The 115,343-nt window shown below is 67.1% G+C and carries 96 protein-coding genes (1 of these 96 only partly in view); 46 read left to right on the forward strand and 50 right to left on the reverse strand.

Features of this window, described 5'->3' with window-relative positions; genetic code table 11:
* Positions 1-789: histidine kinase (locus tag KY501_RS54070; protein ID WP_224368890.1), on the reverse strand; the 789-nt coding region annotated here is incomplete at its 3' end.
* Between the two features lie 234 nt (positions 790-1,023).
* Here KY501_RS54070 and KY501_RS38590 point away from each other — a divergent pair.
* Together KY501_RS38590 and KY501_RS38595 are read left to right on the forward strand one after the other, a co-directional pair.
* Positions 1,024-2,025, forward strand: a complete 1,002-nt coding sequence (locus tag KY501_RS38590) for a ribonuclease T2 family protein (protein WP_224368891.1) — start codon at positions 1,024-1,026, stop codon at positions 2,023-2,025.
* Between the two features lie 99 nt (positions 2,026-2,124).
* A complete protein-coding gene (locus KY501_RS38595; protein ID WP_224368892.1) occupies positions 2,125-3,837 on the forward strand; it encodes a hypothetical protein in 1,713 nt (570 codons plus the stop codon).
* A gap of 120 nt (positions 3,838-3,957) precedes the next feature.
* Here KY501_RS38595 and KY501_RS38600 read toward each other — a convergent pair whose 3' ends face one another.
* Entirely contained in the window at positions 3,958-5,094 is a 1,137-nt protein-coding gene (locus tag KY501_RS38600; RefSeq protein ID WP_224368893.1) for an FAD-dependent oxidoreductase, read from the reverse strand.
* A gap of 82 nt (positions 5,095-5,176) precedes the next feature.
* On the opposite strand from KY501_RS38600, the gene KY501_RS38605 reads away from it, so the two are divergent.
* Positions 5,177-5,866, forward strand: a complete 690-nt coding sequence (locus tag KY501_RS38605; RefSeq protein ID WP_224368894.1) for a TetR/AcrR family transcriptional regulator — start codon at positions 5,177-5,179, stop codon at positions 5,864-5,866.
* 191 nt (positions 5,867-6,057) lie between these two features.
* Entirely contained in the window at positions 6,058-7,674 is a 1,617-nt protein-coding gene (locus KY501_RS38610; protein ID WP_224368895.1) for an FAD-dependent monooxygenase, read from the forward strand.
* Here KY501_RS38610 and KY501_RS38615 read toward each other — a convergent pair.
* From KY501_RS38615 to KY501_RS38625, 3 genes are all read right to left on the reverse strand, one after another.
* A complete protein-coding gene (locus KY501_RS38615) occupies positions 7,557-8,021 on the reverse strand; it encodes a hypothetical protein (protein ID WP_224368896.1) in 465 nt (154 codons plus the stop codon). The two genes, KY501_RS38610 and KY501_RS38615, sit on opposite strands and share 118 nt — an antisense overlap.
* Before the next feature lie 105 nt (positions 8,022-8,126).
* A complete protein-coding gene (locus KY501_RS38620; protein ID WP_224368897.1) occupies positions 8,127-9,350 on the reverse strand; it encodes a cytochrome P450 in 1,224 nt (407 codons plus the stop codon).
* Positions 9,351-9,518: 168 nt separating this feature from the next.
* On the reverse strand, positions 9,519-10,100 hold the full coding sequence (locus KY501_RS38625) for a hypothetical protein (RefSeq protein ID WP_224368898.1): 582 nt from the start codon (positions 10,098-10,100) through the stop codon (positions 9,519-9,521).
* A 205-nt stretch (positions 10,101-10,305) separates the two neighbouring features.
* On the opposite strand from KY501_RS38625, the gene KY501_RS38630 reads away from it, so the two are divergent.
* From KY501_RS38630 to KY501_RS38655, 6 genes are all read left to right on the forward strand, one after another.
* On the forward strand, positions 10,306-11,175 hold the full coding sequence (locus tag KY501_RS38630) for a class I SAM-dependent methyltransferase (protein ID WP_224368899.1): 870 nt from the start codon (positions 10,306-10,308) through the stop codon (positions 11,173-11,175).
* A gap of 513 nt (positions 11,176-11,688) precedes the next feature.
* On the forward strand, positions 11,689-11,973 hold the full coding sequence (locus tag KY501_RS38635; RefSeq protein WP_224368900.1) for a hypothetical protein: 285 nt from the start codon (positions 11,689-11,691) through the stop codon (positions 11,971-11,973).
* A 416-nt stretch (positions 11,974-12,389) separates the two neighbouring features.
* A complete protein-coding gene (locus KY501_RS38640; protein ID WP_224368901.1) occupies positions 12,390-12,818 on the forward strand; it encodes an HNH endonuclease in 429 nt (142 codons plus the stop codon).
* Complete coding sequence (locus tag KY501_RS38645) at positions 12,815-13,270, forward strand: DUF4265 domain-containing protein (RefSeq protein WP_224368902.1); 456 nt, start codon at positions 12,815-12,817, stop codon at positions 13,268-13,270. Before KY501_RS38640 ends, KY501_RS38645 begins: the two co-directional genes overlap by 4 nt.
* 1,247 nt (positions 13,271-14,517) lie before the next feature.
* Positions 14,518-14,793: a DUF6881 domain-containing protein gene (locus KY501_RS38650; protein WP_224368903.1), complete on the forward strand. Its 276-nt coding sequence runs from the start codon at positions 14,518-14,520 to the stop codon at positions 14,791-14,793.
* A gap of 42 nt (positions 14,794-14,835) precedes the next feature.
* A complete protein-coding gene (locus KY501_RS38655) occupies positions 14,836-15,195 on the forward strand; it encodes a hypothetical protein (protein ID WP_224368904.1) in 360 nt (119 codons plus the stop codon).
* A gap of 288 nt (positions 15,196-15,483) precedes the next feature.
* On the opposite strand, the gene KY501_RS38660 is transcribed toward KY501_RS38655, so the two are convergent.
* Together KY501_RS38660 and KY501_RS38665 are read right to left on the reverse strand one after the other, a co-directional pair.
* The gene (locus KY501_RS38660; RefSeq protein ID WP_224368905.1) at positions 15,484-16,860 is read right to left on the reverse strand and encodes a serine/threonine-protein kinase; all 1,377 of its coding nucleotides are present in this window, start codon (positions 16,858-16,860) and stop codon (positions 15,484-15,486) included.
* A gap of 84 nt (positions 16,861-16,944) precedes the next feature.
* Positions 16,945-17,562: an isochorismatase family protein gene (locus KY501_RS38665; RefSeq protein ID WP_224368906.1), complete on the reverse strand. Its 618-nt coding sequence runs from the start codon at positions 17,560-17,562 to the stop codon at positions 16,945-16,947.
* Positions 17,563-17,668: 106 nt separating this feature from the next.
* Between KY501_RS38665 and KY501_RS38670 the strand changes: the two genes are divergently transcribed.
* The 4 genes from KY501_RS38670 to KY501_RS38685 all read left to right on the forward strand — a co-directional run bounded on the left by KY501_RS38670 (position 17,669) and on the right by KY501_RS38685 (position 23,420).
* Complete coding sequence (locus KY501_RS38670; RefSeq protein ID WP_224368907.1) at positions 17,669-18,580, forward strand: LysR substrate-binding domain-containing protein; 912 nt, start codon at positions 17,669-17,671, stop codon at positions 18,578-18,580.
* Between the two features lie 150 nt (positions 18,581-18,730).
* Positions 18,731-19,678 carry an alpha/beta hydrolase fold domain-containing protein gene (locus KY501_RS38675; protein WP_224368908.1) on the forward strand — a complete coding sequence of 316 codons (948 nt, stop codon included), beginning with the start codon at positions 18,731-18,733 and terminating at the stop codon, positions 19,676-19,678.
* Between the two features lie 52 nt (positions 19,679-19,730).
* Positions 19,731-20,426 carry a hypothetical protein gene (locus tag KY501_RS38680; protein WP_224368909.1) on the forward strand — a complete coding sequence of 232 codons (696 nt, stop codon included), beginning with the start codon at positions 19,731-19,733 and terminating at the stop codon, positions 20,424-20,426.
* Positions 20,427-20,537: 111 nt separating this feature from the next.
* Entirely contained in the window at positions 20,538-23,420 is a 2,883-nt protein-coding gene (locus tag KY501_RS38685; protein ID WP_224368910.1) for a serine/threonine-protein kinase, read from the forward strand.
* A 31-nt stretch (positions 23,421-23,451) separates the two neighbouring features.
* Here the strand turns inward: KY501_RS38685 and KY501_RS38690 are convergent, their stop codons facing one another.
* Entirely contained in the window at positions 23,452-24,993 is a 1,542-nt protein-coding gene (locus KY501_RS38690) for a hypothetical protein (RefSeq protein ID WP_224368911.1), read from the reverse strand.
* Positions 24,994-25,133: 140 nt separating this feature from the next.
* Between KY501_RS38690 and KY501_RS38695 the strand changes: the two genes are divergently transcribed.
* Positions 25,134-25,367: a hypothetical protein gene (locus KY501_RS38695; RefSeq protein WP_224368912.1), complete on the forward strand. Its 234-nt coding sequence runs from the start codon at positions 25,134-25,136 to the stop codon at positions 25,365-25,367.
* Between the two features lie 118 nt (positions 25,368-25,485).
* Positions 25,486-26,814, forward strand: a complete 1,329-nt coding sequence (locus tag KY501_RS38700) for a M24 family metallopeptidase (protein WP_224368913.1) — start codon at positions 25,486-25,488, stop codon at positions 26,812-26,814.
* A gap of 38 nt (positions 26,815-26,852) precedes the next feature.
* On the opposite strand, the gene KY501_RS38705 is transcribed toward KY501_RS38700, so the two are convergent.
* Entirely contained in the window at positions 26,853-27,848 is a 996-nt protein-coding gene (locus KY501_RS38705; protein WP_224368914.1) for an NAD(P)-dependent oxidoreductase, read from the reverse strand.
* Between the two features lie 227 nt (positions 27,849-28,075).
* Here KY501_RS38705 and KY501_RS38710 point away from each other — a divergent pair, with 227 nt between their 5' ends.
* Positions 28,076-30,859: a YncE family protein gene (locus KY501_RS38710; RefSeq protein ID WP_224368915.1), complete on the forward strand. Its 2,784-nt coding sequence runs from the start codon at positions 28,076-28,078 to the stop codon at positions 30,857-30,859.
* A gap of 111 nt (positions 30,860-30,970) precedes the next feature.
* On the opposite strand, the gene KY501_RS38715 is transcribed toward KY501_RS38710, so the two are convergent.
* The 5 genes from KY501_RS38715 to KY501_RS38735 form a co-directional block, all read right to left on the reverse strand.
* The gene (locus tag KY501_RS38715; RefSeq protein WP_224368916.1) at positions 30,971-33,205 is read right to left on the reverse strand and encodes an immunoglobulin-like domain-containing protein; all 2,235 of its coding nucleotides are present in this window, start codon (positions 33,203-33,205) and stop codon (positions 30,971-30,973) included.
* 112 nt (positions 33,206-33,317) lie between these two features.
* On the reverse strand, positions 33,318-34,253 hold the full coding sequence (locus KY501_RS38720) for a tetratricopeptide repeat protein (RefSeq protein WP_224368917.1): 936 nt from the start codon (positions 34,251-34,253) through the stop codon (positions 33,318-33,320).
* Positions 34,250-34,804, reverse strand: coding sequence for an RNA polymerase sigma factor (locus KY501_RS38725; RefSeq protein ID WP_224368918.1), 555 nt, complete (start codon positions 34,802-34,804; stop codon positions 34,250-34,252). Before KY501_RS38725 ends, KY501_RS38720 begins: the two co-directional genes overlap by 4 nt.
* Positions 34,805-34,838: 34 nt before the next feature.
* Entirely contained in the window at positions 34,839-35,822 is a 984-nt protein-coding gene (locus KY501_RS38730) for a hypothetical protein (protein ID WP_224368919.1), read from the reverse strand.
* A 199-nt stretch (positions 35,823-36,021) separates the two neighbouring features.
* Positions 36,022-36,939 carry a hypothetical protein gene (locus KY501_RS38735; RefSeq protein WP_224368920.1) on the reverse strand — a complete coding sequence of 306 codons (918 nt, stop codon included), beginning with the start codon at positions 36,937-36,939 and terminating at the stop codon, positions 36,022-36,024.
* 164 nt (positions 36,940-37,103) lie between these two features.
* Between KY501_RS38735 and KY501_RS38740 the strand changes: the two genes are divergently transcribed.
* Positions 37,104-37,277, forward strand: a complete 174-nt coding sequence (locus KY501_RS38740) for a hypothetical protein (RefSeq protein ID WP_224368921.1) — start codon at positions 37,104-37,106, stop codon at positions 37,275-37,277.
* Here KY501_RS38740 and ilvA read toward each other — a convergent pair.
* Positions 37,259-38,785: a threonine ammonia-lyase, biosynthetic gene (ilvA, locus tag KY501_RS38745; RefSeq protein ID WP_224369041.1), complete on the reverse strand. Its 1,527-nt coding sequence runs from the start codon at positions 38,783-38,785 to the stop codon at positions 37,259-37,261. The two genes, KY501_RS38740 and ilvA, sit on opposite strands and share 19 nt — an antisense overlap.
* Before the next feature lie 195 nt (positions 38,786-38,980).
* Here ilvA and KY501_RS38750 point away from each other — a divergent pair, with 195 nt between their 5' ends.
* Entirely contained in the window at positions 38,981-40,675 is a 1,695-nt protein-coding gene (locus KY501_RS38750) for a thrombospondin type 3 repeat-containing protein (RefSeq protein WP_224368922.1), read from the forward strand.
* Positions 40,676-40,757: 82 nt separating this feature from the next.
* Here KY501_RS38750 and KY501_RS38755 read toward each other — a convergent pair whose 3' ends face one another.
* Positions 40,758-42,791, reverse strand: a complete 2,034-nt coding sequence (locus KY501_RS38755) for a zinc metalloprotease (RefSeq protein ID WP_224368923.1) — start codon at positions 42,789-42,791, stop codon at positions 40,758-40,760.
* Between the two features lie 101 nt (positions 42,792-42,892).
* On the opposite strand from KY501_RS38755, the gene KY501_RS38760 reads away from it, so the two are divergent.
* Positions 42,893-45,568, forward strand: coding sequence for a hypothetical protein (locus tag KY501_RS38760; protein ID WP_224368924.1), 2,676 nt, complete (start codon positions 42,893-42,895; stop codon positions 45,566-45,568).
* A 294-nt stretch (positions 45,569-45,862) separates the two neighbouring features.
* Here the strand turns inward: KY501_RS38760 and KY501_RS38765 are convergent, their stop codons facing one another.
* A complete protein-coding gene (locus KY501_RS38765; protein WP_224368925.1) occupies positions 45,863-46,813 on the reverse strand; it encodes a LysR family transcriptional regulator in 951 nt (316 codons plus the stop codon).
* 91 nt (positions 46,814-46,904) lie between these two features.
* On the opposite strand from KY501_RS38765, the gene KY501_RS38770 reads away from it, so the two are divergent.
* Genes KY501_RS38770 through KY501_RS38780 form a run of 3 tightly spaced genes read left to right on the forward strand, consistent with a single transcriptional unit; the run spans position 46,905 to position 49,857 of the window.
* Positions 46,905-47,876 (forward strand): Vgb family protein, encoded by a 972-nt coding sequence (locus tag KY501_RS38770; protein WP_224368926.1) that lies wholly within the window; start codon positions 46,905-46,907, stop codon positions 47,874-47,876.
* A gap of 53 nt (positions 47,877-47,929) precedes the next feature.
* On the forward strand, positions 47,930-49,165 hold the full coding sequence (locus KY501_RS38775) for an AAA family ATPase (RefSeq protein ID WP_224368927.1): 1,236 nt from the start codon (positions 47,930-47,932) through the stop codon (positions 49,163-49,165).
* Between the two features lie 2 nt (positions 49,166-49,167).
* Complete coding sequence (locus KY501_RS38780) at positions 49,168-49,857, forward strand: DUF4276 family protein (protein ID WP_224368928.1); 690 nt, start codon at positions 49,168-49,170, stop codon at positions 49,855-49,857.
* Positions 49,858-49,865: 8 nt separating this feature from the next.
* Here KY501_RS38780 and KY501_RS38785 read toward each other — a convergent pair whose 3' ends face one another.
* The gene (locus KY501_RS38785; RefSeq protein ID WP_224368929.1) at positions 49,866-52,382 is read right to left on the reverse strand and encodes a CBM96 family carbohydrate-binding protein; all 2,517 of its coding nucleotides are present in this window, start codon (positions 52,380-52,382) and stop codon (positions 49,866-49,868) included.
* A 249-nt stretch (positions 52,383-52,631) separates the two neighbouring features.
* Here KY501_RS38785 and KY501_RS38790 point away from each other — a divergent pair, with 249 nt between their 5' ends.
* Positions 52,632-57,989 carry a trifunctional serine/threonine-protein kinase/ATP-binding protein/sensor histidine kinase gene (locus KY501_RS38790; RefSeq protein WP_224368930.1) on the forward strand — a complete coding sequence of 1,786 codons (5,358 nt, stop codon included), beginning with the start codon at positions 52,632-52,634 and terminating at the stop codon, positions 57,987-57,989.
* A gap of 93 nt (positions 57,990-58,082) precedes the next feature.
* Here KY501_RS38790 and KY501_RS38795 read toward each other — a convergent pair whose 3' ends face one another.
* The gene (locus KY501_RS38795; protein WP_224368931.1) at positions 58,083-58,550 is read right to left on the reverse strand and encodes an SRPBCC family protein; all 468 of its coding nucleotides are present in this window, start codon (positions 58,548-58,550) and stop codon (positions 58,083-58,085) included.
* Between the two features lie 111 nt (positions 58,551-58,661).
* On the opposite strand from KY501_RS38795, the gene KY501_RS38800 reads away from it, so the two are divergent.
* Together KY501_RS38800 and KY501_RS38805 are read left to right on the forward strand one after the other, a co-directional pair.
* Entirely contained in the window at positions 58,662-59,168 is a 507-nt protein-coding gene (locus tag KY501_RS38800; protein WP_224368932.1) for a hypothetical protein, read from the forward strand.
* 115 nt (positions 59,169-59,283) lie between these two features.
* Positions 59,284-61,725: a helicase-related protein gene (locus KY501_RS38805; protein WP_224368933.1), complete on the forward strand. Its 2,442-nt coding sequence runs from the start codon at positions 59,284-59,286 to the stop codon at positions 61,723-61,725.
* Here KY501_RS38805 and KY501_RS38810 read toward each other — a convergent pair.
* From KY501_RS38810 to KY501_RS38825, 4 genes are all read right to left on the reverse strand, one after another.
* Positions 61,665-62,717, reverse strand: a complete 1,053-nt coding sequence (locus KY501_RS38810; RefSeq protein WP_224368934.1) for an isopenicillin N synthase family dioxygenase — start codon at positions 62,715-62,717, stop codon at positions 61,665-61,667. The genes KY501_RS38805 and KY501_RS38810 overlap by 61 nt on opposite strands.
* Before the next feature lie 119 nt (positions 62,718-62,836).
* Entirely contained in the window at positions 62,837-64,294 is a 1,458-nt protein-coding gene (locus KY501_RS38815; protein ID WP_224368935.1) for an amidase, read from the reverse strand.
* Between the two features lie 93 nt (positions 64,295-64,387).
* On the reverse strand, positions 64,388-64,960 hold the full coding sequence (locus KY501_RS38820; protein WP_224368936.1) for a type 1 glutamine amidotransferase domain-containing protein: 573 nt from the start codon (positions 64,958-64,960) through the stop codon (positions 64,388-64,390).
* Positions 64,961-65,097: 137 nt separating this feature from the next.
* Entirely contained in the window at positions 65,098-66,747 is a 1,650-nt protein-coding gene (locus tag KY501_RS38825) for a DUF255 domain-containing protein (protein ID WP_224368937.1), read from the reverse strand.
* A gap of 112 nt (positions 66,748-66,859) precedes the next feature.
* On the opposite strand from KY501_RS38825, the gene KY501_RS38830 reads away from it, so the two are divergent.
* The gene (locus KY501_RS38830; RefSeq protein WP_224368938.1) at positions 66,860-68,023 is read left to right on the forward strand and encodes a PQQ-dependent sugar dehydrogenase; all 1,164 of its coding nucleotides are present in this window, start codon (positions 66,860-66,862) and stop codon (positions 68,021-68,023) included.
* 47 nt (positions 68,024-68,070) lie between these two features.
* Here the strand turns inward: KY501_RS38830 and KY501_RS38835 are convergent, their stop codons facing one another.
* Positions 68,071-71,112, reverse strand: coding sequence for an Ig-like domain-containing protein (locus KY501_RS38835; protein WP_224368939.1), 3,042 nt, complete (start codon positions 71,110-71,112; stop codon positions 68,071-68,073).
* Positions 71,113-71,404: 292 nt separating this feature from the next.
* Between KY501_RS38835 and KY501_RS38840 the strand changes: the two genes are divergently transcribed.
* From KY501_RS38840 to KY501_RS38860, 4 genes are read left to right on the forward strand one after another with little or no spacing between them, the layout of a single operon-like run.
* Positions 71,405-72,985 (forward strand): cation:proton antiporter, encoded by a 1,581-nt coding sequence (locus KY501_RS38840; protein WP_224369042.1) that lies wholly within the window; start codon positions 71,405-71,407, stop codon positions 72,983-72,985.
* Positions 72,982-74,118 carry an NAD-binding protein gene (locus tag KY501_RS53405; protein WP_255637190.1) on the forward strand — a complete coding sequence of 379 codons (1,137 nt, stop codon included), beginning with the start codon at positions 72,982-72,984 and terminating at the stop codon, positions 74,116-74,118. Before KY501_RS38840 ends, KY501_RS53405 begins: the two co-directional genes overlap by 4 nt.
* Positions 74,119-74,151: 33 nt before the next feature.
* Positions 74,152-74,775: a glutathione S-transferase family protein gene (locus tag KY501_RS38855; RefSeq protein WP_224368940.1), complete on the forward strand. Its 624-nt coding sequence runs from the start codon at positions 74,152-74,154 to the stop codon at positions 74,773-74,775.
* Between the two features lie 17 nt (positions 74,776-74,792).
* A complete protein-coding gene (locus KY501_RS38860; RefSeq protein ID WP_224368941.1) occupies positions 74,793-75,200 on the forward strand; it encodes a cupin domain-containing protein in 408 nt (135 codons plus the stop codon).
* 22 nt (positions 75,201-75,222) lie between these two features.
* Here KY501_RS38860 and KY501_RS38865 read toward each other — a convergent pair whose 3' ends face one another.
* The 5 genes from KY501_RS38865 to KY501_RS38885 form a co-directional block, all read right to left on the reverse strand.
* Positions 75,223-77,166 (reverse strand): M56 family metallopeptidase, encoded by a 1,944-nt coding sequence (locus tag KY501_RS38865; RefSeq protein WP_224368942.1) that lies wholly within the window; start codon positions 77,164-77,166, stop codon positions 75,223-75,225.
* Between the two features lie 4 nt (positions 77,167-77,170).
* Positions 77,171-77,554 (reverse strand): BlaI/MecI/CopY family transcriptional regulator, encoded by a 384-nt coding sequence (locus tag KY501_RS38870; protein ID WP_224368943.1) that lies wholly within the window; start codon positions 77,552-77,554, stop codon positions 77,171-77,173.
* A gap of 133 nt (positions 77,555-77,687) precedes the next feature.
* On the reverse strand, positions 77,688-79,046 hold the full coding sequence (locus KY501_RS38875) for a hypothetical protein (protein ID WP_224368944.1): 1,359 nt from the start codon (positions 79,044-79,046) through the stop codon (positions 77,688-77,690).
* A 130-nt stretch (positions 79,047-79,176) separates the two neighbouring features.
* Entirely contained in the window at positions 79,177-80,763 is a 1,587-nt protein-coding gene (locus KY501_RS38880; RefSeq protein WP_224368945.1) for a phospholipase D-like domain-containing protein, read from the reverse strand.
* 55 nt (positions 80,764-80,818) lie between these two features.
* On the reverse strand, positions 80,819-81,046 hold the full coding sequence (locus KY501_RS38885; protein WP_224368946.1) for a chaperonin: 228 nt from the start codon (positions 81,044-81,046) through the stop codon (positions 80,819-80,821).
* A gap of 422 nt (positions 81,047-81,468) precedes the next feature.
* On the opposite strand from KY501_RS38885, the gene KY501_RS38890 reads away from it, so the two are divergent.
* The 3 genes from KY501_RS38890 (at position 81,469) to KY501_RS38900 (ending at position 83,326) form a co-directional block, all read left to right on the forward strand.
* On the forward strand, positions 81,469-82,002 hold the full coding sequence (locus tag KY501_RS38890; protein ID WP_224368947.1) for a hypothetical protein: 534 nt from the start codon (positions 81,469-81,471) through the stop codon (positions 82,000-82,002).
* Positions 82,003-82,094: 92 nt separating this feature from the next.
* On the forward strand, positions 82,095-82,907 hold the full coding sequence (locus KY501_RS38895; protein ID WP_224368948.1) for a hypothetical protein: 813 nt from the start codon (positions 82,095-82,097) through the stop codon (positions 82,905-82,907).
* Positions 82,904-83,326: a YybH family protein gene (locus KY501_RS38900; RefSeq protein ID WP_224368949.1), complete on the forward strand. Its 423-nt coding sequence runs from the start codon at positions 82,904-82,906 to the stop codon at positions 83,324-83,326. The genes KY501_RS38895 and KY501_RS38900 overlap by 4 nt, the downstream gene beginning before the upstream one ends.
* Positions 83,327-83,341: 15 nt before the next feature.
* On the opposite strand, the gene KY501_RS38905 is transcribed toward KY501_RS38900, so the two are convergent.
* From KY501_RS38905 to KY501_RS38935, 7 genes are all read right to left on the reverse strand, one after another.
* Positions 83,342-83,797: a hypothetical protein gene (locus KY501_RS38905; protein ID WP_224368950.1), complete on the reverse strand. Its 456-nt coding sequence runs from the start codon at positions 83,795-83,797 to the stop codon at positions 83,342-83,344.
* Positions 83,794-84,441, reverse strand: a complete 648-nt coding sequence (locus KY501_RS38910; protein WP_224368951.1) for an anti-sigma factor family protein — start codon at positions 84,439-84,441, stop codon at positions 83,794-83,796. Before KY501_RS38910 ends, KY501_RS38905 begins: the two co-directional genes overlap by 4 nt.
* 68 nt (positions 84,442-84,509) lie before the next feature.
* Complete coding sequence (locus KY501_RS38915) at positions 84,510-85,127, reverse strand: RNA polymerase sigma factor (protein WP_224368952.1); 618 nt, start codon at positions 85,125-85,127, stop codon at positions 84,510-84,512.
* Positions 85,128-85,202: 75 nt separating this feature from the next.
* Positions 85,203-86,645 (reverse strand): hypothetical protein, encoded by a 1,443-nt coding sequence (locus tag KY501_RS38920; protein WP_224368953.1) that lies wholly within the window; start codon positions 86,643-86,645, stop codon positions 85,203-85,205.
* Between the two features lie 222 nt (positions 86,646-86,867).
* On the reverse strand, positions 86,868-87,494 hold the full coding sequence (locus tag KY501_RS38925; protein ID WP_309243034.1) for a hypothetical protein: 627 nt from the start codon (positions 87,492-87,494) through the stop codon (positions 86,868-86,870).
* Positions 87,495-87,500: 6 nt separating this feature from the next.
* Positions 87,501-88,412, reverse strand: coding sequence for an oxygen-dependent coproporphyrinogen oxidase (gene hemF / locus KY501_RS38930; RefSeq protein ID WP_224368954.1), 912 nt, complete (start codon positions 88,410-88,412; stop codon positions 87,501-87,503).
* On the reverse strand, positions 88,409-89,164 hold the full coding sequence (locus KY501_RS38935) for a hypothetical protein (protein ID WP_224368955.1): 756 nt from the start codon (positions 89,162-89,164) through the stop codon (positions 88,409-88,411). Before KY501_RS38935 ends, hemF begins: the two co-directional genes overlap by 4 nt.
* 141 nt (positions 89,165-89,305) lie before the next feature.
* Between KY501_RS38935 and KY501_RS38940 the strand changes: the two genes are divergently transcribed.
* A complete protein-coding gene (locus tag KY501_RS38940) occupies positions 89,306-90,265 on the forward strand; it encodes an endonuclease/exonuclease/phosphatase family protein (RefSeq protein ID WP_224368956.1) in 960 nt (319 codons plus the stop codon).
* A gap of 24 nt (positions 90,266-90,289) precedes the next feature.
* On the opposite strand, the gene KY501_RS38945 is transcribed toward KY501_RS38940, so the two are convergent.
* Positions 90,290-90,832: a DUF2378 family protein gene (locus KY501_RS38945; RefSeq protein ID WP_224368957.1), complete on the reverse strand. Its 543-nt coding sequence runs from the start codon at positions 90,830-90,832 to the stop codon at positions 90,290-90,292.
* 8 nt (positions 90,833-90,840) lie between these two features.
* Complete coding sequence (locus KY501_RS38950) at positions 90,841-91,128, reverse strand: DUF3467 domain-containing protein (RefSeq protein WP_224368958.1); 288 nt, start codon at positions 91,126-91,128, stop codon at positions 90,841-90,843.
* Between the two features lie 69 nt (positions 91,129-91,197).
* Between KY501_RS38950 and KY501_RS38955 the strand changes: the two genes are divergently transcribed.
* From KY501_RS38955 to KY501_RS38970, 4 genes are read left to right on the forward strand one after another with little or no spacing between them, the layout of a single operon-like run.
* On the forward strand, positions 91,198-91,998 hold the full coding sequence (locus KY501_RS38955) for an alpha/beta hydrolase (RefSeq protein ID WP_224369045.1): 801 nt from the start codon (positions 91,198-91,200) through the stop codon (positions 91,996-91,998).
* 18 nt (positions 91,999-92,016) lie between these two features.
* The gene (locus KY501_RS38960) at positions 92,017-92,721 is read left to right on the forward strand and encodes an ABC transporter ATP-binding protein (RefSeq protein ID WP_224368959.1); all 705 of its coding nucleotides are present in this window, start codon (positions 92,017-92,019) and stop codon (positions 92,719-92,721) included.
* Positions 92,718-95,255 carry an FtsX-like permease family protein gene (locus KY501_RS38965; RefSeq protein WP_224368960.1) on the forward strand — a complete coding sequence of 846 codons (2,538 nt, stop codon included), beginning with the start codon at positions 92,718-92,720 and terminating at the stop codon, positions 95,253-95,255. The genes KY501_RS38960 and KY501_RS38965 overlap by 4 nt, the downstream gene beginning before the upstream one ends.
* A 4-nt stretch (positions 95,256-95,259) precedes the next feature.
* Complete coding sequence (locus KY501_RS38970; RefSeq protein ID WP_224368961.1) at positions 95,260-96,438, forward strand: lipocalin-like domain-containing protein; 1,179 nt, start codon at positions 95,260-95,262, stop codon at positions 96,436-96,438.
* A 27-nt stretch (positions 96,439-96,465) separates the two neighbouring features.
* On the opposite strand, the gene KY501_RS38975 is transcribed toward KY501_RS38970, so the two are convergent.
* A complete protein-coding gene (locus KY501_RS38975; protein WP_224368962.1) occupies positions 96,466-98,817 on the reverse strand; it encodes a serine/threonine protein kinase in 2,352 nt (783 codons plus the stop codon).
* 68 nt (positions 98,818-98,885) lie between these two features.
* Between KY501_RS38975 and KY501_RS38980 the strand changes: the two genes are divergently transcribed.
* Both KY501_RS38980 and KY501_RS38985 read left to right on the forward strand, forming a co-directional pair.
* Positions 98,886-99,596: a hypothetical protein gene (locus KY501_RS38980; RefSeq protein WP_224368963.1), complete on the forward strand. Its 711-nt coding sequence runs from the start codon at positions 98,886-98,888 to the stop codon at positions 99,594-99,596.
* Positions 99,597-99,694: 98 nt separating this feature from the next.
* The gene (locus KY501_RS38985) at positions 99,695-100,672 is read left to right on the forward strand and encodes an MBL fold metallo-hydrolase (RefSeq protein WP_224368964.1); all 978 of its coding nucleotides are present in this window, start codon (positions 99,695-99,697) and stop codon (positions 100,670-100,672) included.
* A gap of 58 nt (positions 100,673-100,730) precedes the next feature.
* On the opposite strand, the gene KY501_RS38990 is transcribed toward KY501_RS38985, so the two are convergent.
* Positions 100,731-101,261, reverse strand: coding sequence for an FHA domain-containing protein (locus KY501_RS38990; protein ID WP_224368965.1), 531 nt, complete (start codon positions 101,259-101,261; stop codon positions 100,731-100,733).
* 100 nt (positions 101,262-101,361) lie between these two features.
* Here KY501_RS38990 and glpK point away from each other — a divergent pair, with 100 nt between their 5' ends.
* The 4 genes from glpK (at position 101,362) to KY501_RS39010 (ending at position 105,862) form a co-directional block, all read left to right on the forward strand.
* Positions 101,362-102,846, forward strand: coding sequence for a glycerol kinase GlpK (gene glpK, locus KY501_RS38995; RefSeq protein ID WP_224368966.1), 1,485 nt, complete (start codon positions 101,362-101,364; stop codon positions 102,844-102,846).
* A gap of 105 nt (positions 102,847-102,951) precedes the next feature.
* Positions 102,952-104,274, forward strand: coding sequence for a hypothetical protein (locus tag KY501_RS39000; protein ID WP_224368967.1), 1,323 nt, complete (start codon positions 102,952-102,954; stop codon positions 104,272-104,274).
* A 31-nt stretch (positions 104,275-104,305) separates the two neighbouring features.
* Positions 104,306-104,614 (forward strand): 4a-hydroxytetrahydrobiopterin dehydratase, encoded by a 309-nt coding sequence (locus KY501_RS39005; protein WP_224368968.1) that lies wholly within the window; start codon positions 104,306-104,308, stop codon positions 104,612-104,614.
* A 15-nt stretch (positions 104,615-104,629) separates the two neighbouring features.
* Positions 104,630-105,862: a hypothetical protein gene (locus KY501_RS39010; protein ID WP_224368969.1), complete on the forward strand. Its 1,233-nt coding sequence runs from the start codon at positions 104,630-104,632 to the stop codon at positions 105,860-105,862.
* Positions 105,863-105,883: 21 nt separating this feature from the next.
* Here the strand turns inward: KY501_RS39010 and KY501_RS39015 are convergent, their stop codons facing one another.
* The 8 genes from KY501_RS39015 to KY501_RS39045 all read right to left on the reverse strand — a co-directional run bounded on the left by KY501_RS39015 (position 105,884) and on the right by KY501_RS39045 (position 112,356).
* The gene (locus KY501_RS39015; RefSeq protein WP_224368970.1) at positions 105,884-106,888 is read right to left on the reverse strand and encodes an Rpn family recombination-promoting nuclease/putative transposase; all 1,005 of its coding nucleotides are present in this window, start codon (positions 106,886-106,888) and stop codon (positions 105,884-105,886) included.
* Positions 106,889-107,080: 192 nt separating this feature from the next.
* Positions 107,081-108,157 (reverse strand): succinyl-diaminopimelate desuccinylase, encoded by a 1,077-nt coding sequence (gene dapE / locus KY501_RS39020; RefSeq protein ID WP_224368971.1) that lies wholly within the window; start codon positions 108,155-108,157, stop codon positions 107,081-107,083.
* A gap of 81 nt (positions 108,158-108,238) precedes the next feature.
* A complete protein-coding gene (locus KY501_RS39025; RefSeq protein ID WP_224368972.1) occupies positions 108,239-109,141 on the reverse strand; it encodes an SLATT domain-containing protein in 903 nt (300 codons plus the stop codon).
* Positions 109,142-109,197: 56 nt separating this feature from the next.
* Entirely contained in the window at positions 109,198-109,833 is a 636-nt protein-coding gene (locus KY501_RS39030) for a cupin domain-containing protein (RefSeq protein WP_224368973.1), read from the reverse strand.
* Positions 109,834-109,898: 65 nt separating this feature from the next.
* Positions 109,899-110,720: a 2,3,4,5-tetrahydropyridine-2,6-dicarboxylate N-succinyltransferase gene (locus tag KY501_RS39035; RefSeq protein WP_224368974.1), complete on the reverse strand. Its 822-nt coding sequence runs from the start codon at positions 110,718-110,720 to the stop codon at positions 109,899-109,901.
* An 85-nt stretch (positions 110,721-110,805) separates the two neighbouring features.
* The gene (locus KY501_RS39040; RefSeq protein WP_224368975.1) at positions 110,806-111,120 is read right to left on the reverse strand and encodes a PRC-barrel domain containing protein; all 315 of its coding nucleotides are present in this window, start codon (positions 111,118-111,120) and stop codon (positions 110,806-110,808) included.
* A 105-nt stretch (positions 111,121-111,225) separates the two neighbouring features.
* Positions 111,226-111,462 carry a SelT/SelW/SelH family protein gene (locus tag KY501_RS54075; RefSeq protein WP_309243035.1) on the reverse strand — a complete coding sequence of 79 codons (237 nt, stop codon included), beginning with the start codon at positions 111,460-111,462 and terminating at the stop codon, positions 111,226-111,228.
* 102 nt (positions 111,463-111,564) lie between these two features.
* A complete protein-coding gene (locus KY501_RS39045; protein WP_224368976.1) occupies positions 111,565-112,356 on the reverse strand; it encodes a hypothetical protein in 792 nt (263 codons plus the stop codon).
* Positions 112,357-112,444: 88 nt separating this feature from the next.
* On the opposite strand from KY501_RS39045, the gene KY501_RS39050 reads away from it, so the two are divergent.
* Positions 112,445-113,884 (forward strand): pyridoxal phosphate-dependent decarboxylase family protein, encoded by a 1,440-nt coding sequence (locus KY501_RS39050; RefSeq protein WP_224368977.1) that lies wholly within the window; start codon positions 112,445-112,447, stop codon positions 113,882-113,884.
* Between the two features lie 8 nt (positions 113,885-113,892).
* On the opposite strand, the gene KY501_RS39055 is transcribed toward KY501_RS39050, so the two are convergent.
* Positions 113,893-115,269, reverse strand: a complete 1,377-nt coding sequence (locus KY501_RS39055) for an FHA and sigma-54 interaction domain-containing protein (protein WP_224368978.1) — start codon at positions 115,267-115,269, stop codon at positions 113,893-113,895.
* Positions 115,266-115,343, reverse strand: partial view of a serine/threonine-protein kinase gene (locus KY501_RS39060; RefSeq protein WP_224368979.1) — the 3' end only. The gene runs 1,815 nt beyond the window's last position; only the last 78 of its 1,893 coding nucleotides appear in the window; the start codon falls outside the window, past its right edge; its stop codon occupies positions 115,266-115,268. Before KY501_RS39060 ends, KY501_RS39055 begins: the two co-directional genes overlap by 4 nt.

Below are 115,343 nucleotides of genomic sequence, written 5' to 3' on the forward strand. Positions count from 1 at the left end.
GTAGCGGTCCAGGAAGTCAAGGTCCTCATGGAGGGGGACCTGCTGGCGACTGGTGGTGTTGAGGGCCATGCGCAGCAGCTCGCTGACGCCGGTGAGCATGCGGATGGAGCCGGCGGTGTCCTGCTCGCGCACGAGGACGGAGATGGCGTTGAGCGTGTTGAAGAGGAAGTGCGGGTGGAGCTGGGCGCGCAGGGCTTCGAGCTGCGCATGGGCCAGGCGCGTTTCGAGCTGTGACTGGGCCAGCTCTCCCTCTCGGTAGCGGCGGTGGTAGTCCAGGGCGTAGCCGACAGAGAGGATGCCGCTATAGATGATGACGTCGGTGACGCCATACTTGGCCAGCATCAAGGGCATGATGAAGGCCAGCGAGTTGTCCACGAACCACTTCTCCCCTGCGGCCCGGGAGATGAAGACGATGAGCAGCAGGTGGGGGAGCGTGAGCCCGATGAGGGCGGGCACATGGACCGAGAGGCTGCGGGGCAAGACGCCGCGCTCCAGGCGGAAGCGCCAGCCGAGCGAGAGAACGAGCGGGGTGGCGAGCGCCCAGTACCACCAAGGCGGCAGGTGCATCATCAGCGCCCGATCGAAGGGGTAGGTGGGATCCTTGGCCTGGGCGTAGAAGTAGGTCTGGCTCGAAGCGATGATGCCCGGCACGGCATACGCCAGTAGGAACAGCAGCAGGCGACGCGCCAGCAAGCGCAGCGCGGACGGCACTGATGTGGAGGCCCCCGGCCGGAGTCTCGCGGCGGAGGGCGGTAGGACAGTGCTCGCGGCGGGAGAGATGGATTCCACGACCCGTGGAGTCTATGCCCGAACCATGGCGCCTTTCGAACCGGTGCAGCCAAAGGGCTTCCGGGTGCAGCGAATGGGCACACCTGTCCGCGGTGGCGCACGGCGGCCGAGCGGTGCGCGCATGCAGGCGAGCACCGGTGCCCGCGACTGAACACGGCGGAGCACTCCGAGACACTGCAGCCGGTCCCCCCAGGACGCCCACTTTGACCCGTGTCTCATTTCGGAGGGTTTCGCATGGCAATCCCACGTCCATTCTCTCACCGCATCCTGGCCCTGCTCATCGGGTTGCTCTCGGGGACCACCTTCGCCTCGGTGCAAGCGACCGGAACCTTCGAAGCCGTGCGCTCCTGCGATGCGTTCAAGTCATTCCAGAAAGGAACCAACCCCGGCAACATCCGGCTGGAACCGGGGCAGGCCTACAACATCGAGGAACTCAACGAGCGCGGGGGAGACTGGATACGGGTCACCGTCCCAGCGGTCCGTGATCCCCTGCGTTGGGTGCCCAAGGAGTGCGGCGTCACCGAGTTCGAGCAGCCGGAACCCACCCCCGCGCCCCCAGGGCCGTCTGGGGCCGGCAAATGCAATACCGCCAATACCTATGACAGCAACGTCCTCGCGATGAGCTGGCAGCCCGGCTTCTGTGAGCACGCCCGGTACTCCGGGAGAAAGCCGGAGTGTGACGCGCTCGAGGACGGCGAGCTCTCCATCTCGCATCTCACGATTCATGGCCTGTGGCCCAACAAGCAGGCCTGTGGGACCCAGTATGGGAATTGCCGGAAGACCGCTCTCAGCCTCTCCGAGGACACGCTCGCGGAGGTGGCGCCGTGGATGCCCAACCTGATCTACGACACGGACCTCGCGACGCACGAATGGAGCAAGCACGGCTCCTGCCAGGCCCGCGAAGACGACGATTACTTCCGCCTGGCGAAGCTCATCACCGAGCAGGTCGATCGTTCCGCGATCGGCGCGTACATCGAATCCAACGTCGGCGGAGAGATGAGCGTGAGCGAGTTCTTTGCCCAGGTGAGACGCGAGCTCGGTCCCGACGTGGAGCAGAAGGTTCAACTGCTGTGTACGGGAGGCAGATACCTGCAGGAGATCCGGCTCAGCCTGCCGCGAGACATCGTGCCCGACCCGGACATCGCCAAGATGGTGGCAGGGGCTCCGAGGCTGAGCGCGCGAACGGATAAGTGCGACTCTGACAGGATCTACATCGAGCGTTCCGGGAAGGAATGAGCGCGGCTGACCGAGCAGAGCCACGTCACATTCCGCCGCCGGCCACTCCATCTCGTCAACCCCGCGCTCACCTTCCAGCGGGGATATGGAGACTGGCATATGGCCCAATGGAGCTTCGGCGAGCAGTTGGACGGAAGACCGCTGGCGGAGCAGCACGATCCCAACATCGCGCTAGCGAAGACGGATCGGCACCTGGCCGCCACCACGTACCCGGAGATGCTTGATAAGCTCATGCTCCGGCCGTGCGTGGTGCGAATCCTCATGGTCACCGATGGAGGTGGCTCCTTCGACGGCAATGACTTTGGCCTGGCCGAGCTGCTCGAGGTGCTGGCGGTGAGCCCCGGTCCCTGGGTGCGCTTCGCGGTGACGACTGCCCACCGGCGCAGCCACCCGAGCGCCATGCTCCAGAACTTCCGCTTCTCCGCCAGCACCCTCAAGGGCGTGGACGAGGTGTGGCTCTTCGGAGTGGAGGGAGGCGCCAGCTCGCTGAGTGAAGCGGAGCTCAAGGCCATCTCCCAGTTCATGGATGCGGGCGGCGGAGTGTTCGCCACGGGAGACCATGAGGATCTCGGGGTGGCCATGTCCGGGCGGGTGCCCCGGGTGCGCAGCATGCGCAAGTGGTACTGGCCCAACCCGGGCCCCAACGGCGAACCGGTGGCCCCGGACGGCTCCTCCCAGAACCGGTACGACACGCTGCGCGAGGGCGCGGATGCAGGCTTCCAGTTCGACGACCAGTCGGATGCCCTCGCCCAGGAGATCACCCCGCGGATGTACCCGGTGGGCCATCCCTTCTTGCATATCAAGGTGCCACACCCCCTGCTCTGCGGGCCGCGTGGCCCCATCCGCGTCCTGCCGGACCACCCGCACGAGGGCGAGTGCTACGTGCCGAAGGATCTCAACCGCACCTTCACCTTCGACGGCTACACCATCGTCGAGTACCCGGCGCCGCGCGCAGGCAAGCGGCCGCGGCCGGAGGTGATCGCCGAGTCCACTGTGATTGGCGGCCACACCACTTCTAGCAAGCCTCCCGTGGTGGCGCGCCGCTTCGGAGCCATGGGCGCGTACGACGGGCACTGGGTGAAGGTGGGCCGGGTGGCGGTGGATGCCACGTGGCACCACTTCTTCAACATCAACCTGCGCGGCGATCCGAGCAGCCCCGTGCCTGCCAAGCGCAATGGCTTCCACGATGCCTCGGCCGATCCGCAGGTCTACAACGCCATCAAGGCGTACTTCCGGAACCTGGCCGTCTGGCTGGCGCCTCGGGCCTTGCAGGCCAGCATGCGCCGCCGCGCGATGTGGGCGTGCCGATGGAAGTACCCCCTGCTGGAGGAGTTGCCGTCGGCCCCGCAGCTGACTCAGGCGAAGGTGGGCCAGGCCAAGGTGCGGGCCGTGGGCCAGGTGACACGGGAGGCCCTGGAGCGGCTGGCGCCCCGGTGCTTCGTCATCCAGTGGTGCGTGGATCTGCTGCGTGAGGCCTCGGGCTCGCCGCTGTCTGCCGAGCTCGAACGGTTGGATCCCTGGAGCCCGGAGTCCCAACAGGACGAGGAGGCGCCCGAGATCCCAGCCTCGCCGGTGCTCGCCGAAGAGGACCTCGAAGGCATCCTCAACACGGTGCTCGGAGGAGCGATGCTGTCACTGGCCTCCGCGTTCCCCGAGCGCCAGGCGGTGACCGACGGCACGGTGGACGCAGTGCTGGACAAGCCCCTGGCCATCGGCGCGCAGGCGGGGATCGAGTCCGCCCGCGAGCTTCTGGAGCGCTCCGTGGACGCGCCTCGGCTCTCGTTGGAGGAGATGCAGCCCAGCGCCCAGTGAGCCGGTAGCGGTGTCACCCATTGGGGTGGATGCAGCAAAGGAGCCCCTGCTGGATGCGCAGCGGGGGCTCCCGTGTCACGGATTACCGCCGCAAAGACGGCTGACGCGCTTCGCTGGAAATCAGCGACCGGTCGAAGCTTCGCCACCGGTCAGCATCGCGATCAGTCCGTGCGGTGCCGTCGCGCCAAAGCAAAGCTCGAAGGTTTCCGCGGCTTCGGGCGCGGCTTTTGTGCCGCGGACGAACATCGCTTCTTCGTACTCCGTGAGCGCGGCTTCGAAATCATTGCGGTGCGCGGCAATCGCCTTGCCGAGCTCCGAGCCGTCGTACATCGCGAGGTTCGCGCCTTCGCCGTCCGGCGGGCTCAAATGCGCGGCGTCGCCGAGGAGCGTGACGCCGGGCACGCGATTCCATCGATGGCCGGCGGGCAGCTTGTGGATCATGCGCGGCACGGGATCGGTATCACCATCGGTGATGAGAGCCGTGAGCTCCGGGGCCCAGCTCTCGAACTCCGCCGCGACGCGCGCTCGCGCGGCCTTGGCGTCGGCGAAGTCGATCTCCTCGACCCATTCCTTCGGCTTCGTCAGCGCGACGTAGGTGTGCAGGACGCCGTTCGTCTCGCGGTGCGTGACGATGCCTTTGCCGGGCGTGAGCGCGTAAAAGGCGCCGCCGCCGACTTTCTTTGCGCTCGCCGCGTGGCGCGCGTCAGCGTCGAGCAAGTACGTCTCGATGTACGTGGTGCCGACGTATTCGGGTTTCGCGTCGGAGAGGAGCGGCCGAATCTTCGACCACGCGCCGTCCGCACCGACAAGGAGGTCCGTCGTCACCGTCGACCCGTCCGCGAACCGTAGCTCGTGCTTGCCGGCACCGAGCGCTCGCACACTCGATAGCTTTCGTCCCCATTGCACGGTGCCGGGTGGAAGCGAGTCGAGGAGGAGACGCCGGAGGTCACCGCGCAGCACTTCGGGACGAATGCCGCTGCCGTCATCGGGCTGGTCGACGAGGATGTTGCCCTGCGGATCGACGATGCGCGTCGCCTCGCCGCCTTCGTGGACGATGCGACGGAACTCGTCGAGGAGACCCGCCTCCTTGAGCGCGAGCTGGCCGTTGTAGTCGTGGATGTCGAGCATTCCACCCTGCGTGCGCGCCTCCGGAGACGCGTCGGCCTCGTAGACGGTGACGGAAATGCCATGGACGTGAAGCACGCGCGCGAGCGTGAGGCCGCCAGGACCGGCGCCAATGATGGAGATGGGAGTCATCGTGTTCTCTCTAGAGCCTCTCTGGAACGTCGTTCCACTCCATCAACTTGGAACACCGTTCCAGGTCTGTCAAGATGGTGCCGTGGCGAAAAAGGCGGCACGCGGTTCGGAACGTGAGGAACGACGCGAAGATGCGCTGTCGCGCGAACGCATCGTCGAGGCAGCGATCGAACTCCTCGATGCGGACGGCGAGGAGGGGCTCACCTTCCGAGCGCTTGCGACGCGGCTCGCGACGGGCCCCGGGGCGATCTACTGGCACATCGCGAACAAGGGCGAGCTCCTCGTCGCCGCGACCGACGCCGTCGTTGCGCGCACACTGGGCGACGTCCGCGCCTCGGCGAAGCCGCGCGAAGCGATCCACCGCGTCGCGCTCAGCATGTTCGACGCAATCGACGCGCGGCCGTGGGTCGGCATGCAGCTCTCACGCGCGCCGTGGGAGACCGCAATGCTTCGGATCTTCGAACGCATCGGTCGGGCGGTCGAGGCACTGGGCGTTCGCGGCCATGCTCAGTTCACGGCGACCTCGACGCTCCTGAGCTACGTCATCGGCGTCAGCATGCAGAACACGGCGGCCAGCCAATTCGCGCGTCGCGAGCTCGCGCCGACCACGAACCGCAAGGACTTCCTCGAAGCGGCGGCGGAGCGGTGGAAGAATCTCGACGCCACCGAATATCCGTTCACGCGGAAGGTGGCCGAGCACCTACCCGGCCACGACGATCGCAAGGAATTCCTCGCGGGGATCGACCTGATCCTGGAAGGAATTGCGGTTTAGGACGCAACCACCTTGACTGCGTGGCATTGAGCTTTGGAGGGGCGTTTCGCTTCGGGGAGGCGCATGCAGGACGCGACATCTCCCCCTTGCTACTTCCAGCTGTATGCCACGACCAGGGTATTGCCACAAGCCCCCCTCTGTGAGGCACAGACGCCGGCCGCACGCGAAAACCAGCGGGCGCGGAGGCACAAATGCACAACGAATCCGGACGCCGTGTGGCCACGAACAACCATGCAGTGCTGATCGCCGGAGGCGGCCCGACGGGCCTGATGCTGGCAGCCGAGTTGGCGTTGGCGGGGATCGACGTCGCCGTCGTCGAGCGTCGCGTGAACCAGGAGCTCCCCGGGTCACGCGCTGGCGGCCTGCACGCCCGCACGATCGAAGTGTTCGATCAGCGGGGCGTCGCCGAGCGCTTCCTCTCGCAGGGGCAGATCATGCAGGTCGCGGGCTTCTCGTTCATCCCGCTCGACATCAGCGACTTCCCGACGCGCCACAACTACGGGCTCGCGCTCAGGCAGGCTCGCACCGAGCGCATCATGGCTGAATGGGTCGCCGAGCTGCCGGTGACGTTCTATCGCGGGCGTGAGGTGACGGGGTTCGCGCAGGACGATACCGGCGTCGACGTCGAGCTGTCGGACGGCGCATTGCTCCGGGCGACGTACCTCGTCGGGTGCGACGGAGGTCGGAGCCTGATTCGCAAGCAGGCCGGGATCGATTTCCCCGGTTGGGACGCGTCGACCAGCTTCCTCATCGCCGAGGTCGAGATGACCGAGGAACCCGCGTGGGGCATCCGCCGCGGAGACAAGGGCGTCAACGCCATCGGCAAGCTCGACGACGGGAAGCGTGCCGGTGTCGTGCTGGTCGAGCCGCAGGTCGGCAACAGAAGCGAGCCGACCCTGGAGGATCTGCGCGCGGCGCTGATTGCGGTCTACGGGACCGACTTCGGCGTGCGCAATCCGACCTGGCTCTCCCGATTCTCCGACATGGCTCGGCAGGCGGCGTCCTACCGGGAGCGACGGGTGCTGCTGGCTGGTGACGCGGCGCACGTGCATGCCCCCACGGGCGGACAGGGACTCAACATCGGCGTGCAGGACGCCGTGAATCTCGGCTGGAAGCTGGCGCAGGTGGTGAAGGGCCTCTCGCCGGAGACCCTCCTCGACACCTACCACGCCGAGCGGCACCCCATCGGTGCCCGCGTGCTCCGCCTGACGATGGCCCAGATGGCGCTCGGCCGCGGCGACGATCGCACCGAGGCCCTGCGCGAGAACATGGCCGAGCTGCTGAAGATGGAGCAGCCTCGCAAGCAGTACGCCGCGATGATGTCGGGCCTCGACGTCCACTACGAGCTCGGTGCGGGGCACCCGCTGCTCGGGCGTCGCATGCCCGACCTCGAGCTGAGCACCCAGGGCGGTCCGAAGCGCGTGTTCTCGCTGCTGCACGAGGCCCGACCGGTCTTCCTCAACCTCGGCGAGCCGGGCGCCTTCGACATCACTCCGTGGGCGGAGCGGGTTCGGCGGGTCGATGCCCGATACACGGGCGCGTGGGAACTCCCGGTGTTCGGTGCGGTCGCTGCGCCCTCGGCCGTTCTGGTTCGGCCCGATGGCCATGTCGCGTGGGTGGGAGACGGCACGGATTCGGGGCTGCGTGACGCGCTCACCCAGTGGTTCGGACCGCCCACGCCGGAGACGGCTCACCGCGCAGCGCCGCTCAAGGCCTTCTCCAAGAGCTTGGACAACCGCCAGGTATCCTTTCCGGTCGAGTGGACGTCATCAATCATCCACCGCCCCTTCTCCAGCACGAGGCTGTAGCGCACCTCTTGCGGCGTGTAGTTCTCGAACGTCGCCTTGACCTCGGCGCTCTTGTCCTCGCGGCTGAGCAGCTCGAAGTGCAAGGTCTTCTCCCAGCCATCCTTTGTGTCCTGCCCGTTCACGCGGAAGTCGAAGTCGATGAGGGCCTGCCCGTCACCGCGCTTCTCTACTTCTTTGTCGCCGCGGACGAACAAGCCCTTCAGCCGCTTCGAGTAGAACTCATATGCGCGGATGCTGTCCTTCGCGTAGAAGGCGCGCACGGTCTCGACAGGATCCTTGGCGGACTGCGCGAGGACTTGGGACGGGGCAAGGAAGAAGAGAAGACCCAGGACGAGCCACAACCGCATGTAGAGACCTCGGGGTGAAAGAGGCCCTGGAGTGTAACTGAAACCTCTCGGCGCCCTCGACGCCCCCAGGCCAGGCGCGGTTCGACAAGCCGTAGAAGAGGTGGGCTACAGCTCCACCGGCAATGTGAGCAGATCCCGGCCGAGCGGTGGCCGCAGCCCCCAGGTGGGCGAGGTGCCCTGGGCGGGCCTCACGCCGGGGAAGCGCCGCAGCAGCGTCTCGAAGAAAACCTGGCCTTCCAGGCGGGCCAGCGCCGCTCCCAGGCAGTAGAACGAGCCGTACCCGAACGCCACGTGCTTGCCCGGTTTGCGGGTGACGTCGAACTGGTCCGGCTCGGTGAAGATCGAGGGATCCCGATTCGCCGCGGCGAGTATCAGGTACACCGTCTGGGACGGCTGCATCGCCTGTCCGGCGAGCTCCACGGGAGCGACGGTAAGCCGGGTGATCATGGGCACGATGTCGCCGTAGCGCAGCATCTCCTCCACTGCCTGGGGGATGAGCGACGGATCCTGGCGCAGCAGCGCGAGCTGCTCTGGGTTGTCGAACAGGAGCGTCATTCCCCGGCTGATGAGCCGCGCGGTGGTCTCGTGGCCGGCGAACAGGAGCAGCACGCAGTTGGCGAGGATCTCCTCCTCGTTGACGAGGCCCTCGGCCTGGGCGCGCAGGAATACCTCGAGGATGTTGTCGCCCGGGGCGCGGCTGTACCGAGCGAACACTCCGCGCATGTAGTCCATCATCTCCGTGACGCTCTTCTGGCTCTGGAGCAGCTGCTGGAAGTCCACGGTTCCGAAGATGGACGCCAGGTCGCGCGACCAGCGCCGGAGCATGTGCTCGTCGGTGAGCGGCACGCCGAGCATCTCCGCCATGACTCTCGAGGGCAGGGGGACGGCAAGCTCCTTCACCAGGTCGAGGGTGCCCTTGGCTCCTGCGGCGTCGAGCAACGTGTCGGTGAGGGCCTGGATGCGCGGCCGGAAGTCCTCCACGGTGCGAGGGGTGAAGTAGCGCTTGAGCAGTGACTGGAAGCGGAGGTGGCCCTCGGTGGTGGTGTGCCCCATCCACATGCTGACGGAGTCGCGCAGCGGCGTGAGCTGCTTGCGGGCTTCTTCGGGGAGGCGCTCGAACTGCATCGTCATCGGCCCGGCCGCCAGGCGGGGATCCTTCAGCGCCTGGGAGATGTCGGCGTGGCGGGTGAGTACCCAACCGTGGAGCTGGGGGCTCCAGTGGATGGGCTGCTGGGCTCGGAGCGAGTGGTAGAGTGGGTGCGGGTTCTGGGCGACCTGAGGGGCGAGGAGGTCGAACGCGAGGGCCTGTGAAGGGGCTGCCTGGCTCATGAATCTCCCTGGGCGCGGCGATGGCGAGAAGCCGCGCTCACCAGGGTGTTTAGCATGGGAGCGCGCGGCGGGCAGCACACCCCAGGCTGGCGTACAGCGTCACGCACTGTCGGAAGATCGCTTCCACTCAGAGGGTCGGGCAGGTTCTCCGAAGAGGCGCCGCCCGACCTACTGTGCAGGAGGCGTCTCGGGAGCGGGGGCCGACGGTGTCTCGCTGAAGAAGTCCTGGGCGATCTTCTCGTACATGCTCTCCACGGCATTCGCCGCTCCGCTGGTCACCGCGTCGTTGTCGGTGATGGGCTTCTTGGAAGAGACCGTGCCTGTGGATCGGCGGAGCACCTGGCCTTGAGAATCCAGCAACCGCGCCTTGTAGCGGACCTGCGCCTCGGCGGCCTGGATAGCGCCGTACCGGCCAAAGGCGGTCGGAGAGAAGCTCAGCACCGCCTCATTGAGTTGCAGCGTGAGGTCCGCCTTGTCGGCGGCCGGCTTGAACGCTGACTTGAAGCCGCTGCTGAATCCGTTCAGCAACGTCGCCCGCCACTCCGAGACGTTCACCGTCTGCTTGCCGTCGACCTCGGCCGGGTACTGATCCTGAATCGACTCGTCCATCACGAACTCGAGCGAGGTGGACTTCTCGGGCAGGTCGATGTTGGGGGAGGGATGGCCCTGCACGACAGCGGCTCGGCTGCAGCCTTGGGCGAGCAGTAGCGTGACAAGCGCGACGACGATGTGGGGCAAAGAGCGAAACATGGACGGTCCTCCCATGGGAAAGGAGCACCGCATCTACCACGACCCATGCATGGCGCCGGAGCCACTCCAAGTACGAGAAGCAGAGATTCTCAAGGATTCTTCAGGGGGCCGGCGTCGATGAATGGACGCCCTCCTTCATCCGATGTTGCGGCCTTCCGCGCCTCGCCGTAGGACGCCACCCCTTGCACGCCACGGAGCCCTTGCAATGTCAGAACGCGATGCTTCTCGAAGCCCCCTCATCCGCGACATTTCCGATACGGCCCGGTGGGCAGCCTGGTGCCGGGCCGTCGAGAGCGAGCGCCCTGATGCACTTTTTCGCGATTCCCTCGCCAAGCGCCTGGCGGGCGAACGGGGACCCGCCATCGAGGAGGCCATGAACAAGGGACGCGGCTCCACGGTGTCGTCGCTCGTGGTGCGAACTGTCGCCTTCGACAAGTTGATCATGAACCGGCTCGCGGAAGGCGGGATCGATACCGTCGTCAACCTGGCGGCCGGGCTCGACACGCGCCCCTATCGGCTTGCTTTGCCTGCGAACCTTCGGTGGGTCGAGGTCGATCTCCCAGACCTCATCGCATACAAGGACGATTGCCTGGCCGATGAGCAGGCTGCCTGCCAGGTTGAGCGGGTGGCGCTCGACCTGGCACAGGCAGAGGCGAGACGACGGTTGCTGGCCTCAATGGGTGGACAGGCCGGCGGTGCCCTGGTGCTGACCGAGGGGCTGGTGCTCTACCTCGATTCGGAGGTGGTCACCGACATGGCCAAGGACCTGGCAAACGTTCCAGCCTTCCGGACCTGGCTGATGGATTTGCTGCACCCGGGCTTGCTTCCCTTCGTGGTCCAAAGCTGGAACACCCAAGAAGCAGGCTCCGCGAATGTTCCCAAGTTCGCCCCAGAGGGCGGCGCGACGTACTTCCAGCAATTCGGCTGGACCTCGCGCGACTGCATCAGCGCGTGGGAGGAAGGCGAGCGGCTGAACCGGCTCGTCGGCCCGCCGAGGGCCGCGCTGTCGGACACCCAAATCGAAGCGTTTCGGGTGATGAACACGTACGTCCGGCTCGACCGGGCCGCCACGTAGCGCAGGCCTCGACGTTGTCGTTTGCAGGAGTGTGCAGAGGGGCCGAGGCGGGCCGGTGACGGGGTCGCAGTGCCCCAACTGCCCGTGGCCCCCGGGTAGCAGTACCACGTCGGGCGCATGACAGGCTCGTCACGCAGCCGCATTTTCGAGGAGATCTGACCCAGCGGCCAGGATGCTCTCCCGGGAGCAGGCCTGAACGTTCAGGCCTGCCATGCTCAGCCCGGCAATGGTTACAGGTGCTTGACCAAACAGACCTCAGATAGAGGGAGCGCATCTCCCCTCGGCGCAGTTCTGGCACAGAGCCGCTGCTCTACTCATGCCAGGGCTGTGCTCATGAACCTACGTGTCCTCTCAACGCTTTGCTGTCTCTCCCTCTGTCTGGCCACTTTTCCCGCGTTGGCGGATGAGGGTGCCTGGGGTGTCTCCGTCGGAGTGCGCACCGGGTTCGGCCTCCCCGTAGGCCTGCTGAAAGGTGGCGGTAGTGATTCAGATGACCCACCGCTGAACTCCTGGGTGTTCGGGATCATCCCGGTGCAGCTCGACTTGGGCTGGTTCCTGAGCCCGCGGGTCTATCTTGGCACCTCCTTCCAGTACTCCCATGTCCTGCTCGCCAATCATTGTGCCCAACCCTTCGAGGGTGTTGAGTTCGTCAACTTGCAGGGTGGCACCGACTTCCGCATCAGCGAGGAGCTCTGGCTGGGCCCCTTCGTGACGTTCACCGTGGGCAAGTACATGGACGTCGATGAGGCACGGTTCCATGGTTGGCTCATGGGCGGCCTGCGGCTGTCGACAAAGTAGGCGAAGAAGAAGCCCGAGAGGGCGAGCGTCAGGCCGCTCCGCATGGAAGCAACGGGCCCGCACGGTCCGACCGCCTCATACAGCCCCCTCCCCTTCGAACTCCTGCGCCGGTACGCCCCCTCATACTCCCACGCCTGAACTCTCCCCAGCCGCACTTCGCCAGGGCACATACTACCAGTGGGCTCCCATGAAGCTCCGCCAAGCCCACTCTGGGAGTGCCGTGCTGGGCAGTCTTACGGAAACGCGCTCGACCGGGTTGGATCGCTCTCGCCAGAAGCTCCGAGCAGCGGCTTCGATTCCCGTCGCTCCCAAGTAGAGCAACCCGCCGCTCTCAAGTCGCCGCCCTCTGACCTGCACACCACAGGCGTGCCTCGGCACGCTGGAGAAGTTGTGGGGATATCGACGAGACTTCACCCATGAATCTTCTCTGCCTTCTTCTCTCAGCCCTCGTAGCCTCGATTCCAGCAGGGGTGGGCCCTCCTGTATCAACTCCCATCGAACAAGCAGCTTCGTCTGCCGAGGCTCCTGGGTCTGTCAGGCAGCAAGCCGTCGCTGGTGGGGCCAGAGCGGGAAAGTCCTTCACGAAGAAACAGAAGCAGGTCACCAAGGAGAAGAATGCACAGAAGAACGACGGCACGACTCGCTGCGAGAACTGCGATACCGAGACCGTTCCGGGCAAAAAGCATGAGAAGGGTGTGACTCCCCCTTTGAATGAGACTCAGGTCGATCACAAGATTCCACGATCGAAAGGTGGACCTGGCGAGGAGGACAACGCCCAGGTGCTCTGCAGGGATTGTAACCTCAAGAAGGGCGACAAGGACCCGACACCCGAGGAAGCACAGTGACCGCCTCCCGTGCAGATGACCTGGTCAAGGTAGTCGTCAAGTTGGAGAAGGACGAGGACGATTACCCACCTGCGGACTACGAGGGCTTGTGGGCCCGCCCTCTGGGAGAGGGGCTGTTCCAAGTCGACAACATCCCCTTCTTCGCGAAGGGAATTGCATATGGAGACATCGTTTCGGCTGTGACCGAGCCACGGGAACTCCGGTTTCGAGAGGTCGTGCGTCCCTCGGGCCACGGCACACTGCGCCTCATCATCTACGACGAGAAGGAGGTCTCCACCGTCAGCGCGCTCCTGGAGAAAATGGGGTGTGCGATCGAGAAGAGCCACATTCCGGGGCTCATCTCCGTGGATGTCCCGCCCGCTGTTTCTCTGGCTGTGTTGAAGCCAATCCTGGATGAAGGTGAGGCACAGGAGCGCTGGGGCTACGAGGAGGCGTGTCTTCCCTCGACATGAAGGTAGAAGCGGTGCAGCCCCCTGAGGGCACACCCCTGCACAGGCTGCCCTCGCAAGAGGGGTGGCAGAGAAACTGGGCGAGTTCCAAGTGCTCCAGCATGGCGCGTACCGCAATCGAGGCTGTCCAGGAGTCCTTCGATGAAGACATCCTGCGCAACCTGGACAGTCCTCGGCTCGCGCGCGACTTCCATCACAACCTTGGGGCCAACCTCGTCCGGGTCACGGCTCTACGGGCTGGCGGAGCCGAGCTGAAGGCCGTTGCCGAGGACCAGCAGGTGGCGATCTCCACAGCCCACCAGCGGGTTGCCCCACCGCCGTACAGCGGATTTGCAGGCACGTGCGCAAGCGGCGGGTATGCCCGACCACGCTGGAGCCGATGCTCGCGGCGCTCAGCAGATGAGCGTGCTGCAAGTTGATCGGCTTGAGGCTTGACCGAACCAAGCCCGCGAGCTGAGCATCCTCGGCCTGGAGAATCGAATGAAATAGCGAGAGCACCGGCAAAGGATCGACGTAGGATCCCTGATGTCCCAAGTTAGCCCTGTTGCGTACTGGTATAAGCATGGCCATTTCAAGAACGAGGAGCAGGCACGTGGAGCATTCGAACTGGCGTACCAGCAAGGCATGGATGGCATGGGGACCAGTGTGGCACAGTGGATGGGCCTGACCGATTCCGAGTTTGATGCCTGGATGCGCGATGGGACGCTCCCTCCCATGAAGAGGAAGTAGTAGTAGGGAATGACCGGAAACAAGCCGCGAGGGTCGAGATGATGGCCACCGATGCGCAGGTGAGCACCGGGAAGGCTCTGGGCATCGACGTGAGCGCAGAACTTGACTCCATCGCCGCAGCCATCATCTGGGATGTTGTATCCATCGCCGTTGCGTTCAGCAGTACTCTCTGCCCCCGGTGCGGAAAGGACAGCGTCCACTGCCGGTAGGCACGTAAGGCAGCCCCCGCTCCACCAAGCGTACCGTCGGCACATGTGCACGCTTCGCGTTGCAGGACGGGCACACCCCTCGCCCCTTGCACGAGAAGGTCCCTTGAGCGTGCCCTGCCTGGAAGCCCTACGGGAACTGCGCTCGACTAAGCCGGAGCACTCTTGCCCGAAGTTCGGAGCGGCGGGTTCGATTCCCGCTGCCTCCACCTCACAGCGCTGATACACACCGCGTGCTCGCTGGCGATGTGGACCTCATGGTGTGTCATCTAACGCCCTCTCGGTGCCTCGTCCCTAAGTGGGTACGCTCGCGCCATGAAATACCTCAAGGTTCACTGGCACCACAGCTCCGCGGACACTCCCGTCCTGCTCTACAGCGAGCTCGACGCGGAGCGCTGGGAGGTTCACAAGGTCGAGGTCTATCGCGACGGGCGCCACGAATTCGCGTGCGACTCCGTGACGACCGGATCGACGCGCCTGGGAGAAGTACCAGTTCCCCCACTCGAGGAGATCGCGTCCGACCCGGAGTTCTCTCCCACGGAGATCTCGAAGGAGGAGTTCGAGAAGGTGTGGGACCGCCTGGAGTTGTGACCGCTGTACACAGTGTTTGGCACACTTCCAGCCATGGATGGAATGATCATCGAGAAGTTCAGCGTCTGCTTCGAGGCGATGGCCCTCGTTCGACCGGGCCGGTTGAAGGAGGCATGGCCTCTGCTCCGCGAGACCCGGCTGGACATGGAGACGGAGCTGCAACTTCGTCTCCGGCTCCACACAGCCATCCAGAAGGGAGAACAGGTACTGGTACTGCACCGGGTGTCCTGGACACGAGTGGAGGCCTTCCGAGCGCAACTGCCTTCCTGGGGTGAGCAGTTCTCCGTCTACGAATCGAGCCGCGGTATCGGAAGCCGTGGGTATTGCGAGAAGCACGCGCTCCACTACGAAGAGGAGCCGTGCCCCGTGTGTGATGATCTCGTCTGGCGGGTGGGGGCGTAGGGGAGGCGGATGAACCTCCAAGCTCACAGTCCGACCTACTTCGAGCACTCTCGCGCGCAGCCTCCAGGAGTTCCTGCGAGCGAGGCTCCGAGAGCCTATCGCTCTGGACAGGTCAGAAAACACCTACGCTCGTCTGCACTGCTCCACTGCCCACCAGTGGGCACCCGAGCCCTTCTGCCACTGCTCCACTGCCCACCAGTGGGCACCCGAGCTCAGCGGCGAGAGCCTGCTGCGGGTTGAGTGCCGCCAGGCGTGGATCCGACTCCCGCCGCTTGCGCTGGGCAACGCCTATCGGAAGTCCGAAGGCGCGGATGTGGGGGGAGGCTTGCGGCTGGATTTCAATGCGGGGGCGTAGCACCGGGCCCTGAAGAAGACGTAGCCGGCCGCCTCGCACGCCTCGGCATCCTTTATGAGTTGTTCCACCCAGCAGCCTCCGTTGATGGGGACCTGCATCCGCCCTGAGCACTGGCCTTTCGCATCCGGAGTGAGCTGCCCCGGCAACGGCTTGGGAGGCGTGTCTTGGCTGAGCACCTCTGGCTTGGAGAACTCCCGGCCCCATGGCTGCGTGCCTTCCGATGCGCGCTCCCCCACCCCGGCGGCACCTCCCCCTCGTGGAGATGCTGCATTCGAAGCGACCTGCTTTCTCGCGGAGGTACTGGGGAGCGGCGCGTGGACCGCCAGCAAGGTCCAAAGCACCAGCAGGGCGCCCACGAGCACCCGTGCTCTTCCCTGCTGCATCCAAGGCTGAATCGGCGCCGGCACAGCTTGACCTTGCTCCGCGGCAGCCTCGAGCACCTGGGCGAGTTCCCCCGCTGTTCCGCGTGCCTCGGCAGACACCGAGAGCATGCGCAGGATCAGCGCGCTGAGCTGAGAATCCACCCGGGGTTCGAGCTCCCGAGGCGCCGGCAGAGGAGCCTCCACCGGGTGCCATGTGCCCTGCTCGTCCTGCCGCAGCTCCGGGCCGGGGGGATACTGCCCCGTCACCAGCCTGTAGGCGGTGACACCCAGCGCATATATGTCGTCCGCGGGCCCTGGAAGGTAGCGGGCTCCTGGGGAATCGCCGGAGCGAAGCTCGAACAGCCACGCCTCTGGGGAACGGTAGGGCGGTGTCCCCGGTGGCAGCGGCTGCCAGGTGACTCGCGCCGCGGACTGGTAATGCCCGGCGCCGAAGTCGGTGAGAATGGCCCGGCCGTCTGAACGTCGCACCAGCACGTTGTCGCCCTTTACGTCCCTGTGCACCGCGCGGCAGGTATGGGTGGCCTCCAGCGCCCGCGCCAACTGCGCCAGCACCTGCAGTTGCCGCCGGGGCGTCGGGGGATGCTGGCGTGCCCATTCGTAGAGCGGCGTGCCCTCCACCCACTCCATCACGACGAAGGGAAAGAACACGTCGGAGGGATCCCGCCAGAAGCCGTGCCCGAGCAGGCGCGGAACGTTCGGGTGGCGCACCAGCGACAACAGCCCCACCTCCCGCAGGAAGCGAGGATCCCAGGGGACCAGGGCCATCTTGAGCGCTACGGGCCCCTCGGACTCGTGCCCGATCCGAACCGCTCGGTAGACCACCCCGAAGCCACCATGACCGTGGCAGCCCAGCAACACCCAGTCCTGCACCCGGGTGCCCGGCGGCAAGCAGAAGAGATGACCCACCGGTGGTGGCTGACGCTCCATGAGGTGCCTCGCAGGGAGAAAGGGTCCTTCTCCCCCTCCCGAGCCATCCTACCTCATACGTCGTCCTGGCTCGTGGCGGCCGTGTCACTTGCCGTAGGCGTGGGCAATCTGGCCCACGAGCGTGGCCCAGGGCATGTCGAGCGCGCCATACACGGCGCCGGCCTCTGGCCGCCCGTTGTCCTTGAGGATCTCGACCATCATCGTCGCGTAGTCGGACAGGATGACGCCCGCCTGCTGCATGCGCAGCAACCCGGCCTGGCGTTTGGTCTCGCTGAATGTCCCGGACGCGTCGACAGCGACATAGGCGTCCAGTCCCCGCGCCACGGCGGTCATTGCCGGGAACGCCGCGCAGACCTCAAGAGAGATGCCGGCGAAGATGAGCTTCTTGCGCCCGATCGCTTCGATGGCCTTGGCGACGCGCTCGTCGTCGTAGGCGTTCACCGAGGAGCGATCGATGATCTCGATGCCGGGCAGGGCCTGGACGAGCTCTGGGAAGGTCGGCCCCCACATGCTATCGCGCGCGGTCGTCGTGACGACGATCGGCAACTCGAGCGCCTTGGCCGCCTTGGCCAAGGCCACGACGTTGTGCTTCAGTTCTCCGGTCGAATAGTCCCGGACGCCGGTCATCAGACCGACTTGATGATCGACGAGAACCAGGGCCGCGTTGTTGGCGGTGAGCGGCTCGTAAGTGCGACGGGTCATGGCGTCCTCCTGGACGGTTGCAAGGAAACCCTAGCGACTGGACCCCTGGACCAGAATCCGGCAAAACCGCAACCCAGCGTTCAATGGATTGGACGATAGGTGGCACGTGCTGGATCTGAACGACTTCTTCTTTTTTGTTCAGGTGGTCGATCGCGGTGGGTTCACAGCGGCGGGCCGGACGCTGCGGATGCCCAAATCGACTCTCAGCCACCGCATGCAGCAGCTCGAGAACAATCTCGGCGTCCGGCTGCTCAACCGGACATCGCGCCGCTTCGGAGTGACCGATGCCGGCGAAGCGTTCTACCGGCACGCGGTGGCCATGCTCCGAGAGGCGGAGTTGGCCGAAACGACGATCCGCCATCGGCTGGCCGAACCGACCGGTACGGTGCGATGCACTGCTGGCGTGGCGACCATGCAGTTCGCGATGTCCGACATCATCGTCGATTTCCTCGCGCAGTATTCGAAGGTGAATGTCGTCGCGCATGCCACGGATCGATCCGTCGACATCGTTGGCGAGAACTACGACATCGCCGTCCGGGCGCATTCCGACCCGCTCCTCGATTCCAACCTCGTCCAGAGGACGCTCGCTCCCGCCCCGTGGTTCCTGTTCGCGGGCTCGAGCTATATCGATGCGAACGGCGCGCCGCGGACACCCCAGGATCTTCGAAATCATCCTTCGCTTTTCATGATGCGGACCGGCGTCACGCCGGTGTGGCGGCTTCGCCATGCGAGCCGGGCGCGAGATGAAATCGTCATGCCGCTGGCACCGAGGCTGCTGAGCGACGATATGGTCGGTCTGCAGCAAGCGGCGATCAAAGGGCTCGGCGTGGTGGCGTTGCCTGGCTACATCTGCCGGGCGGCGGTACGTTCCGGTGCGTTGCGACGTGTGCTGCCAGACTGGCTTGCCGGCGACTCCACGATCACCGCGATCATTCCCTCCACGAAAGGGCTTCTGCCATCCGTGCGCGCCTTCCTTGACCACCTGGCGACGGAAATTCCAAAAACGGTACAGCTCTAGTCCTGGCGACCAGGCGACAGGCACGCAAACCCCGCCGAGGCGGATCGTTCATCGCATTGGACGCTGAGTCCAGATTGCAATGTCTTCTCGGGCGATGGACTCATCCCCAAAATGACCTCCAGACACAGCAATTGCTGGAGCGATTGGAAGATGCATACACCCAAGAATGAGCCACCCGAAACGGCGATCGTCAGGATCTCTGCGGACGAACGCGCGCGTGCGGGCATTTTGCGCGAGCAGTTCGCCCGCTTCTGGGAATCCGCGAACGGCGAGCCCAGAGCGATCTACGATGCCTTCATCTCCGCAAGTCCCCTGACCAGCGACGTCTCCCTCGACGCCGTCGACGAGGTGGGCGTACGAGGCTGGTGGGTGCGTCCAGCGCGAGCCGAGCCGGATCGCGCGCTCCTCTATCTCCATGGCGGCGGCTATGTACAGGGCTCCGCGAAGGCCTACCGCGGCTTCGTCAGCCAACTCGCCAGCCGCACACAGGTCTCCGCGCTCGTCATCGACTATCCCCTGGCACCCGAAGCGACACTGCCGGCCGCGCCGAAGGCGGCCCTCGCGGCCTGGCACTGGCTGGCCGCTCAAGGCTTCACACGGGTCGCGATCGTCGGGGATTCAGCGGGCGGCGGGTTGACGCTGGTCACGCTCGCGCAGATCGCCAGGCTGCCTGGCGGCGCCTCGCCAGTGGCGGGAGTGGTCTTCTCCCCGTGGACCGATCTAGCCTTCACCGGAGCGTCAATGACGGATCCGGCCGTGAAGGATCCGTTGATCGGCTACGAATATCTGCGGGATTGCGCCCGGAAGTATCTCGGGGAGGCAAACGCCACCGATCCTCTCGCTTCTCCACTCCTGGGTGAGCTGCATGGCCTACCGCCGCTCTTCATCCAGGTCGGAACCGACGAACGCCTGCTGGATGACTCCCGGCAGTATGCCGCTCGTGCGAGGCGGGCAGGTGTCCCTGTCCAACTCGAGATCTGGGAGGAGATGCATCACGTATTCCAACTCGATGTCACGCATCTGGAGAGCAGCCGGATCGCGCTCGACCGCGCCGGGCATTTCCTGATCAACGCCTTCAATCGGCCTCCATCGTCTTAGGCCCATCCTGGGCTATGGTGCCCGGGCGGCTGACCTGCTCGGGAGGAACCTCGTGGAACCTGTTTCATTCTTCTTGTTGGCCTTGGGCGCGCTCGGTTTGCTTCTCCCCACCAACGCCCTTGCGTGCGGATGCTGCTCCGAGCTCGGAACCTATACGACCTCGACAGAGAAATCAGATACCAACACTGTCGAACTGTTGCAGGAGATGAAGTTCGACAAAACCGCCACTTTGTTCATCGTCGCAGGCGGTTTCGATAGTCCCAATAACATGAAGGGCTTGCGCGAGCTTGAAAAGGACTTTGAATCGGAAAGCGGGTCGGCCTCGTACGGCGAATTCGATCTGGCGAATACCTTCGCCGCCAAAACCTGGCAACTCAACTTCAAGACACCGACCGGGAAATCAGGCACCCTGACTCTGCCAATGCCCACGCAGATGACTCAGTTCAAGGTCGACATCCATGACGGACGAGCAAGCAGCGGGGGCGGACCATTTTTGTATAAAGAATGGCGTTTCAAGGGAAACGTGACGACCGGAACAGGTTTCTTCAAATCAAGCATCATCCAACCGACGACTTATGTCCTTGTCTTACAGGGGCGCGGAAACCTTTGCGACAAAGTTGAAGATTTCACCCACTGGCATCTTGAAGTAGAAGGCAAGAACGCAGAGTACTCATTCTTCGGCAAGATGAGCTCGGGAAACCCGGCCGAGGAATCGGTAAGCCCGGCTCCGGCCCAGGAAAGTGAATAACGGTCGCGACGCTCGGCGTGACGTAATTGTCACCATGTCCCTGCGGCCCCCCGAAAGCCCCGAGAAGTCAGTGCTATCCTGGGTCCGCCTCTCTGCCCTGACCTCATCGCCATGCACTGCCTGCAAGAAAACACCCTCGTCGCACTTGGCGAGGGCAGATTGTCGCCCGACGAGCGCCTGCGAGCGGACGCGCATATCGACGCCTGTCCGGACTGCCGGGCGTTGCTGGCAGCGTGGGCACAGGTAGCCTCCTCTCACGGCATCCCCCTCCCAACGGGCTCGGCTCCTACCCCAAAGCCCCCTGCCTGGGATGCCGAGGAACTCCCACCCGGCTCCAAGCTGGGGCGCTACCTGATCCTGCACCGCGTTGGCTCAGGAGGCATGGGGGTTGTGTACGCCGCCTATGATCCGCAGCTCGACCGGCGCGTGGCGCTCAAGCTGCTGCGGCGCAGGCGCTTCCAGGGTGCGGAGCAGGAAGCAGACGCTCGGCTGTTGCGCGAAGCCCAGGTGGTGGCTCGACTCAACCATCCGCACGTCATCACCGTCTACGACGCGGGCACGCTGGGGGAGCAGGTCTTCCTGACCATGGAGTTCGTCGAGGGAGGCACCCTGGCGCAGTGGCTGCGCGAGAAGCCTCGGGCCTGGAGCGAGGTGCTGGAGATCTTCCTCAGCGCGGGCCGTGGCCTGGCCGCCGCCCATGCGGAGGGGCTGGTCCACCGCGACTTCAAGCCGGACAACGTGCTGGTGGGCAAGGACGGGCGCGTGCGGGTGATGGACTTCGGGCTGGCGCGGAGACTCGAGGCCCCAGAGGCTCCCGGGGAGCCCTCCGCCCCGCCAGGACCACCATCCCTCGTGCCCACGCTCACCCGAACGGGCGCCATCGTCGGAACTCCCGCTTACATGGCCCCCGAGCAGCACGAAGGCCAGCCGACGGATGCGCGCAGTGATCAGTTCAGTTTCTGCGTGGCGCTCTACGAAGCCCTCTATGGAGAACGTCCCTTCTCCGCTGCCTCGCAGCAGGAGCTCGCTCGCCAGGTGACCACAGGCGCCGTGCGAGCCCCTCCGAAGGGTGCTCCAGTCCCGGAGTGGCTGCGCCGGGTGCTCCTCCGGGGCCTGTCACCGCTGCCCTCCGCCCGCCATCCCTCCATGGAGGCCCTGCTCGTGGCCCTCGCCCGGGATCCGCGAGCGGTGCTACGCCGACGCGTGGGATGGGGAGCCGCCGCGGTGCTGACCGTGAGCCTGATCGCTGGCGGCGGGGGGATGATGCACCAACGCACAGCCCAGGTATGCCGTGGCGCCGAGCGCAAGCTGGTGGGGACCTGGGACGCGCCACGCCAGGAACAGGTGCGCGCTGCCTTCCTTGCGACCGCCCTGCCCTACGCGCCGCAGGCCTGGAGGGGCGTGGAGTCCCTGCTGAACAAGTACGCCGCCGACTGGACGGCCATGTACACCGAGGCGTGCGAGGCCACCCAGGTACGCGGCGAGCAGTCCGCGGAGCTCATGGACTTGCGCATGCAATGCCTGGGACAGCGCCTGGCCGGGCTCAAAGGACTGGCGGAGGCGTTCTCTCATGCGGACGCAATGCTGGTGCAGAAGGCGGTGCAGGCCGCGGGCTCGCTGCCCGAGCTGTCCGAGTGCGCCTCGGTCACCGCCCTCACCGCGCCCGTGCGCCCGCCCTCGGACGCAGCCACGCGCGCCAAGGTGGAAGCCTTGCACGAGCGGCTGGGGAGAACGTGGACCTTCTATCACTCGGGGCGCTTCGCCGAAGGCCGCAAGGCCGCCGAGGCCGATGCCGTCCAGGCTCGCGCCCTGGGCTACCGCCCGCTGGAGGCCGAGGCGCTCTACATCCAGGGCCTGCTTGCCATCGGGGCGGGAGATCCGGCTCAGGGAGAGCAGGTCCTGAACGAAGCCCTGTGGGCAGCGCAGGCGGGCGGGCACCAGGAGGTGCTCGCCAAGACTGCCGTGGCGCTGTTGGAGGCCACGGGCGTGGAGGAGCGCAAGCACGCGGAGGCCCGCCGGTGGAACCGCTTCGCGGAAGCCTCGTTGGAGCGGCTCGGAGGCAACCCTTCGCTGGACGCCGAGCGGCTGCTTCGCCTGGGCACGCTGGCCCGCGACGAGGGAAACCTGAGCGAGTCACTCGGCTTGCTCGATCGCGCCCTGGCCGCGCGCGAGAAGCTGCTGGGCCCGGAGCACCTGGAGGTATCCGACGTGCTGCAGCAGAAAGCCAGCACGCTCATCGAGCTCCACCGAGACGAGGCACTCGCCACGTTCCAGCGGGCGCTCGCCATCCGTGAAAAGCTGCTGGGGCCGGAGCACCCGGCGGTGGCTTCCTCCCTGCGGGGCATGGGCTTCGCCCTGATGAACCAGGGCAAGTCCGAGCAGGCCCTCCCGCTGTTGCAGCGCTCGCTGGCCATCAACGAGAAGGCGCTCGGGCCGGAGCACCCCACAGTCGGCACGTCCCTCGATACGCTGGCCATTGCCCTGCGCAACGCAGGCAGGCCCGAGGAGTCCCTGCCCCTGACGAAGCGTGCCCTGGCCATCGAGCAGAAAGCCCTGGGGCCCGATCACCCGCTGGTGGGTACCATGCTCCACAACCTGGGGCAGTGCTACGAACAGATGGGGGATCCGCGCCACGAGCTCGAGTACATGCTCCAGGCACTCGCCAACTGGGAGAAGGCCGTGGGGCCCGATCACTCAGACGTGGCCATGGCGCTCACCGGCGCGGGAGGAGCCTATGTCGAGCTGCATGAGCCCAAGCCGGCCATCCCCCTGCTGGAGCGGGCCCTGCGCATCACGGATACGGGGGAGACCGATTCGCGAGTGAAGACGGAGATCCGCTACTTCCTCGCACAGGCGCTCTGGGACGCCGGGAAGGACCGGCGGCGCGCCGTCGCGCTCATGCAGGAAGCCCGGAAGCTCGGCGAGGGAGGCGGAGACGCCGCCAGGGGGGACCTGACGCTGGTTCAAGAGTGGTTCAAGGCCCACCGGCTGTGAGAGGGTGGGGGACCCTGGGACACCCGGGCTGTCAGGCGATGATTGCAAGCTTACGGATCGTGCCCTGGTTGTCCTTCACGAGGATGTATCCGACGATGGGCGCATCCGCGCTCCCGACGTAGCCTGCACCCAATCGCACATACGAACCGGCTCCTCGAGGATACAGCGCCAGGTCAATGACCGCATCCGAGCCGCTGGCTCCGATGACGACCTCCTGCCCGGTGGCGCCACCATGCACGTAGAGATGATTCACCGCCTGGGCAGGACCCGTAGCGATTTCAAACTGCAATCCATTATCTGAATGAAAGAAATGCTGAGCCGAAGCGTCGATGCGCAGTGCTCCACCATGCGGCGTGTTGAGGCGTGGGCCAGCAGTGTCGTTATCGAGGACAGCGACCTGCTTGAAGTTGCCCAGGGTGTTACCGCTCGCAGTGAAGGCTGGGGCCAGGACCCGGCTGGTGCCGACCTGCTCGACACCGTAACGCGCGTTCCCGTTCGCCGTAGCTCCGTTGCAATGGATGGTGCCGCCGTCGCGTGCAAGAAACCCAGAGCCCGCGTTGCTGTTGGACGTCGCGTTGAGCGCCCGTACGTTGGAGTTCGACAAGCTGGCAATGCCTCCGATCAGGCACCCAGACGCCGTGGCATTCGAGCAGTTGAGCGCTGAGCCGTACTCGGCCTGGAATCCAAAACCCAGGTTGTTCACCGTGTCGGTGGCATTGGTCGAGGTCGCATAGGAGGCGTCCACCGTCGAGCCGACGAAGGCCCAGATCCCCACATCGCCTGCGTGATCGACAACCGCACGATTGGCGTAGATGTACGAGCCAGCCTGGGCTGCGATGCCGTAGTAGAAGTTGTCGACCTGGATGCCAGCCCCCAGGATGATCGACGCGCCGTTCCGAGCCAGGATACCGGCGACATTGCTCGGCCAGAAGGCCTTGGCTGGCAGTTTGACCGTGATGCCGTCGATGAGCCCGATCGAGTTCCCGTTGGTGACCGTGATGCCGTCGCTCGTGCCATTCCACTGAAGGACGCAGCTCGTCGGATTTGCCGTGTTCCCGATCAGCTGGATCTTGGAACCATAGGCATGATTCAGGTTGAGCGAAGTTCCCCCCATGCTGTACGTGCCGTCGGCCAGCTTGATGGTCACGGTGGCACCGTTGGTGATGACCTTGTCCGCAAGATACGTGAGCGCGTCCTGGATGCTGGGATAGGTCCCCGGTACGTTCAGCGTCGTGTTTGCTGAGATGATTCGGGCTGCCGACGCGGCGACCGAGGCAGCCAATCCGATCACCTCAGACGTTCTGGCATAGGACTCGATGTTGTCCACCGTCCACTGAGTCACGTCCGCTGCGCTCTTCAAGACGAGCTTGTACGCACCGCTCATCCAGACATGAGCTTCCCCATGGGCATCCAGGACGACAGGGTTGGCGTTCGCGGTGGACTCCGTCGAGTCCGTATAGGTTGGCTTGAGAGTGTTGGTGCCGGCTGCGTAGGTGTAGAGCTTCCCTCCGGCAAGAGGATTCCCATCGGCATCGAGCGCTCGGAACTTGGGGAATGGGGTCAGTGTGGCCACGCGTCCTTCTCCTGTCTTGAGCGCACGCTCGTCCTTTTCTTGATCATCCAGAAATCCTAGACCTAGGATGCCATCCCCCAACGCCGTACCGGAGGAGACACATGAAGAATGCAATGTGGGCTGCAGGTTTGTCGTTGACGATGGGCCTGATAGTGGGATGCGGCGGTGGCGTCGCCGACGAGACCACGCAGGAGGCATCCAATCTCGAGACCCGTGAGGATGCCATTCCAGACTGCTCGTCTGGCGATAGCTACACCGCGTATTACAGCGATGCTTCGTATACCACGGAGATTGGCGGCCGCGGTTGTCAGTGCGGCTTCTGGGTGTCGTGGGGCAAGACGAGCACCTACAGACAGTACTTCTCCGAGTGCTAGGAGACCCCGGCCTTCAGCGCGGTGCGGCTGCCCACCTCCTGCTGGGAGATGGGCGGCTGAGGTTTTGAGGATCCGCTTGCCGTATGCTTTCGACGGACCACTCCCCCTCGAAAGGCTCATGCGAGTTCTCATCTCCGCGCTCATCCTGCTGCTCACACTCCCCGCTCCCACGGCCTGGCCCGCCGAGACTCCCGCCGTACCCGCGCCCTCCTGGGCGGAAGTCCGCAAGGCCCGCATGACCCGGCTACTGGCCCAGGCCATGGCGCGCGCCGAGGTGGATGCCTGGGTGGTGCTGTGCCGCGAGAATGCCAATGATCCGCTGGCCGCTCACGTGGGCGGGGAGAACGCCGGCGGCCTGGCCGCCTTCCTCTTCCTGCGCGAGGGCGATCACGTGCGCTCGGTCGCACTGTCTCCCGAGGGCGAGGCCAAGGCCCTGCGCGACGTGGGCCTGCACGAGGAAGTCGAGTCCCTCCCACGAGGTACGGACCTCTATGCCAAGGTGGCCGAGCGCCTGGCTCGCGCGAAACCGCGCCGCATCGCCCTCAACTTCTCGGAGAAGCTGTCGGTGGCGGATGGACTCTCGTCCTCGCAGCGCACGCTCCTCACCGCCGCGCTTCCCGCGCCGTTGCGCCAGCGGCTCGTCTCCTCCGATGGGCTCGTCGTCGAGTGGCTGAGCATCAAGCTCCCCGAGGAGGTGGAGGTGATGCGGCGCGCGGCCGCCCTCACCGCCCAGTTGGAGGAGGAGGCCTACCGCCAGGTCATCCCCGGGCAGAGCCGGGACTCGGACGTGGCGCGCTTCCTCAAGCGGCGCATCGTGGAGCTCGGCGTCACCGATGGTTGGGCTCCGGATCAGAACCCCAACGTCAACTCGGGCCCGGATCGCGGGCACTCCCATGCCACCGACCGCGTCATCCAGCCGGGAGACTTCATCCAGACGGACTTCGGCATCGCGGTGCAGGGCCGCTGGGTGACGGACATCCAGCGCTTCGCCTACGTGCTCGCGCCCGGCGAGACGAAGGCCCCTGCCGAGGCACTCGCGAAGTGGGAGCGCGCCAAGAAGGGCAGCCGCGTGGCGCTCGGCGCACTCAAGCCGGGCGCACGCGGCTGGGACGTGGACAAGGCCCAGCGCGACTGGATGCGCGAGGCCGGCAGCGAGCCCGTCATGTGGGGCACCGGCCACCCCGTAGGCTACTGGGCCCATGACGTGGGACCCGCGCTGTCTGGCGCGCAGAAGGGCCTGCCCGCCAAGGATGCCTCCGCGCGCCTCATCCGCCCCGGCCAGGTGTTCGCCTTCGATGGCTTCTTCGCCTGGAAGCTGCCCACTCCGGGCGAGACCAAGACGCTCTCCGTGGAGGAGATGGCTGTCGTCACCGAGACGGGAGCCGAGTACCTCATCCCCCCTCAGGAGGAACTCATCCTCATCCCCTCGCCCACTCCCCGTCCCTGAGCAGTCCCGTATTTCAGGGGGCGCCCACGGAGTCCGCCTCAGGTGAGGCGCTTCCTGGGTTGTGGGGGGGCGTTGAGCAGGAACTCCGGTTTCGTTCCCTGGGCATATGCCTCCAGATTGCTGGCCAACCGCTGCAGGCCCCGCGACATGTGGACGTCGGTGACTCCCGCGATATGCGGCGTGGCAAGTACCTGTGGGAGCCGCAAGAGCGGATGGTCTGGATTGACCGGCTCCTCCCAGAAGACATCCAGACCAGCCCCCGCGAGATGACCCGAGCGCAGAGCCTCGAGCAACGCCTCCGGCTTCACCAGGCTGCCCCGAGCGATGTTGATGAGGAGGGCACCGGGCTTCATGGCTGCCAGCGTGGACTCGTTCATGAGGTGCTCGTTTCGAGCGTTGGCACGAACCGCGAGGACGACACAGTCCGCCTGCGACAGAGCGAGATGGAGCTCATGGGTTCCGAAGACGCGCACACCTGGGGGACCTCCCTTCGCTGTGTCCTGGCGGACCCCCATGACTTGCATTCCGAACGCCTGGAGGCGCACGGCCAGAGCGGTACCGATGTCCCCCAACCCAACGATGCAGGCCACCTTGCCGAGGAGGGCCGAGCCCCGAGGCCGGGCCCATTCCCCTGCCCGTAGACCCTGCTCGGCCTCCCGCAGCCTCCGGGAGAGAGCGAGGAGGAGAAGGATGGCGTGTTCGGCGACCGAGTCGGCGTTGCCGGTAGCAGCGGCCCGCATGTGAGCAACCCATACCCCCAGTTCCGTGGCGACCTGGATGTCCACGTTCTCGAAGCCCGAGCCAATCGTCTGGACGAACCCGATGGAAGCGACGTGGAGGAACTCCCGGGAGACATGCGCTCCTGCTGTCACGACCGCATCGAAAGGGCGGCCGTCCCGAGAGAGCGGGTCTTCCAGGAAGAAAACCTGATGGGCAGGCATCCGCGCCGCCAGCTGCTCCGCGAACGTGCGGTAGTCGGGGGTTCGGCTGATGAAGGCGATGAGCATGCCGGGAAGGTAAACGCCCCGCGACACCGCGTTCTGCTGTTTCTCTAGATTCCGCAGCCACTGCAATGTAACAGCCTGGGTCTTGTGAAGTGCTCCACTTTGCGGCTGTGAGCTGCATCACCGAGCCCCCAGGTGTTTCTACCGATACTGAGCTGAGTAAAGTCATCCAGGGGAAACATGGCTCAACCCAGAAGGTGGGTCGGCCATGCCCAGCGCTTTACGCAGGCATTGAGCAACAACAGGGGGGGGATGTCATGTCAGCATTGCAACGAATGGCAGGCCATGCCGTTTCGAGTTTCACTCTCATCGCGATATTGTTCTTCTGCGGCTCGGCGAGCGCACTGCCTTCCACCACACCCACCTTCACTGTCTTCGACAGTGGCCAGGTCCGCCCGCTCGCGCTGTCGCCCAATGGCAAGCTCCTCTTCGCCGTCAATACACCCGACAACCGGCTCGAGGTGTTTCAGCTCAGCAACCAGGGCCTGATCCACCGCGCCTCGGTGCCCGTGGGACTCGAGCCGGTCGCCGTCGCGGCCCGCAGCAACGAGGAGATCTGGGTCGTCAACCACCTGTCCGACAGCGTCAGCGTCGTGCGGCTCGGCCCCAGTGAGCACTCGGGTACCGTCGTGCGGACCCTGCTCGTGGGCGATGAACCGCGGGACATCGTCTTCGCCGGTCCCGGAATGAACCGCGCCTTCATCACCACCGCTCACCGTGGGCAGAACGTTCCTTATGATCCGCAGTTCACCACGCCAGGCATTGGCCGGGCCGATGTCTGGGTCTTCGATGCCGCCCGGCTGCAGAACCCTGTCTCCACCGGCAACCCGCTCACCATCCTCACCCTCTTCAGCGACACGCCCCGCGCCCTCGCGGTGACGCCCGACGGCTCGCGCGTCTATGCAGCCGCGTTCCACTCCGGCAACCGCACCACCGTCATCGAGGACACCCTGGTTCCTCCCGGAGGCATGCCCGGGCCCTACAGCAACACCGCCGGAGATCCGGCCCCGCCTGCCGGCGTCATCGTCAAGTTCGATGGCCAGCACTGGGTCGACGTGCTCAACCGCCCCTGGGACTCCCAGGTGAGGTTCTCCCTGCCCGACAAGGACGTGTTCGTCATCGACGCCAACGCCAACCCGCCCGCGCAGCTCCCAGGTTCGGCCGGCTTCTACTCCGGCGTCGGCACGGTGCTGTTCAACATGGCCGTCAATCCCGTGAGCGGTAAGGTCTACGTCAGCAACACCGAGGCACGGAATGATCTCCGCTTCGAGGGCGAGGGCCTCTTCGGCGGTCACACGCTCCGGGGACACCTGCACGAGAGCCGCATCACCGTGCTGAGCCCCGCCGGTGTCACCCCGCGTCACCTCAACAAGCACATCGACTATTCCACCTGCTGCGCCCCACTGCCCAATGCCGAGAACGAAAAGAGCCTCGCGCAGCCGCTCGGCATGACCATCACCTCCGACGGCGCCACCCTCTACGTGGCCGCCTTTGGCTCCTCCAAGCTGGGCGTCTACTCCACTGCCGCCCTCGAGGCAGACACCTTCGTGCCGGGCACAAACCACCAGATTCCCGTGAGCGGCGGTGGCCCCACGGGCCTGGTGCTGGATGAGGCTCACAGGCGCCTGTACGTGCTCACGCGCTTCGACAACGCCATCTCCGTCATCGACACCGCCACCCGCGCCGAGCTGGCTCACGTGCCCATGTACAACCCCGAGCCTCCCAGCGTGGTCGCGGGGCGACCCTTCCTCTACGACGCACGCCGCAGTTCCAGCCACGGGGACTCGTCCTGCGGCAGCTGCCACATCTTCGGAGATCTCGACAGCCTGGCGTGGGATCTGGGCAACCCGGACGGCACCGTCCTGAACAATCCAGGCCCCTTCATCCCCGTGCCTCCCGTGTTCGGCGACGATCCCCTCCTTGGAATCCCCTCCGCTCTCCACCCGATGAAGGGACCGATGGTGACCCAGAGCCTGCGTGGCATGGCCAACCACGGCCCGATGCACTGGCGCGGCGATCGCACCGGGGGCAACGACGAGCCCAGCGCACAGCCCAACAGTGGCGCCTTCAATGAGGCCGCCGCCTTCAAGAAGTTCAACCCGGCCTTCACGAGCCTGCTGGGCCGCAACGCGCAGCTCTCCACAGCGGAGATGCAGCAGTTCACCGACTTCATCCTGCAGCTCTCCTACCCGCCCAATCCGGTCCGCAACCTCGACAACTCGCTGACGCCGGCTCAGCAGGCGGGCCGGGACTTCTTCTTCGGCACCACCATCGCTCCGCACGGCACGTGTGAGACCTGCCACCGGCTCGATCCGCAAGCCAACCCGGAGGAGGGCGCCTTCGCCGGCTTCTTCGGAGCGGATGGCCGCACGGGCTTCGCCATGGAGCCCCAGGCTCTCAAGGTCCCGCACCTGCGCAACATGTACCAGAAGGTCGGCATGTTCGGCGCGGCCTTCTCCACCAACTCGGTGGAGCCCGATCCCTTCATGGGAGACCAGATTCGCGGCGTGGGCTTCAACCACGACGGCACCTTCCCGACCCTGTTCCGATTCAACAGCGGATTCGACAAGACCCCGCTGAACGCGAATGGCATCCCGGTCACGCCCGCAGGAGCGCAGGCCAAGCGAGACATGGAGCAGTACATGCTGGCCTTCGACACCAACCTGGCGCCCATCGTGGGCCAGCAGGTGACGCTCACGGCTCACAACTTCACGGCGGCGGCGCCCCGCATCCACCTGCTGAAGAGCCGGGCCGAGGCAGGCGAGTGCGAGCTCGTGGCCAAGGGGCGCGTCTGGCAGCTGGAAGCGGGGTTCCTCTATACGGGAGGCGGATGGTTCAAGAGCGCTTGGAAGGCCGTACGGCCCGTTTCCGACGAAGCCCTGCGCGCGATGGTGGTCCTGACCGACGGGGCCCTGACCTATACCTGCACGCCCCTGGGCTCAGGACCGCGCATCGGCATCGATCAGGACCTCGATGGGGCGCTCGACGGAGATGAGCGGGCGGCTGGGAGCAACCCGGCGGATGCCAACAGCGTCCCCTGAGTAGGAATGCAAGGCCTCGGCAGCCTCAGGCAGCGCCAGAGCAGAGGAGGTGATCCGCCAGCCCCCTCTGCTCCGGTCACTGCGCGGCATGAAGCCCGTGGAGGCGGCAGGTCAAGGCCGCATCCACACCCCCTCCATCTCGGAGCACCGCGCCGCGCCAGGAGTGCTGTCATCCCCGCTGCCACCCTGGAGATGAATCCGGCCATGGGGTGCCAGCACGGTGCCCTCAAACTCGCAGCGATCGGCGTGGATGTCCGTCGCGTCCACGAAGTTGTAGAGGACGCCGTGCTTGTCGATTCCGCCGAGGAACGTAGGCTCGAGCCCCGCGAACCTCGCCGAGTCCCCGTGGATGTTGACCACCCCCAAGGAGCCCGCGGGGGCGTCGATGAGCAGCCGGGTGGCGTCCGTGAGCGCACGGACATCCAGCTCGAAGACGTTCAGCCCCGGAGCCGTGCCCCTCAGCAGGATGCTGCCCGGCACCTCGAACTCCGCCGTGCCATTCGCCGTCAAGCCCGCGAGCTGGGAAGACAGCCCACTCAGCTCAGCGAGCCGGGCGGCGGGCTCCCGGGGCGAGGACGGCGTGAGGCTGCACGGCCCCACCGTGATGGAGCGAGAGGCCGTGCTCACATTGCCGTAAGCGTCCGCGACCGTGTAGCTGATCGTGTAAACGCCCGGGCGAGACTGATCGAGATCGCTGTTGACGACGATGGACTGGGTGACGTCGCCAGCGCAGAGATCGGAGGCCGTGGCACCGGGGTCCACGTAAGGAGTGCCATTGCACTCGATGATCGACGAACCGGGGAGCACCTGAATCTCAGGCTTCACGTTGTCGAACACATTCACCATGCGGGTCAAGGACACTTCATTGAACACACTGTCTTCCGCATGATACACAAGAGTGTAGGTGTTCGGCACGTTCGCGTTGACAGCGCCGCTCGCCGTCACAGGCAGCCCCCCTTCGCACTGGTCCGTCGCCACAGCACCCGGATCCACGAAGGCGGTGCCACACTGGTGTGTCAGAGTGGACGGGCCGTTGAGGACGAGCGTGGGTTGCAGCGTGTCGTCTACCACGACCGTACGAGTCACTGGGTCCGCCCAGTTGAACACGGAATCCTTCACGTCGTATGCGAGCGTATACGCCCCTGGCATGTTGGCCTGGACCGTGCCACTCCGGATGATCTGCGAGGTGAGATTACCAAAACATGCATCCATGGCGGTGGCACCCGGGTCGACAAAGGTGGTGCCGCACTCCATCACTGCCGTCTCCGGTCCCACCAGCGTTATCACGGGCTTCTCGGTGTCACTCACCCTCACCGTGCGAGAGAGCGGCGAGGTGGTGGAATTGCCGAAGGGATCACTCACCGAGTAGGTGATGGAGACAACGCCGGGTGAGCTGGGATCGCCCGTTCTCGTGGCGACGATCGCCGCGGACAGGTCTCCCGCGCATGCGTCGGTGGCGGTGGCGCCCGGATCGACGTAGGGCGTACCACACTCGATGCTCTGGCTGAGCGGGCCGAGGATCTTCAGGACGGGCGGCTGGACGTCGATCACGGTCACCAGTCGGGTGGCCGTGACGGAGCGCTGCCCATCACCCACGAAGTACGTGAGCATGTAATGGCCCGGTATCGTGGACGACACCGATCCGACACGCGTGATGGCGGCCGTCAGGTCCCCCAGGCACGCGTCGGTGGCGGCCGCGCCTGGATCAGCGAACGCACCGCCGCACTCGACGTTGAGGTGCTGCGAACCGAGGAGGGTGAGGGTCGGTGGCAGCGTGTCGCTCACCTCCACCGAGCGGCTCGCGGACACCGTGTTTCCCGCGGCGTCTGTCGCCTGGTACGCCAGGGTGTAGTGACCCGGCACGTTCGGATCGACAGTGCCGCTGGTCACCACGGGCAGTGCCCCAAAGCATTGGTCCGTCGCCACGGCGCCCGGATCCGTGAAGACGGTGCCGCACTCGAGTGCAAGCGAAGACGAGCCATTGACGGCGAGGGTCGGGGGCAGCGTGTCGCTCACGGTGACCATCCGCTGCACAGGCGTCGCGACCTGGCCCGCCGGATTTGTCACGTTGTAGGTGAGCGTGTAGCTGCCTGGCACCTCGCTGTTCACCGAGCCTACCCGGACAATGCTGCTGGTCAGATCACCGAAGCACGCATCGGTAGCCTTGGCACCCGGGTCGGTATAGGAGCTTCCACACTCCAGTGCCTGAGTGGCCGGCCCGATCAGCGCCATCACGGGCGGCCCTTCGCTGCTCCCCGCGTCTGGGATGCAATTCAAGCCGCCCTCGTCTGTCTCCGGCAACTCTCCCACTTGCAGGTCCAGATCACACGCCGCAAGCCATGGCATGAGAAGGCAAAGAATCGTTGTCGCTCGCATGGATGAATACTCCCGATCAGCGCCCCATTGCGCTGTGCTCTTGAATTGCGGCGAGCGTTCCGAATCCGTCAAAGACTGACACTTATTCCCCGCCAACAGCCTCGCGGATGCCCTCGAGGAGCATGCTCTCCGGGAAGTGCTGCTCGAAGCTCCGGGCCAGGGCTCGCGCCTCATCCCGCCGCCCCAGCCCCATCAGGGCATGGATCCGAAGCGCCTCGCGCTCCTGTGCGAGCTGGGACGCGGGGTACTCCCGCTCATGCTCGGTGACCGCCGAGAGCGCCTCGGGATAGTGCCCCTGCGCACTGGCCTCTCGCGCCAGTTGGAGGAGTGACCAGTCCCGCTCGCTCACGGGACTGGCGCGGCTCGGGGCAGGAGATGGAGGCGCCGCAACCGGCTCCGCCGCAACCTGTGGGGGCACAGGCCCTCGCTTCACCTTCGGCCGCGAGGGCGCCGTGGGCATCGGCGGCGCCGTGGGCACCGGTGGAGACGGAGCCAGCGCTGGCGAGGGAAGAGCCACCTCGGGCACGGTGGGCAGCAGCCTGGCCTCTTCGGGTGGCATCTCGGTATCTTCGGCTGGCACCTCGAGCTTTTCGGCAGGAGCCTGCGGTGGCGGCCGCCGAACCCGGGAGCCGGCTTTTCTGGTGGGAGCCGGAGTGGCGGGCGCGGGAGTCTCTTCGCTCGGGAAGGCGACTTTGATCACGGTCACGAGGCCGGCTCCCATGGCCCCTGCCGCCAGCAGTCCCCCGGCAAAGACGATTCCCCACTTCAAGGAGGGAAAGGCCTTCTTGATCAGGCTCGGCAGCACGTGCTGCCGGGAGGTCGCCACACTTGGATCCGCGTCCTCGTCCCGCGGTACTTCCGGCTCGAGTGACTCCCCTACCCTCTTCGAGGCGAAGCTGTCACCAATGCGGCGCGCCAGCCGCTCCTCGAGCTCTGGAGGAAGCTGGTCCCACAAGCGCTCGGACTCGATGGCCTGGCGCAATTCCTCCGGCAGCGTCTCGTCGGTATCGCGAGTCACCGCTCACCTCCTGGGTGTCCCAGATGTCGCAGGGCCTCGGCCACCTGCAAGCGCGCGGCACGCAACCGAGAGTAGGCCGTGTTCAGCGGTATCCCGAGCGCATGGGCCGCCTCGGGAACGGCAACTCCCTGGAGATCATGCAGAACGAAGATGGCACGCCGGTCCATGTCGAGCGTGTCCAGCGCGCGCAGGAGCTTGCGCTGCTGCTGGGCCCGCTCCGCGAGCGCATCGGGCAGAGGGTGTCTGTCCGCCATCTCGGGGTAGGTCTCGGTAGGAACTTCCCGCGTCCGCCATGCACGGTGTTGCGCACCCGAAGCCACCTTCACCGCGATCCCGAAGAGCCAGGGCCGCACCGGGCTCGAGCGATCGAAGGAGTCCCAGCGCTGATGCGCCACCATGAAGACGTCGTGCGCCAGGTCCTCGAGGTCCGCTGGGGGAATCCCCAAGCGCTCGAGCGACCGATACACGAAGGACAGGTGCTGTCGGTACCACTCCTGAATACCCGTAGGAGGAGCGGAGAGCGGCACGATGGATTCCGTGAGCTTGGGCACGTTGAGAATGATTGCGGCGAGCTCGGTAAATCCGTCACGGGCCCTTTTTCCAAAGTGCCATGAGGCCCATGGAGCCCCCCCACGCGGGGACTTGCCAGAGTCGCACATCCCCCGCCAGGAACTGGTGCCGGGTGAGGACGAGCTGCCCCTCCGCGAACATCTGCAAGCGGATTCCGCGCACGGGCGGGCTCCACTCCACGAAGAGCCGAGCGCCAGGAGAGAACCAGGGAGCACTGACCCTTTTCGCATTTTCCAGATCGACGCCTTCGCCCCGCAGGAGCCCCACCGAGAGCTGAGGACAGGCCCCGAAGGGGCCGGAGTGCACACAGGCGCGAGCCGTCGCGGTGACCAGCGTGCTCCGAAGTCCCGCGGAGTCGAGGCGATAGGCACGCGGAAGCCAGGCAGTTGCCCCCAGGGAGAAAGAGAAGCGCTCGAAGCGCAGGCCGCCCTCGGCATCCAAGCCGAGCTGGCGTTCGGGCAGCAGTCCCCAGGAGAGGCGTGTCCCCAGCCCCACGGTGATACCGGGAGCAAGACCCGGCTGCGGCAGGGAAGGGGGCGGGGCGCTCTGTACCGGGGGCGGGGCACTCTGTACCGGGGGCGGAGCGCTCTGCACCGGAAGCGGGGCAGGCAACGGAGCCTCGGGCTTGCCGACGAAGGGCGGAGCGAGGATGAGCGCGACGGTCAGTTCCAACGACTGACGCAGTTCCTGGCAATCCTTGAGAGAGGACGACAGCTCACGGCGGCCCTTGCGCTTTCCGGCCGCATCGAACAGCTCGACTGTCCCCCGCCAGTTCCCGCCCTCACGACTGACGTGGAGTCGCAGCCTCTCGGGGGCCGAGTCATCGATCGGGTCTCTCCCCAACAGTGTCGAGAGCGACTGATGCAGGGCTTCCTGCGTCACGCAGTCCGAGGCGGTGGCATCTCGAATGTAGTCGAGCCGGACCGTCGAAGGTCCCGCGCTGGCCCGAGGCGCCGCCCAGAACAGTATCAGCAGCCCCAGCCGCACTAGAGGTGACATGTCGCGCGCAGAATCTACCCGCTCGTCCATTCCGGCGGAATGGGGCCCTGGGCTGCCTGGGCCCAGGTCACTCTTGGCAGACCTCCTGAGACCTGCACTCCGGAGAAACCTTTTCAGACAGACGGCACATGGTACCTCCCAGGTTGCCAGGTGCCGTCACCTTGATGCGCCGCATCCTGGAGAGTGGGGCGGCGCCCGCTCACGGTTCGTAGTTGTCGACGGTGCCGTTCCCATCGCCGTCGACGTAGGGGCGCCAGTTGGGAATCGTCGCTGTCACGCCGCGCGTCTCGTAATAGAGCGAGAGATATTTCGACACCGGGCCCCAACACTGCGGCCGGCAAAAGACGCTGGCCTGATCCGTGGCGTCCGCGAGCTGATGTTGCGCGGAGCGGATGTCATCGGAGAAGGACGCAAGCCCCCCAGTGCCCTCGAATTCCATGCGCATCCGTGTCTGGGTCTCGCTGAAGGAGGCTCCCATGCCGGGGACCGGCCCAGGGAAATTGCCGAGCCGAGTCAACTTCAGGTTGGCCACCCCCAGCACCGTGGACGAGAGCGCGAGCAGGATGGCATTGGCCTCCCCATCCTGGGAGAGATCCAGCTGATGGAAGGGGGGGGATGAGGCACCCGGTGGCAGACCGAAAGCGCCGAGGAGCTCGCCGCGCGACTGCGCCTCCGCATCGGAGTAACCCATCCCCTGCCCCATCAGTTGACGCAGCCGCGCGCTCTGCAGGTCCGTGAGCACGTTGAGGGCCGCATGGACCGATGAACCCTCGCCCGGGTCCGAGCCTTCCACCGGGACGATGGCGCGCATGTCGATGGGCCCGTCGAAGGGCGAGAAGTGCAGCTCGTCGTAGGCGTAGCCGCTGACCCGCACCTCGACGAATGGCGACTGGATCGTCGCGTCCAGGGAGAACGCACCGAAGTCATCCCGCGTGTCGGTGAAGTACACCACGCCCTCCGCGGCGAGCTGGGAGTCGAGTTCCTGGACCGTCACCAGGGAGCCCACCTGGAATGGCCCCTTCTGCGCCAACCCCTCCAGGGAGTACTCCCGCGGCCCGCAGCTCATCGAGAGCAGCAGGACGAAGAAAAAAGAAACACCCACTCGCATATTCGTCATGGGACGGCATCTTCTCACAGAGCGATTGATGCAGGGACTCGGGACTCGCAGAGCTCCGAAACGCGTCAGCCCGCATGGTTCATGAACCCCGAGGCTCCGTTCTCCAGAGGAACGAGGAGTGAGCTCTTGAATCTTCCCCTGTGAATTCTCGGAGAAAACCCCGTATGTCATTGCGCACTTTCCTTCATCACACGGCTCTGATGGCCGTGGTTCTGCTCTCCCTGCCTGGGGCCACCTGGGCCCAGATCGCTGTTTCAGGGCAGGTGCGCTTCGCCGATGGCAGCATCGCCTCGGAAGCCGTGGTCTACGACGTGGGGGGTCATAGGAAGAGCTTGTAGATGGGGTTCTGGCTCTCATCCCAGTAGCGGTAGCCGAGTGTCGCGAGAAACGTCGCGAAGGTGCCCATTTCCTCCGGCGGAACCTGCAGGCCGATCAGGATGCGGCCGACGTCTCCGCCTTGTGAGCGGTAATGGCACAGGGAGATGTTCCAGTTGGGCGCCATGCTGTTCAGGAAGCGCATCAGCGCACCTGGGCGCTCGGGGAATTCGAAGCGGTAGAGCAGCTCGTCCCGGGCCAGCGCGCTCTTGCCGCCGACCAGGTGGCGCAGGTGGGTCTTGGCCAGCTCGTCGTGCGTCAAGTCCAGCGTCTTGAAGCCATGATCCTCGAAGCGCCGGGCGACATTCCCGGATTCGCCGCGGTCGGCGATCTGCACGCCAACGAAGACATGCGCCAGTTCCTTGTCGCTGATGCGGTAATTGAACTCGGTCACGTTGCGTGGACCCACCAGCGAGCAGAAGCGCTTGAAGCTGCCGCGCTGCTCCGGCAGCGTCACCGCGAACAGCGCTTCGCGTGCCTCGCCCAGCTCAGCGCGCTCCGCCACGAAGCGCAGCCGATCGAAGTTCATGTTGGCGCCGCTGCACACGGTGATCAGCGTCTGGTTCTTGACCGGCATCTGGCTTGATTCGGCGCGCTCGATATAGGCCTTGGCACCGGCCACAGCCAGGGCACCGGCCGGCTCAAGGATCGAGCGAGTGTCGGTGAACACGTCCTTGATTGCGGCGCTGATCGCATCGGTATCGACCAGCACCACTTCGTCCACGTACCGCTGAGCCAGACGGAAGGTTTCCTCTCCGACCAAACGCACCGCCGTGCCATCCGAGAACAGGCCAACGTCCAGCAGGGTGACTCGTTCGCCCGCCTTCAGGCTGCGCGCCATCGCATCCGAATCCTGCGTCTGGACACCCACGATGCGGATGTCCGGGCGGATCTGCTTCACGTAGGCCGCGATCCCCGCCAGCATGCCGCCGCCGCCGATGGGAACGAAGATCGCGTGGATCGGGCCGGAGTGCTGGCGCAGGATCTCCAGTCCAATCGTGCCCTGCCCCGCGATCACGTCCGGATCGTCGAAGGGATGTACGAAGGTGAGCTTCTGCTCTGCTTCCAGCGTGATCGCGTGGTTGTAGGCGTCCGTATAGGAGTCGCCGTGCAGGACGATCTGCACGCTGGCGCCTCCACGCGCCTTGACGGCCTCGATCTTCAGCGGCGGCGTGGTGGTGGGCATCACGATCAGCGCACGGCAGCCCAGGCGGGCGGCCGACAGGGCCACGCCCTGCGCATGATTCCCGGCGGAGGCACAGATGACGCCGCGCTTCAACTGCGCGTCGCTCAAATGGGCCATCTTGTTGTAGGCGCCGCGAACCTTGAAGCTGAAGACGTCCTGCACGTCCTCGCGCTTGAAATAGATGCGGTTCTGGTAGCGCTGAGAGAGGGTCGGCGCCAGCTCGAGCGGGGTCTCGGAGGCGACGTCGTAGACCCGTGCGGTCAGGATTTTCTTCAGGTAGTCGATGGTCCGAGTCTACCCACAATTGAGATTCCGAGCATCCCCCTATTGGGGCCGCCGTGTAGGCACTAGGTCCAATATCCTCCGCCAGATACCCCGTGTATACGGAGTGTGGACGCGATCAAGCAGACGCTCTTACAAAAAATACAGGGGATTTGTGTGAGCACTTTGGGAAAGCCTTTCTCACCAGCAGTGGTCGGATTGCTTGCGACAGTGCTCAGCACGGGCGTCGCACACGCACAGTTCAATGCCTATGTCGCCAATTCAGGCAACACCTCGGTGCGGATTATCGACACGGCCACCAATACCGAGACCGGTAGCATCTCAGGGACGGGCTCCCGGAATCTCCGACTGAGCGCCGACGGCAAGCGCCTGTTCTCGACGAGCTCCAACGCGGTGCAGATCATCGATACGACGACGAATTCGGTGCTCGCCAGCATTCCCACGGGCAACCTCGTGACGGCGGTGGCTCCCACCAACCGGGGGACCCTCTATACGTGCAACAACGGGAGCGCCACCCTCTCCGTCATCGATCTCGCCACCAACACGGTCACCTCGACGATAAGCTCGATAGGTTGCGCAACCTTGGAGAGCACTCCTGACGGAGCGTTCGTCTGGGTCACGGTCGGCAGTACTTCGGGCTCTTCGGTTGCTGTCTTCGACGCAGCTACGAACACGATGGTGGCGACCTTCAACACGGGGCATGGGAACAATGGTGCCAACTGGCTCGCGTTCTCACCCGATGGGGCCTTCGCGTACGCAGCGTTCTTTACCGCCAACGTCGTGACGGTGATAGACACAGCGACTCGCGCGGAGCTGGCCGCCGTGCCGGTGGGTTCGATCCCTGTCTACGTCGCCGTCAAGCCGGACGGGAGCGAGCTCTACGTGCCCAACCTGACGGGCAACAACGTGTCGGTGATCGACACGGCGACGCTGAGCGTGGTGGGCACAGTGCCGGTGGGCACGCAGCCACGAGTCGTGGCGTTCTCGGCGGACGGGGCTCGTGCGTATGTGACGAACACCGGCGGCGGCAACATCTCGGTGATCGACACGGCGACGCGCACGGTGACGACGACGATCTCGAACTTCTCCAATCCTTGGGGCATTGCCCTCATGAGCGACCCCGATCATGACGGCATCGCGCAGAACGTCGACAACTGCCCGTTCGTGGCGAACGCCGATCAGGTGGACACAGACAATGATCACATCGGCGACGCGTGCGACCCGGACAAGGACAACGATGGCGTGACGGACGCCAGCGATAACTGTCCGCTGGTGGCCAACCCCGATCAGACCAATACGGACAGCGACAGTGCGGGCGATGTCTGTGACCCGGACGATGACAACGACGGCGTGACGGACGCCAGCGACAACTGCCCGCTGGTGGCCAACCCCGATCAGGCCAATCTGGATGGCGACAGTCTGGGCGATGCCTGCGACACAGACCGCGATGGTGACGGTGTCATGGATGGCGCGGACAACTGCCCGCTGGTGGCCAACCCCGATCAGGCCAACGCCGACAACGACAGCGAGGGCGACGCCTGTGACGCGGACGACGACAACGACGGCGTGCTCGACGGGACGGACAACTGCCCGCTGGTGGCCAACCCCAATCAGGTCAACACCGACCATGACGCCAATGGCGATGCCTGTGATGCGGACGATGACAACGACAGCGTGGCGGACGCCACCGACAACTGCCCGCTGGTGGCCAACCCCGATCAGGCGGACAAGGATGGTGACGGCGTGGGCGACGCCTGCGACAGCGACTTCCCTGGGGATTCACCTCCTGGCAAGCCCGACAGCGGGTGCGGTTGCTCCACGGGTTCGGTACCGAGCGCGCTGTTGTTCTGGTTGGCGGGGCTCGTCTTGGTCCGGCGCCGGCGTCAGCAGTGAGGGCCATGCCTCTCGGCTACCAGTCCCAGTTGCTGGGCGTTACCCAGCACCTGGGTCATGTTCCGGATGCTCCAGGAATGGTTCAGCAGCCGCAGCCACAGCCGCACTGAGGGGCCCTGATCCAGTCGACGCCGTCGAAGCTGCCAACCTGGGTGTCCCAGCAAGGCCGCTTCCGGACATCCGCCGTCCTGAGCAGGAAGCGCTGCCCACCCACGAGCTGTCCCTGGGCGTCGAACGCAGTGACGTCCAGTTCGAACACCTCGGCCCCCGTGGGGCGGCGTCCGTCCGGTACGAAGCGCACGTGCAAGGTGCCGAACTCCCCCGGCTTCAGCGGCGGCCCCAGGAACTTCACGGGACGCGTGATGAGGAGCCGCCCGTCCTCCAGCCGCTGGAAACCGTCGCCTCGAAGGTCTCCCTTGGCCCATCGCTCGAGCGCGTCGCCCCGGAACTCCACCAGCAGATACCCCCAGTCGAAGAGCGAGCCACCACGCTGCCTCGGTGTGTCGAAGACGAGCACCGTCTCCTGCCGCTCACGCCCGAGGTTCCCCAGCACCACGTCGGCGAAGCGCCCCCCGTCTCCATCCGTGTCGACCACCGTGATGTTCTTCCAGACGATGTTGTTGTTGTTCTGCACGTTGGCGTAGAGGTTTCCCGTCTCGGGCGTCGTCATTCCGAAGGGCGCAACCGGCGATGTCTCGATGCGCGCCAGCAGGCAGAAGTGCGCCTTGTCCGCGCCAAAGGCGGCGTAATCCGAAGGGTCGGGCGGCGTCCAGTCGAAGGACAGGATCTCCGTGTCTCCTCCGGCCACCGTGACGGACTGGCTGCCGATGAGCCCACCCATCAACGCCGGTACCGTGACACTGCCATCCCACGGCGCAGGCCAGGACAGAGCCACGGAGGCCTTCGCCCAGTAGAGCTTCACCGTGCCCGATTGCGAGCCCACAGGTGAGCAGGCGCGATTGCGGACGCGCACGTAGACATGGTTCAGCTGCTCACCTCGTGGGTTCTGGTGATCCTGATTGGTGAGCCCATCCGGCGCGTTGCGCACCCAGATGTCATCGCTGATCCACATGGGGTTCGCGCTGGGATCCGGCTCGGCACCCGTGTCATCGGCATTGTCCTGCATCCAGAGATCCGGCACCGCGCCGGCGCTCACCGGAACGAGCCCGTCCGAAGAGAGGATGCTCGCGCGCGCCACGGACAGTGTCGCGTTCATCCGCGTCGCCTGATCCTGCGTGAACATGAACATCGCCGCGTCATCGACGTAGTCCATGTAGTTCATGAACATGTCGCCGTTCGGCCCGTTGCCACACGAGACATGCGGGAAGGCGGGCGTCCCGAAGTTCATGATTCCCTGGTTGGGAGTGTCCGCGCACTCGTCGGACTGGCTGCAGATGGCCCCGGACTCGTCGTCCCCCCAGATGTCGAGCAGGTTGAGCCAGTGGCCAATTTCGTGCGTCGCGGTGCGTCCGCGATTGAACGGCGCCGCCGCCGTGCCAATGGTGCCGAAGGCATCCGTGCGGACAACGAAGCCATCCAGATCCGCAGGCCCGCCAGGGAAGGTGGCGAACCCGAGGAGCGTGTCCGTGAAGTTGGCGACCCACATGTTCAGATATCGGTCCGAGGGCCATGGATCCGCGCCCCCCGTCGCCGCGGACTTGACGTTGTTACGGGTCGCCATGGTGAAGCCCGTCGTCGCGGTGAAGGTGCGGGTGATTCCATTGGTGGAGCCGCAGGCTGGATCGCGCACGGCGAGCGCGAACTCGATGCGTGTATCGGCGGCGACTCCCGCGAAGACCGCCGGCACGCTGGCTGCGTCCGCATTCATCCGGCGGAAGTCAGCGTTCAGCACGTTGATCTGAGACTGGATCTGGGCATCGCTGACGTTCTGCGCCGCCGTATTCCACACCACGTGCACGACGACGGGAATGCGGACGATGCCTGTCCTCAGCCCGGCGTCCGCGTAGCGCGCGATGAACTGGCGTGTCTCCAGTTCGATCTCACGTCGCCTGCGACGGTACTCGGGAGAGAGACGGGCCAGGCGGCGATGCTCATCCATCGTCGCGCAGGTTCGGCGGTACTGGCCACCCTCGTTCGGCTCACGGCGCTTGGGCATGGGGGTTTCCTCCAACGAGGTGGAGTGAGCCGGCCGTGTTTGTGATGCATGGATGGGGGATTCCCCCAAGTGTCAGAGCAGGCCGGTATGGGCGAGCGGACATGACCCCCTCACGACTCTCCGTACTCCCCGCGCTCGTGCTGAGTGCCCTGCTGCCTCTGGCCCTCCTCTCGGCGGGCTGTCCCTCCTCCAACTCGTGTGACGCCTCCAACTGTCTCGGCTGCTGCCAGGACGATGGCACCTGCGCGCCCGGCAACCAGGCCTCGGCCTGCGGCGCGGGAGGTGCCACCTGCGACAGTTGCTCGAATGGCCAACAGTGCAGCAGCGCTGGCGTGTGTGGCGCCGCCTGCAGCGACGCCTGCCTGGAGGGGGCAAACCGCTGCGAGTCGGGCAAACGGATCGCCTGCGTGCGCGGTGCGAATGGCTGCCTCGCTTACGCGGCTCCGGAGGTCTGCCCGGGCACGCAGGTGTGCAGCGGCGGCGCCTGTGTGGACCACTGCTCCGACCAGTGCCCCGAGGGCACCGGGCGCTGCGCCGGCTCCAGCGTGCAGTACTGTGAGCGCCAGAGCACCGGCTGCACCGAGTGGGGCGAGGTCCGCTCATGCGCCATCGGCAACTGCCAGAATGGCAAGTGCTCCAACTCTCAATGCACCGACGCCTGCACCGCGGGGCAGCAGCGGTGCGCGAACACCCAGCGGCAGGAGACCTGCCAGACCGGGAGCAGCGGCTGTCTGGAGTGGGTGGCGCAGGACTGCGGCGCGGCGGAGGCCTGCACCGGCACGCGCTGCGAGGCGGTCAGCCCCTGCTCGCCGCCATGCCCGGAAGGCTTCACGTGCAACTCGGCGCTCGTCTGCGAGGGTGGCACCCTGACGTCGCTGATCCTCAACACGGACCTGATCAACGTCCTGGGCCACTTCACCGTGAACGGGGCCATCCCCTCCTTTGACGCCGCCTACTGCGCGGACGCCTGGAGGGCGACGTATGCGCTCGTCTCGCTGACCTTCGAGCAGGTGTCGACGGGGGCAAAGTTCGAGACCGCCGTCCGCTGCAACCAGAACGGCTTCAACTACGCGCTCCGGCTCCCGCCCGGGAAGTACAACGTGTACGCGGAGCCGTACTCCAGCAACGACGCCAACGTGAGGATGTCTCCGTTCAAGCTGCGCGTGGCGAGCAACGTCACCCTCACCGAGGACACGCCGGACCTGAAGCTCAACCAGGGGGTGCCCGCCGTCTCGGGCAAGCTGACGGTGAACAGCGCGGTCCCCACTCTCACCACCCCCGCGGGCTGCACCTCCGACAGCCAGCACCTGGCCGATCTCACCTTCTACCGGAGTTCCAGTACGACGCCCGCAGGTGAGGACGAGTTCGCCACCCTCTCCATCGACTGTGGCCACAAGGCCGACTTCAGCTTCGAGACGTTCCTCCCCGTGGGGACGTATGACGTGCGCATCAGCCCCGCCTTCGCGGCGCGGCCGGCGGGACCGCGCATCGCCTCCGGCAACCTGAAGGTGCCGTCCCCCGTCTCGGTGACAGGGCCGACGTCCAGCCTGGTGCTGAATCAAGTGGTGCATCCGGTGAGCGGCCGGCTCACCGTCAACGGCGCCACGCCCACCTTGAAGGGCGGCACCTGCACCAGTTCCCTCACCGTGGCGGAGATCATCGCATCCAACAACGACTTCTCCGGGACGACACCTCTGCCCTGCACCTCGGACTTCAGCTTCTCGCTGCTCCTGCCACCGGGCTCGCAGAGCGTCTATTTCCGGGACGCGGGTGGGTATGGCAAGCCCGTCTCGACCCTGCCTCCGATGAGTGTAAAGCGGACCCTGAATGTCACCGGGCCGCTCTCGAACCAGGTCTGGGACCAGGTGGTGTTCCCGGTGTCCGGCAAGGTGACGGTCAACGGCGCTGCGCCCGTGCTCGGCGCGCAGTGCTTCACCGGCGACAGGCTGCTCAACCTCATGGTGCAGTCGGACAACGCGCTCTCTGGCACGGTGACGCTCTACTGCGAGGACAACTTCCAGTTCGCCACCGTGCTCCCGGCCGGGAAGTACACGGTGCAGGCAAGCCCCTCGGGCTCGACGCAGCTCAACACGCCCGAAGGCTTCTACGCGTTCACCCCGTTCACCGTCTCCAGCGCCACCAGCGGCGTGGTGCTGAACGAGGTGGTGTACCCCGTCTCCGGGAAGGTGCTGAACAACGGGGTGGCGCCCACCGGGCATGAGCCGTTCTGCCAACAGACGTACAACAGGCAAGCCCCACTGGCGCGCGTCTCCTTCTCCAACACCGTCCAGGGGGCAACGAACGGAACCAAGTCGATCACCTGCGAGCGGCCGGCCTTCGACTTCACGGCCTGGCTCCCCGCGGGGACCTACAAGGTCGAGACGCAGCCGGGATTCGACACGACCGGGTCCAACTTCGTCCCGGGCCGCTTCCCCAACCTCACGGTGAATGGAACGGTGAGCAACCTGTTGCTGGACCAGACGGTGCGCACCGTGTCCGGACGGCTGACGGTGAACGATTTGCTGCCCACGGTGGATGCGTCGTACTGCGCCAACTCGAGCAACCTCTCCGCGACGCTCGCGACGGTGACCTTCACGGACGAGACGGCCTCGTTCAAGCAGACCGCGTACGTGCGCTGCAAGGATTCCAGCTTCAGCTTCACCACGCTCCTGCCGCCGGGCACCTACGATGTCCGGGTGGCCAAGGCGAACACCAGCGCGGGGTTGAACTTCGGTGACGGGCCCGCGCAGGCGGTGGCGAAGTTGCGCGTGCCCTGACACACACACTGGAGACACCCTCGGGAGGACTGATCCTCTCCACGCGAGCATCAACCTGAGAGCAGAGCACCTCGGAAGCGCCTGGCTCGACGCACTGGAGCCAACGGTTGGTTCCCTCTGCGAACTCCAGCGCCCCGCACGCCTGGTGCATCACGCGGGCCGCGCACTTGCCTCCTCCCTCAATGCTGCTGTCGAAGTCGAACCGGTAGCTTCGAGTTCCATCCGAGACAATGAGAAAGGCCGCGTCACCCGGTGGCGCGTGGGCATCGCTCCGCCGGTTGATTACGTCGAAGGCTATGCCTGAGAAGACACCCGGCACGCTCCGGGCCGTTCCCAGGGAGGCGTGCCCTCGAAGCGCTCGCGCAGGAAGGAGACGAAGGCGCGAACCTTCGAAGGCACCATCCGCCCTGGCGGATGGACGGCGAAGATGCCGGTGTCGGGGATGGACCAGCCCTCAAGCACCCGGACGAGCCTCCCGGCACGCAGATCCTCTCCCGCGAGGAACGTGGCCAGCACGGTGATGCCCTCCCCCGCCACCGCGGCCAACCGCAGCGCCTCGGCATTGTCCGCGCTCAGCGCCGGACGCACACGGACGGTCACCCGCTCCTGCCCGCGCACCAGGGTCCACGCAGGGCCCTCCGAGAGGAAGCTGAAGTGGAGGCACGCGTGCTGGGTCAGATCCTCGGGCCTCGTGAGCGGCCGGCGGTCCTGGAGGTAACGCGGGGAAGCACAGAGGATGCGTCGATTGAGAGCGAGCCGGCGCACCATGAGGCTGGAGTCCTCCAGGGCGCCGATGCGGATGGCGACATCGAACCGCTCCTGGATGAGGTCCACGTAGCGGTCCACGAAGGAGACCTCCAGCGCGATGCGGGGGTAGCGCCGCAGGAAGTCCGGCAGCAGCGGGGCAATCTGGAGCTGTCCAAAGAGGTTGGGCACGGACACGCGCAGCCGTCCCCTGGGATCGCTCGCCAACCCGGAGACGAGGGCCTCCGCATCCTCGACGCGGGCGAGCACATCCAGGCTGCGCTCGAGGTACAACGTGCCGGCCTCCGTCAGCGAAACCGTACGGGTGGTGCGCCGCAACAGTGCAGTGCCCAGCGCTCCCTCCAGCCGGGTGATGCGCCGGCTCAACGTCGAGGCGCTGATTCCCAGCTCCCGCGCCGCGTCCGCGAAGCTCTGGGCCCGCGCCACTGCCACGAAACTCCGCATCTCCTCGAGCCGGTCTCGCATCGCCGCACGCTGCATGCCACCCTCCCGCGACTGTTGCACGCGGTGCACGAGTGTAGTGCGCCCATGCCCGGTGATACGGAGGGAAGCGTGAGGTATTCGTGGCCTCATGAGCCCACTGAGCTGCCTGGCCCTCCTGAGCGCAAGCCTGCTCGCCGCAACCCCGCGCCTTCCTCTTCCGGAAGGCTTCACGTATCCCAATGGCATTGCCCACGCGGAGGATGGGACTCTCTATGTCGGCTCGGTGTCGAGCGGCCGAGTCCTGCAACGAAAGCCAGGTGGTACGTGGCAGGTGCTGTTCCCGGGCTCCGATGAAGTGTTCTCGGTGACGAGCCTCCGGCTGGATGCGCCTCGCGGGCTGCTATGGGGCACGTCTCCCGACGTCATGGGGCTGCTGCGCCCGGATGGATCTTTGGGTCGACGGCCGCACCGGCTCTTTGCGCTGGATGTCCGCACAGGCAAGGTGCGGCGGATCATCCCCATTCCGGAGGGAGGCCTGGGCAATGACATCACCGTCGCACCTGATGGCGGCCTGTACGTGACAGACAGCTCGCGTGCGTCCGTCCTGTATCTGCGGCCCGGAGGTGAGCGTCTGGAGACCTTCGTATCCGACGCGCGATTCCAGGCTCAGGGGCCAGGGATGGGCAACATCGGGCCTGCGGGCATCGCGCTGGCCAGGGATGGCGGCACGCTGGCCATCAACACCTACGGGCCCGGACGCCTCTTCCTCATCCGGCTCGGGGCAGAGGCAGCACCCACGGTAACGGAGGTGGAGCTGCCGCGCCGGTTGGAGAACCCGGATGGTATGCGCTTCGCTCCCGACGGGCGGTTGCTCGTGCTGGAAGGCGCGGTGACCAGCGGAGATGGACGGCTGCTCCGCATCGATGTCCTCGGAGCAGGCCGGGGCCCAAAGAAGCTGGAGGTGCTCGCCTCGGGACTGGAGTCCCCCGTCAACCTCACTGTCTCGAAGGAGGGACGCATCTGGATCACCGAGGCGCGGCTCTGTGAGCGGCTCCTCCGGGGTCAGGAGGCCCAGGTCCCTCGCGAGTTCTGGGTGAGCGTCCTGTCCCCAGCGGAATGAGACGTTCCGCCCCACCACGCCCTCCTTTGGAGTGCTAGAAAGTCTGGAGTCTCATGAACGACTCCTCAGGCATCCAGATCGTGGAACTAAGGCTCGCCGGATTCCGGGCCTTCGAGAACGTCCGGCTCCGGTTCGATGAGCTGACTGTGCTCGTCGGGCGCAACGGCGCGGGCAAGAGCACGCTCATCGATGCACTGGTGTTCCTCCGGGACGCGCTCACTGACTCCCTCGAGAACGCCCTGACACGCCGGGAAGGCCTCTCGGCCCTTCTGCACCGGAGCTCGAAAACAGCGAAGAAGTTGTCCATCGCACTCACCGTGAGGATTTCCCCGGCGTACCTACGAGCGTTCACACAGCGGACCGGGCTTGTGATTGAGCCGCCGTATATCCGAGCGGGAATTGTCGCAACGTACGGGTTCCAGGTCACCCCCTCACGCACTGCCAAAGGATTTCGCGTAGAGCACGAGTCCATCAGGTTCGATACTCCTGAGGGCCACGCCGGCCCACAGCCCCAGGCTCCCCACCGGTACCATTTCTTCTCAAGAGAGGGGTTGTCTCTTCCCCTCTTAGCCATTGGGAAGCCCTCCCTTCAACTCATCCTCGATGCCCTGAAAACGAGCGTGCGTGCGTACAGGCTCTCGCCCGAAGCGATCCGGCTCGAGCCTCCCATTGGCCGCACGAGCATTCTCCACCGCAACGGTGATAACGCCGGGGACGTCCTCCACTCCATCGAGAGGAATCGGAAAGAGCTCTCCTGGATCACCAGGCACCTTGCCGCCATTACTCCCGGCATCAGCAGACTCCAGTCCGGCACAGCGGCCGGGCGCAGGCTCATCCGGTTCTTCCAGCAGAGCGGGAAGTCCACCCGCGTCCGATTCGACATTCGGGACATGTCCGATGGAACCCTGCGATGCCTGGCCATCCTTCTCGCGCTTCGCCAGAGCCCGTCACCCGCACTGGTGTGCATCGAGGAGATCGAGGACTCCGTTCATCCCGCCGCCCTCAGTGTTCTCTTGGACGCCGTTGACTCCAGCACGCGCCGATGCCAGGTGCTCCTCACGTCACATAGCCCGGAAGCGCTGAGCCACCCCTCTGTCACTCCGGAACGCATCAGGGTCATCCAATGGCGCAATGGGCGCAGCCAACTCTTCCGGCTCAGCACGGGGGCCGAGGAGATGAGCCGCCCGCCTCGTTCCGTCGGCAAGTTGCTGCGCAGCAACGCGCTCTTCACCGCCGACGAGCCTGAGCGCGTCGAAAGTGACTTCTTCACTCGATTCTTTGGGCTGTGAGCATGCGCCGGCCACTCCGCATCCTCGCCATCGTGGAAGGCCACGGTGAGCAGACCGCAGTGCCCGTGCTCCTGCGTCGTTGGTTTCAGTACCGCGGCTTCAGGAACTTCGAGACACCCGATCTGGCCATTCGAGCACCCGGGGCAGGCGCGCTCAAGTGCCCTCACGATGCAGATGACGAACTCGGCGTCGAGTACTACGTCGAGATGGCCGCCCGTGAACAACCGGACGGCATCCTCATCATTCTCGACGCGGATGACGAATGTCTGGAGCGGTCGAAGACACGGCGCAAGGGGCTTGGGCTCGAACTGCTAGAGCGTGCACTTGCCGTTGCACCGCACATTCCCATCCAGGTGGTGGTTGCAAACCGGGAGTATGAGGTCTGGTTCCTGGCCGCGCTCGCCAGGCTGCGGCGGGCAAAGCTCCTGCCTGCCGGGCAACGACTCGCGACTCTCTCGGATATCGAAGCCATCCGCGACTGCAAGAAGCGCCTCTCCGCACTGCTGGGGCGCCCCTACGAAGAGACCATTGATCAGTCCGACTTCTCCTCGGCGCTTCCCTTTACCTCTGGCATGGCCCAGCGCTCGCGCTCGTACCGAAAGCTCCTCAAAGCACTGGACGAGCTGACACAGCAAGCTCGTGGACGGCGGCGGCACACAGACAAGCACTCGACTGCCGCACGACGTCGCTGAGCAGTCCGTCAGCGAGTCACCTTGAGGTAGAACAGATCGCTCTCTCCCACGGGCGTATAGGTCTGCCCCTCCAGTTCGAGCACTCCCGCGAGCGTGGCTCCCAACACCACGGCGCCTCCCGGCTGCAGGGCCACATCGAAACTCCGGCCCACATCGAACACGCGAGACCACTGGTGCTGGCCGCTCGCCGAATAGCGCGCCACGAAGGTGCGGCTCGTGCCGATGAAAGGATCGAAGTCCGTAGAGAAACCGAAACTCCCACCGCCGAGCTCGAACACCTCCCGGCCCCGCCCCGAAACCGTGAGGAGCCCATCCTCACTCACGGCCAGGCGTTGGAAATCCAGGATGTATCCTGTCCCCGTCCCGATGGAGCGCAACCAGACATCCGCACCCGTGCCCGTCAAAGCACCGATGAAGCCATTGGTGTTGGGCGGATACCGGTAGGAGTCATTCGGGTTGCCACCGAAGTAGGAGCCCCCCGCGAAGGTGAAGGACCCTCCCACGTTGCCGATGAAGATGATCCGGTCCGTCCCTTGGGGCTGGATGCCCCTCACGACGCCATAGGCTCCGCGAAGGACCCGCTTCCACAGCAGAGCGCCCGTGGGGCTGTACTTCGCGATGAAGGGCGCCCGCATTCCCAGGCGCCCGTCCCCAAGATTCGTCCAGGGCCCCGCCGCGCCGGCCACCAGGACGTTGCCCGCCGAGTCCGCGGCCACGCCATGTCCCTGGGGCTGGGCATCGTAGGCATCGTCATCCCCGCTCTGGAAAGCCCTGGACCAGACGTGCTGCCCCTCCCAGGAGAACTTCGCCGCGAAGCCTCCCAGGCTCGACCAGTTGCCCGTGTCTCCCAGCGCATCCGAGGCGAGCACGCCCCCGCCCAGATCCATCCGTCCCGCGAAGCCTCCCGTCACGAGCAGGCTGCCATTGGCATCGGTCGCCACAGCGGCGGGGAAGGCCTGCACCACCTGGCCCTGATCATCCCGCGCCGTGAAGCCGCGCGCCCACACCGTCTGCCCCGTCGGAGAGAACTTGGCGATGAATAACCCGTACCAGTACGCCTCCTGCGGAACGAAGGGCAGCGGCCCCGTTCCCAGATTCGGCGAGCCCATGTACTGCCCCACCACCAGGATGTTGCCCAGCGAGGTGACGGTGACATGCGTCGCCCGCACCTTCTCCGTGGACACCACGCGGCTCCACTCCGGACTGCCCGTCGCGGAGTACTGCGCCAGCGCCAACCCCTCCTCTGGAGGGAAGGCCGCCGACCCGAAGCGCCCCGCCGCCACGAAGCCGCCCTGGGGCCGCGGCGCCAGCGCTCCCAGGGACTCGTCGCCCGCGCCCCCGTACTGCCGCTTCCACTCCGAGAGGCCACCTCCCGCACCGTGGTACGAACAGAACAGGGGACTGTCCAGGGTGAAGCTCAACCTGGGCGCCTCATCGTACAGGGGCTGATTCGACGACGAGAAGGCCACCCCATCGGTGGACTCGGGGAGCAACCCGAAGCCATAGCCCCCCCAGTCCGCCACGACTCCAGTCAGGTCGTACGTCACGCGGCTGCCGGCGGTGACAGCGCCGAGGTTGCCCACCGCGCTCGCGGAGAGCCCCGGCCGGGTGTTCCAGGTGAGGCTCTGCTCGCTCCAGTCACTGCGAGCCCGGTACAGCAGTGGGCCATCCGAGGTGGGGTTCGTCACGAAGAACTCCAGCCAGGCGTTGCGCACCGTCATCCCCTGCGTGTCCACGTCGAACTGGAGATAGGACTCCAGCCGAGGCGACCCATCCACCTGAAGCGTCAGCTCCGAGCTGAAGTTCCTGTTGGGCTCACTCTGCGAGACGGTGCCATCCGTGAAGCCGATATAGGTCCGGCGATAGGCATCCGTGCGCAGCATGCAGCCCGCGGGAGCCGGTGCCTCCGGGGTATAGGTGACAACGAGCTGAGGCCTCAGGTCCGACCGTCCCTCCCGGGAGACGAAGTCCGCCCCATCGCTCGAGGTGGGCACGAGCACGAGGTTCACATCGGCGCTGCCATTCACCGCGCCTGTCACGTCGTACTCCACCCAGGTGCCCGAGGTGAGCGCTCCAGCATCCGCCAGAGGCCCTCCGAGCCGGGCCGGCCGGGTGCTCCAGGTGAGGCCCGCCTCCGACCAGTACCGCGTCACGGAGAAGATCTGGGGCCCATCCGAGGTGCCATCCGAGACGTAGAGCCGCAGCCGGGCTCGCGTCACCGTCCCCTTCACCTTGTTCAGGGAGAAGCGAAGGTAGCTCTCCTGCCGAGGCGAGAGGTCCGCGATCAAGGTGCTCTCGATGCCCAGGTTCCGCGTGGGAAGGGCCTCCTCCACACGCGCATCGGAGATGGGTGTGAACGTGGCCGTCGCCATCACCGTGGCCGCGGGCTCCACGGCGGAGGCTTGCTGGAAACCCTGGCTCTCGGGGGCCGGAGGCTCCGGCTCCGCACTACCTCCACAACGGGTCAACACGACGAGCACCGCCAGCGCCCACAGACACCGCCCTACCGCGCCACTCTGTTCCACGACACGCCTCCGGCTGAGGAGAAGTTCGCACCGGGTGTGCACTCTGCGTACCTGTGGGAAATGACCTGGGGTAAACGCTACCCTCGTCCCCTGGAAGGGTTCGGCGGAAAGACAGACGCCAGGGATTGGAACCGCGGCACCCCGAGGGGGAAAAGAATGCCTCGAAGCGCTCCGCCCCTCGCCTCCTCCCCCCTGCCTGGCTGCCTGGGGCTAGGATGCGCCCCCTACCCAGGAGCCCCTTCCAGCCGTATGCAGGCCATACCGGGATACCGCATCGAGGAGAAGCTGCACCAGAGCTCGGGCTCGGTGCTCCACCGCGCCTACTCGGAGCGGGAGGGACGCTTCGTCCTCCTGAAGACGCCGGTGGCGGCCTATCCCCTGCCAGCCGAGCTGGCGGGGCTCGAGCGCGAGCACGAGATCGGCCGGATGCTCGAGGCGGAAGGCATTGTCAGACACCTCGAACTCGTCCCTCATGGGCGCTCCTGCACCCTCGTCCTGGAAGACTTTGGCGCGTCCTCGCTCTCGGACTACCTGGCCACGCAGGGGCCGCTCGAGGTGGGCCGCTTCCTGAACGTGGCGCAGGCACTCACCCGCGCCGTGGAGTCCCTGCACCGCCACCAGATCATCCACAAGGACATCTGCCCCGCCAATGTCTTCTACAACCCGCGCAGCGGGCAGGTGAAGCTGGGCAACCTGGGGTTGGCCTCCGTCCTCTCCCGAGACCGACAGGAGTTCCGCAACCCCGCCCTCATCGAGGGCACGCTGGCCTATATCTCCCCCGAGCAGACCGGACGTATGAACCGCGCCATCGACCACCGCGCGGACCTGTACGCGCTGGGCGCCACCTTCTATCACCTGCTGGTCGGAGCGCCCCCGTTCGAGGCCCAGGAGGCAGTGGAACTCATCTCCTGTCATATCGCCCGGCCGCCGCAGCCCCCGCACCTGCGCCGCTCCTCCATCCCCGAGCCCCTCTCCGCCATCCTCTGCAAGCTCCTGGAGAAGAACGCGGAGGACCGGTACCAGAGCGCCGCGGGGCTGCTGGCGGATCTCTCCGAGTGCGCTCGCCAGTGGGAGGCTACCAGCCAGATCGTCCCCTTCACGCTGGGCGAGCAGGACGTCCGCCGGACGCTGAACATCTCCGAGAAGCTCTATGGCCGGGAGGAGGCGCTGGCCACGCTCATGGCGGCCTTCGAGCGTGCCACCTCGGGCCAGGTCGAGTTGCTGCTCGTGAGCGGCCCCGCCGGCGTGGGAAAGTCCGCCGTGGTGCGGGAGATCCACAAGCGCACCTCCGCCCAGCGCGGCTACTTCGCCTCCGGCAAGTGCGATCAGATCGGGCAGACGCCCCTGTCCATCTTCATCCAGGTGGTCGCGGAGCTGGCGCGCCAGTTGCTCACGGAGAGCGAGGCACGGCTGGAGCAGTGGCGGGCCGTCCTGCGCGATGCGGTGAGAGGCAACGGGGAGCTGCTCATCGAGTGGGTCCCCGAGCTGGTGCATGTCCTCCCCGAACAGGCGCCCCCGCCCGCGCTGCCCTCCGGAGAGGCGCGCCGCCGGTTCGAGACCACGCTCACCCACTTCCTGCTGGCGTTCGCCTCGGCGAAACATCCGCTGATCCTCTTCCTGGATGATCTGCAGTGGATCGAACCCGCGTCCCTGAGCTTCCTCACCCAACTGGCGACGAACCCCTCCGCCTCGCATCTGCTGATCATCACGGCCTGCCGTGACGACGAAGTCCTTCCGACGGCTCCCCTGGCGCAGGTGCTCACCGCGCTGGCGCAACGCAGTCCCCGGCACGCGCAGCTCCGCCTGGCGCCCCTGCAACTGGAGCACGTGGCGGCGATGGTGGCGGACACCCTGAATTGCGAGGAGGACACCGGGCTCCACCTGGCGGAGCTCATCCTGGAGAAGACAGGCGGCAATCCCTTCTTCATCACCCAGCTCTTCGACACCCTGCACCAGGAGGGGCTGCTGCGCTTCGACGCCCACGACCGGCGCTGGACGTGGAGCCTGAGTCGGATCCAGCGGCTGGGGGTCAGCGACAACGTCGTCGACCTCATGGTGAAGAAGATCCTGCGCTACCCCGAGGAGACACAACGGGCGCTCATGCTGGCCAGCAACCTGGGCAGTACCTTCGACCTGGGCTCGGTCTCCCTCATTCTCGACGCACCCATCCGGAGCGTGGCCCAGTGGCTCTGGGAGCCCGCGCGAGATGGGCTCCTGCTGCTGCATGATCACCGCCCCCCGTACTCCCTCTGGGCTCGGGAAGAGCGGAAGGATGCCCCCCAGTCCGCGCAGGTCCTCTACCGCTTCGCCCATCTCCGGGTCCAGGAGGCGGCGCGCTCCCAGATTCCCCCAGATCAGCAGGAGGCGCTCAGCCTGAGGATCGGCCAGCGCCTGATCGAGCACCTCACCCCGGAGCAGCAGAGCGAGCGCATCTTCGAGCTGGTCAAACACTTCAACCTCGGCAGTGGCCGCATGGCCTCGGCGGAGGAGCGGGCCACCTGTGCCCGGCTGAACCTGATGGCCGCGCAGCGCGCCAAGGCCGCCACCGGCTACCGGGCCGCCATCGGCTACCTGCAGCAAGGCATCCGGCTGCTCTCGGAGGAAGCCTGGGACGGGCACTTCGAGCTGATGTTCGCGCTCCACCGTGAGCTGCTCGAGTGCGAGTTCCTCGGAGGCCATCTCGAACGGGCCGAGGCGCTGTTCGCGCTCACCGCGAGGAGGGCGAGGACCCCCGAGCACGTCGGTGACATCTACCCGCTCATGTGCCGCACCTTTCAGACCGCGGCGAGAGCCCAGGAGGGCTTCCAGTTGGGCCGGGAGGGGCTGCGGCTCCTGGGCGTGGAGTTGCCCACGGAGCCGGACGCGACCTGGGCGCAGCTCGAGGCCCGTGCCGAGGAACTCCAGCGCCTCATGGCGGGGCGAGACCCCCAGGAGTTCGTGGAGCTGCCGGTGATGCAGGACGGAGGGAAGGCGCGATGCCTCGCCCTGCTGCACGAGACATGGACGTGCGCACTGATGATGGGAGAGGTCGTGCCGGCGTACCTGACGGCGCTGCACATGACAGCGCTGTCGCTGAAGCATGGCAACTCGGAGTATTCGGCCTGCGGCTACGTGGCCTACGGCATGGTGCTGGCCATGAAGGGGGACTACGCCCGCGCCTACGCCTTCGGGCAACTGGCGAGGACCGTCAGCCAGCGGTTCAAGCATCCGCTGGTCATCTCGAAGGTGAACAACACGTTCGCCAACTTCATCAACCCCTTCTTCAACCCGTTGGGCAGCAACATCCCGCTCTACGAGGAGTCCTTTCAGCATGCGCTGAAGTCGGGGGACCGCTGGTGGGGCGCCTGGGCCACGGTGTGGATCTGGGTCGTAAAGTTCCTCAAGGGCAGCCCGCTGTCCGAGGTCCACGCGACGGGAGAGCGCTACCAGGACTATGTCCGGTCCTCCGGGTACGTCCCCCTCCAGGAGACGCTTCGGGTGATGCAGCACCTTGTCCTCCAGCTGCAGGGAAGCACGGAGCGCGAGGGCTCGGAGCCGGAGGAGTTCCAGGAAGAGGCCGTCGTCCATCGACTCTCGCGGCTCCGCGCGGAGTTCGCCATCCCCTGGTACTACCAGTTGCTGTCCCTGAGCCTCTATCTCCAGGGCGACTTCGAGGAGGCGCTCCGCACCAACGATGAGGCGGACAAGCGCCGCGAGCTCATCCAGAAGACGATGCACTACTCCAGCCACTGCCTGTACCGCGCGCTCATCCTCGCCGCGAGGTGTGCGAAGACTGGCTCCGGGGAACGCCAGGAGCGCCACCGGGAGATCGCATCGCATCGCGAGCAACTGCGCGAGTGGGCTGAGCAGTGCCCGGTCAACTACCGGCATGAATTCCTGCTCGTCTCGGCCGAGCATGCACGGCTGACGGGAGACTCAGATCAGGCGTCGAGGCTGTATGAGGAAGCTCTCGTGTCCGCGCGGGAGACGGGGCACCTGCACCACGAGGCGATCGCCCACGAACTCGCCGGCAAGCACTACCTCGAGCTGAGCCGGCCCAAGGCGGCCCGGGGATACTTGCAGGAGGCCCACCTCCTGTACTCCCGCTGGGGAGCCGCCACCAAGGCCGCGAGCCTGGAGGCGAACCACCCCGAGATCTTCGGCACCTCGCAGTCCCAGGCACCCGCACGGGCGGTGGGAGATTCCTCGCGTCTGCAGGCCGAGCGCATCGATCTGGCCACCGTCATGAAGGCGGCCCAGGCGCTCTCGGGAGAGATCGTCCTCGGCCGGTTGATGGAGCGCATCGTCCGCATCGGAATGGAGAACGCGGGGGCGCGCCGCGGCATGTTGATCCTGGAGCGAGAAGGACGGCTGCTCGTCGAGGCCACTGTCTCGCTGGAGGCGGACACCGTCCAGGTTCAGCAGTCGGCTCCGCTGGAGCGCTACCCCGAGGTCCCTCGCAGCGTCATCCAGTTCGTCCACCGGACGGGGAAGACGGTGGTGCTCGACGATGCCATGAATGATGCCTCCTTCCGGGCCGATCCCGACATTGCCTCGCGGCGGGTCCGGTCGGTGCTCTGCCTGCCGGCGGTGGGACAGGCGTGGCGGCGAGGCGTCCTCTACCTGGAGAACAACCTGACCGTCGGCGCGTTCACGCCGGAGCGGGCCCACACCCTGCAACTGCTGTCCACCCAGGCGGCCATCTCGCTGGAGAACGCCGTGCTCTACGAGACGCTGGAGCAGCGAGTCCAGGCGAGGACGTACGAGCTGACGGAGAAGAACGAGACGCTGGCGGCCACCCTCCACGAGCTGCGGGAGACCCAGGATCAACTCATCACGCAGAGCCGGCTGGCGGCGCTCGGTTCGCTCACCGCGGGCATCGCCCATGAAATCCGCAATCCGTTGAACTTCATCCACAACTTCTCCGAGCACACGATGGAGCTCTGCGATGAGCTCCTCGGGGATCTCCCGCGGCTCGCGCCGGGGCTCGAGCCTGGTAGGGCAGAGGCGTTGCAGGAGATCGGAACGAGCATGAAGGCCAGCCTGGCCAAGGTGGTCGAGCATGGGGCTCGGGCTTCCCGGATCATCGGCTCGATGCTGCAGCACGCGCGAGGCATCTCCAGCGAGCGGACGGAGACAGACCTCAACCTCCTGCTTCGGGAGTCCGCGGCCCTGGCCCAGCAGGCGGCGCAAGCGAGCGATCCGGCCTTCCGCGTGACGATTCACACGGAGCTGGATGAGTCACTCGGACTGATGAAGGTGTCGCAACAGGAGGTGGGGCAGGTACTGCTGAACCTCTTGAACAACGCGTGCTTCGCGGTCCATGCGAAGCGGAAGGCGAAGGCGGGACAGGGCTATGTGCCCGAGATCCTGCTCAAGAGCCGCGGCCTGGGGAGCGCCGTGGAGCTTCGCATCCGAGACAACGGCACGGGCATCCCGGCCGCCGTCCGAAACCGCATCTTCGAGCCCTTCTTCACGACAAAGCCCGCGGGAGAGGGCACCGGGCTCGGCCTGTCGCTGAGTCGGGAGATCATCGAGCAGGGCAACAAGGGGACGCTCCGGCTCGAGACGCAGGAGGGTGAGTTCGCGGAGTTCATCCTCACGCTGCCACGAGGGACACAGCCATGAACGACCGGGTGCTGGGCATCTCGGCCCGCTCCCTGTCGGGAGACGCCACGCGCGTCACCCTGCGCGTGTGCAAACCCGGACTGCTCCGCACCCTCAAAAGCGCTGAGCAAAGTGCTTCTTGAGGGCGACCACCTCCTGCGCGGTGAGCCCCGCCAGGAAGGGCGCCACCTTCGCTGGGTCGTTGCCCGGTGCCACCGCGAAGTCCCGGACCCAATCCAGGAACGTCTTGCCAGGCTCGCTCGTGATGGGCCGCAACTGGTACGTCGCGATGTAGCCGGTGATACCCACGGCCTGCCCAATCATCCGGTACGTCACGGAGTGCTCCGTCTCGGACCTGCCGACAACTTCCTCGAGGATGGTCTCTCCCGACGGCTGGAGCGTGAACTGGAAGCGGGAGGGGATGTTCTCCGCCGAGCCGCCCTCCACCCAGCCGTGGCCTTTGACAGCCTCGCCGAAGACCAGCGGCAACAGGCGCACGAGGTCTCGGACGACCGGCCATACCTCCTCGATCGGCGCATCCAGTACCGCAGAGTCGTAGACACGGTATTTCGCTTCGAGCATGGAAGTCCCCCCCAACTGCGTGGAACGGCCCGAAGCGCGATCGCCGCGCGGCGGGCCACTGGGATGTTACGTCATTCCTCTGGATGGGTGGACTCGCGCTAGGGTTCGCCCATGCTCCGCTCCTCTCTGCTCTCGCGAAACCTTCCCACCTTGCGCGCGGCCATCGCGCTGATGCTGACGCTCTCCGTGGCTCCCATCTCCCTGGCCGGAGAGGACGGCCCGCCCGTTCCGGAGAAGACGCAGGTGAACGATGCCAAGGCCCGCGAGCAACTCCTGGGCGAGCACACCCTGACGCTTCAGTGGCTCTCGGACGACCCGAAGCCGGGCAAGGCCCAGGTCACCGAGGAAGGGGGCCTCCTGAAGCTGCGCGGCGAGCAGCGGACCCCGAAGGGCTTCCTCAAGGTGGACGGCGTCATCGAGCGCGTGGACGCCAAGTCCTTCGTCTTCGTGGGCCGGGTCGACATGCAGGTGGATTACCTCTACGAGGGCAAGGAGTGCCCGCGCGCGGGCCGCTTCACCTTCCGCATCACCGGCAAGCGCCGCTACTGGCGCCTGAAGGAGATGGAGAGCCCCTGCGAGAAGGACCACGTCGACTACGTGGATCTTTTCATGCGCTGAGCTCGGAGCGCCCCCTCGCAACCTGTCAGCCACCAGGCACAGCGGGAGCCGTGCTCGGCCTCTCGAGGAGTCAACCCCCAGAGCGGAAGGCGGCGATCGAGGTTAGACTTCGCCCATGCATTCCCGCCCATCCAGCCCGTCGTCTGTTGTCGTGGCGGAGCTGGGGCCGACGAATACAGGCAAGACCCACCGCGCCATCGAGCGCATGCTCGAACACGACACCGGCATGATGGGCCTGCCCCTGCGCCTGCTCGCTCGGGAAGTCTACGACCGGGTGACCGCTCGGGTGGGCGAGGGGCGGGTCGCGCTGATGACGGGCGAAGAGAAGCGCCTGCCTCCCCGCCCCGACTATTGGATCTGCACGGTCGAGGCGATGCCAACCGATCGGCCGGTCGACTTCCTCGCCGTCGATGAGATCCAACTCGCGGCACACCGCGAGCGCGGGCACGTCTTCACGGACCGGCTGCTCCATGCCCGCGGGCGACGGGAGACGTGGTTCCTCGGCGCGGAGACGATGCGGCCCATGGTCCAGGCGCTCATCCCCCACGCGTCGATGAAGCGCGCCACCCGCCTGTCCCAGCTTCGCTACGCCGGGCCGCGCTCGCTGAAGAGCCTTCCTCCGCGCTCGGCCGTGGTCGCGTTCTCCGCCGACCGCGTATACGAGCTCGCCGAGTCCCTGCGCCGCCTGCGAGGCGGAGTCGCCGTGGTGCTGGGGGCGCTCTCCCCTCGGACGCGCAATGCCCAGGTGGCGATGTATCAGGCCGGAGAGGTGCAGTACCTCGTGGCCACCGATGCCATTGGCATGGGGCTGAACCTCGACCTCAACCACGTGGCCTTCGCGGCGCTCTCCAAGTACGACGGCGCCGAGCAGAGAGAACTCTTCCCGGACGAGCTGGCCCAGATCGCGGGCCGCGCGGGCCGTCACTTGAATGACGGGAGCTTTGGCATCCTGAACTCGCTGCCCGAGCTGCCTCCCCGGCTCGTCTCGGCCATCGAGTCCCACCGATTCTCATCGGTGCGCAATCTGATCTGGCGCAGTGCGGCCCTGGATTTCTCGAGCCCGGAAGCCCTACTCGATTCGCTGTCGCGAGCCCCCAACCACAACGCCTTCGTCCGGGTGGAGCGCGCGGACGACTTCGATGCGCTCCGGGAGCTCTCGCACGTCCCAGCCGTTCGCGACATCGCCACCCGCCGGCCCATGGTCGAGCTGCTGTGGGAGGTCTGCCAGATTCCGGACTTCCGCAAGGGCCTCTTCGGCCAGCACGTCGCGCTGCTGCGTGAGACGTTCCTCCAGCTCTCCGCGGGCGATGGGAAGCTGGAACAGGACTGGCTGGCCCGACAGGTGGCGCCGCTCGATGACATCTCGGGAGACATCCACACGCTGATGGATCGACTGGCGGCCATCCGCATCTGGACGTACATCAGCCATCGCTCGAGCTGGCTGCACGACGCCGAGCACTGGCAGGAGCGCACCCGCCACATCGAGGACGCACTGGGCGACGCCCTTCATGAGCGGCTCGTGGAGCGCTTCGTCCAGCGGGCCGCGCGCAGGAGTGCACGCCGATTCGTGAGACCCGCAGCCCACCCTGCTCCTGGCTCGGACAGCCCCTTCGCCAAGCTGGGACACCTGCTGGGTGAGGTGCCGAGCACGGACGGCACCGCGATGACGGAGGAGCAGTTCGTCCAGCGCGTGGTCGACGCGACGCATGAAGCCTTCGAGGTGGACGCATCCGGGAGCATCTCCTTCGAGGGCCAGCCCCTGGCCCGGCTGGTTCGCGGGAAGGACCGGCGCTCACCGCAGTTGGCACTCGCGGAGCCGGAGGTCTGGACCGGAGGCGCGCGGCGCCTTCTCGAGCGCCGCCTGGTGGCCCTGGCGAGGGATCTCGTCACCGAGGCCATGGGAGGATTCCCGGCTGAGGCCCTCACCGGAGCGGGCCGATCTCCGGCGCTGCGGGGTCTGGCCTACCGTCTGGCGGAGGGGCTGGGGGTGATCTCCCAAGGAGAGGCTCGCGAGCAGTGGCCGCTCCTGGAGGAGGAGGAACGAAAGCGATTGAGGGAGGTGGGCGTCCGCGAGGGGCAGCGCTTCCTCTACGTCTCCGAAGCGCTCGCGCCCCATGCGCTCGATCGGCGCTGCATGCTGACGTCCCTGTTCCTCCAGGGCCCGTCACCCCAGGGTGTTCCGCGAGAACCCGTGCTCCCGGTCGCTGCGTTTGGCGGCCGGAATGCGCGTGCCTTCGGATACGAAGTGCTCTTCGGCACCGTGGCGTTGAGGATCGACATCGTCGAGCGGCTCGGCGAGGCGCTGCGCCACCCGCAAGGCCCCCAGCAGGCGCACACGCTCATGCAGCAACTGCGTCTGGAGAGCAGTGTCCGCTCACGAATCCTTCGAGAGCTCGGGGGACAGCCCGGGGGCGCGGCACCGAAGAGGCGGCGACGAAGGCGGCGCGGAAAGAGCGGGAACGGGACGAACAGCGCGCAGGGAGAGAACCGCTCCGGTCAGGAGAGAACCTCGGCCCGCAACTCCGGGAAGACCTTGGACACCTTGCCGAGCAGATAGTCCCCGTAGGTTCCACGGAAGGTGTGGACGCTCTGTCCATCCCAACGCTCGGACTGATCATCCGAGGCGGCGCTCCCCAGGGCCGCCGCTTCGATGGGATGAACCTCGGCGGTCCAGCCCGGATCGAAGAAGAGCGGCAGGGACAGACGGTCCCGCCCGGCGCGGTTCTGCACCCGGTGCGGCGTCGAGCGATAGACGCCTCGGGTCATGCGGTCGAGCATGTCGCCGATGTTGCACACAAACGAGTCCGGCACCGGCGGCGCTTCCACCCACCGCACCTTGCCGCCCGCTCGAGACTTCACCTGGAGTCCTCCGGCATCGTCCTGCTTGAGGATGGTGAGCACACCGTAGTCCGTGTGCTCGCCCACGCCCCAGACGGGCTGCCCGTCCTCGGCCAACTCCGGGCCGGGCGGGTAGTTGAAGATGCGGAAGAGCACCAGCGGATCCCCGGTGTAGCGCGCGGCGAAGTAGTCCGAGTCCAGGCCCAGGCTGAGCGCAATCCCACTCATGAGCGAGTGTCCCAGCCGGGTCAGCGCGGACATGTACTCGAGGATGGCTTCACGCAGCCCGGCCGGATCGCGAGGGAAGAGGTTCGGCCCATGCAGCGGCGTCCCCGCGCGGACGAGCGGGTGCTCCGGCCCCAGCTCGGTGCCAAGATAGAGGCCCTCCTTGCGATCAGGCCGCCCGGAGGTGAGCTCCCCGCCGACAGGGAAGTACCCACGCCAGGCACGGCCGCCCAAGGCCATGCGGATGGCCATCTTCTCCTCGAGCGGGAGCGCGAAGAAGCGCCGGCTCAGCTCCTCCAAACGCCTCTGGAGCCCAGCGTCGACGCCGTGCCCGACGACATAGAAGAAGCCGCTCTCGCGACAGGCCTCGCCAATCCGGGCAGCGACGGCGCGGCGAGCGGCAAGGCTCGAGGAGGTATCGACCAGGGCTCGGACATCCACCACGGGGACGCGGTCGAACCCATCGGCGGCGGGTATGGCGTTCATGGTGAGAATCTTATCCACAAGACCTGCGGCGCTTCACGCGAGGCGACAGCGGGATGATCTCCGCGGCCGCGTAGTCCCTCCCCCTCCACCGGCAGGCGCCTACGCGCTCCGGGCCACCGTCACGCGGCCTTCCCGTGAATGGTGGTGATGTGGATTGACGGCGTCCGGTGAGCCCAGGGCCGGGCCCGCTCGAGCTGCCCCGCGAGCCGGAAAAGCGTCGCCTCGTCTCCCCACCGTCCCGCGAACTGGACCCCGATGGGCATGCCCTGCGCGTTCCAGTGCAGCGGCATGTTCATCGCCGGCTGACCGGTCACGTTGAACGGGGCCGTGAAAGGGCAGACCGAGAAGACGTGCCGCATCCACTCGCGATTCGTCCTTCGCGCGTTCGCATCCAGCACCCCGAGCCGGTAGGGCGGGACGGGAAGGGTAGGAGTGAGCAGCACGTCGTAGTCCACGAAGAAGCGACCCATCGCGCGCGAGAGGTGGTTCATGATCGCCAGCCCTCGCTGCAGCTCCGTCGCCTTCATCACCAGGCCCTCTTCGACGGCGGCCCAGGTGCTGGACTCGACCAGCTCCGGCCCCACCTTGCGCCCCATGGCGCTCGCGAGCCCCTGCACCCAGCCGGCCAGCCCCGCGCTCCAGATGATCACCAGGCAGTCCTCCAAGGCCTGGGCGTCGTACTGGGGCACAGCCTCGACGAGCTCGTGGCCCAACCCGGCGCAGAGCTTCGCCACGTCCTCCACCGCGGCGACGCACTCGGGGCTCGCCAGCCCCGCGGTGGGCGAGGCGCGAGAGAAGGCGATGCGCAGCCGGCCGGGCTCACGCTTCACCTCCTCCAGGAAGGGCCGCGCAGGCGCGTCAACGGCGTACGGGTCCCCCACGTCCGGTCCCTGCGTGGCATCCAACATGGCCGCGCTGTCTCGCACCGTGCGAGACACGATGTGCTCGATGCCGTGCCCGCTCAGGGCCTCCGCCATGTCAGGCCCGATGGGCGTGCGCCCTCGCGTGGGCTTCAAGCCGAACAGTCCACACATGGCCGAGGGGATACGGATGGAGCCACCCCCATCATTGGCATGGGCCAGGGGTACGATGCCCGCCGCCACGGCCGCCGCTGAGCCTCCACTCGAGCCTCCCGGGCTGAACTCCGGGTTCCACGGGTTGCGCGTGGGGCCGTGCAGCACGGGCTCCGTGGTGGCGTTGAAGCCCATCTCCGGCGTGTTCGTCCGGGCGAGCGGGACGAGCCCCGCCTGCCGGAAGCGGATCATCAGCGTGCTGTCATGCGGAAACACCGAGCCCTTGAACAGACGCGAGCCCAGATCCGTGGGGATACCCGCCGCGTGCATCACCAGGTCCTTGAAGAGGAACGGGACGCCCTTGAAGGGCCCCTCGGGGAGCCCTCGCGCCAGCGTGCTCCGAGCTTCGTCCTCCACCAGGCCGATGACGGCGTTGAGCTTCGGGTTCAGTGCCTCGATGGCCTTCAGCGCCGTCTGAAGGAGCTCCTCCGGCTTCACCTCGCGGCGCCGGACGAGCTCCGCCAGACCGAGACCATCGAACTTCGCGTATTCCGTGGGCTGCACAGGGCACTCCTCTCGCTAACTCGACGATGGAGCTCCATCATCGAGCTTTTGCGCGAAAGAGGCACCCAGGCCCCCTGTGAAACCTGGCCTGCGCTAGTGAATGGACGGCAGATCCGCTTCGGCCCCCATCCCCATGCCCAGGCGCGGCGCGATGCCCTCGTCGATCTGCCGCAGCAGCGCTTCGCAGAAGGCCTGAAGATCATCCGGCTTGCGCGAGGTGATCAGATTGCCATCCTCGACCACCTCGCGGTCCACCCAGCGGGCTCCCGCGTTGATCAAGTCCGTCTTGATGGAGGGCCAGGAGGTGAGCATCCGCCCATCGGCGATGTCGGCCTCGGCCAGCATCCAGCCCGCGTGGCAGATGGCGGCGACCGGCTTCTCCTGCTCGAAGAAGGCCCGGACCATGTCCACCATGTCACGATCCATCCTCAGATGATCCGGCGAATAGCCGCCCGGGATGACCAGCGCGTCGAACTCGTCCGCGGAGACGTCCTTCACGGAGACCTCGGCCTGGATGGTCTCGTTGCCCTTCTTGCCCTTGAGCTCCTTGCCGGCCTCGAGGCCCACGATGACGGCCTCGTGGCCTGCCTGCTTCACCTGATCGTACGGGACGCGGAACTCCGAGTCCTCGAAGTCCGAGTCCACGATGAACATGATTCGAGCCATCGCACTGCTCCTTGCAAAAAGGGGGACTGCTGCCCAGTGCAAGGTGCCCACGCGACGCGCCGTGACAACGGGAGTGCTCGGGATGGAGAGCAACGCCCTGCCCCCCTGTCCGCTCCACTTCCAGGCGAAGAGCAGCCTCAGTGCGCCGAGGCCGTGGCGGCAGGCGCCGGCCAGGGGATGACGCCCAGATCGTCCGCCGCGAGCAGGTACTCGCCCACCATGCGCCCCTGCGCGGCGATGCCTCGGGCCGTGGAGATGCCCGCGAGCACCTCGCGCCCGCGCTCCCGCCATGGCTCCTGTCCCGTCAGCGCATGGAGCGCCGCCAGGAAGCGCGCCGCCATCACGTTCTGATCGAAGGGCCGCTCCCGCCTCGCGAAGACGCCCACCGCATCCGGGTCCCGCGTCGTCTCGAAGAGCGCCCCACCCTCGGGAGCTCCGAAGTCCTGGAGGAGCCTCTCCCCGATGCGCACAGCCACCTCCCGGTAGCGAGCCTCTCCTGTCCACCGGGCGAGCAGCGCGAAGGCCCGCCCCAGCGCCGCCGCGTCTCCCAGGTAGCGCGAGCCGGAGCGGTGCGAGGCCTCGCGCCACACCGTGCCCTCTTCTCGCACGTGGCTGCCGAGCAGCACGTCAGCAGCCTTTCGGGCCCGAGCAAGGGACTCGGGCTCGCCGGTCACCTCATGGAGCGCCAGCAGCGCGGCGATCGCCAGCCCGTTCTCCTGGGCATAGACGTGGGTGTCCACCCAGGGCATCCCGAGCGCCCGCCGGCCCGCATCATCCTTCACGTAGTACACGTGGCCATCGACGAAGGGGATGCTCCGATCATGGGCTCCCACGTCGGCATCCTGGTTCGTATAGAAGGTGCCATCCGGCGCACCGAGAAACGTCTCCATGTAGCGCGAGAGGGCTAGGGCCTCGGAGAGAATCCGAGGCTCCTTCGTGAGCACCCAGGCGCGGGAGTAGGCCTCCAGGTTGGACGCCTGAAGCGTCATGAGCTTCTCGAAGTGCTGCGCGTTCCAGTGACTCGCCGCGGAGTACTGGTAGACGCCTCCCCAGATGGGATCGTGGATGGGCTGCTGGTGGGCCAGCGTGAAGATCACCCGCTCCCGCGCCGCCTGGTCCCCTCGCGCCGCGCGGCGCACCTCGAACTCCAGGTTCTCTCCAATGGGGACCTTCTGGAACGAGCCCCAGTTCCCCTCCCGCGCGTCATAGGTCGCGTCCATGCGCTGCAGCACGGAGGCAGCGACCCAGGGCAGCATGGCCGGTGTGGCGGGCGGATCCACCACCAGCGAGGCCTCCTGCTGTTTCTCCCGCGCCAGCGCCTCGACGCGCCGGAGCAACTCGAGGAAGCGGTCCGGCGCGAGGTAGCCCCGGTACTTGCCCACCTCCTCGGCGTCGGGGCTCAAGAGGATGGTGGCGGGCCAGCCGTACTCCGACCAGCGCTCCTCCAGATCCGGCCGCGCATCCACGTCCACGCGGATCGCCACGAACCGCTCGTGCAGGAGCCGGCCGACCTCGGGATCCCGGTAGGTCGTCTCGTCCATCACGTGGCACCAGTGGCACCACTCGGCGGCCCCGTCGATGAGCAGGTAGCGGCCCTCACGCTTCGCCCGAGCGAAGGCCTCGGGCCCCCACTCCTCCCAGGTGAAGGCTTGGGCCAGCCCCCGCTCACGGGCTCGGACGATATCCACCTCGGGAGGAGTCCCCGGGCGAACCAGCCCCCCCGGACCGGTGGCCGGGCGGCAGGAGGCCCCCAGCAACAGCAGGATCGAAAGAAGACGGATGCTCACACGCGTACCCTACGCGAGAGACGCTCGTTCGGTTTCATCGCGGCGTTCTTCGCCTGACGCTCCCCTCAGCCTTCCATGGCGTGGTGCGGCGCAAGTGGGCATATGAAGGCCCATGCGCCCCGCTCACCCGCTCCTCCTGACCGCCCTCGTCGTGCTCGCCGCCGTGGCCACCAGCTGCCGGAAGAGCCAGGCGCAGGGCACCAGCCCCTCCTGCATCCTCGTGGAGGACGGCTGGGGCCCGGATGGGAATGTGCCCTTCACCGTGGACGTCGTCGCCGAGGGGCTCGAGGTGCCCTGGGGCATCGCCTTCCTGCCCGGGGGTGACGCGCTGGTCACCGAGCGCCCCGGCCGCGTGCGCCTGCTGCGCGGTGGCGTGCTGCAGCCCCAACCCGTGGCCCAGGTCCCCATCGCCGGCAGCTCCGAGGGAGGCCTGCTGGGCATCGCCGCGCATCCGGACTTCGCCCAGAACCGCCAGTTCTACGTGTACGTGACGACGGAGGCAGCCGGACGCACCGAGAACCGCGTGGAGCGCTGGACGCTCTCCGAGGACCACGCCTCGGCCACCTTCGAGCGCGTCATCATCGACGGCATCCCCATCGCCCAGTACCACGACGGCGGCCGGATCCGCTTCGGGCCGGATGGCATGCTCTACGTGGGCACCGGAGACGCACGAGAGCCGGACCATGCGCAGGATGCGAAGAGCCCCTCGGGCAAGCTGCTGCGCCTCACTCCGGAGGGACAAGTGCCCTCGGACAACCCTTTCCCCGGCTCGCCCGTGTTCCTCCTGGGCATCCGCAACCTCCAGGGCTGGGACTGGAAGGACCGGGAGACGCTCTATGTCACCGACCACGGCCCCAGCGGCGAGCTCATGCGCAGGGGACATGACGAGATCAACGTGGCCCGCGCGGGCGAGAACCTGGGCTGGCCGGACATCTATAGCTGCGAGACGAAGAGCGGCCAGGTGTCTCCGTCGCTCACATTCAAGGACGCCATGCCGCCCGGAGGGGCGTCCATCTACACCGGCGATGCCATCTCCGAGTGGAAGGGCTCACTGCTGGTGGGCACGCTGGGCTCGCGGCACCTGCACCGCGTGGTGTTCGACGCGCAGGAGCCTCGCCGGGTGGCGAAGCACGAAGTCTACCTGCGCGACACCTACGGCCGCCTGCGGGACGTCCTCATGGGCCCGGACGGGCACCTCTACGTCACCACCAGCAACTGCGACGGGCGCGGCGACTGCGGGCCGCGCAAGGATCTCATCCTCCGCCTGAAGCGCTGAGCCACCGGGTGGCCGGGGGGCATGAGTTCCCCCCGGTGGCACCCGGTTCAGCGAACCACGGTCACCTGCACGAGGCTGCTGTAGGTCGAGTTACCGGCTGGATCGACGGCGCGGACCTTCAGGGAGTTGGTCCCCACGGCATACTTGGTCGTGTTCCAGCTGAAGACATAGGGCGCTGTGGTGACGGTCCCCATCAGGGTGGTGCCGTAATAGAACTCGACCTTGGTGATGACGCCCCGGTCATCGTTCGCGGTCGCGGTGACATTCACCGTGCCGGAGACAGTCGTGCCGGCCGTGGGCGAGGTGATGGACGTCGTCGGCGCGGTGAGATCATTGTCGAAGACGACTCTCACGCCCGGCGAGGTGCCGATGTTGACCACCGCATCCCGGGCCTTCGCGGTGATGACCTTCGGGCCGTTGGTGGTGATGGTGCGCGTGTTGAGGGTGTACGAGTACGGCGCCGTGGTGTCGCTGCCCACCAGGATGGTGTCCACGTAGAACTCCACCTTGGTGACGCCCACGTTGTCGCTGGCATCAGCCGTGAGGGTCACAGTCCCGGTCAGCGTCGTCCCTTCGGCCGGAGACGTGACCGTCGCGGTGGGCGCCGTGAAGTCGTTGAAGGTCACCACCGTCCGGCTCGCGCTGCCCACGTTGCCCGCCACGTCATAGGCCTTCAGGGTGAGGGGGTGGCTGCCGTTGGCCGCAGTGCGCGTGTTCCAGGAGATGTTGTAGGGCGCCGTGGTCTTGTAGGTGACCAACGTGGCGCCGTCGTAGAGTTCCACCTTGGTGACGCCCACGTCGTCGGTGGCCGTCCCGCTGACGGTGACAGTGCCCGTGAGGGTGGCGCCCTCGGCCGGAGACGTGAAGCCCACCACGGGCGGCGACAGGTCATTGCGGAGCGTCACGTTCACCGGGGGCGAGGTGCCAACGAAGCCCGCCGAGTCATAGGCCTTCACCGTCAACACGTGGGCCCCGTTGGCCGCCGTGCGCGTGTCCCACGTGATGCTGTAGGGGGACGTCGTGTCGGTCGCCAGCAGCGTGTCTCCGTCATAGAACTCGACCCGGCTCACTCCGAAGTTGTCAGCCGCGGAGGCGGTGACTGAGACGGTCTTCGTGAGCGAGGCGCCCTCGGTGGGAGCCAGCACCGCGGCGGTGGGAGGCTGGGTGTCCTCCTCGTAGATGGTGGTGAAGACCAGATCGTCCGTGTCATCCATGCTGCCGCCCGTGCACGGGGAGGCCGTGCCTCCATACCGATAGACGGCGCGCAGGGCCTGCAGGCTCCCCTGGGGCAGGGTGATGGTGGTGGCCAGCAGGTTGGGGCCCAGATCCGCCGGGAAGAGCGTGGTGATGTGGGTCCAGACGGGATTGAGGGCATCCGGCGCGCTGTACAGCTCCAACCGCTCCTTGTTGGAGTCGAAGCCCGAGAAGACCGTGGCCTCGATACGCACCTGTTTGCCTCCCGCCATCACGGTGTTGTCGGTCCGGTAGATCTTCAGCGCGTCGAGCGAGGGATCGAACTGGTAGTCGCCAAAGTTTCCATCCGAGCAGGAGTTGTTCAACGTGTTGGGAGCGTTCGGCTCGGGGCCCAGGACTCCGCGGCCCACCAGCAGGTTTCCTGAGTCGCACTGGCTGCTCGGCTGGAGACACGCGGGGGCGTGCAGGGTCGCGTCGTAGGCCGCCCGGCCCGTGTTCTGGATGATGACGGACACGGACGCGTCCGCGCTGTTGCAGCCGCTGTCGAAGGCCCGCGCGGTAATGGTGGCCGGGCCGTTGTATGCGTCGTTGCTGTTCCAGCTGAACTCGTAGGGCGCGGTGGTGTCGGTGCCCAGCAGCTCGCCGTCGACGTAGAACTCCACTTTGGAGACCATCAGATCGTCGCTCGCGGTGGCGGAGAGCTTCACGACGCCGATGAGCGTCTCGCCGTCCACCGGGGAGGTGAGGGAGACCTGGGGCGCCACGGGATCGCTCGCGCCCATGCAGGCCGAGTGCAACAGCACGTTCGGCGAGCCCTCGGCGCCATCGAGCGCGTTGTGGGTGCCGCGAGCCGTCAGCTCATGGGCCACCTCGGCGGGCGTCGCGCTCGGGTGTCCTTCCAGATAGAGCGCGGCGGCTCCCGCGGCATGCGGCGTGGCCATGGAGGTGCCGCTGATGGCATTCGTCGCCGTGTCGCTCGTGGCCCACGCGGAGGTGATGTCCTCGCCCGGGGCGAAGAGATCCAAGCACTCGCCGGTGTTGGAGAAGAAGGACACCAGCTCGAACTCGTTCATCGAGCCCACGGTGATGGCCTCCGGGACGTGGGCGGGCGTGTTCTCGCAGGCGTCCCGCATGTCGTTGCCCGCCCCGACGACATAGGTGATGCCCGCGGCGATGGACTGGCTCACGGCCTCATCCACCGAAGGGGTGATGTCCCCCGTCAGGCTCATGTTCACCACCGCGGGCGAGAGGTGGTTGGCATTGACCCAATCGATGCCGGCGAGCACCTGCTCGTTCGTGCCGTTGCCCGCGCAGTCCAGCACCCGCACCGGGTGGATCGTCACGCCCTTGGCGACGCCCCAGGTGGTGCCTCCCGCCGTGCCCGAAACGTGCGTGCCGTGGCCGTGGCAGTCGAAGGTACCCAGCCCGTCCTCGATGGAGGAGAAGCCGTTTCCGACGCGGCCCGTGAACTCGACGTGCGTGTCACGCAGGCCCGTGTCGAGCACGTACAGGTGCACTCCGGTGCCCGTGTACTCGTAGCGGTAGAGCCGGTCCAGGTTCGCGCTCCGCTGGTCGATGCGGTCCAGGCCCCAGGCGGGGTTGGTCTGCACGCCCTGGAGGGTGAAGGTGCGCTCCTGCTCGACGTAGCGCACGCGCGGGTCCTCGCTCAGGCGCAGCGCGTCCGCCTCCGTCATGGAGGCCGAGAAGCCCTTGAGCGCGTACGAGAACACGCGCCGCACGGAGGCACCGTACTGCGTGGCCAGCCCGTCCGAAGTCTTACGGACCTCCATCGGTGAGGCCCGAGGCCCCTTCGCCTCGTCGAAGACGACGATGTAGCGGTTGGCCAGCCCGTTCGTCTTCGCGCGAAGCAGCTTGCTCCCGGATGCTGGCTTCACCTCAAGCCCTTGCTTCGGAGAGGCTTGCGCCCCTGAGGGCGGTGAGCCCTGTTCGAGGCGTTCTCCGCAAGCGGAGAGGAGGCTGCACATCCCCATCAGGATGGCGGCGGTTCGCAGCGACGTGAGCATCGGCTACCTCCGGGGGCGAGGCGTATTCAGGTGTTTCAGAGAATGATGACAGATTCACTTCCAGTGCGTACAGCCTCCCCAGGCCCGACGGTTCTCCAGATGTCGGCCTCACGTCGCACTGGGTCCAACTGGCCCCACTGCGCTAGGGTGTAGCCCCGTGGAGATGCCCCTCGTCATCGGCCTGATGGTGGTCGCCATCGTCGTGGCCATTGCCGCCAAGCGCGCGCGGATTCCCTACAACGTAGCCCTGGTGGTGGGAGGGCTCCTCATTGCCGTGAGCAACCTGCTGCCAGGGGTACCTCCGCTGAAGCCGGAGGTGGTGTTCCTGGTCTGCCTGCCGGCGCTGCTCTTCGAGGGCGGCATCACCGCGGACCTGGGCAGCGTGCGCGCCAACTCGGTGCCCATCGCCACGCTGGCCTCGCTAGGCATGGTGCTGGCCATTGGCGCCACGGGCTTTGCCCTCCACGAGTTGCTGGATCTGGCGTGGGGGCCCGCGCTGTTGCTGGGAGCCATCCTCTCGGTCACCGACACGGTCTCCATCCTCTATGCGTTCCGCCGGGCGCCGGTGCCGCAGCGGCTCAGCGGCATCATGCAGGGCGAGAGCCTCTTCAATGATGGCACCGCGCTGGTTGCGTACGCCGCCATCGCCGCGGTGGTCGCCGGAGGGCAGACGCCGTCCATGGGGCTGCTAGCGGGCCGGGTGGTGCTCGCCAGTCTGGGGGGAGCCGTCATCGGACTGGCGCTGGGGCTGGTGGCCAGCTTCGTCATCCGCCGCACCGAGGATCCGCTGGCGGAGATCATGGCGACGACGGCGCTGGCCTTCGCGTCCTTCGTCGCGGCCGAGCAGGTGCACCTGTCGGGAGCCATCGCCGCCGTCACCGCGGGCCTCACGGTGGGCCTGGCGCTGCGCAGCGTGGTGTCTCCGCAGAGCCAAGTGGCCATCTACACGTTCTGGGAGTACGCCGCCTTCGGGGTGAACACGTTCCTGTTCCTCTCGGTGGGGCTCACCACAAGGCCCGAGGTGCTGCTGCACCACCTGCCCCAGACAGGCATCGCGTTCGCGTGCGTGTTCGTGGGGCGGGCGGTGGCCATCTACGTGCCCTTCCTGCTGCTGCGCCTGGTGCGCCCGGCGGAGTCCATCCCCGTGCGCTGGCAGCACGTGTTCCTGGTGGGGAACATCAAGGGCGCGCTCTCCATCGGCCTGGTGCTAGGGTTGCCGGACAACACGCCCTCGCGCGAGTTGCTGGTGGCCACCGCGTTCGGCGTCACCTTCTTCTCGCTGGTGGGCCAGGGGCTGCTGCTGAGCAGCGCGCTGCGGCGCATGGGGTTGATCGAGCAGGATCCGGTGGCGCTCGACGTGGCGGAGCAGCAAGCGCGGCTCATCTCCAGCCGGGCGGCGCATCATGAGCTGGAGGCGCTGCACTCGCAGGGGCTGGTGCCTCGAGGGGCGTACGAGCACCTGCGCAGCAACTACCAGGTGAACATCGCGCGCGCGGAGCGGGAGCTGCGGCGGCTCAACGAGCAGCATCTGGCACAGAGCGCGCGGAGCTTGATCGCGGTGCGCCGCCGCCTCATCGACGCGGAGCGGACCGCGCTGCTGGCGGCCCGGCGCAATGGACTCATCCCGGAGAGCACCGCGGACGTGCTGCTGGCGCGGCTGGACGAGCGGACGCTGGAGCTGGAGCACGCGCTGCATGGCCGCTCGGACGGCGGAGATTCGGACGGAGGGAGGAAGCACTCATGAGGATCGTCATCGCGGGAGGAGGCCGCGTGGGCTCGGTGTTGGCGGCCCGGCTGGTGGCGGATCAACACACCGTGACGGTCATCGAACGGGATGCCGGCACCTGCACCCGGCTCTTCGAGGAGGTGGGCGTGGTGACGGTGTGTGGGGACGCCACCAACCCGCAGGCACTGGAGTCGGCGGGCATCGCCACGGCGGACGTGGCCGCGGGGGTGTTGGCGAGGGACTCGGAGAACCTGGCCTTCGCCATGCTGGTGCGCAGCATGTCTCCGGCGCGGGTGATGGTGCGCATGTTGGACACGAGCTACCGCGAGGCCTACCGGCTGTCCGGCGTGAAGGAGCTGGTCGCCGAGGCGGAGGTGGTGGTGGCGAAGATGTCCACGGCCATCGACTTCCCGGAGGTGGCGGGCTCGCTGCCGCTGGCGGGGGGCGATGCGCTGCTGTTCGAGCTGGCCATCAACCCGCGCGCGGTGGTGGCGGGCAAGACGGTGGCGCAGGTGCGGGCCATGGAGGGCTTTCCGCGCGAGAGCCTCTTCATCGGCGTGGTGGATCCGGAGGGGAGCACGGTGGTGCCGGACGGGAGCACGGTGCTGAAGGCGGGACACATGGTCATCCTCGTGTCGCGGCGCTCGCACCTGGGGCAGGTGGTGGAGTTCCTCACGCTCGAGCCGGCCACGCATGCCAGCCTGACACCGCTCACGCTGGCCCTGCGCAAGGTGGACTTCCTGGCGCCGCTGAGCGACCAGGAGCTGTCGGCGGTAGCGAAGGGGGCGGAGTTCCTGCAGCGGCCGGCGGGCTCGGAGATCTTCAAGAAGGGAGACCCGGGCGAGAGCTTCTTCGTGGTGCTGGCGGGTGAGGTGCGGATGCTGGGCGATGGGGGGCAGTTGGTGGGGACGATCACCCCCGGTGGTTTCTTCGGCGAGCTGGCGCTGCTCACGGGCGAGCCGCGCATGGCCACGGCCGTGACGGGCACCGCGTGCGAGCTGGCGTTGATTGGCCGCGAGGACTTCCGCAGTGTGGTGATGGCCAACCCGGCGGTGGCGCTGGAGATGAGCCGCATCCTCGGCCAGCGGCTCTCGCGCGTGCAGGGCGTCCCGGCTCCTTCCGTCAAGCGCAAGGGCCTCTTCGGGCGGTAATCCGGCGCGGCTTGAGGCACACTCCCTGTCCCTATGCTCAAGCTCTACCAGTTCCACCCGTCGGGAAACTGTTACAAGGTCCGGCTGCTGCTGCACCAGCTCGGCATTCCGTTCGAGACGCTCGAGACGGACATCATGGGCGGTGCCACCCGGACGTCGGAGTTCAAGGCGAAGAACCCCATCGCCCGAGTCCCCACGCTGGAGCTGGAACCGGGAGTGTTCCTCGCCGAGTCCAACGCGATCCTCTGGTACTTCGGCGAGGGAACCCCGTTCATCCCCTCGGACAAGCTGGAGCGGGCGCGGATGCTCCAGTGGATGTTCTTCGAGCAGTACAGCCACGAGCCGTACATCGCGGTGGCTCGGGCGTGGATCGTCTTCTTCGGCATTCCGGCCGGCAAGGAGCGCGAGCTCGAGGAGCGCACCCAGAAGGGCTACGCCGCCCTGGACGTCATGGAGGGCGAGCTGACGAAGCGCCCGTTCTTCGCGGGCAACCAGTACAGCCTCGCCGACATCGCGCTGTACGCGTACACGCACGTGGCCGAGGAGGGCCGGTTCGATCTGAGCCGCTACCCGGCCATCCGCGCCTGGTTCGAGAGGGTCCAGTCCCAACCGAAGCACCTGCGCATCACGGACCTGGCGCCCGCCCAGGCCCGCTAGCCACCCGGGAGGAAGCAATGCCGTTCAGTGCAGACAAGGCAGCAGGGCGTGAAGGGAAGGTGATCGTCTACACGCCGGGTCCCATCCGGGACATCTCGCGGTTCGTCTCGCTGGGAGTCCCCGAGAACCTGGGGGGAAAGACCCTGGAGGGCAAGCCGGAGATCTTCGTGCAGGTGGACTTCAAATCGGGGGGAATGACGGCGGGGCTCTTCATGGCGACCCGGGGCAAGGTCGAGGTCACCTTCCCCTTCACCGAGCACGCCACCATCCTCGAGGGCGAAGTCATCCTCACGGATGAGAGCGGCCAGACGCACACCTACCGGCCCGGGGACAGCTACTTCATCCAGCGGGGCCAGGTCGTCCTCTGGGACGTGAAGGGCGAGCGCACCATCAAGTCCTTCTTCAACATCATCGAGGGCGCGTAGCCCCCGACACAGGCTGGGCGCCTCAGGCGTCCACCGGCTCGGCGATTCCCGCCTTGATGGCCTCGTCGATGAGCACCTTGAGCTTCTTCTCGTTCTCGCGCGCGAGCTTCTCCTGCTGGTCGCCGAGCTTCTCCTGCTCATCGCCGAGCTTCTCCTGCTCATCGCCGAGCTTCTCCTGCTCCTTGCCGAGTGCTTCCATCTGGTCGCCGATGGCATCCATCTCCTTGTCCAGCGCGTCCCGGGTCTTGTCGAGCTCCTGCTCCTTCCGGTCCCGCTCCGGCCCGTCCGCCATCTGCGCGAGCTGAGAGGACTGGAGGCCCAGCTCTGCCTGCTTCACTCCCAACTGGGCCTGCTTCACGCCCAGGGCCGCCTGCTTCTGCCCGAACTCGGCCTGCCTCTTGCCCAGCTCGCCCTGCTTCTTCCCGAGATCCGACTGCTGCTGGCCCAGCTTCGTCTGCGGCTCGAAGGTGGCGCGCATCTGATCGAGGGTCTTGGCGTCGCGGATCAGATAGGCGTGGTCACCGCGCCGCACGAAGAGGACGTCCTTGCCACCGGTGCGCAACGCCTTGGCGCGGCGGATGTCCGTGGAAGTACCGGACATCATCACGTGGTCGCCGGACACCAGGACGAAGCCGTCCACGTCATCGTCATCGTCATCATCGTCCGACATGGCCAGCATCGGGGCCGAGGGCGGCACGGGAGCGATGGGAGCGATGGGAGCCACCACGGGCACCGGAGGGGCGGGCGGTGCGGGGGGCGGAGCCTTCAGAGCCGCCACGGCCAGGGCAGCCTTGGATGAGGCAAGCGGCGCAACCACGGGCGTCGCGAGCGCCGCGGGCGCGGGCGTCGCAGCGGCCTTCGGAGCGGGAGCGGGCGCGGCTACGGGAGCCGCCACTGCGGGAGCTGGAGCCGCAGGGGGCACGGGCGGCTCGCGAGCCACCACCTGGAACGGCACCAGCACCGCGAGTCCGAGGACAAGCAGGGCCGCTCGCAGCGGGGCCCGGCCTCGGGGAGTCGAGACATCAACATGCTCCAACATGGTCAACCTCCTATGCAGCGCGTGAACGTGAGCGGAAGCGCCGAGCGCCGCGGCGGTTCCATGGGAACGGGTGACACCGAAGGCGAGCAGGAGCTGCCCGTAGTCCCCGGGCTCTGCTCCAGTGAGGCGGAGGGCCTCGGCGTCACAGGCCTCCTCGCGAGCCAGCGCGTACTCTCGAGCGGCCTTGCGCACGAGCGGGTGGAAGAAGAGGAGCGTCTCCGCGACGGCCGGCACCCAGCCGAGCCACAAGTCCCGGCGCTGGAAGTGGGCCAGCTCATGCGCCAGCGCCATTTGCAGCGCATCCACCTCCAGGCGCTGAAGCGCGCGCGCGGGCAGCACCACCACGGGCGACAACAGCCCCGTCGCCAGAGGGCTCGCCACCTCCGGAGACACGAGCACCTGGGGCACTCGACGCAGCCCGGCTTCGAGGGCCAGGGCCCGGACGGTCTCCTCGACCTCGGGCTCCTCCAGCGGCAGCGCGCGGCGGCGCATGCGGCGCACCGAGGCCCAAGCCCTGAGGTGTCCTCGCAGCTGCCAGGCGATCCCCATGCCCCACACCGCGAGCAGGACCGCGATGCCCAGTTCCCGCCAGGGCATGACGGGCTCCGGAGCCACTGCGGCGCGCGGGGTCCCCAGCGTCACCACCGTCACGGGAGCCTCAGCCGGAAGCGCGGCCACCTGAGCATGAACCGGAGCCGGCGCGGGCAGCAGCGGGAGCGGCACCGGGCTGAGCAGGCCCAGGGAGAGCACGAACTTCAAGGTGACGAGCCACCACAGCCCCGCGCGCAACGCGGAGGGCATGCGAGGCACGGCGCGAGTCAGCGCCCACACGAGGACGCCCCAGAGCGCGCCCTGCCACGAGGCCTGCCACAACGCCTCGATCACCGAGAGTCCCCAGCGGAGATCCATCAGCCCTTGCGTGCCCATGCGCTCACTCCTTCCGCTGCTTCCGGGACTGCAGCCGCGCCACGACGTCCTGGAGCTGTTGCAGCTCCTCCTCTGAGACGTCCTCGGCCTCGGACAGGTAGGTGACGAACGGAGACAGAGAGCCGGCGAGCGACCGCTGGACGAAGTCGCCCACCACGTCGCGCAGCAGCTCCGACGCCGGAACGGGAGAGCTGTATTGAAAGACGCCCTCCACCTTCTTCCGGTCGAGGTGGCCCTTCTTCCGCAGCCGCTCCATCACCGTGAGGATGGTGGAGCGCGCCAGCCCGTGCGCCTCACCGTATCGCTCGGCCACCTCGCCCACGGTGACGGGGCCGTGTTCGGCCACGAACCGAAGCACCACCAGCTCTTGATCTCCCACCGTCTTCATCGCGTCCCTTCCGACTGACTACAACTGTAAGCATGAGGAAGGTACGCCTGACTACAGCTGTAGTCAAGCCGATCGCGCGTTTCTTCCGCGGGACACGGCTTGAACTCGAGACATCAGAGGGGAGGTCCGCGGCTCAGCGAGAGAAGTCCACGCCTGCGCCCGCGCCCGCGGTGTAGCCGTGAACCAGCGAGCCATCGGCCTGGGGGAAGTGGACGGTGCCGCCCGCGCCCCAGACGTAGAGCCAGTCGAGGATGCGCTGGCGGAGCTCCGCGTGCGCGGAATAGCGCGGCTGGGCGCCAATGCCCACGACGATGACACGCGCGGTGGCCAGCGTCTTGCCGCCGGGGAAGCGAAGCCCGAGGGTGAAGTCGGTGTCGGTGCGGCCGATGGTGAAGTGCTCCACGGCAGCGGTGGCCGAGGCGTTCATCTCATCGTCCGCGCCACTGCCCACGCTCAGCTTGAGCTCCGCGTAGCCGGCCAGGTTCTGGTCCATGCGCTCCTCGGCGAGCGGCGGCTCATGCAGGCCGGTGGCGGAGTAGCGGGCCAGCTCGTACGAGGGGCCGAAGAGACCGAAGCGGAAGTTGCCTCCTTCATAGCGGCCCTCGACCCGGCCGCTGATGTCCACGCGGCCCGTGTTGCCCCGGATGGAGAAGCCGCCGAAGCCGCCGATGTTGGGCGAGCCCGCATCCACCCGGGTGCCGGCGCCGCCGATGGCGAAGAACTGGAGGTGCTCGCCCTTGTAGAGCGCCGCATCTCCGCCCGCGAGCACGGCGGTGATGGCCTCGGTGCGCTCCTCGCCCACGCGCCCGAAGTCGTGCGCCACGGCGGCGATGGCATGGTAGCGGTCGTAGTGCTTGTCCTGGTCCGAGGCGAGCCGGCCAATGTCCAGCCGCACCTCGCCCGCGAAGAGCCGCGTGGCAAGCACGTCGCTGGCCATCGCCTGGACGCGGGTGGGGCCGACGTTGACGGTGAGGATGGCGCCCGCCGGGTGGTAGTTGGCCGAGAGCTGGTTGTCGTAGCGGTCCACCAGGTGGCCCTCGCCCAGCGTGAAGGCCTGGAGGGGACCGGCGCGCAGGTTGGCCACGTTGTCATCCCGGCCGATGCGCAGGTCGCGGAGGAGCTGCCCCAAGTCGCTCGGCGTGTCCCAGTCCTCGTGCCGCAGGTATCCGCCATAGTCGTCCGCGGTCTGTTTCGGCTCGGCGTCGATGAGCCGGAAGCGCAGCGGCGCCCCCAGCTCGATGCCGAAGCTCTCGCCGTGGTCGAGCCGCGCGAACGGGAAGGCCTGCGCGAAGATGTCCTGTCCTCCTCCTGGAGTCCCCGACGGCAGACTCAGCGGCCCCATCTCGAACCCCAGCTTGAAGGTGGTCTTCGATTCCTGCGCCACCGCGGGAGCCTCCTGAGAGGAGGTGACATCCTCCACGGTGGAATAACCTCCGGATGAAGAGGCCTGTTGGAGCACGGAGAGCAGGACGAGGAAGGAGGCGGCATTCATGCCGAGCCACTCTACCTATCCCTCGCGATCCGGGAAGGAACGGACGCGTGAAACACGTGTGGGTGATGCTCACCCAACGAGCGAGCAAGCAGGCGTCGCCCGCTCTCCTACCCCTACCTCGAAACCGGGCTCATGGCTCGGGCGGAGGTGCCTCCACCGGCAAGCTCGCGGGGTGGGGACGCTCGGGGAGACCCAACCACCGGGTGACGAGCCGGAAGCCAGTGGCCAGCAGTCCCTGCTCCTGGCGAAGCGACTCGAAGAGGCTCTCGTCGAGCACCGAGTCCTCGGGATCGATGATGAGCTCATCGGGCTCGAGCGGCTTGAGCAGCGGGCTCTGATCGAACAGCGTCTCCATGGGGTGGTGGCGCAGGCGGTGCTTGCCGCTCGCGGCCATCTCATCCAGGAAGGGCACGAGCCGCTGGGCGCGCACCAACTCGCGCACCACGGTGGAGCCCTGCAGCCCGAGGTGCTCCGCGAGCAGGCTCACCCGGAGCCGGCGGATGGAGCCGCGCAGTGCCTCACCCTCGGGTCCGTCCGCAGCCTCCCACGCGAGGTTCAGCTCCGAGTCCAGCCCAAAGCTCCGATTGGTGGTGTTCGCCGAGCCCAATGTGAGGAAGCGGTCGTCCACCACCATCATCTTCGAGTGGATATAGGTGTAACGCTCCTGCCCGTCATCGCCCCGTGACGCGGCGCAGTACACGCCGAGCGAGTGGCCCGTCTCGCGAGCGATGCGCTGCAAGACGCGCAGCAGCCTCACCTGGGCCACGCCCATGGCCAGCTGTTCGCGCAGCGCCTCGGGTTGGCGCGGCAGCATGAAGACGATCTGAAGCCGGCCGCGTTCCTTCTCGCGCATGCGGCGTACCAGCGCCTGGAAGATGGCCCGCGAGGAGAAGTACTGGTTCTCCACATAGATGAGGCGCTCGGCGGACGCGATGGCATCCAGGTAGAGCGCGCGGATCTCCTGGACCGAGTCCTGGAGGGGCACCAGCGTCTTGCCGAAGGTGCGGCTCACCGCCACCGGCCCTGGGGGCAGCGGTATCGTGGCCTCCACCTCGACGTCATCGCGAGACACCGGCGCCGGCAACTTCAACAGCCCGCCTCCGGAGTTGAACCAGCGCGCCTCGAAGATTTCCACCAACCTGTCCACCACCGGACCCGCCACCGCGGCGTGCACATCGTGGTAGGGCCCGTGCGGATCCCTGCCCGTGTCGCAGCGCATGGTCGAGCGCGCCGGATGGCTCCGGTCGTCCCAGCGGCAGTCGCAGATGTCCATGCCACCGGTGAAGGCCAGCTTCCCGTCGATGATCACCAGCTTCTGGTGGTGCGCGCCGGACAAGGGCGCCGTCCCATCGAAGCGGAAGAAGATCCGATCGCTGTGCCAATTGAAGAGCACCTGCTGCATCCACTCACGCTCGAGCGCGAGGAGCAGGCTGTAGTCCCACGCGAGGATGTAGACTTGAAGTTCCGGATTCTCGTCGCACAGCTGTCGCAGCAGCGGGAGCATCCGCACTTCGCCCCGCGCCTCGCGCGCGTCCTCGCCGCGCAGCAGCGCCACGTCACTGTCGAATTGCCACCCGATGATGGCGATGTACTGCCTGGCCTTGCGGGCGGCCCGGTAGAACGCCCGGTAGTAGTCCCGAGCGTCCACGAGCACACCGGCTTGATCAGCCTCAGCCTGCAGCCAGCAGTTGGATCCGGGAACGAGGATGGGTCTCACGATGTGACTCCCGGTTGTCTGCCCCCCACAGGCATCAGCTCCTCTGGAGAGCGACTCAACCGACGACGACGATGTGCTTGCCCGTGGCCAGCGTCATGGCCGGCGAGGACACCACGCGTGCCACCTTCTTCACCTCACCACCCACCGTGTCGAAGGCCGCCGCGATCAGATCGCCCAACGTCACCTGCACCTTCTGGATGGGCTTCACCACCTTCGACGTCGCCCGCGCCACCTTCGTCTGCTTCGCCTTCTTCACCTGATCACGCCGCTGAGCCTTCGCCATGGTCTCGTCTCCCTGAGGTGCTGGTTGTCCGTGCCGTGCTCGACCACCCGACCCGCCGCCGCCCTGCGCAGACTCCTAGGAGCAACCGGCATGCCGCGCGCCAACCCCTTGTTTTTCCAAGGCTCTCCACCTGCCACCGGATCAGATTCCCCCCAACAGGGCCTGTTATTTTTTCAGAAGGGGGCGAGCGGCCGGAACGAATGACTGGGTCACCTCACCCTCGGGAATGAAGGAAGGTCCACCTCTCTGCACTCTGTTACAAAGACATGTGTCGCTGCGGCGCGGCACCTGCCTCACGGTAGAACTCCTTACATCGCGGACTATTTGCTTTTGACGGCTTTAGCCGTTTCAATGGACGCAGGGGGACAAGGGTGCACGAACAGATGGACCCAAAGACGCGCCCAGTCGGGGTCGAGTCCACGATGACCAATCCGTTTCCGAACGCTGAAGTGGTGGGCCAGGCGATTCTCTCCATCGTGGGCGGGATGGAGGTGGTGCAGTCCCGGGCTTTGCGGATCCTCGCGGAGAACGGCATCACTCCCCTCAAGGCGGATTCCTGGTACCCGCTGACGAACCTCCTCAATGCATTCCGGCTCATCTTCGAGAAGATCGGCCCGAGCACCGTGAGGGCGATCGGCCGGAAGATCCCCGAGAACGCTCACTTCCCCCCGGACGTGGATAATCTCGAAAAGGGGCTGCGTTCCATCGACGTGGCCTACCACATGAATCACCGGGGGACGGATCCCATCGGCGGATACCACTACGAGCAGAGTGACCGTCGCAGCGCCAAGATGGTGTGCGACAACCCGTACCCGTGCGACCTGGACCTCGGGCTGGTGGAGGCCATCTGCGACCGGTACCGCCCGAAGGACTCATTGTGGGTGCGTATCGAGCACGATCCCCGGAGTTGCCGCCGCCGAGGTGATGCCTCGTGCACATATCTCATCACTTGGTAGGCTGTATTCATCCGCTTTGGCTTGTTTGCCTCCTCGGGTGTCTCGAAGAGCGTTACATCTGACGAAGCGCCGCGAAAAATGGGGAGGATGATATGAAGGCTGTCCTGGAGCACATCGAGGCCAAACAGGCGAATTTCGCCAAGCACCCCTTCTTCGCGGAACTCCGGCTCGATCGTCCGATTGAACAGATCGCCTCGTTCGCCCCGCGCCTGGCCTTCTGGGTGATGAGCTTCCAGGACATCCTGCGGCTCAACGAACAGATGGTGGTCGACCCGACGCTCAAGCGCATCGCCCGTCACCACCGTGACGAGGACCTGGGGCACGAGCGCTGGTTCCTCGAGGACATCGCCAAGCTGACCGGCGGGCCCCTTACCATCAGCGCCCTCTATGGTCGGGCAAGCGCCTCGACGCGAGACGCCGCGTATCAACTCATCACCGAGGTGTATCGCGCCACGGATGACCGGCTGCGCATCGTGCTCGTGCTCGTGCTGGAGTCCACCGGTCACGTCTTCTTCGGCCGCACGGCGGTGCTCACCAACGCGGCGACACAGAGCCCGCAGAAGCTGAAGTACTTCTCGGACTTCCACCTGCACATCGAGCAGGCCCACGAAGTCTTCGAGTCGGAGATCGAGCGGCAGATCCTCAGCATCCCCATGCCGCCGTCGCTCGAGGCCGAGGCCCTCTCCCTGGTGGATCGGGCCTACTCGGCCTTCGATGCCATGTTCCACGGGCTGCGAGACGAGCTGGCGCAGCGGCGCGAAAAGCCAGCGGGGGTGCAGGCTCCCGAGGCGTCGGGCCCGGTGCTGGCCGCGCCGCCTCCGGTGCTGGCCGCGGAGACGAAGGAGCAGGGCGGTGACTCGGCGGAGAAGTCCGAGGTGCCCTGGCCCGAGGTCGCCACCCTGTGACGGCGGGCGGTGAGGAGGGCGGTCCCGAGCGACGTGAGCTCGACGCCTTCGTGGAGGGCTTCATCGCCGCCTGGAACCGCCATGACGCAGCCGCCATGGCGACGCACTGGGTGGAAGACGGAGATCTCCTCAACACCCGCGGACACCATGCTCGGGGACGCGCCGCGGTGGAGCAACTGTTGGCCAGCGAGCACGCCGGCCCCATGCTGAGCACGCACACCGAGATGAAGGTGGTGAGCACCCGGACGCTGGCGCCGGGACTGGTGCTCGCGGATGCGCGGATGACGGTGGAGGGCGTGCGCATGGCCGACGGCCAGACGCGGCCCATTCCCATGCAGGTGGCCTTCGTCGCCACGCGCCGCCCCGAGGGTTGGCGCTACGTGGCGGTGCGGCCCTACGCCTTCACGGGCGGCTTCTGAGGACGCCGGCCCCGCTCACTTCGCGGGGGGAGAGAGGACGAGGACGAGCTCCCCGCCCACGTGCTTGCCGGCCTTCTGGTAGACGGAGCCCTGACGGCCCAGCTCCACGTCCACCGAGGACAGGTTCGGGATGACCACCCGCACCGTGGCGATGCCGTCCTTGAGGGCCAGCAACTGCAGCGAGGCATTGACGCCGTTGGGCAGCCGCACCTCGGTGGGCTTCTGCGCGCCGACGTCCAGCGTGTCCAGAGACAGCCGCTTGAAGGAGGTGAAGCTGAAGTTCTGCTTGCGGAACGTCTCCTTCATCTGCGCCAGCTCGGGCGGATCCACGGTGTCGCCCTTGTTGGAGGCGAGCACCACCTGGGCCTGGATCTGCACCTTCTGCTCCTGCGCCTGCGCCGCCAGGGGCGAGAGCGTCACCCCCAGCGAGAGCAGCGCAAGCAGTGCCAGCGTGTGTCTCTGCGTCCTCACAGCGAGCCTCCTTTGGGCACCTGGGTGTCGTTCGCGGCGGGCAACGGCTTGGGAGCCATGGGGTTGTCACCCTTCTCCAGCTCGTCGCTGTGGGACTCGTCGTCGGGGTTCGTGGGCGAGGCCTTGTGCATGTGCGAGTCCTCGTCCACCAGCCAGATGATGGAGTTGCCGTTGTCGGCATCCATCACCACCGGAGACACCTTGGCCGTGTCGTAGGTACGCACGGCCTGCACCGTCATGTGCTCGGCAGCGTAGCCCACGGGCGCCTTGTTGCGCATCACCAGCGGCACGGCCACCAGCATCACCACGGCCGCCGTGGCCAGCGAGGAGAGCATCGCCGTGCGCTGGTAGAGGAACATTTCCGAGAGAGAGAGCTTCAGCCGCTCCAGCAGCGGCGGCTTCTCCGGAGTGACTCGCGCCATCACCTTCTGGGCGAAGTCCTTGAAGTCCACCTCGTCCACCGCCATCTCCAGGCCCACGCGCATCAGCCCGGATTCAGCGCGGAGGTCCGCGGTGCGGCCCGTGCATTCCTTGCACGCGGAGAGATGACGCTCGACGTTCACGCGCTCGGTAGGAGACAGCTCCCCATCGATGTAGGGAGACAGGAGCGGGATGAACCGCTCGCACGCAGGATTTCCGGCCATGGCTTCACCCTGGTAGTTGGCGACTGCTCCTGTGTGACGGGACTTTCCAGCCGATATTCCAAGCCTGATCACTCACTGCCCACCCCGCTCTTCGCCTCGCCCAACTCCAGGTATTCACTGAGGATTTTCTGGACCTTGGCTCGGGCATGGAACAGGCGGCTCATGACTGTCCCCTTGGGTATGTCCAGGGTGCGGGACAGGTCCTCGTAGGACATGCCCTCCACCTCCCGGAGCAGGAGGATGGCCCGGTGCTTCTCGGGAACGGCAGCCAGGGCCTCCTGGATCTTCTCTGCCAGCTCGCGGCGCAGGGCGCTCTTCTGGGGGTTGGTGCCCAGCCGGCTGCCCAGCGCGCCGATGTTGGCCTCGGACACGTCCATGGGCACCGTCTCGTCGAACTCCACCGCTTCGCCACCCATGCCGGAGCGCTTGCGGATGATGTCGATGCAGATGTTGACGGTGATGCGGTAGAGCCACGTGTAGAACGAGGCGTCACCTTTGAAGTGGTCCAGGTACTTGTAGACCTTGACGAACGCCTCCTGGGAGACGTCCATCGCTTCCTCCTTGTCCTTGAGCATTCCGAGCGCGACGGCATACACCTTGCGCTGGTAGCGCTCGACGAGGAGCTTGAAGGCGCGTTGGTCGCCGTTGCGGACGCGCTTGACGAGGGTGAGATCGTCGGTGGCCAATGAGGGCGGCACCCTAACACAAGCCCGCGAAATCCCAAGAAGTCCGAGCAGGGCTTGGGTTCGCTGGTCGTCGGCCTAGAGGGCGACCACCAAGATGATCAAGAACATCAAGCCCACGAACGCCAGCACGGCCGTGAAGACAAGCTGGTTCCACTTCTCTTTTTCAATGGCGCTGTCATCAGGGCCATTGCGAGAGCGGTGGAGGAAGTTCCAGAGCATGTTGCTGCCGAGCCGCATGTTGCCGCTCAGCTTCTTCATGATGTCGTCGAACCGGGAGACGGGGGAGTCGTCGTCCTCCGAGCGCCGGAGCGCATCCGGATTCGCGTTCAGCATCGCCTGGCGCTGGGCCTCGGCCAGCTGGGGGTTGACGCGGATGAACTCGGACTGGCCGGGGACCCGATCCAGCGGAGCGCGCTCGATGCCCTGGGAGAAGGCGCTGTCCTTCGCCCCTTGAGACTGGCTGTTGGGATCCTCGGACCTGCGAGCTGACTCCGCGTGCTGTCCGGCCTCCGGCTTGCGGGCGCCTTCCTGAGCGGACTCGGAGAGGAGCACCTCGGGCGGGGGCTCGAAGTCGACCTGCTCCGCGCGCTCCCGGGCCTCCTCGGGGTTGGAGGACTCGAGCACCCACTGCGCCGCCTTCATCCCGTCATCGCCGGTGCGCGCGTCCCGGTACTCGCCGAACCCCTGCTCCTTGAGGGCCTTGTCGAAGATCTGCTGCCCGTTGGCGTTCGGATCCTTGCCCGCGGCGGCCTCGGCGTAGGCGGTGAAGAAGGCCCACAGGCGCAGGGCGCGATCCGACGAGGGCAGATCCCCGGGCCGGATCTGCTGGCGCAGCAGCGCCCCGTCCGAGGCGAAGCGCTTGGCCACGGCCTCCAGGTCGCCCAGCTCCCCGAGCCCCTCGGGGATGAGTTCCTCCACCGGCAGCACCGGCCCCTTCACCTCGCCCGAGCCGAGCGCGGGCCGGTTGCTCGTCGTCGGCACGGTGCCGAAGCCGTCCCGGCGCGGCGTGGGAGAGGATTCGGGAGCCTTGCCCTGCCGGCCGCCATCGGGAGCCTCGGTGCGGCCTCTCCCGCCGGTCTCGGGCATACGGACGATGCGAGTGCCGCCTCCGCGACCAATGGGAGTATCCATATCGTTGACGCTACGCCCCTCTGGCGCTTCGGGGGAAGGGTCCGGGGTCGTCGTGGACTTGCCCTCTTGGAGGGCCGGTCGCTCCCGGGTCCTGCCGCCCCGCGTCATGCCAGGAGACTCGGGGGGCAGCTCCACCTTGGGCATGACCAGCGTCTCGGGGGCGGTGGAGACCTTGCCCCCCTGAGACTGGGTGAGTGCATCCGCGAAGGATGCCGCCGGAAGCGCGGGCCGGCTTCCCGTCCCGCGAGACTGGCTGCGATCATTCAGGGCCGGGCGTTCCCCCGTGGCCAGAGAGGGGCGCTCTCCGGTTCTCAGGGCGGGGCGCTCTCCGGTCCTCAAGGCCGGGCGCTCGCCGGTTCCCAGAGCGGGGCGCTCTCCCGTCTTCAAAGCAGGACGCTCTCCGGTGCGGCCCGAGCGTCCGCCCCTGCCACCCTCCCCCTTCCCGGAAGAACCCTCAGAGTTGCCACCCTCCGAGTCGCGCTCGGTCGGGGCTCGGCCAATACGAGTGCCATCGCCGTGCCCGCGTCGTCCGCCGCCTCGGCCGATGTCACCTACGTGGCCCATCCTCCTCATTCTCGCCCACTTGGGGGGCAAGTTGCGAGCCAGGGCCTATTCGTCCTCCCGCTCCGCCTTCACCGGCGAGGTCATCCCGTTGGCGTCGAGTGTCACGCTGTAGACGGAATTCTGCCCATCTCCATCCTGATCACCTCGGGCGTAGCAGGTGACTTCGGGCTCTCCGACGGGGTTCTCCTGGACGACCACCTGGTACTGGAAGCGGACCGCCGTCCCCGGCGTGAAACCGAGCTTCTCGAAGGCCTCGTCCTTCGGGAAGGGCACCGGCTGGCCGCCCTTGGGCACCTCGCGAGGAGCCGGACCCGCTGGGAGGAAGACGCCGTTCTCGCTGCGGTACATCTGGACCGCGTCACACAAGGCGATCACGTTGATGCGCGCCTCGTCCGAGGTGGAGCCGGCCGCGCGCGCATCGGTGCGGAAGGAGGTGTTCGCGCTCTGCTCCAACTCCCGCATCCGCTTCATGTAGAAGGCAACGCCCCAGATGCCGAGAACACACGGCAATGCCAGCACCGTGAGGATCAGGATGCCCTTCCGTCCCCAGCGGCGGCGCGGAGGCTCGGGCGTCACCAGCTCGTTGCCACAGGAGCACGAAAAGCGCTCACCGGCCTTGCGGCCCGAGAGCTCATGGGTGGCGCCACAGCGCGGGCAGATGAGAGGCGGCACGGGCTCCTAGCCTCCACTGGCCCAGTCACGCGGGTTGCGGAGCACGTCGATCAACCTCGACTCGTGTGAGCCCGGCTCCGGGTGGAACTCGTAGCGCCAGCGAGCCTGGGGCGGCATGGACATGAGGATGGACTCGATGCGCCCCTTCGTCTCCAGCCCGAAGATGGTGCCTCGATCGTAGACAAGGTTGAACTCCACGTAGCGCCCGCGGCGGACCTCCTGCCAGACGCGCTGCGGTTCTCCGTAGGGCGTGTCCTTGCGCCGCTCGGCGATGGGCAGGTACGCCGGCAGGAAGGCGCGGCCCGCGTCCTTCACGAACTCGAACTCGCGCTCGAGATCTCCACCCAGATCCTCGAAGAAGAGGCCGCCCACGCCGCGCGTCTCCTCGCGGTGGCGCAAATAGAAGTACTTGTCGCAGGTGGCCTTGAAGCGCGGGTAGTAGGACGGATCGTGCTTGTCGCACGCGGCCTTCAGCGTGCGGTGGAAGTGCCCCGCGTCCTCCTCATAGAGGTAGTACGGCGTCAGGTCCGCGCCACCGCCGAACCACGCCTTCGCGCCCTGGTGGATGAAGCGGTAGTTGGCGTGCACGGTGGGCACGTACGGGTTGCGCGGATGGAGCACCAGCGAGAGCCCTCCCGCCCAGAACTGGCGCCCCTGGCCCTGCAGCTTCTTGGCGAAGGCCTCCTCCAACTCGCCGAACACCACCGAGGTGTTCACCCCCGCCTTCTCCAACACCGCGCCGTCCTCGAGCACGCGCGTGCGCCCGCCTCCCCCTCCCGGCCGATCCCACTTGTCCTCGCGGAAGCGCGCCTTGCCGTCCAGCTTCTCCAGCGCACCGCAGATGTCATCCTGGAGCTGCTGGATGAACTCCGCCATGCGCTGCTTGAGGCTGTCCACCTTCTCCACATCCAACGTCATCGACCCTCCCGGGGCGCCGCGGGCGCCTCGAAGTCCAGCGGGGGCACGGCCGGAGCCAGGTTGCCCGCCGAGTCGAACACCTCCACCCGCGCGCGGTAGCTCCTGCCATCCTCGAAACCAAACGCGCCGCTGCACGGCTCGTGGCCCAGCAGCGCCGAGCCGTTCACCACCGGAAGCACGTAGTGCTGCGCCGCGGCGCCGGGCTGCTTCCGCGTCAGCGTCACCACCATATATGTGGGGCTCTCCTCCCGCATGGACAGGGTGATGCGCACGTAGCGCGTCACCCCGTCCTCGCTGCGCAGCGAGATGCCCTCGGACACCGCGGGGCGCTTGGTCCAGATGGGCGCCGCCTTGTCGGGCCCCTTACCGGAGGTCCACTCGGGCATGGACGTGCCAGTGCCATTGAGCACCGCCACCGTCCCGGGAATCTGGTCATCCAGGCGCAGCGTATAGACCTTATCCGGCAGCAGCGGCCCGTCGGGCTTGAGGACGACAGTGACGCGGCCCAGCTCGCTGGTCCACCCGCGCTGCGCCTTCAAGCGGACCTCGTGGCCGTCGGTCTGCAGGCGCATGACCTTGCCGGGCAGATCCGCCACCAGGTTGCGTGCCGTGCCGATTCCTTCCAGCAGGATCCGGGTGTTGGTCGGAATGGTGGCGCCAGGGCGCGGGAACACCTGAACCCCGTCCCCGATACAGCGGGCCGAGGCAGCCCGAGCCAAGAGCAACACGAACAGGAGCAGGAGTCGGTACACGGCCTCCAGAGTCTGCGCCGGGCCGCGTCGCGAGGCCAGCTTTACGAGAGGCCTCACGTCACCCAGAAGTCGCTTGGCTGCTCTGGAGGATACGGGCACCGTGCGCGCCCGCAGATCCCCCACCTCTCTCAGGAGGAATTCATGTTGCTCCGCCATTCCGTCGTGCTCCTCGTTTCCTTCCTCATTGGATGCGGAGGCGATGCCGCCTTCGAGGACCTCTCCGCCGAGTCCTCGCTGGGCACGCGCCAGGATGCCGTCACCATCCCGTCCCAGGGCAGTTCCACCGCGTTGGACATCGGCTGCTGGAACGTGGAGTGGTTCGGCTCCAGCTCCAACGGTCCCACCAACGAGACGCTCCAGCAGTCCAACGTCAAGGACGTGCTGCTGGGCGCGAACATGGACATCTGGGGCCTGGAGGAAATCGTCAGCACCACCGCCTTCAACAACGTGAAGTCCCAACTGTCCGGCTACGCGGGGCTGGTCGCCAGCGACTCGAGCGTCACCAACGGCAGCAGCTACTACTCCAGCAGCGAGCAGAAGGTCGGCATCCTCTACAAGACGAGCGTCGCCTCGGTGCAGAGCGCGCGCATCATCCTCACCTCCTATGACTCGGACTTCGCGGGCCGGCCGCCGCTCGAAGTCAAACTGCGCGTCACCCTCAATGGCACCACGCGCGACATCGTCGTCATCGTCTTCCACGCCAAGGCGTTCGATGACGCGACGAGCTGGCAGCGCCGCCTCAACGCCTCCAACGCCCTCAAGTCGTACCTGGACAGCACCTACCCCAGTACTCCCGTGGTGGTACTCGGAGACTGGAACGACGACGTGGACACCTCCATCACCTCGGGCAAGGCGTCGCCGTACCAGAACTTCGTGAGCGACTCGGCCGACTACTTCTTCCCCACCAAGGCCCTGTCCGATGCGGGCGTCGCCTCCACCGCCAGCTACTCGGACATGATCGATCACCAGCTCGTCACCAATGAGCTGAAGTCGCTCTACGTGAGCGGCTCGGCCAAGGTGTACCGGGTGGATTCGTACATCTCCAGCTACGCCTCCACGACCACGGACCACTTCCCCGTCCTCACCCGCTACAACTGGTAGCGGGCCGGGCCCCGCTGAGCGGCGCTACCAGCTCACCTCCAAATCGAACCCCGCGGTCTCTCGCATCGTCACCGTCACGGTCGGCTTGACGTCCGTCCTGCGCAAGCCCGCCTCGAACAGCCCGGCCATGAAGTCCGGCTTGGCGTCCGGATCCCCGCGATAGGAGACGCGGTAGCGCCGCTCCCCCAGCTTGGCCACCTCCACCTGATACTCGAAGGTGTCCAAGCGACTCAGGCTGGGGATGCGCTGCACGAAGCGGTCGGGCCCCAGCAGCGGCAGGCTCACATCCACCACCTTGCCCACCAGGGTGCGGATGAAACCGGTGGCCAATTGCCGCCCCAGCTCGCGGTAGGCCGCCTCGCGCCCCAAGTGGGCGAAGCGCTGCTTCCATGCCACTTCCAGCGCCTGATTCCAGACCTCGATGGGGTAGCTGGCCTGCAGCCGCCCCACGTCCACCCCCACCCCACGCAGTGCGTCAGCGAAGGTCCCCTCCGCACCCAGCGCTCGGACGAACAGTCCCTCGAAGAAGGAGCCCTGCGTGACGCGGCCGGACGTGGAAGCGGTCATGTTGGACCTCAATGTCTGCGATCGTCCTCCCTCAGGACGATGGGGCCGTACTTCGCCTCGTAACGCACCAGGTTCTCCTGCATGGCCTGCACCAACCGCTTCATGTGCTGCGGGTTGGTGATGATGCGGGAGAACACCTTCGCCCGAGGCTGCTGGGGAAACACATAGATGAAGTCCAGGGTGAACTCGGTCGGGCTGTGGTCCACCATGGCCATGTTGGCATAGCGGCCCTGGGCCACATCTTCATCGAGTTGAATCTGGAGCGAGGGCGCGGGAGGCTTGAGAGTGTCTGACATAGAGCAGTGGGAATATCGCTCCGGCGTTATCGTGACTAGCGTTCCTGCGTGAACGCACTTGCCCTCGGCATGGACATCGGGAAGACCGCACCTTTCGAGCTGGGACATGGCGAGAACGCCTGTCTGCTACTGCACGGTTTCACTGGCAGCCCGTGGGATGTGAGACCCCTGGGAGAGGCGCTGGCGGAACGCGGGCTGTTCGTGAAGGCCCCCCGGCTACCGGGCCACGGCACCACGCCCGAGGCCATGCTCGAGGCGGACCACAACCAGTGGCAGGAAGCAGCGTGGGAAGCCCTGCACACGCTGCGCGGCTTCCGGCAGGTGTTCGTCGCGGGACTGTCCATGGGCGCGCTGCTCGGGCTGCGACTGGCGGCCGGGAGCCCCGAGCGCGTGAGCGGGCTGGTGCTGATGGCTCCAGCCGCGCGGTTCAAGGGCCCCACGATGGCGCTGCTCAAGAGCCTGCGCCACACGCGCCTGCTGGAGCGGGTGAAGCCCTGGGTCCGCAAGACGGCCACGGACCTGAGCGATCCGGTGGCGCTGGCGGAGGCGCCCATCCTCCCGGCCTTCCCAAGCGCGCGGCTGAATGACTTGTGGCAGGTGCAGGAGGCGGCGATCCTGGCGGCTCCCCGCGTGCGCTGCCCCACACTGGTGGCGGTGGCAGAGCAGGACCACGTGGTGGATCCGGACGGTGGGAAGTGGCTCGCCGGCCAGCTCACTGGCGCCCCGGAGGTGCGGCTGCTGTCCCTCCAGGAGGGCTACCACATCATCCCCCGGGACCGAGGCGGCCCCCGGCTGGCACGCGAGGTGGGGAACTTCCTGGGTGAACTCCAGGGGACAGAACGTGGCTCCGCGTCCGGCATCTGTGTATGAGCCAGTTCCTGGCTCCGCATGACCTCCTCCTCGCCCTCGCCCCTCGTCGAACTGAATGATGTCTCCAAGACCTACGCCGAGGGCGAGGCCGTGCGCGAGGTGCTCACGGGCGCCCGGTTCTCGCTGCACCGGGGCGAGTTCGTGGTGCTCCTGGGGCGCAGCGGCTCGGGGAAGTCCACGCTGCTCAACCTCATCAGTGGCATTGACCTGCCGACTCGCGGATCCGTGCGCGTGGAAGGCCGGGACCTGAGCCAGCTCACCGAGCGCGAGCGCACCCTGTTGCGGCGCGAGCGCATCGGCTTCGTCTTCCAGGCCTTCAACCTGCTGCCCACGCTGACGGTGGAGGAGAACGTCCGGCTCCCGCTGGAGCTCACGGGACGCACCGGCGCGGCGGCGGACGCGCGGGTGCGGGAATTGCTGGGCCAGGTGGGCCTGGGCGGCCGCGAACGCAGCTTCCCGGACCGACTGTCCGGAGGCGAGCAGCAGCGCGTGGCCGTGGCTCGGGCCCTGGCGCATACCCCGCCGCTGCTCCTGGCGGACGAACCCACGGGCAATCTCGACGAGCAGACCGGCCGGCAGGTGCTGGATCTGCTTCAGGGCCTCATCCGCCAGGGCAATGCGTGCGCCCTGGTGGTGACCCATGATCCGGATCTGGCGGCGCGAGCCGATCGCGTCCTGGTGATGGAGGCGGGACGGCTCCACGAGAAGCAGGTGCGACCGTGAGCCACCGGCTGCTGGCTCGCGCGAGCGGGCGCCACCTGGGCAAGCACCCCTGGCTCACCGCCCTGTCGTTGTTGGGCATCGCCCTGGGCGTGGCGGTGGTCGTGTCCATTGATCTCGCCAGCACCAGCGCCCTGCGCGCCTTCGAGCAGTCCACGGAGACGGTGGCGGGCCGGGCCACGCACCAGATCGTCGGTGGGCCCACCGGGGTCCCTGACTCGCTGTATCGAGAGCTGCGGCTGCGGCCCGGTGCTCCCGTGGCGGCTCCCGTGATCGAGGGCTCCGTGCGAGCCACTCGGGGAGATCGGCGTCCACTCACCGTGTTGGGCGTGGATCCGTTCGCGGAGGCTCCCTTCCGGCCCTACACCCAGGGCGGTGCACCCGGCTCACTGGATTCGCTGCTCACGGAGCCGGGCACGGTGCTCCTCCCCGCCATGACGGCGCGGCTTCTTGGGGTGGGAGTGGGGGATTCCTTCGAGGTCGGCGTCGGAGGCCTGACGCGACGGCTGAAGGTCGCGGCGCTGCTGACGCCTCCGGACGAGCGCACCGCTCGCGCGATGGAAGGGCTGGTGCTCGCGGATGTGTCCACCGTTCAGGAGCTGTTCGGCCGGACGGGGCGGCTGTCACGCATCGATCTGAAGATCGAGAGCGATGCGGAGCTGGCCCGGCTCCGGGAGTGGCTGCCCGCGGGCGTGGAGGTGGTGCGTCCCGAGGCTCGTGGAGGGACCATCGATCAGATGACGCGGGCCTTCCGCACCAACCTCACCGCGCTGTCCCTGCTGGCGCTCGTGGTGGGGATGTTCCTCATCTACAACACCATGACGTTCTCCGTGGTGCAGCGGCGAGGGATGTTGGGACGCCTACGCGCGCTCGGAGTGACCCGAGGCGAGCTGTTCGCGATGGTACTCGGAGAGGCCGCACTGCTGGGCGCGGTGGGCACGGCGGCGGGGCTGCTGCTCGGCGTGATGCTGGGGCGCGGGTTGGTGGGGCTCGTCACGCAGACGCTCAACGATCTGTACTTCGTCGTGAGCGTGCGGCGCCTGTCGCTGGAGCCCTGGACGCTCGCCAAGGGCCTCGGGTTGGGGCTGGGAGCGACAATTGCCGCCGCGCTCATGCCCGCGTGGGAGGCCGCCCGCTCGGCCCCTGTCACCACGATGCGCCGCTCCACGGCGGAGGAGATGACTCGCAGCCGGGCTCCGAAGCTCGCGCTGCTGGGGCTGATCATCCTGGCCCTGGGTGGAGGCCTGTTGGCGCTGCCCACGCACGCGCTGCTACCTGCCTACGCGGGGCTCTTCGCTGTCCTGCTCGGAACAGCGCTGATGGTACCTTGGACGACGGAGCGGTTGGCGTTGGGGGCCGCGACCCCGCTCGGGGCTGCCTTTGGAATGCTCGGGCGCATGGCGGCTCGCGGCGTGAGGGCGAGCCTCAGCCGCACCGCTGTGGCGCTCGCGGCGCTGATGGTCGCAGTGGCGACCACGGTCGGCGTGGGGCTCATGGTCACGAGCTTCCGTGGCACCGTGGTGACCTGGCTGGAGGCTTCGCTCCAGGCAGATGTCTTCATCTCCCCTCCCTCGCTCATCGCCCGGCGCGGCTACTCCGCCTTCGTGCCCGGCCTCGTCGAGCAGTTGCGTGTCATCCCCGGCGTGGCCGCAAGCTCCACCATCCGCGTGGTGCAGTTGGACGTGGAGGGCATCCCCACGGATCTGCTCGCCGTCGAGTTCGCCCAGGGCCCCGAGCGCCCCTACCGCATGAAGGAGGGCGCCCCGGACACCGTGTGGCGCGAACTCGAGGCACCCGACACGCTGCTCGTCTCCGAGCCCTTCAGCTACCACCGGGACATCCACCGCGGAGACACCGTGCGGCTGCCCACGGACCATGGGCCCCAGTCCTTCCGCGTGGTGGGCGTGTACTTCGACTATGGCTCGGACACCGGCACCGTGCTCATGCCTCGCGCCACCTACGACCACTATTATGAGGACCGGGCCGTGAGTGGCCTGGCCCTCTACGCCGCACCGGGACAGGACGTGGACGCGCTCGTGAAGCGAGTCATCGAGCGGGCCGGCGACACGCAGACACTGAACGTCCGTCCCAACCGCGCCCTGCGCGAGGGCTCGCTGGAGGTGTTCGATCGGACCTTCACCATCACCCAGGTCCTGCGCCTGCTCGCGATCGGCGTGGCGTTCATCGGCGTGCTCAGCGCGCTGATGGCGCTGCAGTTGGAACGGGCGCGCGAGTTCGCCGTGCTGCGGGCCACAGGGCTGACACCCGGCCAGCTCTGGGGCCTCGTGTCGTTGCAGACGGGGCTCCTGGGGTTACTCGCGGGCCTGTTCGCCGTGCCACTGGGCGTGGCGCTCGCGGCCATCCTCGTCTACGTCATCAACCAGCGCTCCTTCGGATGGACGCTGCAGTTAGCGCTGACACCGGAGATCCTGAGTCAGGCCTTGCTGCTGTCGCTGGTGGCCGCCGCGCTCGCGGGCCTGTACCCCGCCTGGCGAATGGCTCGCGCCAACCCCGCCCTGGCGCTGCGGGAGGAGTGAGGAGATGGGCAGCGGCAAGGGATTGGCTCTCGGTGTGGCACTGGTCCTCGCGGGACTCGCGGTGGGAGTCTGGTTTGTCACCCGCGAGGCGACACCTCCCTTCGAGCAGGCCCGGCTCACGGTGGCGCAGGCGCTGGGCGGAACGGAGAGCACCGAGGGCTATGCGCGCGCCGCAGGCCCCCGCGAGTTCCACTTCCCCGAGGACCATGGTCCGCACCCCGAGTTCCGCACCGAGTGGTGGTACTGGACGGGCAACCTGGAGACCGCGGATGGGCATGCCTTTGGCTACCAGCTCACGCTGTTCCGCAAGGCCCTGGCGCCTCGCGAGGCGGAGCGCGCCTCCACGTGGGGCTCGCGGCAGGTGTACATGGGGCACCTCGCGCTCTCGGACATCGGCGCCGAACGCTTCCATGCCTTCGAGCGTTTCAGCCGTGAAGGGATGGGGCTCGCGGGGGCTCGCGCACAGCCCTTCCAGGTGTGGCTGGAGAACTGGAAGGTGGAGGGCACCGAGAGCAGCGTGTTCCCCATGCGGCTCTCGGCGGAGGTGAACGACGTGGGGCTCTCCCTGACGCTGGAGGAAGGCAAACCCCCAGTGCTCCAGGGTGACAAGGGCCTGAGCCAGAAGACGGAGGGCGAAGGGAACGCCTCCTATTACTACTCGCTGACGCGGATGCCCACGCGCGGCACGGTGACGGTGGACGGGCGCCCCCATGAGGTGACGGGCTCGAGCTGGATGGATCGCGAGTGGAGCACGAAGTCGCTCGGAGCCGGCCAGGTGGGCTGGGACTGGTTCGCGTTCCAGCTCTCCGATGGCAGCGAGTTCATGCACTACCAGCTCCGGCACCAGGATGGCTCCGTGGATCCGTTCAGCGCGGGCGTGGACATCCCCGCCCAGGGAGAGTCCGTGCGGCTGCCGAGAGACGAGGTGCGCATCGAGGTGCTCGACACGTGGCGCAGCCCTCGCAGCAAAACGAACTACCCGGCTCGCTGGCGGATCTCCGTGCCCTCGCGGCAGCTCGTGCTCGAAGTCACTCCGGCCCAGGCGGACCAGGAGCTGCCGGTCACCGTGCGCTACTGGGAGGGCGCCGTCCGCATCCAGGGCACTCGCGCGGGACAGCCCCTGTCTGGCCGAGGCTACGTGGAGCTGACGGGATATGGCGATGCTCCGGAGCCTACTCGCTGAGCCACGGGCTCGCGCCGCTACGCTCTGTCAGCGCTTCGAGGACTGAGGAGTACCCACGGGCTCGGGCTTGCTGAGGGAGATGTCCATCTCCGCCTGCCCATCCTTCTCCGCTCGGGGGAGCGCGAACCAGAGTTCCCGAGCGCCCTGCACGGTGTAGTGCCCGGGAGACAGCACATACCGGACCTCTCCCGAGCCCTGCCCCGACACCTGCACCCGGGCCGCCGCCTTGGGAACCACCAGGAGGGCCACCCCGCTCACGGGAGATCCCTCGTGGGCCACGATGTCCAGCGAGTACGGCACACCCGGATCCAACTTCCGAACCGAGTAGCGATTCTCCAGCGCCACCTGGTGCGCGAAGCGCTTCGGGTCCACCTTGAGGTGGACCATCTCCTTCGAGGCGGTGTCCCGCATATGGACGGTGAAGTTGCGGCCCACGTTGTGCTCGACGGTGCTCCCCACCAGGGCGAAGACATGCACCACCCGCGTCTTCGTGATGGCACGCGGCTTCGACGAGACCATGAACAGCCGCTCCTCGTCGGGCACACCCTCTCCCTCCAGGAACACGTAGAGCTGCCCCGAGCGCGACGAGGCCGGGGCCATGCCGTTGCTCAAGTCCTGCTCCGAGATCGGCACATCGCTCGTGTACGAGCCCGAGGTCCACACCGTATAGCTCCGCTCCGGATTGAGCCTCTGTTGGAGCGAGCGCGCCTTCGTACTGAACGAGTGCCACTTCTCCTGCAAGGTGAAGCGCGCGGGCAGTTCGTCCGTCCCGAGCCGCGCGGCGAAGGACTCCTCCGAAAGGGGCGTCGGCTGCTGGGCCACCTCCTGCACGGGAGGAGGCGATGGCGGAGGCGGCGGAGGCGGAACGGGCTCCAGCGTCACGTCCAGCTGCGTCTCCAGCGCTCCTCCCTCGAACTGGCGGGTCCAGGGCTTCATGCCCTTCAGGCCCAGCTCCAGCGCGTGCGGTGCATCGCGGGCAATGCCCTCCAGCCTCAGCGGCGTCACCCCCCGAGAGACCCCATCCAGGATGACCTGGGCTCCAGGCGGCTCGGAGTGCACATCCAGAGGCGGCGGACGGCGCAGCGACTTCGCGGCCAGTCCCAGCCCCACCCCCACCATCACCGCGAGCACACCCCCCAGCCAGAGCCCCCACCGCTTCTTCCGAGGCGGCGCGGACTGGACATCCACGGAGGTCACCACCGCGCCTGTCGACGGCTCCACGGACACGGCGACCACGTCCGGATCCGTGGGGAGAGGAGCCACCTCCACCTTGCGCGGCTCCGTGGCCGGCACCGAGCTGCGCTCAGGCCCCTCGCGCTCGCGAAGCTCGGTGACCCACTGAATCACCTGCTCCCGGAAGCGCGGCGGAATGCTGGGCGGACGGCCGAGCTCCGTCAGCTCGCGCTCGTAGAACAGGCCCATCATGTGCTTCAGGTTGTGGACCGGGAACATCGGCGCCCGCGTGGCCAGCCACTCCGAGAGCTGATGGTGCAGCGCCTCCGCGCTCGGGATGCGGTCCTCGCGCTTCTTCGCCATCGCCTCTTCGAGGATCTCCACCAGCCCCGCATCCAGGGCCGGATTGAGCTCCAGCGGTGGGGTGAGCTCCCCGTGGACGATGCGCCGCATCACCACCATCTCGGAGCCTTCCACCGGCAGGCGGCCACAGAGCATGCGGTAGAGCAACACCCCCACCGCATACACATCCGAGCGCGCATCCAGGGACTCGCCCAGCGCCTGCTCCGGGGAGAAGTAGAGGTACTTGCCCTTCACCATCCCCACCTCGGTCACCGGCCGCCCCGCCATCTGCGCCTTGGCGACCCCGAAGTCGGAGATCTTCACCTCTCCCTCGTAGCTGATGAGGACGTTGTCCGGAGACACATCCCGGTGCACCAGGCCCAGCGGATTGCCCTGCTCGTCCTTGCGCGTATGGGCGTGGTGCAGCCCCTTGCACAGCTCGATGGCGATGTGCACCGCCAGCGGCGCCGGCAGCTGTGACAGCGCCAGGCCCTGGGCCTTCTTCAGCACGCGCGAGAGCGGGTGTCCCTCCACCAGCTCCATGGCCAGGTAGTACTCGCCATTCACCTGCCCGAAGTCGAAGACATGGACGATGTTGCCGTGGTTGAGGCCCACGGTGACGCGCGCCTCCTGGATGAACTGCTCCACGAAGGACGGATCCTCCGCGTAGACATCCAGCACCTTCTTGATGACCACGGGCTTGGTGACGCCCGGCGCCGCCATGTACCGGGCACGGTAGACGATGGCCATTCCGCCGAGTCCGAGGCGCTCGAGAAGCTCGTACTTCCCGAAAGGAATGATCGCGTCACCACTCAAGATGGGCGCACTGTAGCAGTCCTGGGCACCCTCCTGTTCCAGGTACATTCAGGACCCACACGGGGTGTACAAGAGGGCCCACCGAGTGAGCCCCCTCTCGTCCCTGGGACGCATCCATGAGCTTGCCCCGCTTCGTGCTGTGTCTGGTCCTGTCCGCCTCGAGCTTGGGATTTGCCCAAGTCCCAGGCGATGAGCCGCTGCCCCCACCGCCGCTCGTTCCGGCACCCACTTCCCCCGCGCCGCTCGTCCCAGCTCCGGAGCAACCCGAGGAGCCCCCGCGGGCGGCTCCCGAGGGAGAGATCATCCCTCGTACGGAATCGCCCCTGCGGCCAACCTCTCCTCGCTTCGCGGGCAGCCGCGTCGCCGTCGAGGCCCTGGGAGGCATCGCGGGCGGCCTCGGGCTGGGCCTGGGGACCGCCCTGGCCATTGGAGGCCTCTTCTCAGTCAATGGCGAGTGCGTTGGCGAGGAGGCCTGCGGGGTGTTGATCGGCGTCCTGGCCCTTCCGGCCGTCGCGATCGGCATTCCGCTGGGGGTCTACATCGCGGGAGGACTCATGGAGGGCAAGGGCCGCTTCCTTCCGACCCTCGGGGGCATGGGCTTGGGTCTCCTGGCCGCGACAGTCATGGTCGCCACGGAAAGTGACGCGCTGGTCGTGTTGGGTCTGGTCGCCTTCCCCATCGCGGGCGCCATCGTGGGCTACGAACTGTCTCACCCGGAGAGGCCACGCCTGCGAGATGGATACGCCAGCAACACCCTCCAGGTGACGCCGCTGCTCGGGGTTACACACCACGGCAGCTTCGTGGGGGGACTGTCGGGCCGGTTCTGAGCCGCTCCAGCCTCCGCTGTATCAACGCGTCTCAGCTGACATGTCACCGTGTCGCCGTTATGTTTTTTCGCGCAGTCCCCACTCCTTGGAGTCTCTCGATGACGATTCGTAACCCTGCCTGGCGCAACACGGTGGCCGCGGTGCTCGCGGCCGCGAGCAGCGCCGTCTTCACTCCTCCCACCGCTTTGGCCGCCGCACCTCAGGTGAAGACCCAGGCCCCCGGCTTCTATCGGACGATGCTGGGCGATTTTGAAATCACGGTGCTGTCCGATGGCACCATCGATCTACCGGTGGACAAGCTGCTGACCAACGTGAAGCCCGGCCAGGTCGACAAGCAACTGGCCCGCGCCCACCTGAAGTCCCCGCTGGAGAGCTCGGTCAACGCCTTCCTCATCAACACCGGCACCAAGCTGGTGCTCGTGGACACCGGAGCCGGCAGCCTGTTCGGCCCAAGCGTGGGAAAGCTTCAGGCCAACCTGAAGGCCGCGGGCTACCAGCCGGAGCAGATCGATGACGTGGTGATCACCCACCTCCACCCGGACCATCTGGGTGGGCTCACGGCCGGGGACAAGCGGGCCTTCCCGAACGCCGTCCTGCACGTAGCCAAGGCGGACTCCGACTTCTTTCTCAGCGCCGACAACCTGAACAAGGCGCCGGCCGAGGCCAAGCCGGGGTTCCAGCAGGCCACGGCGGCGATTGCCCCGTACACCGCGGCGGACAAGTTCAAGCCCTTCGAGGGCGACACCGAGCTGGTGCCTGGCATCAAGACCCTTGCCTCTCCGGGCCATACCCCCGGCCACACCCTCTATGCCGTGGAGAGCAAGGGCCAGAAGCTGGTGCTGTGGGGCGACCTGATGCACGTGGCGGCGGTGCAGTTCCCTGATCCGTCGGCGACCGTCCAGTTCGACAGCGACTCGAAGGCGGCGGCGGCCCAGCGCAAGAAGGCCTACGCGGACGCCGCGAAGCAGGGCTACTGGGTGGGCGCGGCCCACCTGCCGTTCCCGGGCATCGGCCATATCGCCGCCGAGGGAAAGGGCTACGTCTGGTTCCCGGCCAACTACACCACCCAGTTCTGAGGCGCTCCGCAGCCCCAGAATGATGGGAAGGGGCCGGCCCCGAGAGAGGCTGGCCCCTTCAAACCGGATCCTGGATGAGCCTCAGGTGCTCGTGCAGCGTCTCCGTGTGCAGGTAGAGGAACTGCGCGTCGCCGAAGGAGAGCGCGTCCCCATCATGGAGCTGGAACTCCTGGTGGGCACCGAGCGGCACCGCGTTCACGAAGGTGCCATTCATGGAGCCCGCATCCTTCACCAGGTAGGCGCCGGCCTGAGCGTGCCAGCGCAGCCGCGCGTGCAGCTTGGACACGGAGGGGTCCTTCACCACGAGCATGCACGTGTCCATGCGCCCCACAGTGAACTCCTCTCCGTCCGTGCGGGGGTGGAGCAGGTGCACCTCCAGGTGCTGGAAGCCCTGGAGCATGGTGAGCAGCCGCTCGGCCAGCCGCGTCCGGGTGGACATGGACAGCGTGCCCGCCTGCCCCAATTGCTGCGCCACCCGCTGCAACACCGACTCCGGCGGCTGCTGGATGAGCGCCACCGGGCCCGAGGCGGCACGGAAGGCCTCGAGAGGAGCCTCGGCAAAGGGACGGAGCTGCTGCACGGACGGCATACTGTCCGCAGGTTAACCCGCTCGAAGCCCCCCTGCCCACCCCCATGGGTCGGGTAAGGTGGGCCCACCCCGAATCACCCGCTGAGAGAGGGAGCGCTACATGGCGAAGGCGAAGCACGTCCTGGCAATCGATCAGGGCACCACGGGAACGCACGTCACCATCCTCGACACCCGGCTGCGCGTGGCGGGCCGTGCCTACCGCGAGTTCACCCAGCACTTCCCCAAGCCCTCCTGGGTGGAACATGACCTGGACGAGATCTGGGCCTCCAGTGAGTTCTGCATTGGCCGCGCGCTGAAGGATGCGGGGCTGAAGGGCACGGACATCGCCGCGGTGGGCATCACCAACCAGCGCGAGACGACGGGCCTGTGGGCGCGAGGTACCGGCAAGCCGCTGGGGCGGGCCATCGTCTGGCAGGACCGGCGCACCGCGGACATCTGCCAACAGCTCAAGGCCAAGGGCGTGGAGCCCCGCGTGCGAGAGGTGACGGGTCTGGTGCTGGATCCCTACTTCTCTGGCACCAAGCTGACGTGGCTCTTCGAGCACCTCAAGGGCGCCCGGGCTCGCGCCGAGAAGGGGGATGTGTGCTTCGGCACCATCGACACGTGGCTCGTGTACAAGCTCACCGGCGGCCAGGCCCACGTGACGGACGTGTCCAATGCCAGCCGCACGCTGCTGATGGATCTGCGCTCGCTGGCCTGGGATGACGAGCTGCGCTCGCTGCTGGGCGTACCGGCCGCGTGCCTGCCTCAGATTCGCAGCTCGGCCGAGGTGTACGGCACCACGCGCGGGATGAAGAGCCTGCCGGACGGCATCCCCGTATCGGGCATGGCGGGCGATCAACAGGCGGCGCTCTTCGGACAGGCGTGCTTCGAGCCCGGCGAGTCCAAGTGTACCTACGGCACGGGCGCCTTCCTGCTCATGAACACGGGGGAGACGCCAGTGCGCTCCACGGCCGGGCTGCTGACGACGGTGGCGTGGCGGCTGGGCGAGCGCACCTCGTATGCGCTGGAGGGCAGCTCCTTCATCGCTGGCGCCGCCGTGCAGTGGCTGCGAGACGGGCTCAAGGTCATCAAGCGCGCTCCGGACATCGAGGCGCTGGCCGAGAGCGTGAAGGACTCGGGGGATGTCGTCTTCGTGCCGGCGCTGGCGGGCCTGGGTGCGCCTCACTGGCGGCCCGAGGCACGAGGCCTGTTCGCGGGCATCGATCGCTCCAGCACGGTGGCGCACCTGGCGCGCGCGGTGCTGGAGGGCATCGCCCTGCAGATCCGCGACCTGGCCGACGCGATGCGCCACGACAGCGGGCGGGACATCCCCGCCTTCAAGGTGGACGGGGGCGCGGCGGCCAACAACCTGCTCATGCAGTACCAGGCGGACGTGCTCGACACCCCGGTGGTGCGTCCTCGCAACCTGGAGACGACGAGTCTGGGCGCGGCCTTCCTCGGGGGGCTCGGCGCGGGAGTGTGGAGCAGCCCGGAGGCCATCCGCGGCGCCTGGAAGGCCGAGCGCACCTTCAAGCCGAAGATGAAGCCCGAGGTGCGCGAGCGGCACCTGGCCAAATGGAAGCGGGCTGTCGAGCGCGCGTGATCTGGCGCCCCCCGCTTCCCTGGAAGCCCGAGAGGGTATGAAATCCCCCCCATTGAAGGCCGCCGCCCATCACAGGGCCGGATGGGCGGCCGTGGAGTTCCCCTCATGAAGACCCTCCGTCTCCTCTCCCTGTTCGTAGTGCTGTTCGGACTGTCCGGCTGCCCGGACAACAACCCGGATTGCTTCGTCGACGTCGGCACGTCGGCCCCCACGGGGACACAGATCATCCTGGTGGGCGAAGAGGTGCGCCTGTCCCTCTTTCCTCAAATCCGCCCCCAATGCGAACCCACCGAGGGAATCCCCATCCCGGCGAGCCTGTCGGTGGAGATCTCCGATCCGGACAACCAGCTCGTGGAGAACCAGGCCGCGCTGGGCAAACCGGCCACCTCCTCCGCCACGCTCCGCTTCACGCCCGCGAAGCAGGGCCGCTACCACGTCTTCGCCGCGTTCGATCCGGTGGGAGGCATCCAGCAGTTCGACATGTACGCCGCGCGCAACCGCTCCTCGGAGGCCCCGGTGCAGATGATGCCCTACCGGTGCGAAGCGCTGGAGCGCACCCGGCGCGGCGGGTGGCTCTGCGACTCGGAGTTCTGGCGCGATGATGGGCTGGTGCAGTACTTCAACTCCTCGCGCCTGGCCGCGGCCGGAGATGTGGTGTGGGTGGTCAGCCCGACGCAGATCCAGCGCTTCGTGGACACGGGCACGGAGCTCCAGCTCACTGGCACGCTGGACCACACCGCGGGCGCCGCCTTGTTCCTGCTGCCCACGGCCGACGAGCTGGTGGTCCTCCACAGCACCACCTTCCAGCGCATCGTCTTCGACGGAACGGCCCTGAGCCGCACGGGAGTATCGTTCTGGATTCCGGGCACGGGCACGCTCGGACCTCCCTTGCTCCGAGGGTTGCTGCTGCGCACGGGGGATGAGCTCGCCACCGTCGCCGGGTCGACGCAGAACGGCAGCTTCATCACCCTGGAGGTCTGTCCCTACCTGCTGAAGGAGGGCCAGTTCCTGCGCACCACCGCGGCCTGCCAGTACTTGGGCAGCGAGGTGGTGGGCTTCGAGCCGAACGCCCTGTGGACGGGGAGCCGGTTCACCTTTGCCCAGACGTTCAACGATCTGCGGCGGCTGGAGTGGAACGGCACCCAGCTCGTGGAGCAGGCCTCGCTCCCGCTGGGCAACAGCCTGACGATGACGACCTACGCGGCCGAGTCTCGCAACACGCTCACTCCCGTCATCATCCCCTTCCCCCCGTTCTCACTGTCGACCATCCGGCCAACGGTGCCCGTGTACTCCGCCGAGCGGCACGGCATCCTCCTGGAGCACCTGGATGCGGCGCTCACCGATCCACGCGCTTCTCCCACCCTGCTGTGGGGTGCTCCCACGGGGGGCACGGAGACGCGTGTGCGGACCCGGCCATCCACTCCGTGACGAGGCGGCGGGGTTCCCGTAAGAAGGCGCCATGGCCTACGACAAGACGTTGCTGAGCCCCGAGGCGCTGCAGAGCTTCCTGTCCGAGCATCCCGGCTGGAAGCACGAGGGGGGGATGATCCGGCGCACGTATGAAGCTCCGGCGTTCCTCACGGGCATCGCCTTCGTACAGAAGGTGGCGGAGGCGGCGGAGGCAGCGGACCACCACCCGGACATCGACATCCGGTGGAGGAAGGTGACGCTGGCGCTCGTCACGCACGATGCGGGTGGGCTGACGTGGCGGGACACGAAGCTGGCGGCCGAGGCGGATCGGCTCTTCACGGAGGTGGTGGGACGGTAGTACCGGGCCCTGGCCATGCGTACGCTCGCGCTGCTGTCATTCACCGTGGCGGTTGCCCTGGCCTCCGGCGCGAGGGCACAGGACGTGCCGACCGAGCCTCGGTCGGAGCGGCTGTACGTGAACTCGGGCGTGCTGCTGGGTTCCACGCGAATGGTGGCGCTGGGTGGTGCGTACGTGGGCATCGCCGAGGGCACGGCGGGGTTCGCCAGCAACCTGTCGGCGCTGGCGCACCGCAGCCCGCAGCTGGACAAGGACTGGGACGTAGGGGTGACGCTGTCCCTGTTGGATGTGCCTCTGTCCAGCCGGCTGCGGCGGGATCTGGACAACGATGGGTTGCCGGACGAGGCCCCCACGAGCCGCCAGTACCTGATGGGCCTGTTGCTGCAGTACAAGTCCTTCGGACTGGGGACGTTCCTGCGCAGCCGCACGGTGAGCTACTGCGCCACGGATGCGTGCCAGTCGAGCGATTACATCCAGGTCTCGGTGACACAGTCGGCGCTGGCGGGAGCACTGGCGTTCGGGCTGGATGAATTCATCGTGTCGATCGGGATCTACGCGGCACAGGCGGAGCTGACGTACCAGAAAGAGGAATGGCGGTACGGCGGGACGGGGTTGTCGTTGGATCTGCTGTTCCGTCCGCAGTCCCGGCCATACCGGGTGGGCATCTCGGTGCGGCCGCAGGTGGTGGGAGCCTGGCAGCAGAAGGATGGACAGGTGCCGGTGCTGGCGGGGCGGCCGATCTACTCAGGGCTGGTGGCGCCGGCGACGTTGTCGCTGGGGGTGAGCTACCGGTTTGGAGAGGGCGCCGAGCGCTACAACCGGTTGTCTCCGGCGGCGCGCCGGCAATTGTTGGCCTCGGGGTCACCGAACGTGCCGCCGGAGGAGCCACCGGATGCGCCGACGGGGACGTTCCTGGTCACGGGGCAGGTGGACGTCATCTCGAGCGCGGAGAACGCGGTGGCACTGCGGTCGGTGGCGGCGTTCAGCGAGCCGGAGCCGGTGGGAAAAACGGCGCTGATCCAGCCGCACCTGGGAGCGGAGCACGACACGTGGCCGGGGCGGGTGCGCACGCGGCTGGGGGTATTCGTGGAGCCCTCGTCCTTCGAGGGTCAGACGCCTCGGCCGCACCTGACGGGAGGCTTCGAGGTGTTCCTGTTCCGGTACTGGGAGGACTGGTCGTTCAGTGCCTCGTTCGACCTGGCACGGCGCTACTCGAACGTGGGCTTCTCGCTGGGCTTCTGGCGGTAGACAGAGCCCTGGCCCCGAGGACTAACCGATGAGGTGAAGGTCCTTGAGACTCGTGGCGTTCAGCGCCTGATCGAACCAGCGGTCGAGCGTTTCGAGGTCTGTGCAAGCCAGGATTCTGTCGCGAGTGCTGGCATCCACAGCAATCTTTCGCTGGGCCAGGATACGGAGCACATATTCGGCGCGTGCTTGGGCCAAGCCTTGAGCCAGGCCTTGAGCCAAGCCTTCGACACGAGCCTCCTCAAGAACCGGTACCTTGAAGGTCCTCATCGCTTCCTCCGCTTGGTACTCCCTGACGATTGAATCTAACACGTACCACAAGGCCTCCAGCGCCTCGTCAGGCCCCACCTTGTCCACGTAGTGCGCCACCGCGCGCAGCGCTTCCGGTCCTTCCGGAGAGAACAGCACTTCAGCCAGCAGCGAGTGCCAACTCTCCAACTCCTCGACCAGGTGCTCGGACCGGCCCGAGCGCAGCAACAACCACGTCAGCACGACCTGCGGTGAGGCCTCTCGCGCTCGCAACGCCTCCACTCGCTCGACCGTCAGGTCGTCCAGCAGATACTCGAAGCGCGGCAGGCGTTCTCGCCAGACTTCCAGGGCTTCCGTAGGCAGGTAAAACAACTCCTCCATCCTCCGAGCCGCCGTCCAGCGGCCCTCGGGCCCGTGGTACATCACCACCGGCAGGACCACGGGCAGCCGCTCGCTGTCCGGGTTCTGCTGATGCCAGCGCTCCAACTGTCGCATCACGTACCGCAACATCCGGAACGCCATCCACCGGTCCACCGACGACTGGTGCTCCAGCAGCAGGTACAACAGCAGCGGTTGTCCTCCGTGGAGCCGAGCCGAGAACAGCAGATCGCTCTGGCGTTCCTTCAACTCCGCGTCCACCACACTGCCGGGTTCCCGGCGCAGGCTGCTCCAATCCACCTGCGCAACCACCTCGGGCGGCAGTACGGCGCGCAGTTCCGCCGCCACCCGCTCGGGATGGTCGAAGGTATGGCGCACCAACAAGTCATGAGGGCCCGACATGGTGAGGAACTGCTCAGCACGCCCTATGCCAAGGCCGTTGCCCCCTGTGAGCCTTCATTGCTCCGAGCGTGAGGAGTCATTTCCATGCTTCGAGCCCACCGGGACAAGTCTCGCTGGATGGACCCAGCGTCCAGCGTGGGAGACGGTACGCACGGATTGACTCACTGCTGATGAGTGGCGCCTCCGCGCCCGCTACCTCGCGCTCTTCAAGAACGCAGCGAGCTTCTCGTACGCCACCGCCAGCCCGGGGATCGGCGCGCTCTCGTTGGCCTGGTGCGCCTGCGCCGTCTCTCCTGGACCGTAGTTCACCGCATCCACTCCCCACTCGCCAAAGCGCGCCACATCCGTCCACGCCTGCTTCGACGCCGCCGGCAACCCCGTTGCCGCCAGCAACTTCTGGTACAGCGCATTGTCCGCGCACACCCGCCCGCTCGGAGACAGATCCGTGAACGTCACCTCCGCCCGCCCCGCCACCAACGCCCTCACATCCTCCTGCGCCTGCTCCAGCGATTTGCCCGGCGCGAAGCGATAGTTGAGGTTCAGCTCCAGCGTGTCCGGCACCACGTTGCGCGCGCGGCCTCCGTTCGCCAGCGTCACGCTCATCACCTCGAAGAACGCGAACCCCGAGTTCACCACCTCCACGCGCTGACGGGCCAGGAGCTCGGACAGCAGCGGGCCCGCCTTGTGGATGGCGTTCTCCCCCTGCCACGGCCGCGCCGAGTGCGCACTGCGCCCCGTGAACTTCAACGTCGCGTGCAGCGTCCCCACACACCCCACCTGCACCACCCCGTCCGTCGGCTCCATCGCGATGCCGAAGCTCACCTTCTTCAGCTCCGGACGCTTGTCGAACAACGGCCCCAGCCCGCTCTCCAGGTACGGCCCCTCCTCGCGCTCGTACAGGATGAGCATCAGGTTCACGGGCAGATCGTCCAGCGGCAGGTCCTCCGCCAACCCCATCATCACCGCCAGCCCGCCCTTCATGTCCGATGAGCCCAGCCCGAACACGCGCTCGCCCTCGATACGCGCCGGCTTGTCATGCGGGTGCGCGGGCACCGTATCCAGGTGCCCCACGAGCGCCACCGTGGGCCGCGGATCCTCCAGTCGCCCCACCGCCAGCGAGTGCCCGACCCGGCACACCGCCTCGCGATGGAAGTGCGCCAGAGCCCACCGCTCGACATGGTCGGCCAGGGGCCCCTCGTGTCCGATGGGGCTGGAGATACGGCACAGGGAAAGCGTGGCCTCGGCGAGGCGTGCGGCAAGCTGGGACATGGACGGCGCGAACCATAAACGCTCGGCCTGCCATTCGCTGCCCCTTTGACGAAGGCTCGGCTGGCCGCCGAACAGGTACCCTCAAGGCACCTTGAAGGTATGCAGTGTTACCTCGCCGGCACGAATGGGTACGACTTCCTCCGTCATGAACGGCTTGCCATCCGCCAGCAGGGCCTCCAGCCGGATCCCCAACAGGCCCGGACCCACTCCGGTGGCCACCACCGAGCTGCTCCCCGTCCCCTCCAGCTCACGCCGCGTCTCGAGCACCACCCGCCACTTGCCCTCCCGAAGCTTCTCGGACCCCTCCACCTGCACCTTGAGCGCGCCGTAGGACGCCGAGGGCGCCGTCGCCAGGGCCGTACGCTGAGCCTCCATCCGCTGCTCCAGCAGCGCCAGGTTACCCTTGAACTCGGCCATCCACTCCTGCGTCTCCTGCTTGACGAGATCGTTCACGCTGGTGAGGAAGCCCTGCAGCAGATCCAGCAGCGCCGCCAGCCGCTGATCCTTGGACAACCCGGGCGTGGACATCGCCAGCCGAGCCCACCCGAACTGCAGCGCCTCCAGCCGCGAGTTGAGCTCCAGGTACGAGGACACGTACCGCATCCATCCCGACGACGCGCCGCTGTAGTTATCCAAACCCACGCACGTAGCGCCCAGAACCGCGAAGACCGAGGCCAGCACGCTCCATCGCTGGTAGTACTCGTCGGCCGGGAGCAGCTGCACGATGATGGGAGTGATGCTCGCCGCCGACCCCAACAGGATGGCGACCACGCGGAACCGCCGGCCCCAGCGCTTGTTGGTCTCCTTCTGCCGGGAGTACCAGGACATGGCCTCGCGGCCCTTCTCCACGATCTTCGCGTAGAGCTCCTGCAATTCCGGCGGCTGCTCGGGCTGAGACAGTCCCCGCAGCTCCATCCCTTGCAGGTCCTGCGCTGTCGGCTGCGAACCCTGGCCTGGCCCCACCGCTGGATTCCCGTTGCCCATGGCCCCTGTTTAGTGCGAACCGCGGGGCTCCTCCAAGAACAGGACTCGCCCAGTGCTCACGACGAGGGGGACTCCTCCTCCTCGAAGCTCGTCACGCCGGCGATGACGGCGGCGGCGATGCAGGCGGGGCCCTCCAGCGCCACGAAGTCGTGCGCACTGCCCTCGTCCATCTCCAGCAGCTCTCCCGGCCAGACCTCGCGCCCCGTGCCCTCGCGAAACCCGCCCTCGAGCACCAGGTTCCACTCGTGCCCGTGGTGCGTGTGCCGCGGGAAGCGCACTCCCGGCGGGAGCCTCACGAACGCCGCGAGCATCCCCTCCTTCGCGGGCCCCGTCTCCACCGGCAGCAGTTGGATGCCATCCGCCGGCCCGGGCAGCCACTGCTCCGGATCGCTCAGCGACTCCAACAGCGCCAGGGCGCGCTCCCGCGTCACATCCAGCAGGGCCGCCACCTTCTCGGCGAAGCGGGCGAAGCGCCCAGGCCCCTCCATCTCGCCCACCACCCGAGCGAGCACTCCGGGCGGCGGCACCTCGGGTGCAATCAGACCCACCAGCCCCTCCACTGCGGGCGACAACCGGTCCGCCTCGGCACGGCACCGCTCACAGGTGGCCAGGTGACGCTCGGCCTCCTGCCGGGTCGGCAGGTCCAGTGTGCCCAGCAGCAGCTCAGGCAGGATGTCGTCCAGGTGGTCCATGTCGCGTCACACGCCCTCGGGCTCCACTCCTTCTACGGATGCAATGGTCCGGTGGATTTCCAGCCCTAGACTGCCACCCCGAAGTCGCGCAGAGCAGCATTGAGGCTCGTCTTCTGGTCGGTGCTCTTTGTCCGCTGGCCGATGATCAGCGCGCACGGCACGCCGTACTTCCCGGACGGATACTGCTTCTCCCGCATTCCCGGAATCACCACGCTGCGGGCGGGCACGCGCCCCTTGTAGATGCGCTCCTCGGGCCCGGTGACGTCGATGATCTGCGTGGAGGCGGTGAGCACCACGTTGGCGCCGAGCACGGCCTCCTCCTCCACCACCACGCCCTCGACGACGATGCAGCGGCTGCCGATGAACGCCCCATCCTCGATGATGACGGGAGATGCCGAGGGCGGCTCGAGCACCCCGCCCAGGCCCACACCGCCGGACAGGTGGACATTGCGCCCTACCTGGGCGCAGCTGCCCACGGTGGCCCAGGTGTCGACCATGGTGCCCTCACCCACGCGGGCGCCGATGTTGACGTAGCCCGGCATCACCACCACGCCCTTCTCCACGAAGGCGCCGTAGCGCACCACGCCCGGAGGCACCACGCGCACGCCCGCGGCCTTCAGGTTCTTCTTCAGCGGCACCTTGTCGTGGAACTCGAAGGGGCCCACCTCCATCACCTGCATCTCCGACACCGCGAAGAACAGGAGGATGGCCTCCTTCACCCAAGCGTTGACGCGCCAGCCCTCGGGGCCCTTCTCGGCCACGCGCAGCTCGCCCGCATCCAGCCGCGCCAGCGTCTCGCGCACCGCGGCCACGTACTCCGCTTCCTTCAGCTTCGTCCGGTCGGCGAACGCCGCGGACACCTTCTGCGACAGGGCTTCCAAGGACATGGCCCTCTATGAAGCACAAATCCGCCCCGAGCGCTTCATTCCGGTGGACTCCCCTGTCTGTCCAAGGCGGGCGTGAACGGGAGGCTCAGGCGTGTACATGTCCCGTGGAGGCAGGCTCGGCCAGCGGGTGGATGTGCGTGGGGATGTCGTGCAGCAATCGATCCCCCACGGGCTCATGCAACTCGGACGGCGTGCCCGTCACGTAGACGCCCCGCCCCGTCACCCGGGTGATGCGCGAGAGCGGCACCGCGAACTCCCGCCGCGAGAAGCGCCACGGGCGCACGTACAGCACCTCGCGGCCAATGAGGAGCACCCTCCCCAGCCGTGCACCCTCCTGCGTCAGCACGCGCATCCCCGCCTGGATGGAGCGTCGCTCCAGCGCCGAGTCCCACCAAGCCATGTGCCACCTCCGACACACTGCAAGGTGTACCGGCACCATGCCCTGGACGAGTTCACGCCGGGCGCGAGAGGGCTCGTCTGCCCACTCGCTCCCAGTATCGCTCGCTCAGCGCCCAAGTTCCCTGGACACCGCATCCACGATCTCCTGCTCCGTGGGGAATGCGAGCGTCTGCTTCTTCACCACCGTCTTGCCGTTCACCGAGACTTCGAAGCTGCCCGACGGGCCGTATTTCATCTCCGAGTCCAGCTCCAGCTCTTCCTTCAGCGCAACCGCCGCACGGACGGCTCGAGGCTTGTAGCCTCAGGAATTACAGTACGTGATGGTGATCTTCGTGTCGGCCATGGCGAGGCCTCCTTCTGGAAGCGGGCGCTTCGAACGGCGCCCGTACCCCAGAGATAATTCGATGGTGGCCGCCGAGCCATTCCTCTTGAGCCTGGGAGAGCCTCACCCACCTTCGAGGTCTGGCTCCAGGTCCACGCCAGGTGACTCCTCAGGTCGCGCCTCGGCTGCGGACTGCTCCTCCGTGAGCGGCTTCCTGCCCCGGAGGGCGTCGATCATCCGCCATACCAGCCGGACCCGCTCCTCCGAGTCCTTCACGAGCAGGTGTTCGCCAATCACGGACGCCATTCCGCGCGAACTCGCCGCCTGCTCGCACCAGGCGCTGGCGATCTGCTCCGCCGGCAGCCCCTCCACCGGGACGAGCTGGGCCACCAGCGGCGCGGGCTCGACGAGCAGCAGCCGCTCCAGCAACTCCTCGCGCTCCTCCAGAGAGAGCACGCCCTGGGTGAATGTGCTGCCGACTCCATAGTGGGCGCGCAGCAACCCGAGGAGCCTCCCGGTATCCGTGTCCGGCAGCGCCAGCGAGACACGCAGGTCCACCAGCGGTGCGGCCACCACGACGCTCATGCCCAGCTCACTGGCCAGCGCGGCCCCGAGAGAGCCCAGCGGCACGGCCTCCGCCACGAGCTGGAACCGCGTCGTCGGCAGGCGGTTCCCTGCCGCGGTGGTTCCAGCCACGGATGATGCATCCCCCGCGGCGGCGGGCTCAGGCTCGGAGGACAGACGCTTCAGTTCCAACCGGCCCACGGGTGCATCCGCGCGGCTGATGGAGGTGCGTGGAGGCGGCTGGCGGCCGCGGCAGGTGAAGGCCTGCTCTGAGTCGCTCCGCTGCTCCCGCCCCATCGTTCCGCAGCCTGACAGCACGAGGGCCCCGGCCACACAGATGACGTGTCTCATGCCCCCGCAGTATGGCCCGAAGCGAGCCACCTCTCACAGCCCCTCCAGGCCCCCCATGCCTTCTCCCCCCGGTCTATGGTGCGCCGCCATGCAGACCTTCCGAGACCGTGCCGCCGCTGCGTATGACCCCGAGCGCTTCCGCCGGCAGGGCCACCAGCTCGTGGATCAGCTCGCCGACTACCTCAAGGCCGCCACCCAGGGAGGGACACTGCCCGTGATGCCCTGGGCCGCTCCCGCAGAGAACCTCACGCGCTTCCCCGCCGCCTTCCCCGAGGAGCCCTCCGGCGAGCTGGCCCCCTTCATGGAGCGCGTCCTCGCCGCCTCCCACCACCTCCACCACCCCCACTACGTGGGCCACCAGGTCTCGGCTCCCCTGCCGTTGGCCGCGCTGTGCGACTTCGTCTCCTCCCTGCTCAACAACGGCATGGCCGTGTACGAGATGGGCCCCGTCTCCAGCGCCATGGAGCACAACGTGCTGCGGTGGATGGCCGGGCAGCTCGGCTTCCCCGAGAGCGCTGGCGGCGTGCTCACCTCGGGTGGCTCCGCGGGCAATCTCACCGCGCTGCTCGCCGCGCGCCAGGCGAAGGCTGGGTATGACGCGTGGAATGGCGGCGCCTCGGCCGGCCCGCCACTCACGGTGCTCGTCGCGGAGACGGCCCACTACTGCATCGCCCGCTCCATCCGCATCATGGGCTGGGGCTCCGAGGGCGTCACCCCCGTGCCCGTGGATGCACACTTCCGCCTCCGCCCGGAGGCGCTCGAGGATGCGCTCGCTTCCGCCACCCGGGCTGGCCGCAAGCCCATCGCCGTGGTCGCCAGCGCGGGCTCCACCGCCACCGGCGCGTTCGATCCGCTGGAGGCGGTGGCCGACTTCTGCGCGCGCCATGACCTCTGGTTCCACGTGGACGGAGCCCATGGAGCCTCGGCCGTGCTCAGCTCCCTGTTCCGCGCGCAGGTGAAGGGCATCGAGCGTGCAGACTCGGTGGTGTGGGACGCGCACAAGATGATGCTCGTGCCCTCGCTCATCACCGCCGTGCTCTTCCGCGATGGGGCGCGCTCCTTCGAGGCCTTCGCCCAGGAAGCCAGCTACCTGTTCCACGGCCAGGACACGCGGCGCTGGAGCGACATCGGCCTGCGCACGCTCGAGTGCACCAAGGAGATGATGGCCCTCAAGCTCTACACCTGCCTGAGCCTGCTGGGCACCCGCTTCTTCGCGGACTACGTGACGGCCACCTTCGAGCTCGCACGCCGCTTCGCTGGCCGGCTCCAGGCCTCGGGAGACTTCGAGGTGGCCGTGGCCCCCGACTGCAACATCGTCTGCTTCCGGTACACGCCCGCCCACGTCCCCGCCTCCGAGTGGAATGCGCTCCAGAGCCGCCTCCGCGAGCAGCTCATCACCCGCGGGGACTTCTATCTGGTGCAGACCACCCTGCCGAAGGGCGTCTACCTGCGCACCACCCTCATCAACCCGCTCACCTCGGACGCGGACCTGGACGCGCTCATGGAGGCGCTGCGCCAGGCGGCGTGAGGCGGGGCTCAGTCCTCTTCTGACGCTTCGCGGTCCACGGCGCGTGTCAGCGTGTGACGCTCGAGCAAGCGGTAGAACTGGCTGCGGGACAACTTCGCCTCGCGCGCCGCCGCCGACATGTTCCGCTTGTGCCGCGCCAGCAGCGCGACCAGGTAGTCCTTCTCGAACTGCTCCAGCAGCTTGTCACGTGCCTGGTTGAAGGTCAGCGGTGCCCCACCCTGCTCGGGCGCGGGCGTCTCCAGGCTGCCGAGTGCCACCACTCGCTGCACCGCATTGCGCAGCTCGCGCACGTTGCCGCGCCACGGATCACACTGCAGCGCCGCCAACGTCGCGGGCGCCAGGGCGATGTCCATCCCCGTCAGCTCCCGCGCGAAGTGCGAGGCCAGCAGCGGGATGTCCTCCAGACGCTCTCGCAGCGGAGGAATACTGACGGACGTCACCGCGAGCCGGAAGTAGAGATCCTCCCGGAAGCTCTTCGCCCGGATCTCGGCTTCCAGATTCCGGTGGGTGGCCGACAGCAGCCGGAACTCCGAGCGGCGCACCTGCTCGTCTCCCACGCGCCGGAACTCCTGCGTCTCGAGCAGCCGCAACAGCTTGGGCTGCTGGGCCAGCGGCAACTCGCCAATCTCGTCCAGGAAGAGCGTGCCTCCGTTGGCCGACTCCACCACGCCCATGCGGTCCCGATCCGCGCCAGTGAAGGCTCCCTTGACGTGACCGAACAGCTCGCTCTCCAGAGGGTTGGGGCTCACGGAGGAGCAGTCGAAGACCACGAAGGGCCCCCGCTGCGCCTCGGAGCTGGACAGGGCGTGCAGCGCGCGCGCCACCATCTCCTTCCCCGAGCCCGTCTCCCCGCGAATGAGCACCGGCGCCTTCTGCGGCCCCAGCCGCTCCAGCTCCGCGAAGAGCTGCCGCATCGCCACGGACTTGCCGAGCAGACCGTGAAGCTCCTCGCGCTCGCTCACGGGCCGGCGCGAGTCCTTCACCGGGCTGATGCGCAGCGTGGTCTTCCCCACCGTCACCGAGCCCCCGAGAGGCACTCGCGCCTCGCGGATGCGCGCCCCGAGGTAGCGCGTGCCGTTGCGGCTGCCCAGGTCTCGCACCCGCACCGCGCCCGGCAGCAGCTCCAGCACGAGGTGGCGGCGGGACACCGTCGGATCCTCCAGTGGCAGCTCGCAGGAAGGATCCGTGCCCACCAGCAGCGTGCCCTCACTCAGCGTGGCGCGCTTGCCCTTGCCCGGCCCCTCGACGGATTCCACCACCACAGGCTCCAGCACCCCAGGGCCTTCGGAGAGCGTCAGATCAGCCGTCTTGCCCGAGGAGATCTCGCCCGTCGCGAAGTCCACGGCATCACCGGGCTTCCCATCGCCATTTCGTCCCGTGCTCACCGAAGGTCCACCTTCACGCGGTGTTCCTTGCCGGCCTGCACCTTCACCCGGACGCGGGCGCTCTTCCCCGTCTC

The sequence above is a fragment of the Hyalangium versicolor genome, from assembly GCF_020103695.1.
Taxonomy (GTDB): Bacteria; Myxococcota; Myxococcia; order Myxococcales; family Myxococcaceae; genus Hyalangium; species Hyalangium versicolor.

Bases quoted from the DNA above. Each gene is read 5' to 3' on its own strand.
- KY501_RS38590 (WP_224368891.1), top strand. From the start codon at position 1,024: ATGGCAATCCCACGTCCATTCTCTCACCGCATCCTGGCCCTGCTCATC.
- KY501_RS38595 (WP_224368892.1), top strand. From the start codon at position 2,125: ATGGCCCAATGGAGCTTCGGCGAGCAGTTGGACGGAAGACCGCTGGCG.
- KY501_RS38600 (WP_224368893.1), bottom strand. From the start codon at position 5,094: ATGACTCCCATCTCCATCATTGGCGCCGGTCCTGGCGGCCTCACGCTC.
- KY501_RS38610 (WP_224368895.1), top strand. From the start codon at position 6,058: ATGCACAACGAATCCGGACGCCGTGTGGCCACGAACAACCATGCAGTG.
- KY501_RS38615 (WP_224368896.1), bottom strand. From the start codon at position 8,021: ATGCGGTTGTGGCTCGTCCTGGGTCTTCTCTTCTTCCTTGCCCCGTCC.
- KY501_RS38620 (WP_224368897.1), bottom strand. From the start codon at position 9,350: ATGAGCCAGGCAGCCCCTTCACAGGCCCTCGCGTTCGACCTCCTCGCC.
- KY501_RS38625 (WP_224368898.1), bottom strand. From the start codon at position 10,100: ATGTTTCGCTCTTTGCCCCACATCGTCGTCGCGCTTGTCACGCTACTG.
- KY501_RS38630 (WP_224368899.1), top strand. From the start codon at position 10,306: ATGTCAGAACGCGATGCTTCTCGAAGCCCCCTCATCCGCGACATTTCC.
- KY501_RS38640 (WP_224368901.1), top strand. From the start codon at position 12,390: ATGAATCTTCTCTGCCTTCTTCTCTCAGCCCTCGTAGCCTCGATTCCA.
- KY501_RS38650 (WP_224368903.1), top strand. From the start codon at position 14,518: ATGAAATACCTCAAGGTTCACTGGCACCACAGCTCCGCGGACACTCCC.
- KY501_RS38655 (WP_224368904.1), top strand. From the start codon at position 14,836: ATGATCATCGAGAAGTTCAGCGTCTGCTTCGAGGCGATGGCCCTCGTT.
- KY501_RS38660 (WP_224368905.1), bottom strand. From the start codon at position 16,860: ATGGAGCGTCAGCCACCACCGGTGGGTCATCTCTTCTGCTTGCCGCCG.
- KY501_RS38665 (WP_224368906.1), bottom strand. From the start codon at position 17,562: ATGACCCGTCGCACTTACGAGCCGCTCACCGCCAACAACGCGGCCCTG.
- KY501_RS38675 (WP_224368908.1), top strand. From the start codon at position 18,731: ATGCATACACCCAAGAATGAGCCACCCGAAACGGCGATCGTCAGGATC.
- KY501_RS38685 (WP_224368910.1), top strand. From the start codon at position 20,538: ATGCACTGCCTGCAAGAAAACACCCTCGTCGCACTTGGCGAGGGCAGA.
- KY501_RS38695 (WP_224368912.1), top strand. From the start codon at position 25,134: ATGGGCCTGATAGTGGGATGCGGCGGTGGCGTCGCCGACGAGACCACG.
- KY501_RS38700 (WP_224368913.1), top strand. From the start codon at position 25,486: ATGCGAGTTCTCATCTCCGCGCTCATCCTGCTGCTCACACTCCCCGCT.
- KY501_RS38710 (WP_224368915.1), top strand. From the start codon at position 28,076: ATGTCAGCATTGCAACGAATGGCAGGCCATGCCGTTTCGAGTTTCACT.
- KY501_RS38715 (WP_224368916.1), bottom strand. From the start codon at position 33,205: ATGCCATGGCTTGCGGCGTGTGATCTGGACCTGCAAGTGGGAGAGTTG.
- KY501_RS38730 (WP_224368919.1), bottom strand. From the start codon at position 35,822: ATGTCACCTCTAGTGCGGCTGGGGCTGCTGATACTGTTCTGGGCGGCG.
- KY501_RS38735 (WP_224368920.1), bottom strand. From the start codon at position 36,939: ATGACGAATATGCGAGTGGGTGTTTCTTTTTTCTTCGTCCTGCTGCTC.
- KY501_RS38740 (WP_224368921.1), top strand. From the start codon at position 37,104: ATGTCATTGCGCACTTTCCTTCATCACACGGCTCTGATGGCCGTGGTT.
- KY501_RS38755 (WP_224368923.1), bottom strand. From the start codon at position 42,791: ATGCCCAAGCGCCGTGAGCCGAACGAGGGTGGCCAGTACCGCCGAACC.
- KY501_RS38760 (WP_224368924.1), top strand. From the start codon at position 42,893: ATGACCCCCTCACGACTCTCCGTACTCCCCGCGCTCGTGCTGAGTGCC.
- KY501_RS38765 (WP_224368925.1), bottom strand. From the start codon at position 46,813: ATGCAGCGTGCGGCGATGCGAGACCGGCTCGAGGAGATGCGGAGTTTC.
- KY501_RS38770 (WP_224368926.1), top strand. From the start codon at position 46,905: ATGAGCCCACTGAGCTGCCTGGCCCTCCTGAGCGCAAGCCTGCTCGCC.
- KY501_RS38775 (WP_224368927.1), top strand. From the start codon at position 47,930: ATGAACGACTCCTCAGGCATCCAGATCGTGGAACTAAGGCTCGCCGGA.
- KY501_RS38780 (WP_224368928.1), top strand. From the start codon at position 49,168: ATGCGCCGGCCACTCCGCATCCTCGCCATCGTGGAAGGCCACGGTGAG.
- KY501_RS38790 (WP_224368930.1), top strand. From the start codon at position 52,632: ATGCAGGCCATACCGGGATACCGCATCGAGGAGAAGCTGCACCAGAGC.
- KY501_RS38795 (WP_224368931.1), bottom strand. From the start codon at position 58,550: ATGCTCGAAGCGAAATACCGTGTCTACGACTCTGCGGTACTGGATGCG.
- KY501_RS38800 (WP_224368932.1), top strand. From the start codon at position 58,662: ATGCTCCGCTCCTCTCTGCTCTCGCGAAACCTTCCCACCTTGCGCGCG.
- KY501_RS38805 (WP_224368933.1), top strand. From the start codon at position 59,284: ATGCATTCCCGCCCATCCAGCCCGTCGTCTGTTGTCGTGGCGGAGCTG.
- KY501_RS38810 (WP_224368934.1), bottom strand. From the start codon at position 62,717: ATGAACGCCATACCCGCCGCCGATGGGTTCGACCGCGTCCCCGTGGTG.
- KY501_RS38820 (WP_224368936.1), bottom strand. From the start codon at position 64,960: ATGGCTCGAATCATGTTCATCGTGGACTCGGACTTCGAGGACTCGGAG.
- KY501_RS38830 (WP_224368938.1), top strand. From the start codon at position 66,860: ATGCGCCCCGCTCACCCGCTCCTCCTGACCGCCCTCGTCGTGCTCGCC.
- KY501_RS38840 (WP_224369042.1), top strand. From the start codon at position 71,405: ATGCCCCTCGTCATCGGCCTGATGGTGGTCGCCATCGTCGTGGCCATT.
- KY501_RS53405 (WP_255637190.1), top strand. From the start codon at position 72,982: ATGAGGATCGTCATCGCGGGAGGAGGCCGCGTGGGCTCGGTGTTGGCG.
- KY501_RS38855 (WP_224368940.1), top strand. From the start codon at position 74,152: ATGCTCAAGCTCTACCAGTTCCACCCGTCGGGAAACTGTTACAAGGTC.
- KY501_RS38860 (WP_224368941.1), top strand. From the start codon at position 74,793: ATGCCGTTCAGTGCAGACAAGGCAGCAGGGCGTGAAGGGAAGGTGATC.
- KY501_RS38865 (WP_224368942.1), bottom strand. From the start codon at position 77,166: ATGGGCACGCAAGGGCTGATGGATCTCCGCTGGGGACTCTCGGTGATC.
- KY501_RS38870 (WP_224368943.1), bottom strand. From the start codon at position 77,554: ATGAAGACGGTGGGAGATCAAGAGCTGGTGGTGCTTCGGTTCGTGGCC.
- KY501_RS38875 (WP_224368944.1), bottom strand. From the start codon at position 79,046: ATGAATGCCGCCTCCTTCCTCGTCCTGCTCTCCGTGCTCCAACAGGCC.
- KY501_RS38885 (WP_224368946.1), bottom strand. From the start codon at position 81,046: ATGGCGAAGGCTCAGCGGCGTGATCAGGTGAAGAAGGCGAAGCAGACG.
- KY501_RS38890 (WP_224368947.1), top strand. From the start codon at position 81,469: ATGACCAATCCGTTTCCGAACGCTGAAGTGGTGGGCCAGGCGATTCTC.
- KY501_RS38895 (WP_224368948.1), top strand. From the start codon at position 82,095: ATGAAGGCTGTCCTGGAGCACATCGAGGCCAAACAGGCGAATTTCGCC.
- KY501_RS38910 (WP_224368951.1), bottom strand. From the start codon at position 84,441: ATGGCCGGAAATCCTGCGTGCGAGCGGTTCATCCCGCTCCTGTCTCCC.
- hemF (WP_224368954.1), bottom strand. From the start codon at position 88,412: ATGACGTTGGATGTGGAGAAGGTGGACAGCCTCAAGCAGCGCATGGCG.
- KY501_RS38940 (WP_224368956.1), top strand. From the start codon at position 89,306: ATGTTGCTCCGCCATTCCGTCGTGCTCCTCGTTTCCTTCCTCATTGGA.
- KY501_RS38945 (WP_224368957.1), bottom strand. From the start codon at position 90,832: ATGACCGCTTCCACGTCCGGCCGCGTCACGCAGGGCTCCTTCTTCGAG.
- KY501_RS38950 (WP_224368958.1), bottom strand. From the start codon at position 91,128: ATGTCAGACACTCTCAAGCCTCCCGCGCCCTCGCTCCAGATTCAACTC.
- KY501_RS38955 (WP_224369045.1), top strand. From the start codon at position 91,198: ATGGACATCGGGAAGACCGCACCTTTCGAGCTGGGACATGGCGAGAAC.
- KY501_RS38960 (WP_224368959.1), top strand. From the start codon at position 92,017: ATGACCTCCTCCTCGCCCTCGCCCCTCGTCGAACTGAATGATGTCTCC.
- KY501_RS38970 (WP_224368961.1), top strand. From the start codon at position 95,260: ATGGGCAGCGGCAAGGGATTGGCTCTCGGTGTGGCACTGGTCCTCGCG.
- KY501_RS38975 (WP_224368962.1), bottom strand. From the start codon at position 98,817: ATGTACCTGGAACAGGAGGGTGCCCAGGACTGCTACAGTGCGCCCATC.
- KY501_RS38980 (WP_224368963.1), top strand. From the start codon at position 98,886: ATGAGCTTGCCCCGCTTCGTGCTGTGTCTGGTCCTGTCCGCCTCGAGC.
- KY501_RS38985 (WP_224368964.1), top strand. From the start codon at position 99,695: ATGACGATTCGTAACCCTGCCTGGCGCAACACGGTGGCCGCGGTGCTC.
- KY501_RS38990 (WP_224368965.1), bottom strand. From the start codon at position 101,261: ATGCCGTCCGTGCAGCAGCTCCGTCCCTTTGCCGAGGCTCCTCTCGAG.
- glpK (WP_224368966.1), top strand. From the start codon at position 101,362: ATGGCGAAGGCGAAGCACGTCCTGGCAATCGATCAGGGCACCACGGGA.
- KY501_RS39000 (WP_224368967.1), top strand. From the start codon at position 102,952: ATGAAGACCCTCCGTCTCCTCTCCCTGTTCGTAGTGCTGTTCGGACTG.
- KY501_RS39005 (WP_224368968.1), top strand. From the start codon at position 104,306: ATGGCCTACGACAAGACGTTGCTGAGCCCCGAGGCGCTGCAGAGCTTC.
- KY501_RS39010 (WP_224368969.1), top strand. From the start codon at position 104,630: ATGCGTACGCTCGCGCTGCTGTCATTCACCGTGGCGGTTGCCCTGGCC.
- KY501_RS39015 (WP_224368970.1), bottom strand. From the start codon at position 106,888: ATGTCGGGCCCTCATGACTTGTTGGTGCGCCATACCTTCGACCATCCC.
- dapE (WP_224368971.1), bottom strand. From the start codon at position 108,157: ATGTCCCAGCTTGCCGCACGCCTCGCCGAGGCCACGCTTTCCCTGTGC.
- KY501_RS39025 (WP_224368972.1), bottom strand. From the start codon at position 109,141: ATGGGCAACGGGAATCCAGCGGTGGGGCCAGGCCAGGGTTCGCAGCCG.
- KY501_RS39030 (WP_224368973.1), bottom strand. From the start codon at position 109,833: ATGGACCACCTGGACGACATCCTGCCTGAGCTGCTGCTGGGCACACTG.
- KY501_RS39035 (WP_224368974.1), bottom strand. From the start codon at position 110,720: ATGTCCTTGGAAGCCCTGTCGCAGAAGGTGTCCGCGGCGTTCGCCGAC.
- KY501_RS39040 (WP_224368975.1), bottom strand. From the start codon at position 111,120: ATGGCTTGGTGGGACTCGGCGCTGGAGCGACGCTCCATCCAGGCGGGG.
- KY501_RS39045 (WP_224368976.1), bottom strand. From the start codon at position 112,356: ATGAGACACGTCATCTGTGTGGCCGGGGCCCTCGTGCTGTCAGGCTGC.
- KY501_RS39050 (WP_224368977.1), top strand. From the start codon at position 112,445: ATGCAGACCTTCCGAGACCGTGCCGCCGCTGCGTATGACCCCGAGCGC.